Raw genomic sequence first — 102,367 nt, forward strand, 5'->3', positions numbered from 1 at the left:
CGATTACAAAAATAAGACCAACCGTTAGTAAAATTTGTGCTGTCTCATTTCCGTGGATTCGTGAGATTAACAAACGTTCAATAATTAATCCTAGGACCATAACGATAACCGTGGCTAATATTAATGCCACCCAGAAATTGAACCCTTTATGAACAAATGCGTAGGCTATATAAGAGCCCAACAAGTAAAACGAACCGTGAGCCAAATTGATCACTCTCATCAGTCCAAACACGATTGATAATCCACTTGCCATTAAGAACAATAGCATACCATACGTCAATCCTGACAAAGTGTTAATGATAAAGAAGTCCATTTCTCTTCCTCCCCATCGGCTTTTAAATGGAACTAGCCGAGCATCAATATTCTGTAATCGTATTCATCTGTTAATACTCTTTGTAACCGGTAGCCTCTTTTGGCATTTGTACTTTTTCATATGTTTTTATCAGTTCAAATAAGATGGCATCATTTTCTTTCTTACCTTCAACGATATACATGTTTTGAATCGGATTATTTGTAACAGGATCAATTTCAATCGGACCACGAGGGCTATCAATTGAAATCCCTTCCTCTAGTGCTTTTACAATTTGATCGGCTTCCGTACTATCTGCCTTTTTGATTGCTTCTACAATCAACTGTGCAGAATCATAGCCGTTCACTGCGTAATTATCCGGTTCTTTCCCATACTTTTCCTTGAACTTTTTAACGAATTCATTGTTCACGTTATTATCCAATTCAGGGAAATAGTTTGTAACCATTTGTCCACCTACTACAGCATCTGCTACAGCTTTAATTGTAGATGGTGCATTCAACATAGCTGAGCTTTCTAGAAGCTGGTACTTATCTCTCAAACCAAACTCTTTGTATTGCTGGACGAACCTTGGTCCATCAGCCCCCGGAATAAACATAAAAACCGAATCTGGTTTTATTTCATTTATTTGCGTCAAATAAGAAGAAAAATCGCTTGTCCCAACTGGTGCCCAAATTATTTTCTCGATATTGCCTCCATTTTCTTCGAAGTTCGCGATGAAATCCGTCGCAATTTCGTGGCCCGCTACATAATCGGATGCAACAACGACTGCTGATTTACCGACTTCTTCAGCGGCAAATTTTCCCGCAGTGGCTGCATATTGCCAAGCTGAAAAACTTGTTCTCCATACATAGTCACTTCTGTTGTCCCATGACAATGTGTTGCCAGTACCGACTACATTAATCATTGGAACTCTTTTTTCTGCATCTACTTTATCCCTTAACGCTGCCGCAATACTCCCGATGGTTCCACCACCGATCATGTCCACATTCTGCTTTAATGTTAGTTGCTCATACTTCCTTAAAGCCGCTTGGGGATCTCCTCCATCGTCTTCGAAAATTAGCTGGACTTTTCTTCCGGCAATTTCATCATTTTCTTCAAAGTAAAGTTCAAGCCCTTCTTTAATACCTTCTCCCATGAACGCAAAATTGCCAGTTAAAGAAAGAATAAAACCTACTTTCACATCGTCTTTATCGGAGCCGTTTCCAGCTCCTCCCGCGCTTCCTTCACTGCATGCAATTAAAAAAATACTAATCATAGATACGATTCCAATCAAAAATATGTTTTTCTTATTCATCTACTAAAATCCCCCTTTTGCGAAAATCAATCTCTCTACATTCACCGTTAAATTTTCTCGATTCTTATCTCCTTACACTAAAACATTCAAATAACTAAAACTCACACTTTGTTTTTAATTTGTTTTTTAATGTCAGAGAAAAATTTCCCTGCCATATATTTAGCAATACCACTGAGCACACGGCTTCCTACACCGGCAATTAAACCGCCTACTTCCGCATCGCATTGCCATTTTAAAACGACGCCACCGGAAGATGAATCTTCAATTTTACAATCCATTTTAGCTTTCACATGACCTGGCCCGCCGCTTCCTTCGGCTTCTAAAGTATAATGAACGGGTTCTTGCACGTTATTGATGACGATATGTCCTGTATATTTTCCTTTAACAGCTGCCACACCAAGATTCATGACTACTTCATATTCATCCGCGCCTAGCAAATTCAGTTCCTCACAACCCGGGATGACATTTTTCAAAATTTCAGGATCATGAAGTATCTCCCATAACTCCTGTTTTGACAAATCGAATTTTGCTTCTCCTGCTATTTGCATTTGTAATCTCCTCCTAATTTTTCTTAAACTTTGCTTTGTAGTTCAAACATTAGGTCGCAAATTGTAATCGCTTTCACCGAAAACCAAAATAAATGAATAAACGATTAGCCTAAATCTTGAATCAACTTATAATGTTTTATATACAAAACATCTTTTCCTAACCTTTAATAAATTGTATATTATTCCGAATATATTATCAACTAGATTTTTTTTTTGAGTCAACTATTTTTGTCACTCTAGTAAATCTATAGACCTTGCCATTTGTGCTATACTGTAGTCAAACATGCTCTTTGAAATCCGAAGATACGAGGTTGTGACAGGAAGAATGCTCTGTCACGTAAAATCTTCAAGCCACCAAAGAAATAGCCATCTACCTAAAAAAATTGAGATAGACAGCTATTTGTCATGCGTAACGAATAGGTGCGCTTATTTTTAAATTTGGGTTTACTCTGTTTATGTTTCCAAACGTTACCCGCCAATATAACTCATTCCGATTTTTTTCCGGTTCTTTGCTGTCTGTTCCATCCGTTCATCGGAATAACGATCACTTCTCCGCTCCCATACACCCCGAATCGCATTCGATAATGCCTCATCCGTTACGCCGCTTCTTATAAGCGACCGCAAATCGAACCCTTCTGAAGCAAACAAGCAAGTGAAGAACTTGCCATCCGACGATAACCGGGCACGTGTGCAAGAAGAGCAGAATGATTCTGAGACAGATGTGATAAACCCAACTTCGGCTCCGTTATCCGTATAGCGGTAACGCTTTGCCACTTCTCCGAAATAATGCGGTTCAGACGGTTCCATTTCATAAACATCTTTCAACATGCCATAAATCTCTTTTTTTGTGACAACTTTTTCAAAACTCCAGCCATTATCATTACCAACGTCCATGAATTCGATAAAGCGAAGCGTGATCCCTCTTTCTTTGAAATAAGCAGCCATCGGCAAGATTTCACTCTCATTGACACCTTTTTGGACGACCATATTGACTTTGATTTCAAAACCGACGCTTTGCGCATAATCAATATTTGAAAGAATCAAATCAGGCTTCGTCTCCCTACCATTCAGCTCACCAAAGATTTTAGGATCAAGTGCATCCAAACTCATATTCAGCCTCCGTAACCCCGCATCGTAAAGTGGTTTGGCATACTTGCCCAGCAGAACGCCATTTGTCGTCAATCCGATATCTTCAATGCCTTCGATTATCATAAGCTTCGCAACCAACTCCGGAAGGTCTCTTCTCATAAGTGGTTCTCCGCCAGTGAGACGCAGCTTTTTCACTCCGAGCTTTGCAAACAACTTTGCAAAACGCTCTATCTCTTCAAATGAAAGAAGTCCTTCCCTCGGCAAAAAAACATAATCATCCCCAAAAATCTCCTTTGGCATACAGTACGAGCATCTGAAATTGCATTTATCCGTTACCGATATTCGAAGATCCCGAATCGGCCGGTTGATTTGATCTTTGGGCGCACTCAAGTTTGTCCTCTCCCTTCCAAGTCCATTGGCGTATTAATCCACCTTGACATCCCTCCCGCAAGAATAATCCCCACTGTTTTCATCCACCACTCACTGGAGGGATGAATGCACAAACATCACTAGACTGGATGACGTCATCCTTTAACGCATATTCTTCATTGACAGCGACATGAATCGCATCTTTTCCGAAACCCGGATATGTATTTTCCGCCCAATCCAGCAATTGTTGGACGGTCATCGAATCTTGCTCAATTGTTTCTTCAGACTTTCCCGTCAACTCGTTGCAGATTGGTTTAAATAAAGTTTGTCTTGAATATCGATTTTCCATAGACCGTGCCCTCCTTTACTTTATTTCATTAGGGCTTACGTCTAAAAATGAGACGACAGTTCCCATTGATGAACTATCGTCCCTATAAAAACTATTCAAATAAGCCCGCTGAAGTACTATTCACTGTCCAGATGGTTGATTAATCGCAAGTAGTCAGAAGGTGTGTCTACGTCAGGAATTGGTTCTTTATTCATTTCAGCGTAATAAACTGATTGTCTAAACTGAGCAATGACCGATTTTCCACCTTCATCCCCGCTTATATTCAATAGATGAGGAAACATTTCCTTTTTGAACAAGACCGGATGCCCTTTACACCCTTGATAGGTTGCTTGGACAATCGAATAACTCGGCTGGCATAAGTGGGCCTCGACAACTGTATTGATTTCCCTTACGGACATGAGCGGTTGGTCGCTTAATAAGAAGACGACCGACTTCGCTTTGTCATACACTGCCTGTAAGCCCGCCTTGAGGGATGAAGACATCCCTTCAAATGCACGGTCATTGAGAACCACTTGATCTACCCCTTCTGCGTTTGCTTCCATAACTATATTCTTCGTCAACGGGTTCACCACGACAATTAAACCATCTATCCGAGACTTCAATGCTTGGCCAATTGTCCGTCTCAACAATGATTCCCCTTGAAAAGGAAGTAACATTTTAGGTTTCCCCATTCTTGTAGAAAATCCAGCTGCTAAGATGATAGCCCATACGCCATTGTTCACCATTAGATTAGAAGCCCTTTCTTTTCACACGAATTGAACTTCCCTTCAAGGGTCGTCAGCTTGCTTCCGGTTCCGCCCCGGTAGACGGAAATCACTTCAGAAATGATGCTAAGGGCTATCTCCTCGGGTGTTTCCGATCCAATGTCCAATCCAATCGGACTATGGATTTTATGACTGTTTGAATGACTCTCCAAATGTAAATCTTTCGCTAACTCATCCGTCCTTCTTCTCGGCCCTAAAAGCCCGATATATGCCGCTTCGGAATTTATAACTTCTTTTAAAACGATTTGATCTTGCAAAAAGTGATGCGACATAATGACGACATACGTATTGCTATCCAACTCAAAGTTAGGAACGCTTCCTGGGGGATAGCAAATTACGGCATCCGCCTCAGGGAAATTTCCACTGTTTGCAAAAGCCGGCCGATGATCCAACACTGTCACATACCATTTCATCTTTTTCGCCAATTGCACTAAGGGAACGGCATCCGATCCCCCTCCGAATATCGCCAGAGTAGGTGCAGGATCAATAACATCATAAAATAATCGGAAAGTTCCTTTGTCTGCAGTTTGGACGACTGAAGCGGCAACGGAACCTTCGTTTTCCAAGTAGTCATGCATTATTTCTTTGAATGGAACCAAATCAAAATCCAACGCTTGTGGATTTATCAACCACTTTCTGCCGATATAATGATTATCCTCCGCGTCTGTAACGGTTATGCTATGCAAAATTTCCGACTTTCCTCTTTCAAACCATTTCTGAATCTGTTCTGCTTGCACGGCATCCTTTTCGGGCCTAAACGGTTCTAAAAACACATCCATTTTCCCATTGCATCCTACGCCAAGTCCCCAGATCAAATCGCCTTCGTCCTGAAAGTCATAATGAACAATTTTTGGTTTCCCTCTGTCTATTACTTCATCGGCGATTATATGCAAATCACCTTCTACACAACCGCCACTTACAATTCCAGTCAACTTTCCATCTGCCGCGATAAAGCATTTGGTGCCCGTTTTTTGATAAGTGGACCCTTCGGTAGAAATGATTGTGCCAAGCACACCATCTAATCCTAGCTTTTTGCAACGCATTATTTCCTCATAAATTTCTTGCATATCATTCACCCCGAAAACCGCATTTGAAAACTGTTTGCCTAAGCTAGGCCATTTCACACTCTCTCCGCTTCCTTGATTAATTCCCGGAGGTACCCTGGACTGACCGGCACTTTGGTGATTTCAATAGAAAGTGGTGTCAGTGCATCGACAACTGCATTTGCAATAGCTGCAGGCGGAGAAATGGCGCCACCTTCTCCAACACCTTTTATGCCCATCGGATTTCTTGTTGACGGATATTCTTGGTGCACCATCTTTACCGTCGGAATTTCCATGGACGTAGGGATTAAATAATCCATATAACTACCAGTCAATACTTGGCCGTTTTTATCATGGACAATTTCTTCATATAAAGCTGAGCCGATTCCTTGTGCAATCCCCCCTTGGACCTGTCCTTCAACAATCATTGGATTAATGACCGTACCACAATCATGGACAATACTATAATCTTGGATTTTCACAAATCCGGTTTCTTTATCCACTTCTACTTGAGCTACATGGATTGAAGAAGCAAAGGTAACGGTCGGAGGCACAAAATAATGAAGCACTTGCAATCCTGCTTCCATGCCTTCAGGCAATTTCGAACTTTTGCTTGGTCTTGCAGCATTAGCTATGTCAACAAACGTCAATTTTTTTTCGGGATTATCGTGCGCATAGATGCTCCCATTTTCAATAAGCAGCGTTTCAACTTCTTTACTCAACATTATGCCCGCGATTTCAAGTACTTTCTTTCGCAATTTTTGCGAAGCAGCATGAATTGCGGAACCCGCATTGACAGCACTTCTACTTGCGTATGTTCCTGCGCCTAATGGTAAAACGCCAGTGTCCCCAACGATCACTGTCACTTGGTCTAACGTTATGCCAAGATCGTCTGCACAAATTTGTGAGAATACGGTCTCGTGCCCTTGTCCTTGGGGAGAAGAACCCAAATGTGCTGTCACATGTCCTGTAAGGTCAATTTTAACGAGCGCGCTCTCAAACGGTCCGGATCCCGTTCCTTCAATGAATGAAGAAATGCCGATCCCAACATATTTACCCATTTCCTTTAGTTCCTGTTGTTTCTTTCGGAATCCTTCGTAGTTTGCGGCTTCCAATACTTTGTCCAATGCATCCGGGTAGTTACCGCTATCATAGATTAGCTGGGCACCGTCTTTCACTAAGATGCCTTGATCATACGGCATTTCCTCCGCTTGGATCATATTTTTTTTCATAACGTCCACTGGATCCATCGCTAAATTTCGCGCGATCATATCGATAACCCGGTCCATGACAAACGTGGCTTCCGGTCGTCCGGCGCCGCGGAACGGGACATTAGGTGTTTTATTCGTCAGGATGACACGGCACTTGGATTGATAACTCGGAATTTTGTACATACCCCGCAAATGATAAGCTGTATTATAGGCACATGTAAGCGCAAAATAGTTCACAGCGCCGCTATCCACTATAAAATCATCTTTTATACCGGTAATTGTCCCATCCTTTTTATAAGAGACTTCGACGTCATGAGTTTGATCCCGTGATTGCCGAGCAGCCGTTAAATGTTCGAGGCGGTCTTCAATCCATCTTATCGGTCGTCCAAGCATTCTGGACAAGTAAGGAACTAGTACTTCTTCGGGATGGACGCCGCCTTTCGGACCGAATCCACCGCCGACTTCGGGCGCCGTCACATGGATGCTCTCCTCTGGTATTTCCAGAAGGGAAGCAATAGTGGATCGGACTTCATAAGGCAGTTGTGTGGAAGACCATACTCGGAATTTTTCCGTAATTGCATCGTAATTAGCTAGCACACCCCTCGTTTCCATTGGACTAGAGGATAGACGTGGCGTTCTTAACCTTTTCTTTAAGACATAATCCGCTTCTTCAATTGCTCTGTCCACATCGCCTACTTGGACAAGGAAGTGGGATTGGATATTACTTTCCATATGCTCCTGTATAATCGGAGCATTTTCCTTAGCCGCTTCAAATGGATCGACCAGTGCTTCTAGTGGTTCGTATTCGACTTTTAGTAAAGCTAAGGCGTCTTCTGCAATATATCGATTCTTTGCTACGACGACTACAACCGGTTGTCCAGCATACGTCACTTTTCCCTTCGCAAGAACATCTTCAAAATTGTAATTGATGACAGGATCAATTTCTTCGATTAAGTTGGGGGGAAGTATGCAATGGGAGTCAAATTGTTTGATCGGTTTAATTTTCCCTTCAATATCATTGCTCGTGATAACCGCATAGACGCCCTCCAAAGATTTTGCGGCGTCTACCTCTATGCCTTTTATGCGGGCATGACCGTAAGTGCTTCTTAAAAATGCAGCTTCCAGCATATTTTCCATACGTAAATCTGCAACGTATTTGCCTGCACCTGTTAGTAGTCGAGTATCTTCTTTCCGCTTCACACTTTGTCCTACAAACTTTGACATTACATTCATCCTCCCTTAACTTATTTGAACCGTTTCTTTCTGTTTGTGATCGGATTGACATATCGGCTCCTTCAATGATTTGGAAGTGCGTTGGATTTGTACAGCTTGTTGGACTGCTTTCACGATGTTTGCATAGCCTGTACATCTACACAAATTGCCTGAAACGGCTTCACGAATTTCTTCCTCTGTCGGATCTTCATTTTCTTTTAGAAAAGGAGTTAAGGTCATTAAAAAACCAGGTGTGCAAAAACCGCACTGCAATCCGTGGCAGTCTTTAAAGGATTGCTGAAGCGTGTTCAGCGTACCATTGTCGTTTTGGAGTGATTCGACCGTTTCGATTTCGCATCCATCCGCTTGAACCGCGAGCATCAAACAAGCCCGTACAGATTCTCCATTCAACAGGATTGTGCAAGCACCACATACGCCATGTTCACAGCCGACATTCGTGCCTGTCAGTTTTAACTCATCACGGATAAAATCAGTTAACAACATACGTGACGCTACTTCTTTTTGGACTTTTACACTATTTATCGTCAAAGCAATCGTTCTTTTACTCATGCTGTCCATCTCCTTTCATCACACGGGCAACTGCTGTTTTCAATGCTCTTTGAACGAGAACACCTACAAGTTCCCGGCGGTACTCGTCTGTTCCATGCAAGTCTGATTCCGGATCTACATTGTCTTCTGTCATTTCCCTAACTTCCGCAAGCAATTCATCCGTCAGTTTTTTACCGATGATGTGTTCCTCCACTTCCTCAAGGACAGTCGGAGTCGGATTCACACCGCCAACTGCTATTTGTGCTTTCGTAACCGTTCCAGTTTCATCCGTTTCAAGAACGACCGCGGCTTCCGCAAGCGCAAAATCTCCGTGTGTCCTTGCGACTTCAACAAAGGAGGAAGCACTCTCTTTACTCATAATCGGAAATCTGATTTCTTTTATCATTTGATCGGGTTGCAAAGAGGTTAGCATATACGTCAAGAAAAATTCCTCAGGACTTAAAACCTCTTCACCTTCCATACTAGCAACAACAATTTCACCGCGGAGTGCAGCTAAGACACATGGCAATTCTGCTGAGGGATCGCCGTGGGCAATACTACCACCTACTGTCCCTCTGTTCCGGATTTGTGTCGTTCCAACCCATCGAATTGCTTCCTCCAATAACGGGCATAATTCTTTCACGAGTGGTGACGATTCTATATCCTTATGCCTTACCAGTGCACCGATGGCAAGATGGTCTCCCTCTTCACGAATATAGTTCAACTCTTCCACTTTGCCTATGTCGATAAGATATTCCGGCGTTGAAAGCCTCATATTCAGTACTGGTATTAAACTTTGCCCGCCCGACAATACTTTTGCATCATCACCATAATCCGACAACAATCGCAACGCTTCTTCGACACTTTCAGGCCGAAGATAATTAAAAACAGCTGGTTTCATATGACGACCTCCTCAATTTTTAAATGTATGCCTACAAACTGTCATTACAAGTACAGGTAATGGTAAAATACCCCTTTTTAAAAAGTGCTTCCAGGCATACCCCTCACACCAAGTCCTCCATCACTCTCAATGACAGTTCCTGTGATCGCCTTAGCGTTATCAGATGCTAACAGGACATAAGCGCCGTTATGATCACTTGCTTCCTGAGCAATTTGCAGCGGATTTCTACTTGCAATGCTTTTCTTCCTCGTTTCCGGGTCAATCTTTTTCACGGTATCTTGCAAACATGGGATTGCAGTGATTTCCGTAACCGTTCCACCAGGTGACACACCATTTACTCTAATGTCAGGAGCCAACTCATAGGCCAACTCTCGGATAAGTCCTACAATCGCATGCTTACTTGCCGTGTAAATAGGACCTCCGCCATTCGGATAAAACCCGGAATTGGAAACAGTGAAAATGATATTCCCTCTCGTCTTCTTCAGCTCTTCAGCAGCAGCTTTTGCCGCTAATAAGCCCCCTTTTACATTGATATCGAAAATGGTTGAAAACGCTTCGTCCAGTTGCTCTTCAGGCAGTCGCTCCAATGTGACAAAGCCATCGAAGACGCCTGCATTAGAAACCAATATATCCAGTTTTCCAAACTGTTCCACTGTTTTTTGGACAGCTTCTTGATGGCTTGAATATTTTGTTACGTCGCCTTTCACTGTTAAAACATTGTCTTTAAATTCTTCTCCTAACGCATTCAGCTTCTCTTCTGATCTTCCCAAAATACAAACTTTTGCGCCTTGATGTATAAATTCCCTGGCGACTGCCTCTCCAATGCCATTTGTTCCACCTGTCACAATTGCTACTTTTCCATCCAATAATTTCGTCACTTTTACACTTCCCTACTATTAAATTAATCTTTCTTGGAACAACTGTAGCTACCCTATTTTTAACGGGTAGCTACATAGTTGAATGTCTAATCAATTACGCCTCGGCGTAATTGCGTCCGGATTTTGAATTGTGCTTGCACAATTGACTCCTTTCAAAATCCGTGACATCCGCCGGAGGCTTAACTTGATTCAGTCGGGTTTTGGACTCTCTTTGATTGAAATGCTTTCTGATATTCACCCCACCACTTATAGAAGTGGTGGACTCTGCTGAATCAAGTTAAACAAAAATCGCCAAGTTTCTCGTACCTAAAGAGGTCTGGTCTGCTAAGAACCAACGTGACACTAGCTTCCATTCACCGTTATCTTTACGCAGCACATCTTTACGCTCTCCTGAGATTAAATCAGCAGTCGTATCTGTACTTCTACTTCTATACAACAGCAAATTACTATGAACTGTCACTTCATTTTCTGACACTTCCTTGATCTTCACATTTGAAACATTTCTTCTTGTACGTGACGGTGGCAATTCAGCCCACGCCATATCCGTTTTCAAACGATCGATTCGAAGTTTCAAAGTTGTCGAATCATCATCGAATAGCAAAGTAGCTTCTGAGTAATCAGGTTTTGACTCTTCCATTTGGTTAATTCTTAAAGGCATTATATACTTGATTTCTTCATCTAGCAGTCCATACCAATCATCAAAATTCAAATCATCCAAAAGCTCTGCTTCTTTATAAAGCCATTGCTCAATTTCATATTGTAGAATAATATTCTCGTGCATCCCATTCACCTCTTATTCAGCTGTTATTTGGTCAAGCCAGTTTCTGAAAAATGCTCTTGAGTTCGCTTCATTAAATTTGTCTTTATAGACAATACCAGGTCCAACGAAGTCTTCTACTGGCTTTTGTTGCATTCCCATCGTATAGTTGTAGACAATGTTTTCTTGTAAATGATATGGATTTTTACTATTCTGCGTGATATCTGTAAAATTTTCTGTATCGTCTTGCTCGAAAATTCCGGAAGCTCCAAATGTTAATGTATTCGCTTGTACAGATAATTTTTTCCATTCTTCTGGCGCGTCTTTTTCAACAAGCACCCAAGAAGAAATCTCCATGGAGTCTGGACCTGTCGGCTTCCAAATACGAAGAGATGTGTGGGAGACTTGTTGCCCTTTCAAATCCATCGAAGAGATGAGAATCATAATGTTCGGTGATACACAAACGATCATATTCTTCATATTCTCCAAAATATCGTATTGGTCATCACTGAGCCGTTCTTTATATTCGTCAATCAAGTTTTCCGGGAAAGCGAAACCACCAGGGTTAGGCATACCTAAGTTCAGTCCGTGGCCATTCCCTGTATAAATTTGGTAACCGTATTTCGAATAATCCCCAGTTGGCACAAGGCCTAATTTTGCAATTGACCCATGAGACACCAATGTATGGTAAGAGTCTGAAATTGTATTATCTGATCCCAGTTTCCAAGTTCCATCTACATTCCATTTTTGCGGAAGACCTACAACTTCCATTTCCGTACGGTTAAATGCCAAGTCGAGATACCATTTAATATCTCCCAAAAATTCATTAAGGGAAACAGCATCATCATCAAGCGTTGCAAAAATTAAGTCTGCATAGACCTCATGACGGATTTCTTTCAATCCCATTTTACTTTTATCCATAGTATCACCGTAAACGACTTTCTCAAACGGAATCCCGACCAAATCACCAGTATTTCTAAAGTTGAATCCATGGTATGGGCATGTAAAGTTTTTTTGATTTCCATTATCCATCCGGCAAAGTTTCATGCCGCGGTGTGTACAAACATTTAGCAACACATGAATTTCACCATCTGCACCATGTGTGACGATGACGCTTTGTCCTCCCATTTCCCGTGTCACAAAATCTCCTTTGTTCGGGATTTCCGACTTATGAGCGACAAATAGCCAGTCTTTTAAGAAAATTTTCTCCATTTCAAGCTCGTAAACTTTGGGATGGGAGAAAATATAAGATGGAATCAGTCCTTCTTCTGGCTTGACGGTGTCCTTCAAGTACTGGATCAATTCGCTTCTTGTCATTTCTTCCAATCTCGGAACTTGTTTAGTGCTTGTAATAGTCATGTAAACGACCTCCTTATTGTTATAAGCCAATCTTTATATTAGATTGTAACTTTTTCAATGTGCCTAGCACACTCAAAGCGGCTAACATACTCGTGTTAGGGTTCGTATGCATCGGTTCGTTTTCGATTTGAAACGTCATAGAACCAAAAGTGCCTTCCGCTTGAATTTGATGATGATTTTTTGTAACCGTCGAATCAGCAATAATTTCAACTTTTGTATTTTCCACCCCGATTCCAGCAAGTGATAATACAATGGATACGTTAATATTTTTAGGGAATTTTTCAATCGCTTCCGCAGCAGAACCTTGGAAAATCACTTTTTCTCCTTCGATGTCCTCTCCAAATGAATGCGCCGGCTTCCTCGTTGTTAATGAAACCCTTTTCAATTCTCCTAATCCATTTGCATTTTGGATTGCGTCTATTCCTCCAATTGCACCGGATGGTAAATAAATTGAATGATTGTGTTTTTTCCCCACGAGTCTTACTTGTTCTAAAAATGCCTCATCAGCTAGTGCTCCGATACTAATGATGATCACTTCTTTTTTCTCGAGCACCTTTGGAACAAGCTGATGAGTCGTTGCTACATTGGCAGCTTCCACTACGATATCTATACCGGAGTCGAGGAATTGGTCGATATCATCGAATAACTGAATACCGTAATCAGCAGCAAGCTGCTCATATTTTTTAAAATTACGGACAAATAAGCTTTTCACTTGCAATCCGTCCAGCTGTTTTTGTTGCGTTTCTTTCATGATGAATGTCGCAATGGAACCTGCTCCGATAATTCCTATATTCATTCAGACCACTCCTTAATCAGCGAATCCATATGAATCAGTGAAATGTTCAAAGCCGCCAAATTCTGTCACGCTTGATAGACCACTTTCTTTAATTCCTGGAAAATCGAGACGTAAATCTTTGAAAATCGTATGATTGTTAAAGAATATGGCGCCAGCTTCGATACGATCAGCCAACCGTTTTGCTGCTTCGATGTCAGTCGTCCAAATGGATGCCCGCAATCCGTATTCTGAATCATTCGCATAATCGATCACTTGCTCTACATCTTTGAACGGCATTACCGGAATGACAGGACCGAATTGCTCCGTTCTCATGATTTCGCTTTCCTGATTCACATTTGTAATGATGGCTGGAAGCATGAAATATCCGTCATCCCACGTAGCCTCGTTCAGTTTTCTACCAAAGTAATGCACTTTGGCACCTTCTTTTTCCGCGCGGTCAATCAAATCTCTCACAAAACGGAATTGTGATTCATTGTTCAATGGGCCCATTTTGACATCTGGCTGGATCCCGTTTCCGACAATTGTTTTGTTGAATTCTTCGCTTAGCTTATCCAATAACTCTTCGTATCTTGATTCGTGGACATAAATACGTTTAATGGCAGAACATACTTGCCCAGCACCTTTCAAAACTCCATTTCTTAACTTGAGGATTGTTTCCTTGTTTAAATCAGCATCGGCCAATATAATAGCAGGGTCATTACCACCCAGTTCCATATTTAATTTTTTCAAAGTGGACGAAGACTTTTCCATCAATACTTTCCCTGTACTTGTGCCACCTACAAACGCAATTGTCCGGACCCGTTCATCCTTCGCAATTCGATCGCCGATCAGACCGCCCGAACCTGTCACGACGTTCAAAACCCCTGGTGGTAGACAATCAGCCAGCTCTTTCATGAAGACCATAATCGTCAATGGACAATCTGTCGCAGGTTTGAAAACGACTGTGTTTCCTGTCAAAATAGCCGGTATGACCCGCTTGAACGTTAAGATCATCGGAGAATTCCATGGTGTAATAATTGCCGTCACGCCTCTCGGACGTCTCCGTACTTCGACCTGTTGGGCTGGCCCCGACAAATCTTTTGGCTCATACCAATTTTTCAGGTTTTCTGGCATTTCTTTTAAAATCTGAACACATCTTTGAATATCTAACTTACCTTCTAGCAAAGTTTTCCCATTTTCTCTGACAAATAATGTCGTGTACTCATTGACGCGGTCTTTCACACGCTCCCACACTTGGTGAACACGCTCAATCCGTTCATCCAATGCTGTTTGCGACCATGTTGGATATGCATCTGCCGCTACCGTAATCGCCCGGTCTACATCCTCTTCGGATGCCATTCCGATAAAACCGACGACTTCACTTGTGACGGCGGGATTGATGACGTCTTTGTGCTTTTCTAACGTTAACCATTCACCGTTCACTAATATCTTTCCTGAAATTTGCAAAGTTGCTTCCGTTTTATAGACCAAATTGTCTCCCTCATTTCCATTGAACGATCTTATTTTATTTTCTTCGGTTGAAATGATGAAGCGACACCCGGGGGCCCTCCGAATGGTTTAGCCATCGGTCCTACCGCTTCCATATCGACGACAATCAAAGTCATCTTATCTGACTCTGTCGCCTTCTCCAACGCTTGGTCAAATGCATCAGCAGAACCCACCCTCGTTGACTCTATTCCCATCGAATGTGCGAGCTGTACAAAATCCGGACTGACCAAATCGACAGCGACTTGTCGGCCATACGCCGCATCTTGAATATTTCGAAGTACACCGTAACCGCTATCATCAAACACTAGGATGATCATCGGAAGGTTCTCTTGGACTGCTGTCGCAAGTTCACCAATATTGACCATGAAGCCGCCATCCCCTGCTAATACGACAACCCGTTTATCAGGATTCGCTTTTTGAGCACCGATCCCTGTCGGTAAAGCTTGCCCAATTCCGCCGCCTGAAGCATGAATTGAATGGCGTGGTTTATAAATCTCGAACAGTCGGCTTCCCCAAACGTTCGCTGGAATGGTGACGTCTCTGACAAAAATCGTTTTTTCATCTAATCTGTTTCTCATACTGTCCAAAATATTTTCATAAGGGCCTAATGTTTCGCGAAGCTTGGCTCTGAGCGTTTCACGCAATTGCTGGACTTCTTCACTATATTCACCGCCCGGCTTCGTGTAACCGCTCGCTTCCAGTTGAGTGACAAGGCTTTCTACGACCGTTTTGATATCTCCGACCACCCCATACTTCGCCTCATAATTTCGACTGACTGCCAAATAATCGGCATCGATTGTAATATGGTTTTCCGGTACTTCAACTGACCAGCCAGAAGTTTCATTACTTCGGAAACGTACCCCAATGCTAATAAGTAAATCAGCATTTGCCAAAAATTGTTTTGTTTCCGGAGAAGCACCAAAATGTCCAATACATTGCGGATGATCTTCCGGAATGATCCCTTTAGCCGATTGGCTCGTAATGACAGGCGCGTCCGTCATTTCAGCCAACTGTCTGATTTGTTCGGAAGCACCTGACAAAATTGCTCCGTTTCCGACCCATAATACTGGCCGCTTCGCTTCTTTCATCGTCTGCACAACGGCTTCAGGTACAATGAATTCTTCTTGTGTAGAAGAACTAGATGCCAATTCATCGTAAATCGGAGTATCTGGAATAATGGCTGATTGATAATCGATTGGAATTTCAACACTTATTGGACCTGATGGTGTTTGGAATGCTTCCTTGATCGCTTTACGGATAAATCCAGTTGCCTGCTCGGGAACCTTTAATTGATAAGCCTTTTTACAAGCTCCCTCCATCATTTGAAGCTGATTTTTGCACTCGTGGATATATCCTCTGCCTGTCCCTATTTGTTCAGAAGATACTTCACCGGTTATATGTAATAGTGGGACGCCAGCACTCCATGCTTCCACCAAAGAACCTGCCGCATTTCCCGCACCTGTTCCTGTACTCGTAATCGCCACGCCCAGCTTTCCAGTCGACCTTGCGTGCCCGTCAGCCATGTTCACTGCCCCGCTCTCTCCACGTGCACAAACCAAGTCGATACTGCCTTCACGTAAGATCGCATCGTAAATCGGCATGTTGTGAATACTCACAATACCGTAAGCGGTTTCAACCCCCTCATTGACTAATTCCTTTACGATTGCATCCGCTACCGTAAATTGCTTTTGTGTACTTTCCACCCCAAGTCCCCCTTGTCCTATAAAACTTTACTTAATCCACCCGATACTTCTATATTTGCGCCTGTGACATAGCTGGCACGTTCCGAAGCTAAAAATAAAATGACGTTGCCAACTTCTTCAGGTAAGCCGACCCGAGCCAGTGGGATTTTTCTGTTTTCCGCCAACTCTTTATAATACACTTCTGGATCTAAATCAGGTGCTCGTTCCAATCTTCTCCGTTCCCATTGGTCCGTTTTGATCAACCCAAGGCTAATTGTATTGATGAGTATATTATCTTTCGCCAATTCGTGCGATAAGCTTTTCGTCAAATTCAGCAATCCTGCTCTCGTTGCGGCAGTTGCGACCATATGTGGTTCCGGCTCTTTGGAAAGTGTCGCATTCATATTGATAATTCGGCCTTTTCCTTGCGCTTTCATGAACGGGACAACTGCTTGGACCGCGTAAATGACTGCAAAATATTTCAGATTAATTTGTTCTTGCCATTGCTCATCGGTAATGTCGAAGAAGTGAGACATAATACTTCGTCCTGCATTATTGACTAGCACATCAATTCTATCGAAATATTCACCTGTCGCATTGATGAATGCTTCTACGTCTTTACGCTTGGAAACATCGCATGTCATGCCGAATAAATGATCTCTGTTCGAATCATCCGTCAATTTTTCGATCGCTTTGTCTAAACGATCTTGGCTCCGTCCGCAAATGGCAACTTTCGCTCCTTCTTCCAACAGCATCCTTGTTGTTTCAAAACCGATACCTGCAGTGCCGCCCATGACGACAACAACTTTGTCTTTTAAATTTAAATCCATCTTACTTAGCCCCCCCCCTTTTTCCATCACTTCGCATTCATTAAAGCCCAACCGGGATCCGGCTCTCCTGCCATCTTCGCCCTAGTCTCCGGTGTAGGGGGTCCTGCAATTCCCCATCTATCCGATAAATGTGGTACACGCTTCCAAACTTGCGCGCGCCATGTCTTTTTATCTTCGATCACATCTACATAGCATGTGTACTCCATAACAAACCCGCCTGGATCTTGGAAATAACAGAAGATGTTATTGCCTGGTCCGTGTCTTCCCGGTCCCCAAATCTCTTTGTATCCTTTTTTTCTGACGTTACCGATGCCGCGCATCACCTCATCCACACCTTCCACTTCATAGGCGATATGATTGACCGATGCATGGTCCGCTCGATTAAACGAAATTTCATGATGATTTTTATCGCACCGCAGGAACACCATCTGATCCTCGCTCCAATCCGAAACCATAAAGCCGAGCACTTCAGTGAAGAAATCTGTTGATCGCTGGATATCAGTTGTATTCAAGACAATATGGTTCAAGTAAAGCGGGTTTGAATCGACTTTTCTTTGCCACGGTTCTGTGTGAATGTCTACCCATGTAGAAAGCTCAAAGCAGCGATTTTCATAGTCTACGAAACGAAGGCCATATCCGCCGCCCACTTCATCCAGATAGCCCGGCTGTTGGATGATCTCCACTCCTTTCTCTTCCAAATAGATTGCTGCTTTGTCTACCGCTATTTTGTCCACCATACCAAATGCAATATGATGAAGCCCTCTTTTCTCACCTCGTTGCAAATGAAGAATATGATGTTCTGGACTTGAACCGCGGAAATAGACATGATTGTCATCTTGTGAGACAACATCCAATCCCCATACATCCCTGTAAAATTCAATTTGTTCTTCCAAGTTAGGTGTAATTAAACCTATGTGACGTAAATGTGTTATTTCAAGCATTGAGTTTCCCACCTTTCAAATTTTTCTCCCTAGTGAGCTTTTACAACACAGCATTGTTTTATATAAAAAACATTGTTTCTATTACTAATATTCACATTATCTTACTCTTACATCTTTGTCAACTAAATTTTCAGATTTATCAACAATTAATTCATCCGCAACAATTAGGCACAAATATAATTCACGCAAGGGCGCAAATCATTTCTGTGCCTATAAGCTAGAATTCATCGAATCTTTCTGGAATACATATTAAGTAGTCAATACCACAAATGAGGATATTTCTTCAGCTATTTGACAGACAGCAGGGATAATCTTTTCTTTCATCAGCTCTTCATCTGCCAAATGCTGTGATGTGGCTATGTTTATAGCGGCAATTACCTTATTGCCTTTCCCGAAGACTGGGCAAGCGACAGACCAAACCCCTGTTTCAAACTCACCTTTATGGAAGACATATCCTTGCTCTCTAATGGATTGTAACTCATCCCTCAAGCTTTGGATTTCGACTTTCGGTGCATCTGGCATCTGCAATGCTCCAAGTTCCGCCAGCAACTCTTCTTTTTCCTCTCCAGGTAAATGTGCCAATAGACACTTCCCCATCGCCGTAGCATGGACAGGCAGATGCGATCCGACGTTAATTGTAATCGTAGCGACACTTCTTGCGGGATACCTGGCGATATACACAATTTCGTTCCCGTCCAACATCCCCATATGTGAGGACATTCCCGTTTCGTCTCTTAACTTCTCCAAATAAGGCGCTGCCAGTTCAGGTAGTTGGAGGCTGTTTAAATAAGTAAAGCCTAGTTCAAGCACTTTCGGTCTAAGTCCATAGCGCTTCGTATGACTATCTTGATAAATATAGCCGCACTCTTCCAATGTATATAAAATGCGATAAGGCGTTGTTCGGCTGACACCTAAATTACTCGCAATTTCTGCTAAGGAAAAAGTTTGATTTTCTACACTGAACATCTTTAAAACTTCCAGTCCACGTATGATGGAATTTGAAAGATATTTTTCATTATCACTTTTTTTCTTTTCGACTTTCTTTTCTGTGGTCGCCATTATTTATTCCTCCTCTCTTAAAAAATCGAGTACATATCTATTGAATACTTCCGGTTTTTCCAAGTAACTGAGATGGCCTGCATCCGCTATTGTCTTTAAACGCCCGTCTTTCAGCCTTTCAACGATAATTTCCGACTCGCTAACAGGCGTTACTTGGTCCTCTTCTCCACAAATGACAAGTGTAGGAACCGTAACTTTAGGATACTCATCCATTTGATTCAAATGATATAAACTATTGGCAACGGATTTATAACCCGCAGGTCTGACTTCAGCCATAATATTTTGCGCATATTCCAAAATTGCAGGTTCAACATTTGCAGCGAGCAGCGCCGGCGTTCTTTCTCTTGCCAATTCTTTCGGTGAAGAATTTTCCACAAGATCATGCCTGGCTTTTCTTTTCTTTGCATTTTCTTCTTCATCGAGCGCCGCCGCTCCCCGGGTCGGTGCAGCGATCATCAATTTGGTAACCATTTCAGGAAATCTTATCGCAAAATCGATCGCAATCGCCGACCCCATCGAATGCCCTAACAAATAGACTTCCTTGAATTGAAGTCCATCCAGAAACCTCTTTAAATGATCCGCAAACTGGGAAAAATGTTGTAATTCTGGAACAGGGTCTGAACTTCGACCGTAACCGGGGGCATCCCAAGCAATTACCGTATAATCTTTCTTCAGCTCTTCCAACTGGCGGATCCATGACTTCGAGTTATTTCCCAAGCCATGCAATAAGACAAGCGGAGGACCGCTTCCTTCAATAAGGTAATGAATAGACAGATCTTCCAATTCCACTTTCGACATAAAACCCCTCCTCAAGCATTTTTATCGTTTTTCTATGTTTTAGCAATAAAACAAAGTTCCCGATATTTATATCGATTGTACGTACTTACTCTTCGTAAAGTCAAGCGACTTCCAAATGACATGTCTGACTATTCCCAACACGCATTCACTTCAAATTACATTCCAAGACAATAAAAAAAGGAAATAAGAAGTGATCTCTTATTCCCCCCTGTCTATAATTGAAATAAAGAATCCACATTGTCTTTATACTGTTTCAGCTACGCGTATAAACGGTTCATCTGCGACTTGTATCGAGTCTGTTGGACATCCTTCATAAGCATCCAAAAGGTCATCTACTAAATCTTCTTCTATTGGAGTAACGCCTTTATTATCGTCGAGAATACTATAAGATAGGCCATCATCATTATAATCAAATATATCGGGGGCAGAAGCTCCACACGCACTGCAAGCGATACAAGTCTCTTGGTCTACTAATGTATACTTCTTCATATTGGTAATCCCCTTTTCATGTTGATATTCTCAATTGATTTAACTAGATGAACTCTTTTACAAATTCCTGGAAAAGTTCGGATTGTAACTCGGGCTTCATATGGGCCAAGGGCTGCTCTGCATACCCTTTCACTAATTCCTGGTAAGAAGGTCTCTCTTCTTGATAGACAATTCCGGTTACGAGGCTATCATGCTTCATTAAAGTATTCATTGCCAATTCGCGGTTTGAAGAATCGTACCCTTCAATATCATTTAACTTGGTCAAATTCTCTTTGAACCAATCATACGTGTTTACTTTATTGTAAGTAACACATGGACTATAGACGTTAATGATTGAAAAACCTTTATGTTGTATCCCCGCTTCTACAGTCGCGGTCAATTCTTTAATATCCGCTGAAAAACATTGTGCCACGAAGCTAGCTCCACTCGTAATCGCCATCTCCATTGGAGATAATGCTTTTTCAATAGATCCTTCGGGTGTTGACGATGTGATAAATCCATCCTCTGAACGAGGTGATGTCTGACCTTTTGTCAATCCATAAATTTGATTATCCATTACGATATAAGTAATATCCATATTACGTCTCATTGCATGAATCGTATGTCCAATCCCAATTGCAAAACCATCACCATCTCCTCCTGCTGCAACGACAGTCAGATCACGGTTCCCCATCTTTACTCCTTGAGCAATCGGAAGTGCCCTTCCATGGATTCCATGTAGACCGTATGATCTAATATATCCTGAAATACGACCTGAACAGCCAATTCCAGAGATAACCGCCAGATTTTCTGGAGAAAGATTTAGATTAGCTGCAGCACGCTGGATCGCTGCTTGTACAGAGAAATCTCCACAGCCTGGACACCAGTTTGGCTTCACACTATTTCTAAAATCTTTAACTGTTGATGTAGACATGTTCTAACAACTCCTTGCTCTCGTCGTAAATATGGTGTGGCTGGAATGGATCACCATCATATTTCAGCATGCTTTGAATTTTATCTACATGACCAACATTCATTTTTATAATATTGGCAAGTTGCCCCGTTGCATTGCTTTCTACAACTAATACATGATCTGCCCCCTCTATATAGGGTTTGATAGCTGACGTCGGGAATGGGTGAATGAGACGAACTTGCAAGTGATTTACATTCAATCCTTCTTCTCTCAGACGAAGGACAGCTTCTTCAATCGCACCACGGGTTGCATTAAATCCTATTAATAAAAGATCGGTTTTTGTTATAGGAATATCCACTGTAATCGGATTTGGAAAACGTTCTGCCAAGTTGGATAATTTACGCATTCTTTTATCCATTTGCTGTTTACGATTCAATGCAGTTTCATTTGGTCTACCGGTTTCATCGTGCTCGACCCCTGTTACATGATGAATACCACCTTTCACCCCTGGAATCACACGTGGAGAGACACCATCTTCCGTTACTTCATAACGTTTAAAATAATCCTTCTCTTCCGTTTGTTCAATGTCATTCGTAATTAACTTTCCTCTTCGAATTTGTACTTTATCATAATCAAAAGGCTCTACAGTTTGCTTTGCTAACGAAAGCTGCAAATCGGATAATAAAATAACAGGGCACTGATATTCTTCGGCAATATTAAATGCTTCAATCGTATCGTAAAAAGCTTCTTCAACCGTGCTTGGCGCAATGACAACCTTCGGGATCTCTCCGTGGTTTCCATAAATCATCGCCATTAAATCTGATTGTTCTTGCTTTGTCGGTAATCCAGTAGATGGGCCACCCCGCTGTGTATCAACAACAACAAGAGGTGTTTCCGTCATGCCGGAAAGGCCAATCGCTTCCATCATTAATGATAACCCAGGACCAGATGAAGCAGTGAAAGAACGAGCCCCCGCATAGTTAGAACCAATTGCCATCGTCACAGCAGCAATTTCATCTTCTGTTTGAATGACTGTCCCACCGACTCCCGGTAGCTTTTTAATTAAATACTCCATAATATCAGATGCAGGCGTAATTGGGTAAGCAGGCATAAAGCGGACTCCTGCTGTCAATGCACCAAGCGCAATAGCATCATTCCCGATCATAAACATATGCTTTTGGTTATTTTCTACTTTTTCAAGAAATAAAGAGGTTGCTCTATCTCCAATGCTATTTTGCGTATACACATAACCCGCTTGGATAGCCTCCATATTTTTCTGAACCATATCTCCACCTTTTCTTCCAAATATCTCTTGGATGACAACAGAGAAATCCTCAACATCTAAATTCATAACAGCACAAGTAGCACCAATCGCTACCATATTTTTCATCAAAGAAGTACCTAATTCGAAAGCGATTTCAGTAAATGGAACAGAATAAAGTTCAGCCTTTGAGTCTTCCGGCTTCACTGGTTTAAATTTTGTATCAGCAATGATCACGCCATCTTCATGTAATTCGTGATAGTTTAGATCAATCGTCTCCTGATCAAATGCAAGGAGTATATCTAAATCATCTGCTACTGTTTGGACTTTTTCAGTACAGACGCGAATTTTATTATTCGTATGACCGCCTTTAATTCTAGATGAAAAGTGGCGATATCCATATAAATAGTAACCTAGTCGGTTCAGTGTTTTAGAGAAAATCTCCCCCGTACTTTCTATCCCTTCTCCTTGCTGTCCTCCTACTTTCCACGATAGATCTTTTTTCATGAAATCTGCCCCCTATTAGCACGGTATTGTTAAAATCATTTAAGTTAACATACAACCGCTGATTTATGTCAATCACCTAAATTAATTCAACTTATATATATCGCAAATCCTTATGCAAAGATTGCCGTACTATGTTTCGGTTGTAGTTTCACTTTCGGGTCAATATACTGTTTTGCATTACTTACTGCGACCGGTGCCTCTCCGAAACCAGTAGCGATCAGTTTCACTTTCCCTTCATACGTGGCAATGTCCCCAACAGCATAAATGCCAGGAATATTCGTTTCCATTTTTTTGTTAACGACTATAGAGTTTTTCTCGATTTCCAAACCCCAATCTTTAATTGGACCAAGCGCGGAAACGAATCCATAATTAACGATAAAGTCATCAACATTGATTACTTCACGATTTTCAGTTTTAGACTCTTCAATGACGATTTGTTTGATACCGCTTTCATCCCCGATCAGTTCAGAAGGCTCATAAGGGGTTTTAATCACCACACTGGATCTTTTCAGATTTTGCACGCTATGTTCGTGGGCACGGAATTTATCGCGTCGATGGATGATGGAAACTCTTTTCGCAATCGGTTCGAGCATCAATGCCCAGTCGACCGCTGAGTCTCCCCCGCCACATACCGCCACTTCTTTATCCGTAAACCTATTCAAGTTGTCAATGAAATAATGCAGGTTTTTCCCTTCGAATTGCTCCGCGCCTTCAATCCCCAACCGTCGAGGTTCAAATGCCCCGTTCCCTGCCGTAATAATGATCGTTCTTGAAAAATGAATTCCTCGATTCGTTTGAAGTTTTAAAAAACCATTTTCTTGCTTTTCCACTGTTTGTACAGCTTGCTCCAAACAGATTGTCGTCGGAAACATATTCACTTGTACTTTTAAATTCTCGATCAATTCTTGTGCACGGACTTTCGGTAATCCAGCAATATCATAAATATACTTTTCCGGATAAAGTGCAGACAACTGGCCACCTAACTGAGGTAAGCTTTCTATAATCTTCACACTGGCTTCCCGCATCCCTCCATAGAATGCAGTAAATAATCCAGCAGGACCTCCTCCAATTATTGTAATGTCGTATACTTTCTCATCTATATTCATTTTGAATCCCTCACTTTTCTCCGGTTCATGCCGATGGACCTTTACCGTTGAGCAAAATATAAAACTATGTAATCAATTACGCTGAAACGTAATTGCATCTACTAGATGTGGCTGGCACAAGTCAATCCACGAAGCGATTGCTTTGTCGCTACAGCTTGGAATGACTTGTGACCCGAACATCTGGATTCTGGTGACCCACTTCACCGAATAATTAAACCGCTTTCATTTTGTCACCTCTAAAGGTGACAGTCTTCTACAGACAACGCTTTTCTTTCGATACAAAAAGATTCGCTGAATGAAGATTAGTTGACCCATCGATAAATTAGCGGTCTGCCTGTGCTACAATCGCTTCTCTTTCTTTTGCACGCTCAATGCGGATGTTTTCAAGTTCGCTGCCTTCTGGATATGTCGGTAGTTGTGGCTTTGCCGCACCAAGCATAACAAGCATCATTGCATCTTCATTTCCATCGTTCCGGATTCCACGCTGTATGCCCGGCGGTACGCTGACACAGTCGCGCTTATTCATTTTGATCTCATACTCTTTTCCTTCATGCTCTAAAAGTACTGTCATTTCACCTTCCAAAATGAAGAACACTTCTTCCACGTCTGAGTGTAAGTGCAACGGACCAATTGAACCTGCTGGTAAAACCATCGTACTTAATGTGAAGTTGTTTGCTTCAATTACATTTGAATCTTTGTTTGCTGTCGCACCGCGTCCAATATAGCGCATTTGTGCACGGCGATATCTCGGATCTACTTCTTCTTGGAACTTTAAAACGTTCCAATCCAGCTTTCTATCTCCCAATCTCGCAATATACTTCTTTTCAAAATCCTCTACTGTTGTGAACTCCATGTGTTCTTCCTCCCTATTTTTAGACTTCTTAACGAAGAAGCCTATGTTTTATATAGAAAACAATGTTTCTATTTGTTTATATCATACTTCTAAACAAATACATTGTCAACACAAGGTTTAAAATTTTCTAATAAATAATCCGCTGTTTGACGAAAAGCTATGAAAAAATCAGCAGTGTCAAGGTGCAGGTACACCCAGATAGACATAAATCGAGCAGGTGGGGTGCTATATCCGACCTCTCACACCACTGTACGAACCATTCGGTATACGACGTTCAATTAAGATAGATGACGTAAATTTTTGTCACGTAATTGCAGATTTTTAACTCCAGTAGGAGTTTCCTAGGCCTACGAGTAATATTAGGATTTTGGAAATACTCCAGTATCCCCTACGCGAATTTTCACACCTTGGCTTCTTGGTTTCTTGGTTGCTTCCAATCCTTTCATATATACATCTTCCTAATCCAATTTTCTGAAGATGCTTGGTGTATCTGCTAATGTGGAGTAGCCACACCTTCCCATCAGATACTGATTGAGTTTCTTGATTCGATAGAGCATCGTAAAGGCTTTTCCTTGAAGTAATCTATCGGATTTTATTCATCATCCGTTTCACGCATTTTTAGCGATGCTGGGCACACAAAAAGATGGAGATGTCTGATATTTCCTCAAAGTAAAAGAGGTGGAGAAAATAATTTTCTCCACCTCTTTTGTATCTTTTTGTCTTTGTTCTAAAAATTAGCTGGCGTATGCCTGTTAATTTCAGGAGATTGTGCAACACCACAATTCCGAATTCAATGTGGACCTTTTCCAAGACTTCTAGTAGAAATCTGCGGAACGAACGATTTCCCTTGATGTGACCGAACTCACATTACTCCTCAATTTTACGTCGAGCGTTGATAGCTGCTTTCCTCTTACATTCAAGGGATGTTTTAGTTTTGGCTTTTGCTTGCATTTCTTCACATATCGGATTCCAATAAACCTGCCGATTGCCTATGGCTCGAGCGATTTCATATTTATTTTGAAGGGTTTCCTGAATCTTTTTCTTCGATTTCCCTTAGATACGAAAGGTTGGTTTTTTCCACACAAAAGAATATTTTTAGGCACGGGACTCGATTTTTGTTTCGCTCAAGAAGTAATTTTTCATTGTGATATGTTGTCATCAATTAGTTTCAGAATCATCGTTTCAAATAATTCGTCCATCATTGCTGGCAAGTTTTCTCGGATCAATTTCTCGATTCCGCGACACGCGTATTCTTTCTGTGAGTATGCGTAAAGGCTGACTTTTAACATCATCTTTTGATGACAGGAACTACGCCACCACCTGAATAATGAGCAAAAAGCTGCTCATTAGGAATTGCTTCTAGCATTTCATCTACTACGCGCAAAATGATGTTTCGGGATTAGAGCCTGTATGTCAAAGATGGCAAAACTTTGAAGGTTATTGTAGGGTTTAAACGGGGGTGACAGTTGTCACTTAGATATGTTTAATTTATTTTCCTCTAATGCGAATGGAAGCTGTGTGTTATAATCATGAGTGGTAATCTTTAGATTTCACATAAAAAATCGTCCTTTCTATAATGGTTGCCTGGTCACTTCCATTTTACTAAAATGGACGATTTTTTGGATATTGACTTTCTGTTTTTGAAGAGAATATTAGTTGCTTAAAATGAAAGTTAGCGACTCCTGCGGGGATAGCGCGAATGGATAGCCCCCTTTAGCAATTTCGTTCCTTACCGCAAAAACTATCTATATTCCAACTTTAATTAACGTTCTTCATCAAAATGGAAATTGGGATGATAAGGAATAGAAGGAATTTCAAGACCAATTCCTGTGATTTTTGTTCTGCTGCAACTTCAATATGTACCATCATTTCATCATCTTACTATTTGAATTAAAATTGATTGTTGGTGCAATTCTTTATACTTTAGGAATTCTAATCTCTGATTTCCGCAAACAGTTCTCCGGCATTTCGGACATCCACATTCCCACCACTTACTATGAAACCAATACGTTTACCTTCCACTGAGAAATCACGATGAAACAAAGGAGTTAGACTGACTGCTCCCGCTAATTCGACGACTATTTTCAGACGGCTCCAGAGATAGTGCATCGTCGTTATCACACCTTCGTCCCTGACAGTGATCATATCGTCGACAAGTTCTCTGAGAATAGGGAAATTAAGATTCCCTAATGACGTACCTCGTAGCCCATCGACAATCGTCTGCGGATTGTCTATACGGTGGAGTTCACCGGTATTGAATGAACGTACTGCATAATCGACCAATTCAGGCTGCACGCCAATAACCTGACACTGAGGAAGCAAATGTTTACTACTAATAGCACTGCCGCTGAGCATTCCGCCCCCACTGCATGGAACCAAAAGATAGTCCAGTTCTCCGACCTCCTCAATTAATTCCTTGGCAGCCGTTCCCTGTCCGGCTATTACTTCCTCATTATCAAATAGCGGGATAAAGATATAACCGTTTTTATCGATCAGCTGTTGGGTCACATCCTCTCGCCTCTCCTTTGCCCGGTCGTAGTAGACAATATCGGCACCATAGGACTTGGCGGCAGCAATTTTCACTGGTGCCGTATCCGAAGGGACGACGACTGTTGTATGTACTTTCAACAAATTACCTGTCAGAGCGACAGCCTGGGCATGATTACCTGAAGAGTAAGTAATGATCCCTTTCCCGCGAACATCCTGTGGCAGAGAACTGACAGCATTATAGGCACCACAAAATTTGAACGCTCCGATGCGCTGTAAATTCTCACATTTTAAGAAAATCGTGTTTCCAGTCTGCTTATCAAGCAATTGTGAAGTCATTACCGGGGTTTTATGGGCCACACCTTCTAGACGTTTAGCTGCTTCCAATACCTTTTCAAACATTGACGAATCCCCTATTTGTTTTTGTGCTATTAAGATAATAACATTATTAATAGATCCCAGCTATTAAGATTCTTATTTAAGTTCATAAGGCATAAACAAATAAGGCTAATCTAAAGGTCACTAAATGCGGCCCACATAACGAAACATATATTAATGATTACCCATATTAATACTAATAAATTTTAATTCCGTCATGTCTTCAATAGCATATTTAACACCTTCTTTACCTATTCCTCTGAACTTAACTCTTCCATAAGGAATGTGATCGTAGCGTAGCTAGGAAACCTTATTAATCCACACTTCAACTGTTTCTGGTGCAATCTTCCATCAGTAAAGCCCAATAGATATCGATTTTGTAATCATTGGACCAGTATCCGTTGGCGGTTTAAGCGGATCACCTACATTTAGTTTCTTCGCTTCCACAACCAGTCTTTAAACAAGTAATGGATATATATTTTTTGGTGCGTAGATTCTTTGGACAGAAACACAAGCCTGCCTTGCAAAGGTAAAACCACCTTGAATAAAAGATGAGACACAAGCATCTAAATTTGCATCATTAAAATTGAGAATTGGAGCGTTAAATCCTAACCCTAACGTTACTTTTTTAGTCCCAGCCATTTCTTTGATCTTCTATCCAATGGAATTACTACCCTTAAAGGTCACTTTTTCACTCTAGGTTCAATTATTAAAGTTTCCCCTACTTCCACATCCATACCCATTACAATATTTAATGCACCTTTAGGAAGACTGGCTGCGGACAATATAAGACAAACTAATAGAACTTAATGTTGACATTTTTTTATTATTAGTTATACTTCGAATTGTTAGACCAAATAATTTAATGAGATTGAACTAGAGGTGTCCGGTTAGTCTGGGCTGAGAGGGAAAAAACGTTTAAGTTTTCCTAACTCTTTGGACCTGATCTGGCTCATACCAGCGTGGGGAAGTTTCTAAATTCTACTGATGACATGCATTCAATATGTATGTTTCATTTAGAGAGACTAGGTCCGTATTTACTTGGATCTAGTCTTTTTTGTGAATAAATCGTGTGTCATTATTCATGTTCTATGAATGAGGAACGACTTCCTTTGGACTGAGTTATGGTCTACCAAGAAACTAAAAAAAGAGGAGACGATTGACTTGATGGACAAAGAAATAGGGACTATGCCAATTCACATTTATGAAAGTTTTCCAGCGAGCAAGAAAGTGTACATTCAAGGTAGCAGGCCGGACATCCTTGTACCTGTAAGAGAAATTCAACTATCACCGACGATAACGGATAGAGGCGAAAGTGAGAATGAACCACTCCAAGTCTATGATACAAGTGGTAAATATACGGATGACAAATATAAAGTGGATATTCGCAAAGGACTCCCTACAATAAAGAAAAACTGGATCTTAGAACGCGAGGATGTAGAGGAATATGAAGGAAGAGAATTAAAGCCGGAAGATAACGGTTATAAAACGAATAACGAAAAAGAAAACAATAACTTTCAATTACCGAAAAGAAAACCACTACGTGCGAAAGAAGGTAAAAATGTAACACAGATGCACTATGCGAGAAAAGGAATCGTTACTCCTGAAATGGAGTTTATCGCAATACGTGAAGGCATGGATGCAGATTTTGTCCGTGATGAAGTCGCGCATGGAAGAGCCATTATCCCATCAAATATTAACCATCCAGAAACGGAGCCGATGATTATCGGTAGGAATTTTCATGTAAAAATAAATGCTAATATCGGAAATTCTGTGGTCACATCCTCCATTGAGAACGAAGTAGAGAAAATGACATGGGCAACTCGCTGGGGTTCAGATACAATTATGGATTTATCGACAGGTAAGGATATCCACACAACACGTGAATGGATTATCCGTAATTCTCCGGTTCCAGTCGGAACGGTCCCGCTCTATCAGGCACTTGAAAAAGTAGATGGAAAAGTGGAAGATCTTTCTTGGGAAGTTTACCGTGATACATTGATTGAGCAAGCAGAACAAGGTGTTGACTATTTTACTCTTCACGCAGGGGTATTGTTGCGTTATATCCCAATGACCGTGAAGCGTGTCACTGGGATTGTTTCAAGAGGCGGTTCAATAATGGCACAATGGTGCCTGATTCATCATAAAGAAAGCTTCTTGTATACTCATTTTGAAGAAATTTGCGAAATTATGAAGCAATATGATGTGTCATTTTCTTTGGGGGATGGTTTACGACCAGGTTCGATTGCCGATGCCAATGATGAAGCCCAGTTTGCAGAACTGGATACGCTTGGAGAATTAACGAAAATTGCATGGAAGCATGATATTCAAGTAATGATTGAAGGTCCCGGTCACGTACCAATGGACTTGATTAAAGAAAACGTTGATAAACAGATGGAAGTCTGTCAAGAAGCACCCTTTTATACATTGGGACCATTAACGACTGATATCGCACCGGGATATGATCATATTACATCCGCAATCGGGGCAGCAATGATTGGCTGGTTTGGTACGGCAATGCTTTGTTATGTAACACCGAAAGAGCATCTTGGTTTACCAAACAAAAATGATGTCCGAGAAGGTGTTATAGCCTATAAAATTGCAGCACACGCGGCTGATCTTGCGAAAGGCCATCCAAATGCTCAAAAAAGAGATGATGCACTTTCAAAAGCACGATTCGAATTCCGTTGGATAGACCAATTCAATTTAGGACTTGATCCAGAGCGTGCACTGGAATACCACGATGAAACATTACCAGCTGAAGGAGCAAAAGTTTCCCACTTTTGTTCGATGTGTGGCCCGAAATTTTGCAGTATGCGAATATCACATGATATACGGAAATATGCAGATCAAAATCAGATAGAAGAAAAACTTACAATCGAAAAAGGCTTGGACGATAAAGCAAAGGAATTTCAAAAGGTTGGCGGTACTCTATACATTTGAGACCACTTTGGAGGGGGGAGTGACGATGAAAGAGACGGATCTACTTTTGAATAAAATTGAACAATGCAAGCATCAACTCAAAATACTGGAAACAGCACTGAAAGAACTCCAAGAAAATTGTTCACATGATTATTATATAGTAGAGATTACACATCGAATATGTTGTAAGTGCAATTATGTGGATAGTTTATATTATTAACTCAACTTTCGCACCTGAATAAAGTATTTCAATGCAAGTGATTCTAAGGCGCTCTTAACGTTCTTTATCGTCCTTGACAAAGACCGGATGTGGTCGGAATGGTAAAACCGACGAAACAGCGCTATAAAACAACATCGATATTGACGGAGTCTATAAATTATTTATAAGATCCCCCTACGTTATGATACTAGCCATAAACAAAAAAGCTAACATCCAAACGCAACCAGAAAGACCTTATCTCCGATGACCTTAATCGTGAAGATGAAATAGAGACATTGATACCAAAATCACTTTATTCATTGGCACAAAGGAGTACAGAATATGAAAGTAGTTGCACCTAAAAGTTTTACGTATAGCGGAGGTAACAAGGCGGTTCTTTTACTGCATGACTTTACTGGCAATGCGGAAGGTTTCGATGAAATTGCGGTTGCGGGCGTTTCGTTAGGTGGATTACTCGCCTTAAAAGTAGGATCAGACTACCCGTAAAGGGTATTGTTTCGATGTCTGCCCCCGTTCAAACGAAAACGGAAGAAGAGCTTTATCTACGCGTACAAAATTACGCAAAGGGCTATAAAAATTTGAGGGCAAGAACGACGAACAAATTCAAGTCGAAATGACAGAATTTGAACAGCTACCTATGCCCTCTTTAACGGATCTTCAACAAACCATTGAAGAAACGGGTGGCAAACTTAATCGAATCACCTCCCCTCTTTTGATTTTACAAGGTTATTTAGATGATGCGCTTTATAAAGAAAGCGCGCAAATTATTTACAATCATGTGAAAACAGAAGATAAACAATTAAAGTGGTATGAACAATCGGGACATATCATTACGTTGGATAAAGAACGGGAAACCGTCTATGAAGATGTCTATACGTTCTTGGATTCTTTAGATTGGTGACACTTTTCTAATTAGATGATTTCTTAATTGATAGAGGCTGTTTAGAAACTCATTGAAAACTGACTTTCTGGAACAGCCTCTTCTTTATTTTTTACCGGAAACTAACTTCCTCATTTTTGAAAACATACATCCTTCACATAAACTAAAACTGCTTTTGTACATACGGAATGATCCGACAGACAAAAGCAGTCACTTTCAAATTATTGTTGTTGTTGTTCCCGTTTTCGCAATTCAACACGAATGGTTTTTCCAGAAGCTGTTTTAGGTAGCTCCTCTATAAACTCAATTTTTCTAGGGTATTTATAAGGAGCAGTTAATTTTTTCACATGTTCCTGTAAATCACGAATAAGCCCTTCCTCATTTTTCCTTTTGGGTTCACGAAGAACAACAAATGCTTTTACAACATTTCCTCGTACTACATCCGGGCTTGCGACAACCGCACATTCGCGGACAGCAGGGTGTTTCGTCAATGCATCCTCTACTTCGAATGGACCGATTGTGTAGCCTGAACTAATGATAATATCATCGCTACGTCCTTCAAACCAAAAATAACCGTCTTCATCCATTTTTGCCCTGTCGCCTGTCACATAATAATCACCACGGAACTGCGTTTGTGTCCGTTCCGGATCTTTTAAATACGCTTTAAACAATGCTGGTGTCGAAACATGTACCGCAATATCACCGACTTCCCCTGATTGGACCGGATTCCCTTCTTCGTCGATAATTTCAACTTTGTTACCAGGTGTCGGTTTCCCCATAGATCCTGGACGAGCTTCTATACCTAATAGCGACCCGACCAGCAATGTATTTTCCGTCTGTCCGTACCCATCCCTAACGTTCAGTGAAAATGTTTTATCGAAAATAGCAATCACTTCTTTGTTGAGGGGTTCACCAGCCGAAACGGCACTTCGAATGGAGGAAATATCGTAATCCTGTAAATTATCGGCTTTCGCTATGAATCGGTATTCCGTCGGCGTACAGCAAATTACATTCACACTATAGGCATTGATAAGCTCCAAATACGTATTTACATCGAATTTCCCATCATATACTATTCCAGTTGCTCCGCTGCCCAGCACGGAAAGAAATGGGGTCCAAATCCATTTTTGCCAACCAGGAGCAGCTGTTGCCCAAACAATGTCATCTTCTTCAATACCGAGCCAAGCACCCGCTGTTCGTAGATGTGCGTAGCCCCATCCATGCGTATGGACAACACCTTTAGGCTTTCCCGTCGTTCCTGAAGTGTATGACAAAAATGCCGTGTCTTCACGATTCGTGGCAGGCGTTTTAAAGTCGGATGACGCCGTTTTCAAAAGTTCCGTCAACGAAAGCTGTTCCTTTTTGGCGCAACCTACAACGAAAAGCTGGACATCCTTCATATTCTTCACTTCACTGAACTGGTCTGTAAACGCTTCAAATGCTACAATCGCTTTTGCTTCGCTATGCGCCAATCGGTATTCAATATCGGATGCTCTCAACATTTCTGAACTTGGAATGACGACAAGCCCCGCTTTCAGCGCTCCAATATAGGTCACATATGCCTCAATCATTCGTGGCATCATGACAAGAAGAACATCACCTTTCCGAAGACCATTTTCTGTAAAAACATTGGCTGCCCGATTGGACGCTTCCATTAATTCATCGTAGCTAATTTCTTTCTTTTCGCCTGCTTTATTGATATAGATTAGGGCTTTCTTTCCCGTACCATTCGTATACTTTTCAAATTCACTAGCCAAATTATATTGTTCCGGTGCGATAAGTTCTTCTCTATTCATCCCAATATCCCCTCACTTCATAACCATTTTCTTATTATTAAAGCGAAACTAAGTAGTTACGATTGAAGTAAGAAACTGCCTCTAGAACGTGTTTCCCTTCCTGTTGTTCATACCATCGTGCGAGCCATGAGGTGAAGTGGGCAGCTGCGAAGCTATGCCCGTGGATATTATAGACTTGTGTGTCTTCCGGCAATTCCCGCGGGTATCCGCATGCCGAGAAGTCATAAGGGGCGTTCAACTGCCATTCTGGACGTGGCACTTCTCCTGCTCGTACACCAAAGACGCCGGGATACTTCGCCGGCCACACCAAACCAGACTGCTCATTATATGAAGCAACGATCGCTACACCTTTTTCAATGGCGGACGCACATGCCTCATCGATCACCCGATGGCTGCGATTTACGCCCAGGCTCAGGTTGATAATCTGGACTTGCTTCTCCACTGCCCAGTCAATCGCTTCTGCTAAGACAGTTGGATAACACGCCAACTTTTCATCAAAAATCTTTCCAACCAGAATCTCAGCATCTGGAGCCATGTAGCGTATGACCGCCGTAATCGCAGTGCCATGTCCGAGGTAATCCCGAATATCTTCATGGAGTTCAATCCAACCATCTCGATTTACCCGGAATGCAAGCCCGTCCAGCTCTTGATTGATATGTGAATGATAGATGTTGGCGCCGCTATCAAGAACGGCGACTTTGATCCCTTTTCCTGTAAATTCCATCAGCGGATCAACTCGTTTTGCTTGTTTCACAATACCCATAACGATTCGCCTCCCCTCCTTCATTCCATTGATTCGCCTCGGTCCTCATTTGGACATACGTATCCACTTCCGAAATCGTTCCTTGTTGCACCAGCAACCAACGATCCACCCAATCAATCGAATCCAACCGGTGAGAAATTACGAGCAGCATGCGCCCCTCCTCTGTTCGTTGCCACGTATGCAGCCGCTTGAACAGCTCGCGCTCCAGTTCATAATCCAGTCCGCTCGTCGCTTCATCCAGTATGAGAACTTCGGGTTTCCTGAGTAGCCCGCGGGCAATGGATAACCGTTGTTTTTGGCCGCCTGACAACATTTTCCCTCGTTCGCCGATCACCGTATCATATTGGTCCGACAGCTGCTGAATTTCAGAATGAAGGCCGATCTGCTGGCATACTAGGACAATCTCTTCTTTCGTAATCTGCCTTCGTTCCTCCTGTGAAATGCCGAGCAATAAGTTTTCCATGACTGTATCATGGAGAATCTCTACCTCCTGCGCGACAATGAAAACCTGTTTGCGGAGTTCATCGACAGATATGTCCTCAATCGGTCTTCTCCTAAACAGTAACTCTCCTTCAGACGACCGTTTCAAGCGGACAAGCAGATCAATGAATGTGCTTTTGCCCGATCCACTCGGTCCGACCAGCGCATACGAGTGGCTTCCTTTCAGCGTCAAATCTACATCCTTGAATAAGCGACTATTTTCCCCATATCGCTTCCCGACCGCCCGACATTGGAACAGAGGACCTCCGTCTATTTTTGTCGGAAAGGTCGCATGCGCTTCGTCATCTTCCAGGGGTAGTTGCAAATATTCCATTAATCGATGGAGCGAAACAAACATGTTCTGGAAACGGATATACAGTCCCGCCAATGTTTGCACCGGAGAGAAGAAGCGGCTTAAATACGCCGTGAACGCAAGCAGGCTTCCGAGCGTCATCCTTCCATCAATAACCATCATTCCACCGAGGAATAAGATGATCGATGACATCCCTGTAGTGATAATTCGCGGAATTCCGCCCGCCATGCTCTCTATGATGGCGTATTGCAAGGAATTTTGGTTCAACTGATCGATCTTGACGCCAAGCTTGTTCTTCCGATCTTCCTCCGCCCGAAGTAATTTTATGAGGCGAATCTGGCCAAACGTTTCAATCATATGCCCTTGAATATCACTTTGATTTTCACGGATGTGTTTTGTCTTCTTCGTGATTTTTGGTCGGAAATACAAAAGTGAAACGATGAGCAACGGGAAGATGAACAGCGTTAATAAAAATAACTTCCAATCTAGGTAGATCAGGACGCCGGTGATGAACATCAACGTCAGAACGGACATGCAAAATTGGAGCAGCCCATCAGTCAATGTCCCTTGGACGATATTGATGTCCCCATTTAGCCGTGTCGTAATATCCCCTACCCTCGTTCGAACGAAAAACGAATAGCGGAGCCGTTCAAGATGGAGAAACAGATGAAGCCGAAGCTTTTTAATAATTGTCAATGTCGTTCGCAAATAAATATAACTATTAACAAGCTGTAAAATGGTGCCGAAAACGGTAAGACCAACTGTCAGCAGCAGTATGGATTTTAGTGAGTACTTCGGCTGGATTAGCACGTCATCGATGAACACCTTCGACAAATAGGGATACGATAATTCCAGTGCCGTGCCTATAATGGCAAAGATGAATACGAGAACTAGCACGAAACGATGTGGCGAAAAGAAGGGCCAGAGCCACCGGAGCATATGCCGTTTTCGGTTCATCGGTAATAGCACATATACTTCGATTCACAAAACTCGGGTGTTTTGCGGATGGCGATGGCCCTTTCCTGCACTTTTTTCTTCTCCATCCCTTGGCGCACGGATTTCACAACTTCCGAGACGAGCTGCACACTGGCCAATTTCCGAATGGAATTCGCTTCACGTCCGACGATTTTCAACGAATCGATTCCGAGTGCAGCGATTTCCGGCAATGCGCATAATCCGCATGGACCAAGTGGAATGCCGTGATCTGAAACGGAGGATCCGCAACTATGGGTGAACCAAACAAAATCCTGGTAATCTTTCAAATGGGAGGCCAGTTTTTCCTGCTCTCGCAACGATAACTCACGATTTTCCGCCGATTCGAATTGGAAATCCCAGTTTTGCGTCGCACAGAAAGCTCCGACCTGATTATGTGTAGTAAAACAAAAGCTTTCTTCATACACACAGCCATCATTTAAAATGAACAACTCATATTCAAGATCCCGTCCGCCCACGTCCATGATCTCCGCCATCTCTTCCAGTGATAAGCTGCGCGGAAAAACAATGCGCTCCGCACCAAGCTCACGGTATAAATTGACGCTTTCACTATTCAACGGAGCAGCCAAACTGCTCACATGGATGCCGGCATCTGGGTAATGCGCTTTGATGGCCATCATCAAACCGATATCACTGACAATGAAAGCGTCCGTGCCACACTTATATGCCTCGCCGATAATATCAAGCAGTAATGGGATCTGTTCCTGCGTATAATACGGTGCATTCAAAGTCATGAACACTGGAATATTAAAGGAATGCGACCTTTCGATTAATTTAGCAAATTCTTCTACAGCTGGGATACTGGCCTGTGTCGCACGTCGGTTCATCCAGACACCGCTCGTAAACGAACGGATCCAGTCGGTCGGGATGAATCCAGCATAAAATTCTTCTGCGCCATTATGGACGAGCATCTCCACTTCTTCGATCTGGCTGATCGGTGCTAATACTTTCAATTGGTTCCCCTCCTTTTACACCGGTATTTTGGGACTGACGATCAAACGGTCCACCTGCATGTCATCCGCCCAATCGAGGACATTCCCAACAAGTTCTTCGGTTTGCTGATAAAAGGCCGAATTCCCTTTCTGCATCGTCCTCACTGGTAATTGACCGAGCTGCTGCCTTGTATTTTCCATTTGGGCAATGTAGTGGCAGCATTGCTGCTTGCACTGGATATCGCCTTGAAACTTTTCCTCCCGCGGCTTGTGCAATGTACCGACAAGACAAGAGCGTCCCGTCGCGATAACGCCGTATCCTAAGTAAAGCGATGTCGCCAACCCTTCCCGATCCACCGACTTTTCGATTGGCTGGATGAACGAATCATATTCGATTCGTTTGACTTGCAAACGTTCCAAGAACTGCCTGAAATACGGCGTCTCAAACGAAGAATTCATAAAAACAGATTTCGCCCGTTCAGGTGCGTTCTTTTGATTGTATAAATGGGCGACGCGCGGGTCGCGGATCATTTTATTCAAAAGGCGCCCGATGACGATTTGGAGATTCGGGTATTTCGTGGCGACTGTATAGGACATGCCCCAATCGTTGACGACTACTTCCACCGCGTCCTCTCGTGAATCAAGCCATTCAAAGATGGGAATAAGCAATTTCATACCATTTTCCGGTACATACGGGGTAACAAATGTGAAAGCGTAACCTCGTTCTCTCGTATACTCATATGCTTTCTGGACATCTGTCAGCTCTGCAATTCGATACTGACAAAATTCTGATCCAAAATATAAACGATCCGGTTCTGTCAGCTGAAATTTCCGTTTGATGTTCTCTTCCAAGATTGCTATTGTTTCTTGCTCCATAGGGGAAAGTCTCTCTCTGTTTTCCAACAGAGAAAGTTGCTTTGCATCCTGGACAGCGAGCGCCAACTCCATATCGCTTCACTTCCCATTCATTGTTTTATTTGTACAACACGGACATCCATCGCATCTGTTTTCAGATCGACTGTTCCTCTATACTCCAATGTTTCTGCATCATAGAAATTGACATCAGGACCTCCTCCTCCTGCATAAATCGTTTTTCCATCACCACTTATGTTGAAGCCATAAGACGTGCCTAACTTTGTTTTAATGACTTTATCATGTTTCAATGTCGAGAGATTGGTCTTGGCAAGCATGTTCATGCCTCCATATGCCGTTTTCCGATCTCTTGAAATGATCCCTGAGAAAAAGCCGATCGGTTCTTCCTTATACTCGATTCTTTCCACATCGCCCGTTTTCAGATCCCATGTAACAAAGCCTTCCGTCGTCTCGCCTGTTTCTGGATAGTACACATAGTTGACTGTAGCTGCTAGATTATCAGTCTCTTGATCACGCGGCCACAGTAAGAGGTAGTTGCTGCGGCCGGCACTCTTATCATCAGGATCAAACAACTCGTAATGCAGTGTCAACGTATCTTGCTCAATGTCATATTCATATAGATCCCTGCCCCAAACAGCGATTTTGCTGCCGTCTTCATAAAATTGCAGCACGTGGACACCGTATGGAACTTCAATCTCCTTGACAATTTCTTTCTTTTCTATATCCATGACGAGGATGGCAGGAGGCAATGTTTTCAATTCTGTTCCTTCAACTATTGAGCGCATCGTCATAGCATAAAGCAGCTTGCCTTCCGGATCCACAGTCATTCCATAGATGCGGGAACGATAGTTATCTTTTGTAAAATCTAACTCATCAATGACAATATTTTTCACCGTGTCAATGATAGCAACTTTTTGCCTGATGTCCGTATTAACGAATAATCTATGCCCATCTTTCGTAAACACAATATCCCTCGTCATACCGGTTACCGGAATTTCCGTTACTTCCTCCGTTTCCGGATCCACAGCAAAGACATATTCATAACCAGTGAGATAAAGCATTTCTTTCGTTTTCCCAGTTTCTTTGGCAGCCAATACTGAACTATTCAAACTAAATACTAGGAAAACGGCGAGTATAGAAAAAAGCCATGTTCTCTTCACTATGCAGCCTCCCTTCTAATTAGCATGGCAATCGTCAAGCGGCAGTCCAGCGATCCGATCAAGGAACGTCGGATTGTCTTCCATGACTTGTACATACGCCTTTAGCGCAATGGTGTACCAGCGATACATCCAGTTGCAATAATGAAGATTCGGTGCCGTAATTTCCCCTTGTCGCTCCTTTGCTTCGTAATAGCAGCCACCCGAGCAAGTATGCTTTAGCGGACAGCGGGAGCATGTCGTCTTGTTGTCTACATGCAGCGATTCGAGCAACGTCTTCTGGAATCTCCGGTCCACCCCTTCATAGATATCTCCCATTTTGTACTCATCCTGTTCATTAAAACGATGACACAGAAACAGGTCCCCCGAAGGACTGACTGCATAAAACCCGATCCCAGCACCACATCCATAGCCTTTATTGACACCGGTGTGCAATTCCACGAGAACATTCACCAAGTTGGAAAAACCAAAATAACGATCCATCTTTGCTTCTTGGACAAAAATCTCTGTAAGTTCTTCAAATTCATCCAACAGGCGAGAAAGCTCCGGCTTATTCAAAATAAAGGCCTCGTCCGTTTCGGAAACCGGTGCGAACCCAACTTCATGAAATCCCATTTTTTGAAGATGCGTGAACGTCTCTTTCACGTGAGGGAAATCTTTTGTCAATGTAACCCGAGCAGCGACCGGTTTCGTATGGTGCTTTTCAATCAGCTTGCGGGCATTTTTATTGACCATTTCATAAGATCCGTGGCCAGATTTGAACGGTCGCCATTTGTCCTGAGTATTTTCATCTCCATCCATGCTAACCGACACGCCGATATTATGCTCGACGAGGAAATTGATGCGTCTCTCGTTCAATAGCGTTCCGTTAGTCGTCATGGAAAAATCAATTTGTTTTCCCGCCTGCTTTGCCGCTTTCTTCCCATATTCAACAACATGGGTCAACAGTCTCCAATTGAGCGTCGGTTCTCCCCCGAACAATATGACAGAAACGTTTGGCGCGCCTTTGGATTCTTTGATAAGGAAATCGATCGCTTTTTCCGCGGTCGGCTCATTCATCGTTTTCATCGGAGCCCCATATTCACCACCGCCGGCATAACAGTACGTACAGCCAAGATTGCATTCGTTCACCAGATGAAAAACAAGTGTCTGGATCGGTAATTCACCTTGCGGAACTCCAGGTGTCCGGCTATTCTTCCCTATACCGTCATTTAACCGGATGACTTCTTGCTGTAATAACTCCTCAATTGCCGACTGGACTTCCTCCTTCCCATATTGTCCGCCCAGTTGCTTCTCGACTTCGCATAACGATCTGGAGCCGCTTTTCAATAATTCCAAGATTGATTTGCCCAGGGGTGAAATTTCACTAATAAAGCCGCTGAGTCCCTGAAACACATATGATTTGCCTTTGACTTCGAAAATGAGCTGATTTGTCACGGATAATTGATCTGCCGTTTGTATAATAGGAATCACCGCTTTCTATTTGATATAGACATAGTCCGGTAGTGTAATAAAGAGTGTCCCCTCTCCAGTCATTTTTTCTTTGGTGGTCGGATCCTGGTAGCTTGCTTGAACAGTAACGTATCCCGTATTATTGGACGACCAAGTCCGTTCGGGATTCGGACCGCCTTGTCCCGGAGTGAAAAGCCCGGAGTCAGCATCGATCTGGCCAACGTATTTCAGATCATCGTTTTTCTCGTTCTGCTCCTGAAGCTCCCATTTGACGAACAGTGGACCGATCTCTTTATGATCCGTAGTGTAGCCAATCGCTTCAAACTGAACGCTCTGCTGATAACCGGTATAATTCAATCGTGCCAATCCTCTTTCCGGCAATACTTTAATGGAATCTACTTTGTCGAATGCTATGATTTTCACGGGTTGTCCGCCGTCTTTTAAATCTAGCATCATTTCGCCTGTTTCTTTCGCCGTGACCGTAACCCAGACATCGTCGCCATCCTGCTTTTCGACTTTATCGACAACTAGGCCATCAGATGCAACAAAACTATCAGTCGTCAGCTGGTCAGGCAATTTTGCGCCAATAACATGGATTGTTTCTGTTGTGCCTGTTTTAATGGAACTTGGCCATGAAGCCAAAAGTGCTGTTTTATCCGCTTTATAGTACGTTTCGTCTGCAAATTTCCCCTTATCGTTTACTTCGTTCCACCGACCCTCAATTTTCTCGCCGTCCTCTTTTACATTAAAGACACCCCGGATTTTCACATCCCCGTCACTCAAACTACTGCGCAATGAATAGCCTGCATATTTCCGAACGTTTCCTTCAGAGGTCTTCTCTTGTTCATCAGGCATGAATAATGTTCGTTTCTCATAATACATATCTTCCTTTTTTGAAATTTCCGAGTGCCCGCTATATAGTCCGCTTCCCGGCTGACGGCCGACAATCCTCCATGTGCCAGCGATCTCATGATCAGTCTTTTCGTCTTTCCATTGCTCCCATTCATCCGTACCATACGGATGGATACTTGCCATATAGGCGAGGATTTGATCTGCCTCTTCTTCCCATTTCACCGTCCGCATTTGGTAAATCATGGCTGGGCTCATCCCGATGTGGAAGTCTTTTAATTTCATCCACTCGTCTTCGGTACGGTACTGTGCAAGAGACCTTCCTCCGGCATGGCATGCGATACAGGAACTTTCAATCTTGTTGTACTCTTCCGTAACCGGTTCGATTGTTGAGCCACTTTCTGTTAGCCAGTACAGTACTTTTTCTGTTTCTCCCGGCGCTAATCCGTTCTTATCGCTCAGCTCCTGAACAATAGCCGCTTTTTCTTCATCCGTTATCTGAACTCCCCACATCGTCTGCATGCGAGTAATTGTGTCCTGCCATCCTTCCGGCGTTTTGCGGATATCACTAATCCGTTCCACTTTTCCGTTTTCACCAACGGCATGGCATGTTAGACACGAATTCTGGAATGTCTCGCTCCATTCTTCATTTGCTAAGCTAAGCCCCGGTGCCCGCGCTTCCTCTTTTGATTCGTCCTTACTTTTCTGCGAGTCATCTTTCGTGCAAGCGGTAACAATTACGAGTACAGTAAGCAATAGCAAAATAACACCAAACATTGTTCTTTTATTTCGAAACACTCGGATCCCCCCTACCCATCGATAAACTTTAATTTTTGCCAATCCCGCACGGCTGCTGGACAATCCTGATGCCATTCCGGATATTTCGACAAGCCGTCCGGTACTTGCGCTGCCCACCAGCAATCTCCGTAACAGCCATAGAGATCGCGCTCCATCGGCTGGCAAAGGCCGAATACGGAAACCTCTGAACTATCCGCCTCCCATCCCGGGTCAAAAACTGTTGTACAACCAATTGGTAATTGAAGACCTTCCACGTCCATTTTTTCTCCTTCATTAATTCGCTTCATAGCCATTTTCCCTTTGCGGTTCAATGGTTTACTATGCTTCATAGGCCACCCTTCCTTTCTTAATGAAAGCCTTAATAAGTCTGAGAATATCAAGATAGAGTAAAATGAAAGCAAATTCAAAGTAAAAATAAAGTAAAAATAAACTCTTTTCAGAATTAAATAACATTGTTATACTACGAGATAAAGCCCTATAAATATTAATTTTTATTAAAAACGTATCGCCATACCTAACAGGATTATTCTGCTGCTGATTTCAGCACGCATCTGTTGACTAATGAAATAGAAAAATTAAGGTGAGATCCAAATAAAGGGGTCGAAATGATGAATAAATCTACCATTCTGCATGTGGATGACGAACCAGAAATTCGTGAACTGATTGGTCTTTATTTAAAAAAAGAAGGGTATAACTTCGAAGAGGCGAGCAATGCACAGGAGGCGTTGGAAAAGGTGAGGTCAATCAATCCGCAATTAATCTTGCTGGATGTGCAGCTCCCTGATCTGGATGGCATCGAAATTTGCCGAAGGATTCGTCAAGAGACGAACGTGCCTGTACTTTTTCTGAGTTGCAAAGACTCGGAAATTGATAAAGTCATCGGATTGAGTGTCGGTGGGGATGATTATATCGGCAAGCCTTTTGGGATGAATGAATTAATCGCACGGGTGAAAGCCCATTTGCGCCGTTGTTATGAATCACAATTGCTCGAGATTCAAGACATTGACGCAGTAGAAACAAATGTTTTCAGATCAGCTTCCATCCTTTTGGACAGCAGCCGGCACGATTGCTATATTCATAACAAAAAAGTCCATCTTTCCTCCAAAGAATTTGAGCTTTTGCAATTTTTCATGCTTCATCCTTTTCAAGTGTTGAGTGCAGAACATTTGCTAGAGCGCGTCTGGGGATACGAGTCGAATATCGATACGAAAACAGTGACGGTCCATATCGGGAATTTACGGAAAAAACTTGGGGAAAACCCGAAAAAACCAAGTGTCATTCTAACTCTTCGAGGGGCAGGGTATAAATTCAATGAGTCTGTTCAAAAAAGCTAAATCGCTATTTTATAATTTTTTTTTACATTCAGAGGGAGAATGCTATGGACTTTACTTCTCCTTTCGCTTATTCCGCTCGTTATCATTACCTACTTCATCATTCAAAGTACAAAAAACTCCATCACGATAACGGGAGAGAATATTGAAAAAGATGTCATCGAGCACGTCCTTTATTTATATAAAGAAAATATTAACAAGCAAGCAAATGCGACGAGCATTCAGTTGGAAGGATATAAAAAACAAATGCTGCAATTGCGTGCGACTTTAGAGGAAGCATTTGAATCTTCCATTGTGCCGCCCGGCTATTCCCTCCACTTACAACAAGATGTTGGCGGTATTTATTGGGAGTCAGTTAAAGGGGATTCCTCCAATTCAGGAACGACTGCCTCCTATCCCTTAACGGCGGAAACAGTGGAGCGCCTCAAACAGACAAAAAGCATTGAAGGGGCGATGAAACAAATCGTCAAAAGCAATCAAGCCATTGCCGCAGTTTATTATATTTCCCCAACCTCGGCGTGGCGTATTTACCCGGCAATGGATGCGCCAAAGGAAATTATGGATGGCTTTTTAATGGCGGAGGTCGATTTTACGAAAGAGGCTTTTTATACTGCTGCTGTGAATGATTCCGCAAATAGCAACACGGTCGGTTGGACGGATCCGTATATTGACCTGACTCACCGGCATGAAATGTTCTCCATTGCAGTTCCTATTTTGGGTCGCAACGGGGACCAACTCGGCATTTTGGGCGCGGACATAACGACACATCGCGCCTTAGACCATTTACTCAATATGAAATTCAAAGAAGAATCCGCCTACGCCATATTACTGAACCAAAATAACGAATTTATCGCCTTTCAGGACAAAGCGGAGACCGATCTAACTTCCTTGACGAAAGAGGTCCGACAAAAAATCTCAGAGGACGAACAGCCCATTCTCCTATCCATCAACGGAGTGAATAAGATCTTCCTGTCCTCGACAATCGATCATACCGGTTGGAAATTGATTTTCGCTATCCCTGAAGGAGGGATTGTAGATCATATTAAAAACCTGACCGACCGGCAATTAACAGCCCATAAGCAATCGATTTTCAACCATATGCGCAACATGATGATGTTCACATTGCTATTCACCCTTTTGTGTTCAATTGCCATTTGGAGGAATTTCACGAAGCCGGTCCGAGAAATCCTAGGCGGAATCCGTTCCTTTCAAAATGAAAATTTCAAAACGGAGATTCCTCAACAATCGCTCCATGAGTTCAACTTGGTCAGCCAATCCTTCAATTCGATGAGTCAGCAGATCAATAAGTTGATCGGCAATTATCAGACATTGAACAGTCAATTGGAGGAAAAAGTGAAGGAGCGCACCCAGCAGTTGGTTCGGCTAAACATCTCACTCATTGAAACAAATAAAAAACTGCAAGAGACAGAGCAGCAGCGAAAACTACTTTTCGCCAATATTGCGCATGACTTAAAAACACCGATTACGCTCATTCATGGTTATATAGAAGCGATTCAAGATGGGGTGATCAGCGAGGATGATTTTGATCTGTATTTCAACCGTATTCAGAACCATTTGGCCTCCATCAACAACTTAGTCATCAATGCTTCCGAACTGAACCGAATAGATTTGAAAGAGCAGCCTTTTCATTTTCAACGAGTAGATACTACGGCGTTTCTCCAAGAGATTGAATCTAATTTTATCAACTATGATACGATTGAATTTGATATTGAACCGGACTTGCCTCATATTGACATTGATGTGCATTATATTGAAAGGGCTCTAATGAATCTGATTAAAAATGCACTCAAATATTCAGACCCGGGCGCGCGGATCGTCATTAAGGTGAGGCAACGAGATAGCCATGCGGTCATTACCGTTCAAGATGAGGGTTGGGGAATATCAGAAAATGATTTGCCTTATATTTTCGACCGTTTTTTTCGGGTAAGCAAAGTCAGGAATTCCAACAAGCCTGGAACAGGGCTCGGCCTTTCCATCGTTCAAGAGGTCGTTAACGCACATGGCGGCACCATTGTGGCACATAGTAAATTAGGTATCGGGACGGAATTCACACTCACTTTACCCTTCCCATTGAAATAAAGAGCGACAGCCGGCGAACAAGTTTTTAACATGCTGAGAGCTCGATTGGCCTCCTATAATTAAAAGAGCCATCATAGAAAATCACAGCCCCTAGTAGTATCGTTTTCAACCATTTGATACCATTATTTCAACCGGGTAATACTATCCAAAAAGTATTACCCGTATTCGTCGTGTCAACACCAATTTCCCCTTGATGTCGTTCGATAATTTCCTTTGAAATGGCAAGCCCCAATCCAGAACCGCCGGTCATACGGCTTCGTGAAGCGTCAAGTCGGTAAAACCGGCTAAATACGTTTTCTCTTTCCATTTCTGGTATTGGTTTGCTAGGACCTGTAACCGAAATATGGTAATCCTTCCCTCGCTTTTCTCCTGCTACTAGAATGGTGCCATCTCCCTCATAATAGCGGATAGCATTTTCCAACAAATTGCTAATGACCTGTTGGATTCCGACGACATGGATATCTACCTTACACGGTTCAATCTCAAGGCGAATCGGAATATTCCTTTGTTCCAATGTCCTTTCAAACATCGCGACGCATTGATGGAGGATAGTTTTGATTTCATGGGTTTCCTTTTCAACAATCGATTGGACGGATATGTAATCCCATTCTTTCAATTGTTCCAGTTGCTCAAGCATTTGGGACAATCGGTTCGATTCCTGATACAGGGAGACAAATAGTGCTTGATCTCCTCTTATATCTCCATCTTTCAATGCTTGCAGATACCCATTCAAATTCGATAAGGGCGTTCTGATTTCATGCGATACGTCAGTAACGAGCCTGTTCCTCTGCTGTTCATTCATCTCTAACTGTGCAATAAGCTCATTATATTGGAGAGCCAATTGACCAATTTCATCATTTTTATAAACGTTCACTGGATCAGGATAATGACCCTGTTTCAACTCTTTCGTAGCTTGGATCAAACTTCGGATTGGTTTGATAAAGCGTTTGATTAGATAAAAATGAAGGACACTTCCCGTAAAGATTGCTATGATGATCAAGATCCATAAGTAGTTAAAAAGCGTACGATTGAATCGTTGCTGCCGAAGCGTATCCAAGCCTCCCACTTCTGCCGCTAGAAAGCAGGCGGTATGATAAATCGCCCAACCACTTAGGGCAGTTATCGCTACGACAACTATCACGTTCAAAAATGTTAAGCGCCATAGAAACCCCGCTGGTATGAGTCGGGCTAAGCGCTTATTTATTCGAGACAAACTTATACCCCATTCCCCGAACCGTTTGGACGCGCTTCGGTTTCGATGGATAATCCTCTATTTTTTCACGAAGTTTTTTTATATGTGCGTCAATGGTACGATCCATTACACTACTTTCCATGTTCGGGTGAATTTGCTCCATAAGCTGTTCACGTGATAGTACTATATCCGGATTTTGCATGAAATAATACAATAAATTAAACTCATATTTTGTTAGTTTCACATCTTCACCGTAAAGTACAACTTTCCTTTTTCTTGGCATGATACATAATCCTTTATAGACAATTTTTTGACAGAACTGTCCCGTACGCCGAAGAACCGCCTCAACTTGCGCAATCAGTTCATTGGGGTCAAATGGCTTTGTCATATAAGCATCTGCCCCTAATTTTAAGCCTGTAATCCGATCATCAATTCGCACTTTCGCTGAAAGCATAATGACCGAAACCTCATTATGCACTTGCTCACGAATCCAGTTACAGAATTCTTCACCACTTACCTTGGGAAGCATGAGGTCCAATACGATTAAACAAGGCCGATGTGCTAGAAAAACTGTCTTCGCCTCTTCCCCATCACTTGCTTCCACCACTTCATAGCTGTTTTTCTTTAAATAGATACCGATCAGATTTCGAATCATTTGATCATCTTCAACAACCATAATCGTTTGTTTCATCACGAATCACCTCTATTCCTAGTTTACTCCACAGAAACAGCCTATTGCATCATTTCAAACTGCTGTACCATGAAATCATAATTCATTGCACCTAACGTGACAAATTGAATGCGCCCATCCGAGTCAATCATATAAGTAGTTGGATAAGCCATCACCTGATATTCGTTTGAGACGGCGGATTCGTCATCCAAAGGAATTGTCAATGTCAGGTTCAACTCGTCTATAAACTTCTGAACATTCCCGGGATCTGATTCTGTTTCAGATAAATTCACAGCCAATATTTGTACATCCTTTTTTTCCTGAAACTTTTGCATATCAGGCATTTCGGCGCGGCATGGCGGACACCATGTTGCCCAGAAGTTCAGCATGACGCGTTGTCCTTTATAATCCGACAACCTTACTGTCTCGCCATCTAATGTCTTCAGTTCAAAATCCGGTGCTAATTGACCTTTACGAATTCCAACTTCATTGGATTCAATCGCTTTTTCTCCGATATTCGCATTTTCATATTCGGAGGTATTTAGAGCTTCGCCTTTATCAGATGAATTGACAAACTCAAACACAGCCCAACCAAGCATTACCCCTACAATCAACAAAAGTATTGCCTTTTTCATTGACCATTCCTCCCGTTCTCATCCTAATTTTTCAAACCACGTATCTTGCACTAACTTTAGTAGAAACTCGGTGATGCGTGGCATTTGACCAGTAAATAAGATCAAACCCATCAGAATCATGATAATGGCACCCGTTTTCATGATCACTTGACTATGACGAACAATCCATTTGGTCGATCCGAGGAAAAACGTTAAAATAAGAAATGGCAATGAAAAGCCAATCACATACATCACCGTATACAAGATTCCTTGGCCTGGATCACTTGCAGCCAAAAATAAGATGGAACCGAATATCGGACCGATGCAAGGCGTCCATCCAGCAGCAAACCCCATTCCGACAAAAAAAGTGCCTAAATAGCCAACAGGCCTTTTAGTGGATTGGAAACGCTTTTCTTTCATGAGCAATGAAATATTGATCCAACCACCAACAAAAAGGCCCATGAAGATAATGAAGACGCCGGCTAAACGGTGGATCAGCAGTCCTGAATCACCGATTAATAACGTTTGAATCCATTGACCCAAAAACGAAGCACCGACACCTAAACCAATAAAAACAAGTGAAATACCTAACAAAAAGAATACAGAATGGCTCAATAATTTACTGCGTATTTTAACGCTTTGATTTCCCTGCAGTTCTTTTACACTGATGCCTGTGATATACGATAAATACGCAGGAAAAATCGGCAACACACAAGGGGATAGAAAAGATAAAGCACCCGCCCCTATCGCCAAAAACATTCCCACGACTAATATCGTATCCGTCTCAATTCCTCCCATTCATTACACCTTCCTCCATTTTTTTTAACGTAAGTATTGTTAAACAAGCGATTAAAATGAAACCCAAAAACCATGGGGATATTGTATAGCCGAAGACCATCGTAAATGGCATACTTAAAGCCACTCCTAATGCACCTAGTGTCCAACCGACTAACAGGATGAGATTGAATCGATCAATTGCTATCCGATCACGGATCACGATGACCACAATAATAAGAACAGCAAGTAATCCCATATATCTGATTGAATATGTATTGTCATTCCATACGATTTGAATGAATTCATAAACAAACGACGCGATTAAAAAGACATAGAGAAAAGCATTTAAAAATGGAGGGATTTTAATTTTTTGCCGTTTGGATTTGATTGTGATTGTAAGCACGCTTGCAAAAAACGCTAAGTAAAATGCAGTTGAATTACTTGGGTAGGCTAATATTGACAAGGGATCCTTGATAAAGACAGAAAAGTTTAAAAGAATTTTCCCAACCCATATATAAATAACAAAATTCATCAGTTGCTCCAAAAGTTCTCCCACATAAGTTTTCTTTTTATCCTTTGCTAAATCACTTACGAAGTAATAAGTGAAAAAACCCACAGCCAAACTTAAAATGATCATACCGACGGACAATTGTGTACTTGACATAGCCAATGTGAACCCCCTAGACAAAAATTGCTCACTGTCAACAATACTAAAGGTTTATGAAAGTTTGATGAAAATGGACAATCATTCAATTTAATTAGCTGCATCAAAAAAACGACTCAAATGCATCGTTTAGAGTCGTTTTTGATTTGCTGTATGAAATTTTCCGGTCAAATAGTTTCACTTCAACCCTGTTCCTTCTCAGGTTTTTGACCGACAAACTGAATCACATGTGACAGTCCATTATGAAGTTCACCTTCATGGCGGGTAACCTCTCCCATGAAAAAATGAACGATGCGCCAATCAGCAAAGACTTTCAAAAACTCTTCCGGCTTGTATAGAAAATCCAGATCTTGTGGTCCGCCGCTTTTATAAGGGATCTGGTAATGTGAATAGACCTCTGTCAATTGACCACTCCCACAGCTAAAGCAATGGGATTCTTTTTCGCAAACATTTCACTTGCTCTTCTCCATCTGAGAAGGCAGAGGCGAAACTTGGGCGAACAACATTCGAAAGAACTCCTCTCTCGAAAGGGCAAGGTCTGTGCCAACTACGCCGTCCGTTCGGCGATACGTTTCACTTGTTTCGGCAGATCGTTGGGATGCTTTATTTTTTGTCTGTCTTCGAACGATAGATGCCTTTTTAACCAAACCGGTTGCTTATAGACAACCGAGAGGATGGTTTTGGCAGCCATCGGATACTTTTTACGTGCGATGTTTTGCGCACCGTTGATATCGCGATGGATTTCTGTTTTGTGAACAGAACAGCTGAAGTTTCTTCCGGTTGCTTGATGGCGTCCATGACAAAACGGGCAGTCTTGCGAAGTATAGCTTTCTTCCGTTTCTTTCACTTGTATACCTTTTAATTGTGCTTTATAGGTCAGCTTTTGTTTTATTTTTCCTTGATTCCACAAGGAGAGTTGTTGACGCCGCGTTCGTCCTTTTTTTCGAGGACCTTTTTTCTTGGTATTTTTTTCAATACCCGAAACGTCGCCAATGACTAGATGGGTCACTTGTTCTGCTTCTAAAAAAGCAACGATTTCTTTCGTTGTTTGATGTTCTAACACTACCAATTGATTGGCGGTTTTTTGCCGGATTCGTGCTCTGGCTCGCTGGTATTTTTTCCATTGACGGGATCCTTTTTTACAGCGAGACATTAATTTACTCAATTCTGCTAACGTTTTTGCACGAAATTGCGAGATGCTACGCATTGCTCGTCCCGATACTAATAACGCTTTCTCTTCCGTTGCGACCGTCACTGCGTGAATTTCGCCTAAATCTGCTCCGGCGGCTTTAAAAGGATACGTTGAAATGTCCTTTTTAGGCACCGCAATGGCATAACAGAACCAATACGCCCCATTTCGCCAAACAACTTCAGCATAATTGCAGTTTGCCAAGTTTTCTTTAGAAAGATTCGGGAACTTGACGGAGTGATTTTTCTTCGGAAATTTTTGATGCCAATCTTTCTTTTTATTTTTCGTTAGCAAAGCTGGAAGGTCCAGTTCGTATGTGACTTTTTTAATGGCGATCGTTTCAGCCGAAATATCCATAGAGGCTTTTTTCAATGGAATGCAATAATACCGTTTTTTTCGCCATGGGTATTTGGCTTTCTTGTCTGTCTTTCGCAGTTGACGGATCGTTTCCCGATTCGCGACATACTTATCCGCGATCGCTTGAACCGTTTGGGAATGAAGCTGATATGTTTGTTTACGAATGGATTGAATGTCGGTTTTACTTAACCATTTACGAAATGAGAAATAATAGGAAGTAGCTTCTCTCACAATATCATTCCAAACAGCAGCCGCTTCTCGCTGCATATCTCTTAACTCTGCATATAGTTGTTCATCATAAGGAATTTTAAAAGAATGAGTGACAAACAAAGATTTCCCTCCTTCCTATTTGTTTGAATAGTTCAATTATAGCGAACATACGTTTTTTCAGCAACTATTATGTGGTACAAAGAACGAAAAAGTCGAAACATTGACCTATCTAAAGATAGACCCGTTTCGACCTCACTTTCATCTCACCTCTAAAGAACTGGTCTTTCTTGTTCGGAAAATCGGTAATAACCACCTGGCTTTACAGCTTCCTTTACACCTTCAAGGGTTTTCTGCCGAAGTTCTGATGGGAAGTGACCAAAGATGCATACAATAGCGTCCCAATCCTCTTCACTCCATTGCGCTTCATTTAAATCAACAAGTTTTGTCGAAGCAACTACCTCTCATTCATCCGCGAGCTTATTTGTTTTGGCTAGCCCCGATTCCGCATAATCCCACGTCGTGACGTTCAACCCCTGCTCTGCCAAACAAACCGCATTCCGACCTTCCCCTTCGGCTATGGCTAAGACATCCCCGGAAATCTTGATTTTCTCTTGAAATTCCGATAAAAAAGCATTTGGTTCCTTTCCATAAACATAATTCGTTGTAATAAAACGTGTATTCCAATGGTTCATCTTTTCATCATCCTTTCTATAGAGTTTTTGTATTTGCCATTAGACACGGTACTCATCTGATTTCCATTGCTAAATTTCTTTTATTTATAAAGCACTATATACCCCATTTGGTATATAGTGCTTCTTTCTAGTTATTAAATGGTGTTTTCTATTCGTCTCTTCTATCTCAAAGAAACTTTCCCTTGCACTTCAATGACCACACCAGCTTTTTTCAACAAATTCCCGACTTCACAACCTTTATCTGCTCCTTCTATCGCTCTTTCTGCAGATTGTACGTGATTTTCTGTTGCATCCGCAGCTAAAACGATTTGTGGAGCATGCGCTATGTTAAACCCTTTATCGGATATAGAAGCCTCCGTATTTATTGTAAGTTCTACTACAGGTAGTTTTCTAGTTTCGAGCATATAAGTAAGCGTTGCGATATAACAAGTTGTTGCTGAAGAAACGAGTAACTCTTTTGGATCTGTCCCTTCCCCACCGCCTCCCAAAGCTGTCGGAATAGCAACGTCCGTTTCTAGATAATCCGCTGTAAGTGTACCTTTTCCAGTTTTTCCACCATTCCAAACAATATTCAAGTTTGTTTTTAATTCAGCCATCGTTAACAGTCCCCCAATAAAATTAATATTCTACAATCTACGAAGTTCTCCTATACCTATTAGGGTATAAAGGTTTTCAAAAAACTCACCTTACTACCCTCGCCAAGTAAGCATGCCGCCTTTTACATTTGTCACTTTTGCAAATCCTAATTTCTTCAATATCTTACTCGCATTTTTGCTTCTCATCCCACTTTGACAAATGACAATCACTTCTTTATCCTTTGAAAGCTCCTGACCCGCTTTTTGAGAAAGTTGGTTGAGAGGGATATTTTTAAAGCCTTTAATATGATTCCCTTTAAATTCACCCGGTGTTCGGACATCGACAAATTGCTTTTCCTTATTACGTAATTCCTCTTTTAAATCAGTTGTTGAGATATGTCGCACACCTTTTGTAGGTAAAACACGCTGTAGGATGAAAAACAGGAAAAGTGCAATAATGACGTAATTGAAAAATTCCAAATCCAACACCACCTCTCTATACCCATATAGGTATTTATTTAATTAAAAAAATTAACCTTTTTATTCAGAACTTCTTTTACCCTTACCCCTACAGGTATATTAATTGCTGAAAAGAAGGCTGTCAACCATTAGATCTTTATCTGCTTTTTACAAGCAAGTTGACAGCTTCCTTAATGAGTTCGTCCGTTTTTACCCCATTTTGTTCAGCCTCTTGAACACATTCAACTAAGTTGGAACTGACAATCACCCCTATTGTTCGATCTACTGCGGAGCGAACAGCGGATAACTGCGTAATGACCTCTTTACAATCTTTGCCTTCTTCCATCATCTTCAAGATTCCACGAAGTTGCCCTTCCATGCGCTTGACTCTATTTTTCATTTGATCATTGTATTCCATGAGTATTCACCTCCACTATGCTGTTATTCTTGATGAGATTTACAATCAGTTCATAAAAAATGACATTTTATACTTTGTGCATCAAAAAAGCCTAACACCATTTTATACCCTTGCAGGTATATTGTCAACATCGGACACTGAAGCTGCTCACAATGGTTGATGTGTATGAAGTCGAAATCCCCCATTCTTATCAAAATGCATTATTTATTAATGACAATCGACAACTTATAGTTCACGTGCTTATTTAAATTTTCTAGGAATTGATCCAGTTCTGCATTGGATGGAAATTTGCATTCGAGAAGATAACAACCATCCCCACTGATTTTATAGTTGTGAATTACATAGGGTTCTTGTGTTTTTAAGAATGACAGGTACGGTTGATGGTAAATGCCTTCTGTCATGATCGTGATAAAAGCATGAGTAACATACCCTAACTTGTCTTGATTAACTTGGATGGTATACCCCTCAATCACTCCGTTATCCTCTAGTTTTGCAACCCTCGCTGAAGTGGCTTGTCCGGTCAAATGGACTTTCTCACCTAATTCTTTCATTGTAATACGGCTGTTTTTAGATAGTTCATCTAAGATAAGCAGATCCGTGTCATCCAACATTTTTTCAAATCCTTTCAATAATCAAGTCAAACTGTAAAAAGACTTGATTTTTCCTCTGTATCACCTAATTGCCCATAGTATAAACTATACCTGAACCAAAGGAAAGAGGAGATGTTATTATGGATATTCAACTTATTCGAAATGCTACACTCGTAGTACAATATGCTGGGAAAAAGTTTTTAATTGATCCTATGTTAGCAGAGAAAGGAGCTTATCCACCTTTCGGACCTCAAGCAGGATTTCCCCCTGCACCAAGACAAGATCAAAACAATCCTTTAGTTGGCCTACCAACGTCTATTGATAATATCGTGTCCAATCTTGACGCTGTCATTGTCACTCATCTCCATTTAGACCACTGGGATGATGCGGCTATAGAAGCATTGCCAAAAGATATTCAATTGTTTGTACAAAATGATGAGGATGCATCAGTCATTCGAAACGCCGGCTTCACTAATATTGAGATTTTACAAGAGAATACAGTGTTTAAAGGCATCCAATTCATTAAAACAAAAGGTGAGCATGGGAGAGGCCCACTAGTAGAACTTGCCGGACAAGTATGTGGGGTCGTCTTCAAACACCCTGATGAAAAAACGTTATATCTAGCTGGGGATACGGTTTGGTATGCTGCTGTTCAACAAGTGATTGAAACGCATAAACCAGAAGTCATTGTGGTAAATGGCGGAGACAATCAATTTCTGGAAGGCGGTTCACTCGTCATGGGAAAAGAGGATATCTATGAAGTGTATAAAGCTGCCCCAAATGCAAAAGTTATTTCAACCCATATGGAAGCGGTCAATCACTGGACATTATCAAGAGAAGAATTAAGAAACTTTACGAATGAAAAAGGGATTTCTTCTAATGTATTAGTGCCAGATGACGGCGAATCTTACACATTTTAAGCATGAAACAGACAGAAAAAATAACATTTCTGTCTGTCTTTTATTTTGATTCTGTCATGGGCTTCATTCAATTACACCAAAATATCAAACCAAATCTTCACTGCCGTACCTGCAATCAGAAATGCTAAAATAACTTGTAAAACTTTTGTATCCATGTTCTTACCAGCTTTCGCTCCAAGTGGCGCTGCTAGCAGGCTTGCCGCAATCATAATAATGGCTGGCCAATAAGCCACTTGACCGGTAACGAGTTTACCTACACTCCCTCCGATCGAAGAAATAAACGTAACGGCTAGACTTGTTGCAATCGTCATTCGTGTTGGTATATGCAGGACAGTCAACATGATCGGTACGAGTAGGAATCCGCCTGCGGCACCGACTATACCGGATGCGATTCCTACTATTAAAGCTAAGATGGCTGCGATTGGCTTATTAAATGTCACTTCATTTAGCGGGATATCATCTACTGGCTTTTTCGGTACATACATCATCACTGCAGCAATGACGGCAAGAATACCATAGACGACATTCACTGCTTGTTCTGATAAGTAGCTAGATCCATAACTACCAAGTAAACTCCCAAGTAAGATGGCTCCTCCCATATAAATGATGAGTTGCTTGTTTAGATAGCCACCTTTTCGATATGCCCAGACTCCTGCAAGGGAAGCAAACAGTACCTGTACAGCACTGATACCTGATACCTCATGCGCTGTAAAGGCTACAAGACCAAATAAAGGTGGAATATACAATAACATTGGATATTTAATAATCGAACCACCGACACCTAACATACCGGAGAGAAAAGATCCGATAAATCCAATTGCAAATACGACGATGATAAATGTTAAATCCATGGATCACCCTCCTTTCTAACTTAGATGAGCGAGTAGTGATGGCTACTCGCTATTTGGTTTTCGTTATGCTTTTTGAATATAGAAGTATAAAACATCTTTTTCTGTTTTTCGCTCCAATAAAGTGTGACCACCGGATTTTGCCCATGCTGGGATATCGCTTAGTGCACCTTTATCCGTTGCCAGCACTTCAAGTACTTCACCGGAGTTCAGCGTATCCATCGCTTTTTTTGTACTAACGACCGGCATTGGACAAGCAAGTCCTTTTGCATCTAATGTTTTTGTAATGTTCATGTGAATGACTCCTTTACTCTTTTTTATCGAACCGCACAGCGATTCGGTCCAATTTCCATTTCCGTTTGTTCATCATTGTCAGGATCGATTTTACCCATGTTGACTTGACGAATTTGTTCGTACGCATTTGGTTGTGGTGGTAAGTTATCTGTCACCGTACGACGGAATTCTTCTTCGTCATCGATGTTCAAACCATGATTTTCTTTAAATAGATCACCAAGTCGTCTTGCCACTGTTCCATTTTCATTCAATTCCTCAATGATCATGAAATGTGCAGGTAATACGACCAGGTCTTCAGCAAGTTCACGGTAACGGGAATACAATGTTTCACGTAAATCCCCTACCCAATCTTCTGCGAGTCCTGCTAAGTCCGGACGACCGATGGAGTCGATAAATAAAATATCTCCCGTCAATAGGAACCGATCATCAATGATAAATGATGTAGAACCAATCGTATGACCAGGTGAATACAGTGCATTTACATCAATTTGAGATGCACCGATTTTCACGTTTAGGCCATCCGTGAGTGGTGTGTAATCAAACACCACTTCTGTCGCGTCTTTTGGTGGTAAATAGTAAGTTGCGCCTGTTTCATTTGCGATGTGACGTCCACCGGAAATATGGTCCGCGTGTAAGTGTGTGTCAAACACTTGCTTGATTTCTACACCTTTTTCCTTTGCAAAGTTTGTAAACACATCTGTAAAACGTACTGTGTCAATAATGGCTGCTTCTCCTTCGGAAATTACCATATAGGATAGGCATCCTTTGCCTAGACGAACAAATTGGTATAATTCCCCGCCATTTCTTAAGTCAGCCACCTTTATCGGTTCCAGGTAGCTGCTCCAAGATTTCATCCCTCCCTCAAGGTAAGCTACTTCTCGACCAGCTTCTGCTAGCATTTCCGCCACCATGACCGAAGACCCTTCTTTCGCACAGACGACTAGGACATCTTTATCCGACGGAAGTTTCGGTAGAATTTCCTCCACACCATCCAATAATTCAAAGTAAGGAATATTTAAATACTCAAATTTATGTCCTTCAATTTTCCAATCTTCAAATGCATCTGCATTACGTACGTCCAAGATAAAAAGTTCTTCATTATCAATTACTTTTCGAGCAACTTGTGCTGCTGTCCATTTGTTTACAGTCATCTCTTAATTACCCCCATAGGTATATTAGTGTCGATTTTTTTGCAGTGGGGGAAGTTCCCCCACTGCATGAAGTTTTTTCTGATTAGAATGTTAATGTTGGCGCTGCATCTTTAGCGAACTCTAGGAATGTTACAGCTCCACCCACTTCGATTCCATCCACGAAATCTTCTTTTGTCAGACCCATTACATCCATTGTCATTTGGCAAGCAATAAATTTCACACCAAGATCTTGCGCAATTTCTACGAGTTGTGGAATGCTGGGAACATTCGCTTTTTCAAAGCCTTCGGCGAAATGTTCTTTTCCTGCTGGCATTTCTAATGCATGCATGGCTTGCTTGTGAATTAAGTTCAACCCTTCAAACGTGAAGAAGATTTGTACCTCTTTTTCTGAAGCTGCTGCTGCCGTTGCGATATTGAATACTTTGTAAGCATCAAACATTCCACCGTTTGCTGCAATAATAGCGATTTTTTCTGACATAATAAATTCCCCCTATATCTCTTTTGTTAAGTTACCGTTCCACTCATTCATGCCGGGTAGAACGTTATAAACTTTTGTAAAGCCGTTATTTGCCAAAAGCTGTGCTGCCAAATCTGAGCGATTGCCTGTACGGCAAATCACATAAATTTCTTGTTCTTTATTCAATTCCGCAAGGCGGGATTCTAATTCTCCCATTGGAATGGATTTGGCACCTTCAATATGTCCAAAAGCATATTCAGCTGCTTCACGTACGTCTAAAATTAAACCGTTTCGTGATTCCAATTCTTCAAGTGAAATCGTATGTTCATAGGCCTTTTCCACTTCCGGCTCATTAGAACCTTTGCGGATGTAATGATAAAGAACATCGCCCTCTTCCACTGTACCTAAATATTGATGCCCTACAGTACTTGCCCAGGCAGTTAAATCGGCCGTTGAGCCTTTGTCAGTTGCTTGAATTTGCAATACTTGACCTTCTTCAAGATCGTTGATTGTTTTTTTGGTTTTTACAACCGGCATTGGACATGCTAAACCTTTTGCATCTAGCTGCATATTTGCTCGAATCATTTCTTTACCTCCCTTAGATGATTGATTATCATGACGACACTTTTACCTATACCTGCATGGGTATAATATATTGCAATAAAATAGTCGTTTCCGGATAACGACTGTTTGCTTGATGCCGTATAGGATTCTCATTACTTGCGTTCATGAGAACTGATTACATGACTTATAATATACCCCACAGGGTAAAATGTCAACATATTAATTTCATTAATTATTACACTTCAGTAGTTTAGGGGTAAAAAGAAGAATCCATTTTGAATAAGCTTGATCAAAATGGATTCTAAAAAAAACTAAAAACCTTGGAAATCTCCGAAGATCGGTTGGAGTAATGAATTGATAAGTGTAAGTCTATCAAATAACAAGATCATTCCCATAGCGATCATAATTCCTCCCCCGACTTTCATTACGGAGTAACTGTATTTTTTTACCCAAGCGAATTTAGTAATGAAAAATGCCATGAATAGAAAAGGAATACTAAAACCTAAAACATAAGCTGCCATATACCAAAGACCTTGTGATGGATTTGCACCTACAAGTGTTAATGTAGTCGCTAAAATCGGGCCCATACAAGGGTGTCCAGCCTAATGCAAAAGCTAGTCCAATAAGTACTGAACCTAAATAGCCGGCGGGTTTATTTTTAATCTGCAGTTAATGCTCCTTCATCAAAAATCCCTCCCCTTATGGAATTGGAGGACTTCTGCAGAATCAAGTTAAACTAAAAGGCATTTGGGAATGAGCTGATTCTCAAATGCCTTTTACTTATTTCGTTATCCAGATACAATCATCGGATAGTAGCTGGATAACGCTAATTTCTTTTAAGTGTGGTTTATACAGGTACATCATCCTTTACTACCACATCTAATTTACCTGTTTCCGGGTCAATCACTAGGCCATGGACAGGTGTACCAATTGGGAGAAGGGGATGTTTCTTAATCATATTCACGCTATTACGAACGCTATCTTCTACATTTTCAAAACCTGCTAGCCATTTCTCGATATCAATGCCGGCAAACTCCAATGTGTCAAATGTTTGTTTAGAAACTCCGCCTTCTTGCATTTTCTTTATCGTTTCAACTGAATTTATATTGTTCATGCCACACCCATGATGCATGATTACACAAACTTCGCTTGCTTTTAGTTCATATAATGCCACCAGAATACTTCTCATGGCACTGCCAAATGGATGGGAAATAACACCGCCTGCATTTTTGATGATTTTAGCATCTCCATTACGCAAATTCATAGACTGGGGTAAAAGTTCAATTAATCTTGTATCCATACAAGTGACAATCACCATTTTTTTGTTCGGGAATTTTGTTGTACGAAACTCCTCATATTTTCGGTCTTTAACGAATTGCTCATTGTATTCCAAAACAGTATCAATCATCATATAAAACCTCTCCTCACTTCGTATGTAGCTGTTTTTAGCATATTTCAATTTTAACTGATTCGTTTTTCAAATTCTTTTATGACGACTTCTAAATAAGAATAACCTCGAAACGAACGAATTGTCAAACAATTTTAGTTAGATATCATTTTCCACACTCATTGCATTCAGTATACGGATTGGGTCAAAACCGGATATCCATTCTCCGTTTATATTTGTTTGTGGTACTGTGAGTTTCTTTGTTTTCCCGATAAGTTTTATCATGGCAATTGGCCGGATATCCACATTGACCTCTTTAAAGGGTATCTCAGAATCATTTAGAAAGTCTTTCACCATTCGGCATACAGGACATAGTGTAGTTGTATAAACCGTTATGTTATGTTTCATTTCATAGCCTCTTTTCCAATTTCCCTTCCTCTAATGATTGATTATACATACCCCGTGCCGTTTATTGTAGTTATATACACAAGGCACGAATGCCCTTCGCATAAATAAGCCCCAGCACTAAAAAACTGGGACTTTCTAATGTGAAATCCGAAAGTATTGTGTTAGTTATTTACCTTTCTAATTTAACTCTTTGTAAACGTAATGCGTTTAGGACAACTGATACGGAACTGAATGCCATCGCCGCACCTGCCACCCAAGGAGCGAGTAAACCGAGCGCTGCGATTGGAATCCCGAGCGTATTGTAGCCAAATGCCCAGAATAAGTTTTGTTTAATGTTGCGCATTGTTTTACGACTCATAATGATCGCATCGGCAATACTGTTTAAATCCCCACGAATAAGTGTCACATCGGCGGCTTCCATCGCTACATCTGTTCCTGTACCTATGGCCATTCCAATATCAGCTGTGGCGAGTGCAGGTGCATCATTAATACCGTCACCGACCATCGCAACTTTTTTACCTTGTTGCTGGATCTTTTTCACTTCTTCCGCTTTCCCTTCAGGAAGAACTTCCGCAATGACAGCGTCAATGCCTACCTCTTTCCCGATCGCTTGCGCTGTTCGCTCATTATCACCTGTCATCATAATGACTTTGATGCCCATTTCTTGTAAGCGGCGTACAGCTTCCCGAGATGTATCTTTTATCGTATCTGCTACGGCAACTAGCCCCGCGTATTGTCCATTAATGGCAGTTAACATTGCCGTTTTTCCATCACTCTCTAATTTTTCCATCGTTGGAAGAACCGATTGGATGTCGATGCCATATTGCTGCATCAATTTACGTGTACCTATGACAACAGCTTGACCCGAAACGGTTGCCTGCACACCATAACCCGGGATTGCTTCGAAAAATTGGACGTTACCAAGTTCGATGCCTTTCTCTTGAATACCTTGCACGATTGCTTCCGCTAATGGGTGTTCCGATTGTTTCTCCGCCGCACCGATTAAGGATAGGAATTTCCCTTCTTCTTGATCAGATGCTAGCACAACATCTGTTAATACAGGTTTACCGTGTGTGACAGTACCTGTTTTATCAACGACAACTGTGTCAATACTTTGGGTCTGCTCCAAGTGCTCGCCACCTTTGAACAAAATGCCGTACTCAGCTGAACGACCAGATCCTGCCATAATAGACGTCGGCGTTGCAAGACCGAGCGCACATGGACATGCAATGACCAGTATCGTAATAAAAACTTCCAATGCGGGTGTTACTTCGCCAGGTTGAACCATTAAAATCCACACGAGGAATGAGCTGATCGCAATCCCTACAACGATTGGCACGAAAACACCTGAAATTTTGTCCGCTAGTCGCTGGATTTCCGCTTTGGAACCTTGCGCATCTTCAACAACTTTAATAATTTGCGCTAGTGCTGTATCGCGTCCAACTTTCGTCGCTTTCATTTGAATAAAACCATTTTTATTGATCGTTGAACCGAATAAAATGTCACCCTGCTTTTTATCGATTGGAAGACTTTCCCCTGTTAACATCGATTCATCAACCGCGGTATAACCTACCAGGACTTCCCCATCAACCGGTATCTTTTCGCCCGGCTTCACTATAATGGTGTCCCCGATCATGACTTCTTCCAATGGAATTTCTTTTTCTACACCATCACGCACAACAGTCGCGGTTTTCGCTTGTAAGCCCATTAATTTTTTAATCGCTTCTGATGAACGTCCTTTAGCTTTTGCTTCAAAATACTTCCCTAACACAATGAGTGTAATGAGTACCGCACTCGTTTCAAAATAAAGATGCGGCGCATGTTCGGTACCAGCCGTGACAATCGCTTGATACACACTATAGAAGTAAGCTGCGGAAGTACCCATGGCAACAAGTACGTCCATATTGGCACTGCCATTCCGTAACGATTTATAAGCTCCGACGTAAAACTGTTTTCCAATGATAAATTGCACGGGTGCCGCAAGTGCCATTTGTATCCACGGATTCATTAAAATAGCCGGCAGGTACAGGAAAGATGTAAATGAAAAATGCCCTACCATCGTCCATAATAAAGGCAACGATAAAATGACTGAAATAATGAATTTACGTTTCTGGTCTTGAATGGCTTTTTCACGATGATCTACCTGCACTTTATTATCTTGCTTTTGGTGTGCATGGTAACCAAGCTTCTCCACTTTCGCAATAATATCTGCAATCGTCACTTCTGACGGATTAAATTCGATGGTCGCTTTTTCAAGCGCCAAATTGACGTTCGCGGAAGCAATACCTTCCATTTTGTTTAATCCTTTTTCAATACGTGTCGCACACGCCGCACATGTCATTCCGGTAATATCAAATGCCGCTTTTTGTTTCACAACACCATAGCCGAGTGCTTCGATTTTCTTTTCAAAATCTGCTTCACTCAGTTTTGACGGATCATACTTGATCGATGACTTTTCGAGCGCTAAGTTGACGTTTGCTTGCTCGACACCTTCCATTTTGTTCAACCCTTTTTCGATACGTGTCGCACACGCCGCACAAGTCATCCCTGTAATTTGGATACTCGCTTCTTTCACTTCTGTACTCATGATGCTTTCCACCTCTTCCATACCTACATAAGGTATATTGAATTGAAAATTAGAGAGTGCTCTTGAAAGCACTCTTATCTTATTTCATATCCTTGGTCTTCAATCGTTTCTTTAATCGTATCAAGCAATACTTGCGATTCATTGAATGACACTTCCACTTGGGCATCGTCTATTTTCACCTTTACTTGGCTAACACCTGCTAATTTACCAACGCTCGTCTCGATTGCGCTCACACAATGCCCACATGACATACCTTGTACATTTAAAGTTAAATTTTCCATGTTTCCTTCTCCTTTAATTGTGTTATTTCATCCCCTATATACACTATGGGGGTATATTAAAATCAAAAAAATATTTTAATATAATCCAAATCGATTTCGTATTCACAAAAGCTGAACAACTGATACCCGTAATTTGTAATGGCTCTTCTGTTGTTGCCATTTGTCTCTCCATACGCATTGGGGGTATATAACTTTGAAAAAGAAAGATTATACCTATAGGTACAATCACATTTACATTTTTATCCCCCACGCGTTAGGAGCGGAAGTTCCTGTTTACATTTCAGACAAGATCATAGCCTTGATCTTCGATTGTTTCTTTGATTTTGGCTAGTGTCGTTGCATTGTCGAATTCCACTGCAACTTCATTATTGTTTAGGTCTACTTTAACTGCAGAAACACCTGCAAGTTCCCCGACATTTGTTTCGATTGCATTCACACAGTGATTACATGACATACCTTCTACTTTTAAGATTTCTTTCATATAAAACGCCTCCTGTTCTGTTGTTAGTGTCAATTTACCATACCCCGTAATAGTATGTCAAATTGAAAGTGTTGCTATTTTTATTTTGTCATTGTTTTCATGACATCCATCAACTCTTTGATTGCCGCCTCACCATCTTGCCCTTTAATCGCGTTCACTACACAATGATGTGTATGATCTTCTAGCAATGCTAAAGAAACTTTGTTCATCGCGGATTGGATTGCGCTAATTTGATGTAAAATATCTACACAATAACGGTCATTTTCAACCATTTGATGAACTCCTCTCACTTGGCCTTCAACGCGTTTTAATCGATTAAGAAGCTGTTGCTTGTTAGGCTGGACAGTTGTTTTTGTTGTTTCTGACATATCTTTCACCTCTCAAAGTTCTAGATACCCCGTACCCCTATATTAACAATTTCTTCTCAACAGGTCAATAATTATGGCGCCTAAGTAAATGAACATCGAGGCGGAAAGATACCCCTACTCTTATTCAAACGGGTTGTCTGTAAGTTGACTTTTCAAATTTTCTACACCATAGCGGTTCACGAATTTAAAGAAATTCTCTCTTTTTTTCCCGTGTTCAGCATAAGTGGCAATGATTTTATCAACAGCTTCATACAGCTGCACAGGCTGTACCTGCTCCATGACGATTGTACCTGCTTGTGCGTCCAATCCTTTTGCCTTGCCCCCCACATACAAGTTATACCCATTTTTCATTTTCATGACACCGATATCATTGACGAGTGGTTCGCCGCATCCAATCGGGCACCCTGTATAAGCGGGTCGAAGTGTTACCGGAACCGCTTTTCCAGCGATTCGATGATTAAGCTCGATCGCAACGGGCATTCCCTCTTGCTCTGCACCTTTACAAAAGTTGCAGGTCCTTAAGCTCTTCACAAAGTTTCCTACTGGATAGCATGATAAACCGACCGCTTCGAATTTTTTTTGAACGAACTCAAGATCAGACTCAAGCACCTCGAAATAAAGTTGTTGAAAAGTTGTTAACTCGAGTTCATCCTCTTCTAACATATATTCTGCAATGACAACAAGCTGTTTGGCATTCAATTTTGAGCCGAATGATATGCCGCCATTCACAGCTAATTTGACCATTTTTTCTTGTTGCTCCATGGTAAGTACACAACCTTTCTATTTATACAATTTGCGACGTTATTCCGTCGACATCCTTCTATTACCTTATACACGTACAGGGTATATAGAATTCCAAAATAATAACCATCCCTAAAGGAATGATTATATTTCCCCTCACATGATGGTCGTAAGACAGGTTTACTTTCCTTTTATCTACTTAAAATGATTTTACCATACCCTTCTATGGTATTCAAAAAGTTTTCATTTATTTCCTATTTTTTCTTAAGACTAATGCCCCATACCTCGAACTTTGTTTTAATGATGATGGTGGCCATGGTGGCCGGATGATTCAGCTTTCACTTTACATAAAATCGAATTGTCATGCTTATGTGCAGATGATTCTAATTGGATCGTCACATGATGAATACCCTTATGGCCAAGATCATGTTCGATTTTATGGAGCAATTTTTGGCTTTCCGCAATTGAAATTTCATCATCTACTACAGCATGGCAAGAGAGCGCATTTAAACCACTCGTAATCGACCAAACATGTAAATCATGAACGCTTTGAATCCCTTTTGTTTTTTCAATCGTTTGAATCACATCGTTCAAATCTACATTTTGCGGTGTACCTTCCATCAGTACATGTAGGGCTGATTTCGACACATAATAGCCACTCCGTAAAACGAGCACAGCTACGAGAACACTTGCCAATGGATCAGCCCAGCCCCAACCAAAGAACATGATCAGCAGTGCAGCGACAATGGCACCGACAGAACCAAGCATATCGCTGATTACATGTAGGTATGCCCCTCGCATATTCAAGTTCTCTTCTACATCCCCACCACGCATCATTATCCACGCAACAAGAATATTAACTGCCAAGCCAATGCCACTGACAATCAACATTCCTGTTGTTGCCACTTCGGGTGGATTTGCAAAGCGTTCGATTGCTTCATAAAAAATGAATAACGCAATGATGATTAATGTTACCCCATTTAGGACAGCAGCCAAAATTTCAAATCGTTTGTAGCCAAATGTCTTACTTTCACTCGCTACCTTTTCCCCTAATTTAAACGCGATCAACGCAATCGCTAATGAAAGCGCGTCACTTAGCATATGGCCGGCATCTGCTAAAAGAGCTAGGCTATTTGTTAAGTAGCCCCCTATCACTTCTATAATCATGTAAGTTGCAATGATGAAAAAAGATATGAGTAACACTTTTTTATTTGCGCCATGTGTATGGTCGTGTTCATGCCCCATTTAAGTTCCTCCTCAATTGTCAGTACTTGTAAAAAGAAAATTTCCTAATTATGTGTTGCGTGCTCAATTGCCTGCTTTAATAAATTCATAATGTGATGATCATCTTCTGAATAATAGATCGTTGTCCCTTCCCTTCTAAATTTAACTAATCGTAAATTTTTCAAGAAACGCAACTGATGGGATACAGTCGATTGGCTCAATCCTAAAGTATTTGCAATATCATTCACGGAATGTTCCTGCTTGCATAATAGGTTTAAAATACGGATTCTTGTTGGATCGCCAAGTGCTTTAAAGGTTTGGGATACAACAAATAACGTTTCTTCATCTAAATCTTGCGTGTTTCCAACAGACGTCTCTTCATTTTGACTGCCTTCATTCATTTACTTTTCCACCTCCATTTATCTATTATATATGCTTATATGATTATATATTCACATTTAATGTATTACCTGATTTGGTGAATGTCAAACCGAATGCCTTTGCCAATTAGTTTTTTTGATGCAAAAATAAGCGAGCTATCCGATGAATAGCCGCTTTCATTGTCTACCTCAATCATCAGTAGAATCTTCCTTATTTTTCTGTTGCCTCTATTATTTTTGGATTCTCCACTTTTGCTCTTCGGACAAAATGTTCTTTTTCCACCACAAAAGAAACGAATAAGCTTCCAACAATCGCCCATAAAGGTGCATTGATATTGAAGAAAGTCACACCTGACATCCCAATAATTAAAGCAAAAAAAGCGCCCATTTGAAATTGGTTGTCCGAAAAAGCCGTTTTGAGGGAATTTATAAGAACACCAAGCATGGCAAGTCCAGCAATGACACTCACAATTACACCAGGCATGGCAATGACAAGCGGAACGACGATTGCCGCAAGCAAGCCAAAAGACGAAAATAATCCTCCGCTTACAACTGCAGCAGCATACCGACTTTCTTTTTTCCCTACCTCTTCCGCGGAACAGATTGCCGTCATCGGTCCAGCAATATTAATGGCATGTGCACCGAAAAACGAAGCGATCAGGCCAACAATGGAACCGTACATCGCCATCGCATTATTTGGCGGCTTGTACCCTTGAGCCATTAACACACCGGATGCTTGGGCATTTTCGGTGCAGATGATCAATAACGCAAGCGGAATTCCAATCGATACAATGGCATCAAAACTAAATGTCGGTACAATCAGTTGAGGAAGGATCCATGCATGCTGCGTGTCTTGAATTTGAAATTCATTCATCAAGATGGCCAACAAAACCGCGATGAGCAAAGCGGATAAAACAGGTGGTACTTTTTTCAAAAAACGTGTAGAAAATAGAAAAGCGAGGATTGCAGAACCTGCCAGCACTGGTGAAATAGTAATGGATGTAATCATTTCCGTCGAAAAACGAATCATCACACCAACAATCATACCCATGACAATCGGAACCGGGATCCATTGCATTACTTTGTCAATTAAGCCGGACGCACCAAGCAAAATGACAAGTAGATGGGCAACTAAATAAGCCCCGATTGCTTCTTGTAACGAAAAATGCGTCAAAGCACCAGCCACTAAAACCGCTCCTGCAATAGAATGTGCACCTGCGATCGGCTGACGATACTTGACTGATAAAAATAGGCCAAGTAATCCACTAAAAAAATAAACAGCAAATATCCAGCTAATCGTCTCCACATACGTCAATCCGCCACTTGTCGCGCCCCCAATGATGATCAAAGCAGGACCTGTACACCCAAAGATTGCCGCAACTAAGCCCGCACTGACCGTATGTATATCGAGATGCTGACGTAAAGCTTTAACGCCTGTCAGTCTCGTATTTTCTTTCATTCCAACAATCCCCCTTATTCAATGACCCCTTCTCCTAGTACTATACAACAATATTCCCAATATTGCGCATACAACATCTGGGACTGTTTTCAAAATTGAGTCGGAGCGATGTGCAAAGTTGGGACTGCTCCTTAAAAAGCCCCTTCCCAATTTATCTTGGGAAGGGGCTGTATAGGTCGATAGAATATTGATAAGTACATTTTGAGAACTATAGTGAGCGCCTAAAATTATTAATGTCTTTTATTTTAGGTCTAACTATAGTGAACAGAGAAACCATCGAAAAGAACGATAATCATAGCAAATTCTTTCCTCTATATTGAAATGAATTATATCTTATGGTAAATTTATATGGATAGACATTTTTATCTCTTTTCATATATTTACCCTTATTTTAAGTATAACGCACAAACTATTCGTTAGTCAACCCTTTTCATCATTTTTTTAAGGAGTGTTTGCTATGGAATCAAAATTTCAACAAGAGCAAGAGCGAGTAAACGATGTAATGGAGATTATCCAAGAACAAATTAGCAAGTTGGAAACAGATACTACCCGGCAGCGCAATGAAGTAGTTCAAATTCGCAAACATTTCTGGGATGAGGTTAAGGTGAATGTGGAAACATTTGACGATTATCTTGAAACCATCATTGGATTAAGACAAGAGGCGCAGGCACTCTCTGTAAGCCAAAGTACACATCGGCATGCATCCAAACGATTGTCCACGCTACGCCGTATGAAAGAGTCCCCTTACTTCGGTCGGATCGATTTTATCGAAGATGGTACTTCCACTGAAGAAACCATTTATATTGGCATCGCTACACTGACAAATGACAGTGGAGAAGATTTCCTGATCTATGATTGGCGAGCACCGATTTCGACGGTCTACTATGATTACCAACCCGGTTTTGCTCAATATGCCACGCCTGGCGGTGTCATCCAAGGCAGATTGGAGAAAAAATGGCAGTACCTCATCCGCAACGGCGTTCTGCAATCGATGTTCGATACGAGTCTCACAATTGGAGATGAGATTTTACAGCAAGTATTGGGTAAAGGCACCGACAAACATATGCATAATATCGTAGCCACCATTCAACAAGATCAAAACCGGATCATCCGCCACGAACAAGGCAGACTTCTAATTGTTCATGGTGCGGCGGGCAGTGGGAAAACATCAGCCGCTCTCCAGCGGATTGCTTATTTGCTATACAAACATCGGGACAATATAAATGCGGATCAAATTATTTTATTTTCGCCAAATACGCTGTTTAACAGCTACGTATCCAATGTGTTGCCTGAACTCGGTGAAGAAAATATGCAACAAGTCACTTTCCAGGAGTATATAAATCATCGACTTGGTCATGCGTTTCAAGTTGAAAATCCTTACGATCAATTGGAGTACGTTTTAACGGCTAGTCAATCCCCTTCTTACAGTTCAAGACTGGCAAGCATTCGCTTCAAAGCATCGCCACTCTTTTTCGAAGCGATGGAAGCCTATCGTAAATCATTAGAGGTATCCGGAATGCTATTTAGCGATGTGATTTTCAGAGGAAAATCGATTGTCACTGCCGCACAAATAGCCGAAAAGTTTTACAGTTACGCCCCTTCCCTCCGCTTTCATAATCGACTTGAAAAGATAAAAGAATGGCTGTTGGAGAAATTAAAGGAAATCCAAAAGATCGAACGGGCGAAACCGTGGGTACAGGAAAGAATTGAATTACTAAGCAAGGAGGAATACGATCAAGCGCATGCCTATTTAGCCAAAAAACGAGGGTTTAAAAGAGATGCGATTGCCGATTACGAGATGGAGCCTGCAGCCCTGGCCCAATTGATTGTTCTACAGAAATTGAAGCCTTTACGACAATGGATCCGAGCATTTGATTTTATTGACATCAAAGGGATCTATAAGCAACTTATTACTGACCCACTGTATATTCAACAATGGATTGATGGCGAGATACCAAAGGAATGGCCCATCATCTGTGAAACAACGTTGAAAACGGTGGACGAAGGCAAATTATTTTACGAAGACGCTACCCCATTTTTACTGTTGAACGAACTCATTCAAGGCTTTCAGACGAATCGTTCAATTAAACATATCGTTGTTGATGAAGCGCAAGACTATTCATCTTTTCAATTCGAGTTTTTGAAACGATTGTTCCCGGCAGCCAAGATGACAGTGCTGGGCGATTTCAATCAAGCAATCTTCGCTCATGCAAGTGAAATGATTGATTTTCGCACACTCACCAATCTATACGGGCCTGCTGAGACTGAAGTGATCAATCTGGCTCGAAGCTACCGCTCCACTAAACCGATCATCGAATTTACACGAAGTCTCATTCCAAATGGAAAAGAGATTATCCCCTTCAATCGCGACGGCGAACGGCCTGAACTAAAGAAATTGGGCAATCATGCAGAACTCAATCGTTCCATTATTGCTAAAGTCGCACAGTTGCGAGCTCGTAGTTATAATAGCATTGCGATCATCTGTAAATCCGCCGAGGAAAGTAGCAGTGCTTATGATGCCCTTTCCGAAATCGCTGATATCAAACTATTGAAAAGCAATTCATTGGAGTACGAGCAAGGAGTGGTCGTCGTACCATCCTATTTATCTAAAGGCATTGAATTTGATGCGGTCATCATTTATGATGCTTCGGAGCATGTATACCGGGATGAAAGCCTACGCAGAGTTTTCTACACCGCTTGTACGAGAGCGATGCATGAATTGCACCTGTACAGTGTCGGTGAACCGACCCCATTATTGAGAAACATTCCGCACGAACTTTTCATTCAAGCTTGATTGATTGAACCTGTACGATAAACGATATCAGCCGGCATTTTGTAAGTCGTGAATCAACACTTACAGAAAGCCGGCTTTTCGATTCTTTTACTTGTATCTACAAGATTTTCACGGCATTAAAACACAGGTGGTGTAACTGAAAATAATACAACTGCCTGCTGTGTAAAATTGTTTTCCCATTTATGTTTCAAATTTGCTGGTATTTTCACGCTATCGCCTGCTTCCAATAGATATTCTTCTTCGTCCAAATAGACTTTAATTTTCCCCTCTACAATGAAAGCGACTTCTTCTCCTTTATGTTCTAGTAGCTTTTCTGATGAAGAAGTATTCGGAGGGACATTCATAATCGCTGTGGCCAGATTCCCCGTAAAATCAGGTGACAGTAACTCATAAGATAGATTATCAATGATCATTTTCTTACGTTCTCCCGACCTTACGATTAAATCACCCGTATTGACTTCTTCTAGAAAAAAACTGAATGTTGGAACGTCAAGCGTTTTGGCTAAAATCTTTAAGGTTTGGATGGAGGGATTCGCCAAACCTCGTTCAATTTGACTTAACATTGAAGGTGTAATGTCGGCTTGCTTTGCTAATTCCCTACTACTCCACCCTTTAGCTTCTCTATACTTTTTAACTTTATTACCAATATCTATGTTTTCCATAATCATGACTCCTCCTCAAATAGTTAAGTAAAATTTAATAAATTAAATTTAAATTAACAAGAAAGAGCTTGTGTGTTAAAATAAATTTAATATTGTTAAATTATATTTTAACATGTCACTTATTACAAAGAAATTAGGAGGATCAGACAGATGAAGGTAATCGAAGGCAAAGATATACAAGCATGGAAAGATCAACACCCACTTCTAAACGAGCTTATTTCGCTGAAGGAAGTGTTTTGGACCAATCCCCATATTGAAAAATTCCAAAGAGGAATGGACAAATCCCCTCTTACTCAAGAAGATGTAAGGGATGCGGAGGAAAGGTTGAAGCGTTTTGCTCCTTATATCGCCAAGGTCTTCCCTGAAACAAAAGAAATGAACGGTCTTATCGAATCTCCTATGGTGAGAATCCCTTCCATGAAGCAATTCTTAGAACAACTTTATCAACAACCTCTAGTAGGCGAACTATTGCTAAAGTGCGATAGTCACCTTCCTATATCGGGATCCATTAAAGCGAGAGGTGGCATTTATGAAATCCTCAAACATGCTGAAACACTCGCTTTTCAACATCAGTTGTTAACGATTCAGGATGATTATTCAATTTTAGATAGTGACAAGTTTCGTACTTTCTTCTCACAATATTCCATCGCGGTAGGCTCAACCGGAAATTTAGGGCTGAGTATAGGCATCATGAGTGCCAAGCTCGGTTTTAATGTAACCGTTCATATGTCAGCTGATGCAAAACAATGGAAAAAAGATTTGCTCCGAAGCAAAAATGTTAAAGTCGTTGAATATGAAGCGGATTATAGTAAAGCGGTAGAGGAAGGTCGGATGCAAGCGGAAAAAGATCCTACATGCTATTTTGTGGATGATGAAAATTCCCATGATTTATTTTTAGGTTACGCAGTAGCAGCATCCCGCTTGAAAAAACAATTAGAAGAATTAGAGATCACAATCGATAAGGATCACCCTTTATTTATTTACCTTCCATGCGGGGTAGGCGGTGGTCCTGGCGGTGTCGCTTTTGGCTTAAAGTTATTATTCCAGGACAATGTGCATTGTTTCTTTGCGGAGCCTACTCACTCTCCATGTATGTTGCTCGGCTTGATGACGGGTCTTCATGATAAAGTTGCTGTACAAGATTTCGGTATTGATAATGTGACAGACGCAGATGGGTTGGCTGTGGGAAGACCATCTGGATTTGTAGGCAAAACAATGGAACCATTTTTAAGTGGTAATTACACGGTTAGTGATGAACAGTTGTATAAGCTGCTGAAGGAATTAGTCGATACAGAGGGCATCCGTTTAGAACCTTCCGCACTGGCGGGCATGATTGGACCAAGTAAATTATGTAAAGAAGGAACCGATTATTTGCTGAAGCATCATTTAACAGAAAAAATGAATAAGGGTACACATATTGTTTGGGGTACTGGCGGAAGCATGGTTCCAGAAGAGATGATGAACGAATATTATCAAAAGGGAATGAAATTAGCGTTAGAGAAATAGAAGTAATGGCACACGGGGTGAATGGAACCCCGTGTTTTTTATAAGTAACGGACTGTGGACACTTTGATTTTATAAATCCAGAAAATCCCTTCTCCTATATTCCAATAAAACCCATATTTTTCAATATTGAATTAATGGTAGCGCTAACATCTATCATTACTATATAATATAAGATGATAGGTGGTTAGAAAATTCAGTTATTTACTGACTATAGAAGCAAGGAGTGATGAAGTTGCGCAGCTTTGAGCATATTGCCCAATCAGTTGTTGAACAATTCTCTTCGATTTTGGACATCCCAATCAGTATAACGGATGATACTGGACTTATTATCGGCTGTACAGATAGCCATCGCCTCGGTACACACCATGTGGCAACAGCGGAGGTTACAAAATCAGGGAAAGTAATGTTTTTTTCAAAAGAACAATCCGCTACCTTGAACAATGTCTTACCCGGAGTCGCGACGCCATTACAATTCCAACAACAAACAATTGGCGTACTCGGACTTATAGGAGAACCTAAAGACGTTGAACGTTACGTATCATTTGTACAAGCCCATATCGAGATGCTGCTGATGGAAAGATTCCGTTCCAAAACAGTCGGATTACAAATGGATACACTAAAGGACTTTTCGCATCATCTCCTTACTTCTAAAACAGGAAGGGATGTAGAAAAGCTTTACAGTTATGCTGATATGCTTGGAATTTCGCTTTCTTTGCCTAGACGGTGTATTTTATTAGAAATTCCACTAGCATCTAATCACCCCCCCTTTCCTTCTTTCCAAAATACATTTAACAAAATTCAACAGGATCTATTTTTATTTATCAGGAGTCTTTTGATGGACAATGAAAATGATATTGTCGCGCCATTAAATGCGCAGCAATGGATTATCCTCAAACATGTCCAGACCGAGGATACAGGTGGTTTGATGAAAAAACTAGACTATGCCTTCCATTCTTTAAAACGTTTTGTAGAGTCGAGAGATTTGGAGAGCTCCATTACAATCTCCTTCGGAAATTGCTATTCGACAATTGAAGGGGTGATCCATTCCTATGAACAATCCCGTAAAGCGTTAGCAATCGCGAAACGGCATCACTTTACAGAATCGATCATTTCCATTGAGGACTGGAAACTATTATCCTTGGCTTTAATCGAAGAAACAGAACTTCCAGCAAGACAAACACTCGATCAATATGTCGAGAAATTAGATAAACATCCTAACGGTGCAGCGCTGATCAGCAGCTTCATCGTTTATTGTGAGGAACAATTGAACACGAGCCAGGCAGCGAAGAAATTATTCATTCATCGCAATACGCTTATCTATAGGCTCCAGCAACTGCAAGAATTATTATCGATTGATTTCCAATCGTTCCACCAATGCGTGCTCCTCTACTTAGCTTTGAAACAACATGAAAACGCGAAACTTGCACTTCCGTATACGATGGAACAACCGTAAAACAGGAAAGCCGCCCTCCTCAATATCTCAGGAGAGCGGCTCAGGTAGATAAGTCGTTTTTCGACTTATCTACCTCTTTTTTTGTGGCATACGCTGTAAATTAGGAAATCTTTCAGCCTGATTGAAAACGCTTGTCAGCCTAGGCGCGAAGTCGAGCGAAGACGCGAATCGAACTAAAGTTCATGAGCGAACAAGCGATTAATGAAGGCATCCTATGGCGCCGCATCCTAAAAGAAGGGGCCTTAATTTCTGCAAAGAACGCAAAAATATGGCAAATTGAACCCTCCGCTGTTCGATTGGAAACGGATGCATGACCTACTTCCTATAGGCCTCAACAACGGATGCGAGCGTTTGGCAACAGGCTGAAATTAGTAGTTATCAATTTGTGCTCGTTGCAGTTTTCCACTGTAATCGACATAGACGGATCTCCACTCTGTATATACATCCAGCGCAGCTTCTCCGGAGTCCCGATGTCCATTCCCTGTTCCTTTCGTCCCTCCAAAAGGCAGATGGATTTCAGCCCCCGTCGTTCCGGCATTGATGTAGACGATACCTGTATCCAAATCACGCATCGCTTGAAATGCACGATTGACATCCGCTGTAAAAATAGCACTGGACAACCCGAATTCTACGTTGTTATTCACTTCGATGGCTTCTTCCAAACTATTGACAGAAATGATGGATAACACCGGCCCAAATATTTCTTCCATTGCAATCCGCATCTCCGACGTTACATTTGTAAAGATCGTAGGCGCATAGAAGTTTCCGCTTGCTAGCCCATTTTCAGTGACAATATGACCACCTGCAAGAAGTGTTGCCCCTTCTTCCTGTCCGATTTTCACATACTCATCAATTCTCTCAAGGGACGAACGATTGATGACGGGACCGACTTTTACCGATTCATCCAATCCGTTTCCAAGTTTCAATTCTCCAATTCGGTCTACTAGTTTTTGCTCAAGTTCGGCTTTCACCGCCTGATGAACGATAATGCGGCTCGTCGCGGTACATCTTTGCCCGCTTGTTCCAAAGGCACCCCATAAAATAGCATCAACAGCAAGATTCAAATCCGCATCTTCCAAAACAGTGACAGCGTTCTTACCACCCATTTCAAGCGATGTCCGTTTCAACAGTTCTCCCGCACGGCCATTGATCGCTTTCCCTACCTCATTGGAACCCGTAAAGGAAATTAAATCGATATCAGGATGTTCAACCATTGCATTTCCGACTACACTTCCTGATCCATTTACAAGGTTCAGCAATCCTTGCGGTAGTCCCGATTCTTCATAGATTTTAGCAAACTCATTCGCAATGATCGGCGTTTCCGTCGCCGGTTTCCAGACAACTGCATTCCCTGACACGAGTGCTGGTAGTGACTTCCAAGACGCAATGGCAATTGGAAAATTCCAAGGTGTAATAAGTCCCGCAACACCGACCGGAACACGGACGCTCATAGCAAATTTATTGCGCAGTTCAGACGGAATCGTATCTCCGTAAAGCCGGCGCCCTTCCCCGGCCATATAAAATGCCATATCAATGGCTTCTTGTACTTCTCCTCTTGCTTCGTCAATCACTTTGCCCATTTCACTTGTCAATAATTGAGCCAACTGCTCTTTTCGCTCTTTCAATAGAAAAGCAACTTTATATAAATACTCCGCACGTTCAGGAGCTGGCACTAACCGCCAAGATTTTTGAGCTTCTTTCGCTGCGCGGACTGCACGATCCACATCCTCCTTTGTAGATTGTGTCACTTCTCCAATGACTTCGCCGTTTGCAGGATTTAAAATCGATACAAACTTGCCTGAAGATGATTGGCTCCACTCACCATTAATATAGTTAAGATATTGTTGCATCTCATTTCCACCATTTTTTACTGTATTCATTTCGGATAATTTTTGCATGTCAATTCCTCCAATTTTAATTAGTTTGGTTTATTTCTCTGCCTACTGGTTTACTACTTGTAAATTTTGTTTAATCCTTTTGATCGCTTCAAATAATCGATCAGAAGGAACAGATAAAGACATCCGGAAATACCCTTCCCCCGAAGGTCCAAAGGCATTGCCCGATGAAAGGATCACACCTGCCTTCTCCAATACTTTCGTTACAAATTCAGTAGAAGTATAATTTTCCGGAACCGGCGCCCAAATAAAGAAACTCCCTTTTGGCGGATCGACATTTATACCAATGGACGCTAGCCCTTCCAATGCCACAGCCATCCGTTCCGCATAGACTTGGTTATACTTTGTGATACAGCTTTGATCACTGTTCAGCGCAAAGGCGGCAGCCTTTTGAATCGGCGTGAATTGTCCGGTATCCGTATTGCCTTTCAAATCGGCAAGCGCTTTGATGATGGCTTTGTTCCCAACGACATAGCCGATCCGAAATCCGGTCATACTATACGTCTTTGACAATGAACCGAATTCGACCACACTATCTTTTGCTCCATCCACTTGAAGGATACTAGGTGCTTTATAGTCCCCGAACGTCACCATATGATAAGCGGAATCATGAGCAATCGGAATTTGATGTTCTTTCGAAAATGCAACTGCCTGTTCAAAAAATTCAAGTTCCACCGTCGCTGCAGTAGGGTTGCCCGGATAATTTAAAAACATCAGTTTCGAATGTTCGATAATGTCAGCAGGTATTTGGCTAAAGTCCGGTTCAAAATTATTTTCTTTGAGTAATGGCATTTCATAATAACGTCCATTTGCCAGCAAAGTAGCCATTCGATAGACAGGATAACTCGGATCCGGGATTAACACATAATCGCCGGGATCGATGAGTGTAGGGACAATATGAGCAATCCCTTCTTTCGACCCGATCAATGCCAATACTTCCGTTTCGGGGTCAAGCTCTACATCGTAATGACGTTTATAGAAATCCGCAACAGCTTGTCTGAACTCCGCACAACCTATAAAACTGGGATACTTCAAATTTTTTGGATCCTGCAACTCTTCTGCTAGTTTCTCAACAATATGCGAAGGCGGCGGCAGATCCGGATCGCCAATCCCCAAATCAATGACGTCGATGCCTGATTGAATCATCGCGGCTTTTTTCTTATTGATATCTGCAAATAAATAAGGAGGAACTTGCCCCATCCTTTTCGATTGAAACACCATCATTACCCCCTTTCTATAATGGAGCGACCCCTTCTTTTGCCGCTTGTATACAAAGTATTTCGACAATACGATCGCCAAGTTCTTGCGTTGTAGCAGTACCACCTAAATCTGGCGTAAGACTTTCTTTCTCTTTCAGGATTTCTTTTATCGTCGCTAAGATCGTCGCTCCCCATTGTTCTTTACCAAAGAAATCCATCATCTGGCTGACCGACCAAATGGCTGCAATCGGATTGGCAATCCCTTTTCCTGAAATATCCGGAGCGGATCCATGAACCGGTTCAAACATGGAAGGGAAGTTGCGCTCCGGATTAATGTTGGCGCCCGTTGCAAGACCCATTCCTCCTGTAATTGCTGCTCCAATATCTGTTAAAATGTCGCCGAATAGATTGGAAGTGACGACCACTTCAAAACGTTCAGGCTCCGTGACAAAATAAAGGCTGGCTGCATCTACAAGATACGAGTATGTTTGGACATCCGGATATTCTTTCCCCACTTCTTCAAAGACTTCATCCCAGAAAACCATGGAATAATTCAATGCGTTTCCTTTACTAATGCTTGTCAACGTGCGCTTCGATTTCCTTGCTTCTTCGTAGGCGTAACGGATAATCCGTTCCGTCCCTTTACGTGAGAACACACCGGTTTGTAGCACAACCTCTTCGGGTTTCCCTTTAAATAACCAGTCACCTGCACCCGCATATTCACCTTCACTATTTTCACGAATAACAAGGAAGTCGATCTCTTTCTCCGTTTTATCTTTCAATGGCGTCAAGGATGGATTCAAGAGCGTAATCGGCCGGATGTTGACATACTGATCAAATTCTTTGCGGATTCTGAGTAACAGATCCCATAGCGAAATATGATCAGGTACGCCTGGATAACCGACGGCTCCTAGATAGATGGCATCGAATGCCCGAAGCCGTTCGATCCCGTCTTCGGCCATCATCCTGCCATTTTCCAAATAATATTCACATCCCCAAGAGAACTCTGTGAAAGTGAATGAGATTTCCGAGTCTAATGACTCAATTGCCTTTAGTATTTTTACACCTTCCGCAACGACTTCAGGACCGATGCCATCGCCCGGTATTAGCGCAATGTTAAATGTCTTCATCAACTACCACTCCTATGCTTTTTGCAGTCCGTGCCCCATGCTGTTTCTAGCTTTTCACTGATTTTCGAAACGCGCTTAAATTCGCAATGACGTCCAACTCTTCCCCTTCGATCGCTTTTATTAAATTTTCGGCGATTGTGACGGATGACTTTTTGGCTGCTTCTACACTGATACCACCGATATGCGGTGTGATTGTGATTTCATCCACTTCGTAAAACGGATGGTTATCAGCAGGAGGTTCAACCGCAAAGACGTCTACGCCCGCACGCGAAAACGATTTGTTTTTCAAGGCTGAAACTAAATCCGCTTCATTGATAATGCCACCGCGTGCAGTGTTGATCAGCACAGCGGACGGTTTCATAATGGCAAACAATTTTTGGTCGATGGATTCTCTCGTTTGCTCCGTTAGTGGTATATGAAGACTGATGGCGTCACTTTGTCTGAAGACTTCTTCAATGGAGGTTGTGACGGTCACACCTAGCGAATCGGCTAGCTGCTGCCTTTCAGGTGAAATCGTACGGACGTAAGCCAAGACGTTCATCTCGAAACCATTTTTCAAAATGGTCGCCACTTTTTGGGCAATCGATCCGAAGCCTACAAGTCCCAATGTTTTTCCGCGTAATTCAGTCGTATATCTCCCATCCCTGAAGGAAAAGTTTCCTTTTTGCATTTCAATATGGAAGAGGGAAATATCTTTCATGACCGCTAACAGTAGAGCAACAGCATGTTCGGCAGTCGCATGACTATTCAGCTTCGGAGCATGTAAAACTTTTATGCCCTTACTTGTTGCATATTCGACATCAATATTATCCAGGCCGATACCGGCTCCTGAAATGGCTTTTACATGCTGGCAGTTGTCCAATATTTCCGCAGTGATTTTCGCTGGTGCTCTGAGAACGATGCCGTCGACAACGTTTTCTTTCAGATAGGTGATAATTGCCTGCTCTTCGTACTCCTTGAATACTTTTACATTCGCAAGTTGCTGTAACCTTCTATCGCCATCGGGATGATACATTGGCAATATTTGTACAATATGAAGCGGCAACAAGGACACCCCTTTTCAATTCAATTTTCGGCGTAATAACATTTGATGCATCAAGTTAAAGTATCAAATCGCCAATTCCAAAATTTCTGCGATGTCCATCGTTTTAATATCGTCTTCCACTTCCATCGCTTTCGTTCCGTCCCCGAGCATCGTTAAACAATAAGGGCATCCACTGGAGATGGTTGAACTTTTTGTCGCGATTGCCTGTTCGGCACGCGCAACATTGATGCGGCTGCCTGTATGTTCTTCCATCCACATGAGACCACCACCAGCACCGCAACACATCGCATTTTCCCGACTTCGCTCCATTTCGATCAGTTTGACACCAGGAATGGATTTTAAGATTTCCCTTGGTGGGTCATACACTTCGTTGTAGCGGCCTAAATAACAGGAATCATGGAAAGTGATTGTTTCATGCACTTCGTTTTTCGGCTCGAGTTTGCCACTTTTGACGAGTTCCGCAAGCAGCTCCGTATGATGGTATATTTCCGCTTCCAAACCGAAGTCCGGATACTCATTTTTGAAGATGTTGTATGCATGCGGGTCGATCGTCACGATTTTCTTCACACCGTTTTTCTCGAACTCTTCAATGTTTTGCGTCGCCAGCTCTTGAAAAAGAAACTCATTTCCTAGGCGTCTAGGTGTATCTCCCGAATTCTTTTCTTTATTGCCTAAAATCGCAAAACTTACGCCAGCTTCATTGAGCAGTTTCGCAAAAGATAAAGCGATTTTTTGGCTCCGATTATCAAAAGAGCCCATTGAACCGACCCAGAATAGATAGTCAAATTCCTCCCCTTGTTTCTTCAACTCTTTGACAGTCGGAATATGGACATCATCCCGTAGCTCGCGCCAACTCTCCCGCTCTTTCCGGTTTAGTCCCCATGGATTTCCTTGTCGCTCGATATTTTGGATCGCGCGCTGTGCATCAGCGTCCATTTTTCCTTCCGTTAAGACCAGGTAACGGCGAAGGTCGATGATTTTATCGACATGTTCGTTAGCTACCGGACACTGATCTTCACAATTTCGGCAAGTGGTACAAGCCCAAATTTCCTCTTCCGTAATGACATCGCCGTTCAAATCCGGCAGTTCAATCGTTGCGGCTGTTTCCTGTGCTGCTAATCCAGCTGTTGCTAGCGAAAGTGCAGGGGAACCGAAAATGGAACGGGGCAGCCACGGACTGCGTGATGTGACAACAGCTCCTTTTTCTGTTAAATGATCCCTCATTTTGACGATTAAGTTCATCGGGGATAAAGTTTTTCCGGTTGCGGATGCAGGGCACATATTCGTACACCGTCCGCATTCCGCGCATGCATACAGATCGATCAATTGCGACTGTGTGAAATCCTCGATTTTTCCGACGCCGAACACTTCCGCTTCTTCATCTTCAAAATCGATTTTCTGCAGTTTTCCGGGAGCTCCCGTTTTCTTGAAAAATAGATTGACCAAAGCGAACAACTCATGTGCTTGCTTCGATTGTGGTACAAATACCATGAACGAAAAGACGGATACCATATGTACCCACCAAAAAACATAGAACAAAACGGCGCCCGCTGTCGTACCAATTCCGGAAAATGCCGCCGTAATCATGCTCGAAAATGGCGCATACACGAAATCAGGCGCTTGCCCAAACATCACTCTCTCAAAACCTAGCGATAACAGGATCGATAGCGTCAATGTGAACAGGGCAATGATGACAAACGCTGCCTTGCGATCCCGTTTCCATTGCAGTCTTTTCAGCTTTTCAATATAGCGACGGTAAAAAGCATAGATCACCGCACACATCATCAAAAAAGTAGTCCACTCCTGTAAGAGGCTGAAGTATTTATGTGCAGTACCGAAAGGAAATGCATACCCGCTAATGAATCCCTTTATAATCAATTCGACTAGTCCGATTTGGATGATAAAGAATCCATAAAACAAGACCAAATGCATCCATCCACTTTTCTTGTCTTTAAATAATTTCCGTTGGCCAAACCCATTGACGAGCACAGTATTGATCCGCTCTTTCAGATTGGGTTCAAACGTCGCTTTTTTGCCAAGCTTTACAAATAAATAACGGGTGTAGACAAGATAGACGAACAAATACATTGCATAGCCTGTCATGGCAAGGAAAGCGAGTAAATTCAAAAATGCTAACATGCTATTTCTCCTCCGCCATCCATTCTTACGTTTCGATTAAACCGAAACGAGGGCTTTTTTAAATTCTTCCGTCAATAGAGGAACGACTTCAAATAAGTCTCCTACAATGCCGTAATCCGCGATTGGGAAAATGTTCGCTTCAGGGTCTTTGTTAATCGCAACAATGACCTTGGAATTGGACATACCCGCCAAATGTTGAATGGCTCCTGAAACTCCACAAGCGATATATAAATCAGGTGTCACGACTTTTCCGGTTTGCCCGATTTGCAGGGAATAATCGCAGTATTCGGCATCACATGCGCCACGGGAAGCACCGACTGCACCGCCAAGCACTTTCGCCAGTTCTTTCAATGGTTCAAAACCGTCTGCACTTTTCACCCCTCGACCACCGGCAACAATCACCTTCGCTTCAGATAAATCGACACCTTCTGAAGTTTTCCGTACGATCTCTTTAATGATTGTACGAAGATCTTTAATTTCAACATTGAACAAGCTCACTTCGCCAGTGCGTGTCCCGTCCTTTACAAGTGCAGGTATATTGTTGGGACGAATGGTTGCAAACACAATGCCATCTGAAATACTATTCTTTTCAAATGCTTTCCCAGAGTAAATGGGACGGGTAAATATGACTTGTTCGTCTACCACTTCAACAGCAGTGGCATCTGAAATTAAGCCCAATTCCATTTTCGCAGCTATTTTGGGCGCAAGATCTTTTCCAAGGGCTGTATGTCCCATGATGATCCCTTCTGGTTTTTCAGCTTCGAGTACTTGAAGGAATGCCTGTCCGAAGCCGTCCGCTGTATAGTGACACAATTGATCATGCTCGACAGTCACGACTCGATCTGCACCGTATGCGATCAATTCCGATGCTAAGTTGGAAGCTCGATCACTTAACAACATACCGACGACTTCACCACCTTCAGCAACTGTTTTTGCGGCTGCGATCGCTTCGAATGTAACATTGCGAAGAGCATTGTCACGGATTTCCGCTAACACTAACACTTTTCTAGCCATTCGTACTCCTCCCCCTTATATGACTTTCGCTTCTGTACGAAGTAACGTAAATAGTTCTTTCACTTGCGTTTTAAGCTCACCTTCCAAGATTTTGCCCGCTTCCTTTTTAGGTGGAAGATACACTTCAATGATCTTGGATTTCGGAGCGACATCTTCTTCCTCAAGATCCAAATCATCCAATTCCAATTCTTCTAGCGGCTTTTTCTTAGCCTTCATAATCCCAGGTAATGACGGATAACGCGGCTCGTTTAATCCTTGTTGTGCCGTAACAAGTAATGGGAGCGAAGTTTGAACGATTTCGCTATCCCCTTCCACATCACGCTCAATAACAGCCGTTTTACCATCGACCGTTATTTTCGTAATCGTGGTTACGTAAGGAATATCCAATAGTTCAGCCAGACGCGGGCCGATTTGCCCTGAGCTTTTATCGATCGATACATTTCCTCCTAAAATGATGTCAAACGCTTTTCCTTTGAAATAGTGTGCTAGAATTTTAGATGTTGTAAACGGATCACTTTCTTCAATGTCATCTTCCGTATTGATCAAAACAGCTTGGTCACATCCCATCGCAAGAGCAAGTCGCAGTTCTTTCACTGACTCTTCATTGCCGATTGATAGTACGGTAACAGTTCCTCCATGTTGATCTTTTAAAAGAATCGCTTCTTCAATTGCGTATTCATCATAGGGATTGATGATGAATTCTGCCTCACTTTCGTCAATGATGCCATTCGTTAAAGTTATATTCTCTTCTGTGTCAAATGTTCTTTTTAAAAGGACATAGATATTCATAAGTCCGCCCTCCTTATTTTTGATAGGATTTCAAGAAATATTATAATTGTAAGTTCTCAACGATAGTCGTAATACCTTGCCCACCGCCGATACACAGTGTCACAAGGCCATATTTCGAGCCTCTACGTGGCATTTCATGCAACAACTTTGTCATTAATACGGCTCCTGTAGCCCCGATCGGATGGCCTAGTGCAATTGCCCCTCCATTAACATTCACTTTATCGATGTCCATTTCGGCACCTTTGATCACAGCTAATGCTTGAGCCGCAAACGCTTCGTTCAATTCAATCAAATCGATGTCATCGATTGTCAGGCCGCATTGTGCCAAAGCCTTTTGCGTGGAAGTGACTGGACCGATCCCCATGATTTCAGGCGACACGCCACTGACGGCTTGTGCGATGATTTTTGCTTTCGGCTTCAATCCGTATTCTTTTACTTTATCTTCGGACATCATTAGGACAACCGACGCTCCGTCATTTCTTCCACTTGCATTTCCTGCAGTGACGGTCCCACCTTCTTTATATACCGGCCGAAGTTTTTGCATCTGTTCTTTTGTGGATTTTCGCGGATGTTCATCCACTTCGAATAAAATGCTGCCCTTCCTCTCTTTCACTTCGTATGGGACGATCTCTTCTTTAAAACGCCCTTCGACTATGGCATTTTCTGCAAGTTGCTGGCTTCGCATCGCGAATTCATCTTGCTCTTCCCGAGAAATCTGGTATTCGACAGCCAAGTTTTCAGCAGTATAACCCATCGTCAAGTTTCCGTATTTTTCCGCCGGCTGCGAGCACGGCTGGCTTTCCGTGTTTGGATCCAAGAGCAATCCGTTTCCAGCACCAAAACCATAACGTGCATTCCGGATATAATAAGGTGCCGTACTCATACTTTCTGCCCCACCCGCAATGACGACATCCGATAAGCCGAGTCTGATTTGCTGGTCCGCGTTATTGATTGCCTGCAGACCCGATCCGCATTGGCGATGGACCGTATAACCGGTAACTGTAATCGGCAATTCCGCCCTTAGCGCTGCCAAACGCGCCAAGTTGGACGTATCCGCACTTTGTTTCGCCTGTCCTAAAATGACTTCATCCACTTCAATATTCTTGTTCGTTCTTGCCATCAGCTCTCGAATCACTTTTTCCGCCAAATGATCGACCGTGACGTCTTTCAACGTACCACCCATCCGCCCGATTGCCGTCCTGACCGATTCAACAATATAGGTATGACGCATTTTTTTACAGCCCCTTCTGTGCATAATCACGTTTCAGTTCACCTGCGATGATGTTTCTTTGAATCTCAGAAGTACCTTCATAGATTTTGGTAATCCGTGCATCCCGGTAATATCTTTCAATCGGGTAATCTTTCATATAGCCGATCCCACCATGAATTTGCAACGCAAGATCCGCCACTTTGTTATAGACTTCAGACCCGAAAAGTTTGGCGATAGCCGCTTCTTTGACGACTCGCATATTCTGATCTGTCATCCACGCAACGCGATATGTCATCGAGCGCAATGCTTCGATTTGCATACTGATTTCAGCCAGCATATGTTGAACGGCCTGAATATCAATAATGCGTTGACCAAATTGCTCCCGTTCGTGGGCATAATCCAAAGCATGTTCTAACAATCTTTCGCATGAGCCTAGGTTTCTTGCTGCTAATCCTGCACGGCCGTTCGCCAGTATTTTCAATGCATTAATATAGCCTTTTCCTTCTTCCCCTAACACATTTTCAGCCGGGACTACCATATTGTCGAAAAACAATTCAGCAGAGTGAGAGCCTCTCAATCCCATTTTCTTTTCCACAGCCCCGAGGATAAACCCAGGCGTATCTTTTTCAACAATAAAAGAAGTGATTCCCTTCGCACCTTTTGTCAGATCCGTTACCGCCATGACCGTGAAGACATGGCCATCCACCGCATTGGTGATATAATGCTTGGATCCATTGATGACATAATGATCGCCTTTTTTAACAGCCGTCGTTTTTAAATTCGCTGCATTCGAACCTGCACTCGATTCCGTCAAGGCAAAAGCGCCAATCCATTCCCCGGAAGCCATTTTCGGTAAGTATTTCTGCTTTTGTTCTTCTGTCCCGAGCTCGACAATACCGACCGTTCCAATACCGGTATGTGCACCAATTAGCGTTGTAAAGCCGTTATGCGTTTTGCCAAGCTCCTCATAGATTGCACATTTACCTACCATATCCAGCCCAAGTCCGCCATACTCTTCAGGTATCCCGAGGCTGAAGAGCCCGATTTCTTTGGACATCTCTACAATTTTTTTCGGGATCGCATCGGTTTCCTCGATTTCCATGGCAACGGGTTCCACTTCTTCCCGTACGAATTTTCTGACATTCCTTCTTAGAAAATCAATATCCTCTGTAAACTCAAAATTCATAGTGACCTCTCCTTATCGCTTCATAAAAACTGCTTCTCTTTTTTCTAAAAATGCTAATGTGCCTTCATTTTTATCTTCTGTACTGAATGCTACCGCTTGAGATAATTTCTCGATCCACATGGCAGTACTGGAATCGACGTCATAGCCTTTATGAACCGCCAATTTAGCGAGTTGAACTGCGACGGGACCTTTTTTCAATATATCGGATGCCACTTTTTCTACTTTTTCAATCAGGCTTGCTTCTTCCGTAAAATAAGTGACTAGACCGATGCGCTCCGCTTCTTCCCCGTCGATGATTTTTCCGGTTAACACCATATCGAGCGCTCGGCCTTTTCCGACGATTCTTGAAAGCCGTTGCGTACCACCTGCCCCTGGAATAATCCCTAAATTCAACTCTGGCAAGCCAAATTTTGCATTTTTTGTCGCTACACGAATATCACAAGCTAATGCAAGCTCACAGCCCCCGCCCAAGGCATAGCCATTTACTGCCGCAATGGTCACTTTCGAACAATTTTCAATTTGCGTATATAACCCTTGCATCCCTGGAATAAGGGCCCCCAACGCATTCCGTTCATGAAGTTGTTGAATGTCCGCTCCAGCTGCAAATGATTTGCCGCCAGCTCCTTGAATCACAACAGCTCGTACATCGTTATCCGATTCAGCATCCAAGAATACTTGATTGATTTCGGTTAATGTTTGGGCATCCAATGCATTTCTAGCTTCCGGTCGGTTGATCGTCAGCCACATGACGCCTGCTGTTTTTTCTACTGTAAGATTCATGTAATCCACCATCTCCATTTCCCTCCTAGGTATAGTCGTAAAAACCTTTGCGGCTCTTCTTCCCTAATCGCCCCGCTTTTACGTACTTGACGAGTATGGGACAAGGTCGGTATTTTTCACCAAGCGTGGCATATAAGTACTCCATATTACGCAATCTCGTATCCAGTCCGACTAAATCGGCCAGTTCCAATGGTCCCATCGGATGATTCAGACCCAATTTCATCGCCTTATCGATGTCTTCAGCAGAAGCGACCCCTTCCATGAACATGTTCATCGCTTCGTTGCCGATCAAACAGTTCATTCTCGATGTGACAAATCCAGGAAATTCTTTCACTTCAACGGCTTCTTTTCGCATGGACTGCGCAATATCTTTAACAAATGCCACAGTTTCATCAGATGTTTCCAGACCTCTGATCACTTCCACCAACTTCATCTTATGAACAGGATTGAAGAAATGCATGGCGACGACTTGATCCGGACGGCTTGTTTGTGCACCGATTTCAGTCGGGCTCATTGTCGAAGTGTTTGTCGCAAGAATCGCTTCCCGCTTACAAATGTGATCAAGCTTCTGAAACACCTCAATTTTCAAATCCATTTTTTCCAAGACCGCTTCTATCACCAAATCGGCATCCCTCACAGCGGTTTCTAGATTCGCTTCATATAATAGATTCCTTTTCGCCGCTTCATAGTGCTCTTCTTTCAAAAAACCACCGCGAAAGCTTGTATCCAATAAGTCATCAATCTCCTGCTTCGCTTTTGCCAGAATAGCGGCATTCAAGTCGTTCAAATAGACCTTGTACCCCGATATCGCGCTCGTATAAGCGATTCCTTTACCCATCACACCCGAACCAACAACTGTAATTTGCTTCATATGATGCTCCTCCGTATGTGCCCTCTATTTTTTGACTAATAAGCGATCGTAGGTGAACGCTGCTTCTGTCATTTCTTGCAATTCTTCAATAGAAATGTCCGATAGGATCTCAACTAGCTTCATGCGACCTTCCTCGAACTTGAACACCGCATGTTCCGATACCGCAAGATCCGCTTTAGTGATCCCACTCGTCGGAAAAGAAAGTTCTTTCACAAACTTGGCTTCACCATTTTTGGAAGTATGAGATGTTGCGATAATGATCTTTTTGGCACCTACCACGAGATCCATAGCACCTCCTACACCTAAAATGGTTTCACCAGGTACTGCCCAATTGGCAATTTCCCCTGTCTGATCCACTTGTAGCACTCCTAACACAGCTACATCGATATGCCCGCCTCTGATCATCGCGAACGAACTGGAGCTATCGAATAAGGAAGCGCCTATTTCCATTGTGATCGGGGCTTTACTTGCGCTGATCAGATCCATATTCACTTCGTCCGCAGGCGGAGTCGGCCCCATCCCGAGCAATCCGTTTTCCGATTGCAAGATCAGATGTTTGTCCCCCAAATAGTCCGGGATGAGTGTAGGAATCCCGACGCCCAAATTGACTGTTTGTCCTTCCTCTAACTCTTGGACAATACGCTTCGCAATTTTGATACGGTCAGCTTGACGCAACGTAAACACCGCCTTTTTTCGCATAGTTACTCTGCACAATATAGTCTACATACACATGGGGCGTTACAATTTCGGATGGTGACAATGTACCGATTTCTACGATTTCATCGACTTCAGCAATGACGATTTTCCCTGCAGTCGCCATAACAGGATTAAAGTTCCTTCCTGTATGGTCATACACTAAATTGCCCAGACGATCCGCTTTTTGAGCCTTAATCAAGGACACATCCCCTTTTATGGCTTTTTCAAAAATATAGCGTTCACCGTCGATTATCTTTTCTTCTTTTCCTTCAGCCAATTGAGTGCCGACAGCTGTTTTTGTATAAAATCCACCTATCCCCGCGCCTCCACACCTGACCGCCTCCGCCAAGGTGCCTTGTGGAATAAGCTGGATTTCCAAATTTCCATCAGCCCATGCTTGTACAGCATCCCGATTGGTTGTAAAATAGGAACCTATTGCCTTCTTCAATAGATTTCCTGTGAGCAATTTCCCTAGACCTTTACCAGGTTCCCCTAAATTATTGCTGACGACAGTCAAGTTTTTTAGAGACGAGGCTGCCAATCGATCAATGAGTGTAAGAGGTGTGCCAGATAATCCAAACCCTCCGACCAATAATTGATCTCCGTCCTTTATAAACTTTAAAATCTCTGTTTCTTCCAATCGTTTTTTCAACTTCATCCCCCCTAGAAGTCAAGTGAATATCTTTGCATTTCAATTTGTTTGCTCGGTAATAACAGGTTGCTTTTCACGAGCCTTTTCTTTAAATCTAAAGTAACTAATAATGATTCCTCCAATTAACGGGAATCCGATATAGCCCATAGCCGGTAAAATAAACCCGATCAATTTTGTGAATCCGACAAAGCTTAATAAAAATGCGATTCCCCCAATGTATACATTGCGCAGTTTAAATTTCGGATGATCAGGTCTCGTCAATCTAACGGAAAATGAATAAAGCATACCAACTGCTGTGTTAAAGATCATCCCAAAAATCAGAATTGCCATAGCAAAGCCTAACCATGGGGAAAGTTCTGCAAATAAAAGCAATGTTGGCATTTCGACATATTGTATTTGATCAAACTTACTCATCAAGGCTATGTGGAATAATACGATGAAAACGCCAAATCCAACTCCGCCTAAAACCCCACCATGATTTACTATTTTTTGTTTTTCAGTACTCCCTCCAATGACAGTGAGCATCGCAAACCCAGTGGCTGTTATCATTGATATGTAGAGTAGCGTGCCAAGTAACCAATGGGGAGCCGCTGATTGCGAAGGATCTACCATACTTTCAATTTCAACTAGTGTTAAATTCGTTGTTAAGATTGAATAGATTCCTAATCCTATAATCGCAATGAGTAAAATAGGCGTAAATGCCGCCAAAATCGTTAAGATATTTTTCATATTCAAATTAACAGAAAGGATTGTCAGGATCACCATAAGCAAACTTCCTACAATTTTCGGGAGTCCAAACTGTTGATCAAACAACGTCCCACTACCCGCAACCATGAGAACCAATATCCCGAATAAGTAAACCGTCATAACAATATCAAGGACATTTCCCAAATACCGACCACATATTTTATTAATCACTTTTTCATGTGATGTCGTTTGCATAATATTCCCTAACTTTCCAACCTGCATAAAGATTAATCCGAAAGCGATTCCAGAAATGACTGCACCTACAAGGCCAACCCACCCATAGGAGGTGAAAAACAAAAATACTTCTTGACCCGAGGCAAAACCTGCACCAATCATCACCCCTATAATTGCAGCGCCAATTTTCAAACTATCTTTCAAATGAAATCCCCCGTTTCAGTAACGTCTCCATTTTTCTAAAGGAATGAACGAACCCCCACTTTTCAGATGAAGCCGTCATAAGGTTTTTGACTGGTTGAATGATGAATCCAATTGATCAATGTAATAAAATCGTATACCGGCAAACCAATTTCACTTTGAATCGTAGCTGCATAAGGCGGGAGATCGCTACACTCCAACAAAATGGCAGCTATGTCACCATCCTGATTCACCAACTCTTTCGCTGCATGGACAGCTTCATAACGGACTCCCTCATGATCAAAGGTCCCTCGATCTTGAATAATTGCCAAGAACTCCTGATATTCACTTAAGTCTTTGATGACAACAGCATTCAAATCTTGTATGCCGCAATTCTTTAAGAAGTCAGGCGTGATCCCTTTCGCATAAGCAGTCAAAATACCTATTTTTTGATTCGGTTTTAAGCCGGTTGCAATCCATGGGACTTGTACAACACTGGATAGGTAGACGGGTATATCAACAGCAGCCGCGACTTCTTTTTGAAAGTTTCCAAAGAATCCACAAGCCGCGGAGATAGCCCTTGCTCCTTCCGCCTCGAGCTCTTTTGCAGCCTGGATAATACTGTCCTTTAATGTCGGATCGCCATTTAGAATTCTGGAAGTCGTGCAATTTGGAACTTTTTTTAGCCTTACCGGAAATGCATAAGTGCTTAAATTTGCAACATTACCTGGTAAAACTGGATACCAACAATCCTCCAGGTAAAGTATGCCAACCGAATAGCCAGAAACGTATTGCCCTTTTTTCTGTGTAATCGTTGTTTTCCGAGATGCGCCTTGCAAATAACCATATTCTCTTTTCATGCCCTCTTTTTGTATGCTCATTTGATAACTCCCTTCAGGACAACGATTTTGGAATGCTTAATCTAATGTAGAAACCGATTGAATGCGCTTTCTTTTCAGACGATGGCATCTTCTAAAACGAGGTCATTTTCCGCAAATCGTTCAACTCGTAACGGTGTCAGATCAATCGTTTCATACTTGCCTTTGCAAATCAGTTCGGCCAATCCGAGACCTACCCCTGGTGCTTGCTGCATCCCATGCCCACTGAATCCTTGCGCAACATAATACCCTTTCATTTGTGGGTGCTCCCCGATAATTGCATTTTGATCGAGTGTATTGTGATCATATAAGCCGGCCCAGCCCGTTTCCAATTTAAGAGTTTCAAAATTTGAGACACGATGCGCCAATACTGGCCACAACTCATCAAATCCGGAACGTTGCCATTTGAAATCGATGCCCGGTTTGACATTTTCTGAGAAGCCGGCTACAACTTTATCTCCCTCATGTCGGAAATATACGCCAGTCGGATCAATTGTAAGCGGCAACATTTTTTCCAATGGCTTCGCTACATCGAGTACGTACATTTGGCGTTTCAAAGGAACGACCGGTAATGGCAAGCCGAGTCTCTCACTTAACGCAGGCCCCCAAGCGCCCGCACAGTTAATCACAATTGGGGCAGAATAGGTTGTGCCATCAGCGAGTTGCACACCTGTCATCTGACCTTTTTCCGCCAATAATGCAGCAATCTCCGCAGAAATATATTCCACGCCTAAAACTTGTGCATTTTTCCGGTACGCTTGCATCACAGAATATGGATCCAGATAACCATCCTCCTTGCAAAACAAACCGCCAGCAAGGTCCCCCGTCTCTAATTCAGGAATGATGTCAAGCAATTCATGGGCCTTGAGTATTTCAGAAGGCACACCTTGTGCATGTTGCAGGACCATTTGCTTTTCTAAAGCAGGTAGCATGTGGTCTTTTGCTAAAAATAAATAGCCGCGTTGTTTAAAATCGATTTCAGCCTGCTCTCCATCAACCTCCATCTCTTCAGCAAATTTTTTATAGACTTGCAAACTAAAACGGCTTAATTGAATATTGATCGATGTCGAATACAACTGACGAAATCCACCGGCACTTCGCGCTGTAGATGAGTATTGATAAGACGGATCCTTCTCAAAAACTAAAATCCTCCCTTCGAACTCGTTTTTCCGCAAAGCGTAGGCCGTGCTCGATCCCATCACTCCACCACCAACGATGATGATATCTGCTTTTTTCATAACTATTCTCTCCCTTCATACTCAAAATGAATTGCCTTCCCTGCTACTTTGTTAGTGAAATCAGCTAATGTGTATGTAGTATACTTTCGATTTTTAAAGAAGAGTATGTTTAATATGCATAAGATTCAGAAATAAATAGTTTCAAATAGACGAGTTATCTGAATGTATCATGCAATAAACGCATGATTTGATTGCAACTGTAACATTGTACATACTGCCTAAATGGCGATTTCACTTTGAATTTCTCTTTTTCTATGATGGCAATGGATATCCGAATATTCTAACCATCGTTTTTTACAACGGTGATAACTTACTAGCTATCGTTTTTTTCAAGATAGAGAGTGTTACAATAGTTGAAATAACTGTTAATGAAGGTGGTGTGCTGGGATGTTTAAATTTGTCATGCCTGAAGTGATTTTTGGAAGTGGTTCTATCCATCAGGTCGGTGAAAGCTGTGCTCGTCTCGGTGCTCGAAATGTGTTGATTGTGACGGACAAAGGAGTGACCGATGCGGGTTGGGCTGCGTATGCCGAAAAAAGCTGCCGAGAAGCAGGACTTTCATCAATTCTTTATGCCAATGTCAGCATTAATCCAACAGCATCGGAAGCAGAGGAATGTGCGCAGCGCTATCTCGACCATGAATGTGATGCGCTAATCGGAATCGGTGGCGGCAGTGCCATTGATACGGCTAAAGCCGCGGCCATTCTTGCAACGAATGGAGGCCATCTCCGTAATTACGAAGGCGTAGATCGGATTTCAAAACCGCTTCCCCCACTTGTCATGGTGTCTACAACAGCTGGTTCAGGTTCAGAGGTTTCACAATTTTCCATTATCGTTGATACAGAACGGCAAATAAAGATGACAATTGTTTCAAAGTCTCTCGTACCCGATATCGCGATTATCGATCCCGACGTACTTGCGACGAAGAGTGCCCGACTCACGGCTTCCACAGGGCTCGATGTGTTAACACATGCAATTGAATCATTTGTTAGCGTAGCTGCAACCCCGCTAACAGATGTGCATGCCAAAAATGCATTAAAACTGTCCACTCAATTTTTACGTCCATCTGTTGCTTCCCGATACAATAAAGAAGCAAAAGAAATGATGGCAATGGCGAGCCTTCATGCCGGACTTGCCTTTTCCAATGCCATCCTCGGTGCCGTGCACGCGATGGCCCATTCGATTGGTGGTCGCTATCCATTTTTACATGGGGATATCAACGCTGTCCTCCTTCCACATGTCATGGAGTTCAATGCATTGGCGGTACCTGTAAAGTTTAAAGAAATGGCTGAATTGATGGGGGAAGATGTTCGAACGCTCTGTACAGCAGCTGCTAGCGAAAAGGCTATTCGCCATGTCCGCAAACTTGCGGTTGATATCGGTGCGCCCCTTACACTCTCGGAAATGGGTTTTGAGGAATCGGCTATTCCTGCGATTAGTGAAATAGCCTTACTAGACGCCTGCATGATTACAAATCCACGAGATATTTCCGCGGAAGAAGTCACCCTTCTTCTCCAGCGGGCTTTGTAGGTGATATTTTGGAAAGACATCAAATGATCGATTTATTGACAGGCGTCCAATCATCCAAGCGAAATTATTATTCAGAACTAAAAACAACAGTCGATGAATTGAAAAAGAAAAATAGTCAGCTTGAAATTATCAATGAAGTAATGAGTAGTTTTACGTCAAATTTTTCGGTATCAGATATGTTGCAAAACATGCTTATAAAATTAAAAAATGTGTATCCGATTGACCGTGTAAGCACAGCGCTTGGGAATGATCACGAACTTGTCCTAAGCTATGTGTACCCGGAGAGCGACATGTATCTTGCAAAAGGCACCCGTTTTCCTAAAAACAACTCCCTTTATCATGACGTTTTAACACTCGGCCACAATACGGTTTACCACGATGACAACAGTAATTCATTTTTTGAAAAAGAAGGTTTTCAGCGTCTAGGGCTAGCCTCTGTCCATCTGTTTCCCTTGAAGTGTAACGGAAAAACGATTGGCGTGTTGTCACTTGGCAGTCGTTCCCATTTTCAGTGCACTGAAGAAGACCTAGCTTTCTTCTTCAATCTAGCCGATCAGGTTGCCGTTTGTGTGGAAAATGCGCGACTCTTTAGTGAGGTACTGGCCGGAAAACAACGTTGGGAGGAAACATTCCGAGCAGTCTCGGATGCCATTTTGATCATTGCGCCCGATGGCACGGTTGTATCAAGAAACGACGCCGCTCAGTTGGACTGGCCGCTTGATATCGGTCAGAACATACGAACAGCTATCGCAAAAGCTACCCGTTCCGTAGAAGATCCATTTCAGAAAACGATTGAAACGAAAAGGCCCTACTCTGCTGAGCTCCATCATGAAAACAAAATTTATGACTGTTCTTGGTACCCGCTTTTGGGAATGGATGCATCCATTGACGCTGTTATCTTATACCGTAAAAACGTAACCGAAAAACGTCAAATGGAAGTGCAACTGATGCATTCTGGACAACTTGCCGCTATCGGGGAAATGGCGGCTGGTGTGGCACATGAACTAAACAACCCACTAACAGCAATCATCGGCAATTCTCAGTTATTGCTTAGAACCCAGTCAAATAACGTAGAAATGGAGCCATTACTCGAAGATATCGATCGCTGCGGTAAACGTTGCCGGACGATTATCCGCAGTCTGTTAGCCTTTTCCCGCCAAGATGATTTTTCATTTAAACCTTGTTCTTTGAATGAAGCCGTCAGCGAGGCACTTCATTTAACACGTCAGCAAATTGAAAAACAGCAGATTTCAGTCGACATTGCTCTTGATCCCAGCCTCCCAACTTTGAGCGGCAATTTGCAACAGTTAAGTCAAGTGGCTGTCAACCTATTGATGAACGCGAAAGATGCACTTGAAGAACAACAAGTAGGTCCCAAAAAAATTCGGATCCAAACAAAAACAACAGATAGTTCAGCCCTTTTATGTGTAACAGATAACGGTTCGGGCATCGCACAGGACATACTGGACGATATCTTCCATCCCTTTTTCACAACAAAGGATGCCGATCGTGGCACCGGCCTTGGTTTATCCGTCAGCTTCGGGATTGCGAAAGCGCATGGGGGCACACTGTCCGTTGAAACGAATCAGTGCGATAAAACGACATTTACCCTGGCGATTCCACTATCTCGTGAAAGGTTGTAAAGCAATGACACATATTTTGATCGTCGAAGACGAAATGGAAATCGGTCGATTTTTATCACGGTTGCTTCAACTGAAAGGCTTCAAAACAACACAAGTAACGACTGGACATGATTTTGATCAGCTCGTTCACTTATCTTCCTTCAAACTTGCATTTATCGATGTGCGCCTGCCGGACAGAAACGGAATTGATATTTTAAAAGCGCTGAAAGCAAAAGTGCCGGCCTGCCCGTGTGTCATCATGACCGGCTACAGTACAGTGAAAATAGCAGTAGATGCCATGAAATATGGCGCTGCTGATTTTATCGAAAAGCCGTTTGAAGACATTGACGTTATTGACCAATTGGTTGATCGTTTACTAGGTGAACTAAAAAGCGGAACGATTGAAGAAGCCGATTATGAACGAATTGCACGTGACGTCGGTTGCTTTCTCGGCACAAGCCCCTCTATGCACCAGTTGTTCGAACTTGCCTTTAAAATTGCACCGAAACCAATTACTGTACTCATTCAAGGCGAAACAGGAACCGGCAAGGAAGTGCTAGCAAAGTTTCTTCACGCCGCGAGTAACCGATCAGGTTCCTGTGTTGCCCTTAACTGCGGAGCGCTGCCCGAATCACTCCTTGAAAGTGAACTTTTCGGCCATGTGAAAGGGGCTTTCACTGGCGCTTCAGCGGAGAGAGTCGGTTATTTTGAAGCCGCCTCTTCAGGCACCCTTTTCTTGGACGAAATCGCTGAGGCTTCCCTTTCTACCCAAGTAAAACTGTTACGGATACTCGAAACAGGGGAATTCAGAAAAATAGGCGGGACAACTTCCCAACGCACATCTGCCCGTATTGTCGCCGCTTCCCATGTCAATATTGAAGAAGCCGTCCAACGTGGAGAATTCCGGGAAGATTTATACTACCGGCTAGATGTCGTAAAGCTCGTCATTCCCCCATTGCGAGAACGTCTAGCGGACATTCCACTATTCGTCGACTCATTTTTGAAACAATCCGGAGAGAACATTACATTCTCTGCGGATTCAATCGAGCTGATGAAGCAATATAATTGGCCTGGAAATATGCGTGAATTAGCAAACATGGTCCGCCAAATTGCTGTCCTTTCAACCGAGGGAGCGGTCATCACGCCAAACCAATTGCCCGCGAAAATAACAGGGGTTCAAAACCAATCCTTATCAGAAGCACCTTCAATAGAAGCCGTTCACTTTCCCGATGAATGGAAGCGATTTTCCGAAAAAGTCCTAGATGTTTATCACGGACAAGAGGACCATCATCTTGATGAACTCATTGATACCATGAAAAAGATGGAAAAGCGTACCGCCACTGCAGTAATTCAAAAAACGCTTAAAGAAACGGCTGGTAACCGCAAAAAGGCTGCTGCAAAACTGGGCATCTCAACGCGGAAAATCCGCTACTATTTAAATGAAACATAAGAAAAGCACAGGGCTACCGCTTAGACAATGAAAAAAGACCGGAAAGCTACCATCGGCTTCCCGGTCGTTATATAAAAATAGAGCACTTACATCCTATCTGCCATTTATCGAGCGATCTATCAAAACTCCAAGACAATTCGTCCGTTAATCTTTCCTTGCTCCATTTTGCCGAAAATATTGTTAATCTCGGAAAGTGGCGCCGTTTCAATCTGTGCTTTTACTTTGCCGCGTGCTGCAAAATCAAGTGCTTCTTTCATATCGATCCGCGTGCCTACAATGGATCCTTTTACTGTGACACCGTTCAATACAGTATTGAAAATCGGAATCGGCAGCTCATCGTTTGGCAATCCGACAACGACAAGTGTACCACCCCGCTTAACCGATTGATAAGCTTGTTCAAATGCTTTCTTGGTGACTGCAACACTAATCGACGCCTGCACGCCACCGAGACGTGATTGAATTGCTTCAACTGGATCTTCTTTTAACCCATTCACCGTTTCATCAGCTCCCAATTCTTTTGCAAGCGTGAGCTTTTCATCGGCAATATCGACAGCAACAACATTGAAGCCCATCGCTTTTGCATACTGCAGCGCAACATGCCCCAATCCGCCGATTCCGTAAATCGCTACCCAGTCACCTGGTTTTGCCCCGGACACTTTAAGTGCTTTATACGTCGTGACTCCCGCACATAAAATCGGAGCCGCATCAACTGAAGTTAAACTATCCGGGATTTTCGCCACATAATCCGCGGCTGCCAGGCAATACTCCGCATATGCCCCGTCAACGGAATACCCCCCATTCTCTTGATTGAGACAAAGTGTTTCTTTCCCACTCAAACAATAATCACATTCTCCGCACGCCGAGTAGAGCCATGGAATTCCGACACGATCCCCCACTTCCACTGCGGTAACCCCTTCGCCAATCTCTTCCACAACCCCGACACCTTCATGCCCCGGGATAAGCGGTAACTTAGGTTTTACCGGCCAATCGCCATGTGCCGCATGCAAATCTGTATGACAAACACCGCATGCTTCAATTTTAACAAGTGCCTGACCTGGACCTGGTTTCGGTTTCGGCACATCTTGCACATCCAGCCCTTTTTTGAATTCACTAACTACGGCTGCTTTCATGAAAAGTCCCTCTTCTTCTTTGACCTTGCCTTCAATTGCCGACTTCATAAAACATTCCTCCCTTTGGTTTATGTCATTCGCATTTATATTTTGCAAGAAGCATGCCAAATTGGGATTCATGCTATCGTCGTCTGTTTTTCTAAAAACAGACCGAAAAAGCGGCAGAATCAGCCGAATTCTCGGCTGATTCTGCCTCCAAAATGGCTCCGTGATAGCGCTAACGGAGAGAAGCCAAAGTTTGGTTATGTATCTTTGACTTAATAATTTCCTAAAAGACAAGCAATACCAACAATAACAGATGAAGTTTCTCTTTCGATTTACGGAGTCGCATAGGTTAAAGACAACATTAAATAGACTCTTTCGTCAGAACAATTTCTATAAGTGTGGAGTTCCTCACCTTTAAATCTTAAAACATCCCACTTGTTTAATTGATGGTTTTTGCCCCCTACTTCCATTTCTAACTGACCATTTAAGACAAGTACAATTTCTTCAGAGCCCGCTAAATGATATTCACTGTACTCACTATTTGGTTCGATACACGCCCGATGCCATTCAACACTTCCAAACGCTTTACATACTGGCGTGATAAACCAATCATTATGTTGCCCTGCAAAATAATGATTGGTTTCAAATCGGTATATTTCACTCTCTTCTTGGAAATCTACTAACGAGGCGAGGGGTATATTTAATCCTCTGGCTACTTTCCAAAGAATATTAAGTGTCGGGTTTGCCTCCCCTCTTTCAATTTTTCCTAATGTTAGTTTACTAATGTCGCTTACACTCGCCAATTCTTCAATGCTAATCCTTTTGCTTTTTCTAATTTCTCTTAAGTTCTTCCCTACTTGACTTGATAAGTCAATGTTTTCCTCACTCATATTTCCACACCTTTCTATTGACCACACCAATAAAGTATATTATAGTAAATTAAAAAGTTAACCATAGTTTATTATTAGTTAAAAAAGTTAACTATATTATACCAAATAATCTTCATGTTATACCAAAAGGAGTGTTTGCAATAATGAAAAAACCAAAAAATCTATATCTGATTTGGAGTATCTTTGCTTTATTTATTATATCCATGAATTTGCGGGCATCTATTACGTCAATTTCACCCGTTTTAAAAAATATTCAAGCGGATTTGCATATGTCCAGCATCTCGATTAGTTTACTTACTGCCCTTCCTGTTTTTTGTATGGGCATTTTTGCCCCTATTGCTGGAACGCTGAGTAAACGATGGGGACTTGAGATGACGATTGCAATATCGGTTTTAGTCATTGGGGTATCCACAGCTTTGCGCCTCGTTGCAACCTTTCCACTGTTGCTATTACTGACTGCTGTATTTGCTGGAATTGGAATCGCCATTACTGGACCACTAATCTCGGGTTATATTAAAAAACATTTTCCTAAAGCGACATCTTCTATGATTGGGGTTTATTCAGCCGGTATGGGGATTGGGGCGTCTTTAAGTGCTGGATTGGTCGTTCCAGTCATGCATACATTCCATCATTCATGGAACGTTGCTTTAGCAATATGGGCGTTATTGGCAGTCATCGGGATCATCGTATGGCTCCCAATCCTTAAACGATCTACTCAAACGAAAAGCGAAGCAACGGAATCTGTCAATCCAAAAACGCATTTGCCTTGGAAAAATCGATATGCTTGGCTGCTGATGATCATTTTCGGCCTTCAATCCGGCGTATACTATTCTCTTGCAACATGGTTAGCTCCCAAAGTACAAGAAATTGGTTTTAGTGCCGGTTATGCGGCAACCGTCGTCACTATTTTTTCCATCATGCAAATGATTTGTAGTTTAATCATCCCGATTTTAATCAATAAAAGCGTGAATCGAAAGCCTTGGCTTATTCTCTCCGCTTCTTGTTCTGCCATAGGGATTATTTTATTACTTACTGGAGGCCTTTCACCGATGATTGGGGCTGTTTTAATGGGAATCGGCGCTGGAGGATTATTTCCATTAGCCATGATTCTCCCTTTAGACGTAACCGCTACCGCAATAGATGCCAGCCAATGGACTGCGATGGTTCAATTTGGTGGTTACCTTATTAGTGGTGTGATTCCCATGCTTGTGGGCATTGTAAAAGATGTTACAAACACCTACAACTACGCATTTATGGCCTTACTATTTATTTTATTGCTCCTCCTATTCTTGTCGTTAAAAGTTAGGAAAAAGCGGGAGTTCAATCTCCCTACCAATGAGCTAGATACCTCTACTGCATCCGTCAAATAGAAACCATTATTTGTATCTTGCTCAATTTTTCTAAAGACTCTATCACTACTTTCTTGAAGCATTTTATTCTAAAGCATGCTCTTAAGCGTTTATCGTTTATTCACGTTCAAGTTTGGGCATATTTTAAAGGATAGCTGAGTATCATGCGAGGAGGAATGCTGCCTTGAAAAAGTTATTGAAAATATCGTCTACATGGATGCCTATTTGGATCATTGCCATCCTTATGCTATGCATGATCAGCATTTATCTACCTGTTTTTGGCGGTACAAGCCCCCGCTTGACCGATTTCCCTCTCATTATTGTAGATGAAGATGAAGGCATTTCTTCTTTCATTACAGGTAAAGAAATTGCTGATCATCTGATTAAAAAACAAGATGGACATACATTTAGCTGGAAAGTGGCAGCGAATAAGGAAGCGGCGATACAAGAATTGAAAAATAATCAAGCATACGGTGCCTTGGTTATCCCAACAGATTATTCCAAAGAAATCATTGAACTTCGCGATGCTCTGATGACCGGAAAAACGGAAGTGAAGCCTGCTCATTTAGAATTACTCATTAATGAAGGTGGAGGCCGTACAACAACAACGATTGCGACAAGTGCACTAGAAACACTCGTGACGACCGCCTCTACCACCATTAGTAGCCATCTAAAAGAAGAATTGATCCAAAACAATAGCCAACTGTCCCCTAAAAACGCAATCTTGTTAGCCAATCCGTTACAATATACGCTGACAAATGCATTAGGGCTTCCAGAACGTACAAATAATGGGATGACCCCTTTTATGATTGTTCTCATCACGTCCATTTCAGGCATAATGGGCGTAAATATGATCAATGGTTATCTAAAAACTAGTAGCGCGAGTGTTAAAAGTGAAGGCTATTCTTTAAGTAAAACGGAAGTCATGAATGCTAGTATGTTATTAGGGGTTATTTTATCTGCGCTTGTGGCTGCAGTGTTACAAATCGCTGTATTTGGTGTTTTCGGAAGTTCACATTCGACGAGCATCTGGCTTATTTTCTTATTTACATTTTTGTGCTGTCTAACGATGCACTTCCAGTTTAAAATGATTTCACTATTTTTAGGAAAATGGGGAATGTTGGTCATGTTCCCTATTAATATTATGGGCATCTTCTCTAGTGGAGGAGCCGTTCCAATTGCAACATTGCCATTCATCCATCACTTTTTCAGCAATATCTTACCCGCACGCTATATGGTCGACGGCTTGAGAGTGATGCTTTATTATAATGGCAGAATACAAGCTGGCCTTGGGGTTGCTTTATTCGTCATTCTTATTTACTTTGTTCTTTTCTTAGGCATCTGCCTAGCTGTCGCATACCGGGTTCATCGTCAAGAACTCGTTAAAAGGTGAAGAGATATATTATAGCATCAAAAAACCGATTTCCTTGTTGGAATCGGCTTTTTCGATTTCTGCAAACAAATTACTTTTCAACAAAGCTCTGTCAGCATACTTTCAGTGTGACAAATATGGTATCCTCTTATAGATTTTCCGAACGAGAAAGCCCACTTCTTTAGAGGTGGGATGAAAGTGAGGTCGAAACAGGTCTATCTTTAGATAGGTCAATGTTTCGACTTTTTCGTGCTTTAGGCGCTCATAATAGTTGCTAATAAAACGTATGTTCCGTATAATTGAACTATTCAAACAAGTGAAGAGGAGGGGAAGTTCTTGTTTGTCACTCATTCTTTTAAAATTCCTTATGATGAAAAACTCTATGCAGAGTTAAGGGATATGCAACGAGAAGCGGCTTCTGTTTGGAATGATATTGTGAGAGAAGCGACTTCCTATTATTTCTCGTTTCGTAAATGGTTAAGTAAAACCGACATTCAATCCATTCGAAAACAAACCTATCACCTTCATTCCCAAACAGTTCAAGCGATTGCGGACAAATATGTCGCGAATCGGGAAACGATCCGTCAACTACGAAAGACAGACAAGAAAGCCAAATATCCATGGCGAAAAAAACGGTATTATTGCATACCATTGAAAAAAGCCTCCATGGATATTTCGGCTGATACAATAACCGTTAAAAAAGTCACATACGAACTTAATATGTACCCTGTAGAGTAGACACTTAAAAAAAAGACTACTCTACAGGGTCTTTTTTTGTACAATTA

At 42.0% G+C, this 102,367-nt stretch carries 94 protein-coding genes, 3 pseudogenes and 1 riboswitch (1 of these 98 running past the window's edge); of the genes and pseudogenes, 14 read left to right on the plus strand and 83 right to left on the minus strand.

Going from position 1 to position 102,367, the window contains the following annotated elements; translation table 11 throughout:
* The 27 genes from ACFPRA_RS02545 to ACFPRA_RS02675 form a co-directional block, all read right to left on the minus strand.
* A protein-coding gene (locus ACFPRA_RS02545; protein WP_381430260.1) for a branched-chain amino acid ABC transporter permease crosses the window boundary here: on the minus strand, positions 1 to 313 show its beginning. It extends 548 nt beyond the left edge of the window; only the first 313 of its 861 coding nucleotides appear in the window; its start codon is at positions 311 to 313; the stop codon falls past the left edge of the window.
* A 70-nt stretch (positions 314 to 383) separates the two neighbouring features.
* The gene (locus ACFPRA_RS02550) at positions 384 to 1,604 is read right to left on the minus strand and encodes an ABC transporter substrate-binding protein (protein ID WP_381430263.1); all 1,221 of its coding nucleotides are present in this window, start codon (positions 1,602 to 1,604) and stop codon (positions 384 to 386) included.
* 101 nt (positions 1,605 to 1,705) lie between these two features.
* A complete protein-coding gene (locus ACFPRA_RS02555; RefSeq protein ID WP_381430265.1) occupies positions 1,706 to 2,152 on the minus strand; it encodes an SRPBCC family protein in 447 nt (148 codons plus the stop codon).
* Positions 2,153 to 2,620: 468 nt separating this feature from the next.
* Complete coding sequence (moaA, locus tag ACFPRA_RS02560; protein WP_381430268.1) at positions 2,621 to 3,631, minus strand: GTP 3',8-cyclase MoaA; 1,011 nt, start codon at positions 3,629 to 3,631, stop codon at positions 2,621 to 2,623.
* Positions 3,632 to 3,710: 79 nt separating this feature from the next.
* Positions 3,711 to 3,959, minus strand: a complete 249-nt coding sequence (locus tag ACFPRA_RS02565) for a MoaD/ThiS family protein (protein ID WP_381430271.1) — start codon at positions 3,957 to 3,959, stop codon at positions 3,711 to 3,713.
* Positions 3,960 to 4,075: 116 nt separating this feature from the next.
* Positions 4,076 to 4,684, minus strand: coding sequence for a nucleotidyltransferase family protein (locus tag ACFPRA_RS02570; protein ID WP_381430274.1), 609 nt, complete (start codon positions 4,682 to 4,684; stop codon positions 4,076 to 4,078).
* Positions 4,684 to 5,847, minus strand: a complete 1,164-nt coding sequence (locus tag ACFPRA_RS02575; protein ID WP_381430276.1) for an XdhC family protein — start codon at positions 5,845 to 5,847, stop codon at positions 4,684 to 4,686. Before ACFPRA_RS02575 ends, ACFPRA_RS02570 begins: the two co-directional genes overlap by 1 nt.
* Positions 5,844 to 8,201, minus strand: a complete 2,358-nt coding sequence (locus tag ACFPRA_RS02580) for a xanthine dehydrogenase family protein molybdopterin-binding subunit (protein WP_381430279.1) — start codon at positions 8,199 to 8,201, stop codon at positions 5,844 to 5,846. Before ACFPRA_RS02580 ends, ACFPRA_RS02575 begins: the two co-directional genes overlap by 4 nt.
* 15 nt (positions 8,202 to 8,216) lie before the next feature.
* A complete protein-coding gene (locus tag ACFPRA_RS02585) occupies positions 8,217 to 8,759 on the minus strand; it encodes a (2Fe-2S)-binding protein (protein WP_381430282.1) in 543 nt (180 codons plus the stop codon).
* A complete protein-coding gene (locus ACFPRA_RS02590) occupies positions 8,752 to 9,639 on the minus strand; it encodes an FAD binding domain-containing protein (protein ID WP_381430285.1) in 888 nt (295 codons plus the stop codon). Before ACFPRA_RS02590 ends, ACFPRA_RS02585 begins: the two co-directional genes overlap by 8 nt.
* A 77-nt stretch (positions 9,640 to 9,716) precedes the next feature.
* Complete coding sequence (hcaB, locus tag ACFPRA_RS02595) at positions 9,717 to 10,517, minus strand: 3-(cis-5,6-dihydroxycyclohexa-1,3-dien-1-yl)propanoate dehydrogenase (RefSeq protein WP_381430287.1); 801 nt, start codon at positions 10,515 to 10,517, stop codon at positions 9,717 to 9,719.
* Between the two features lie 277 nt (positions 10,518 to 10,794).
* On the minus strand, positions 10,795 to 11,298 hold the full coding sequence (locus ACFPRA_RS02600) for an aromatic-ring-hydroxylating dioxygenase subunit beta (RefSeq protein ID WP_381430290.1): 504 nt from the start codon (positions 11,296 to 11,298) through the stop codon (positions 10,795 to 10,797).
* A 12-nt stretch (positions 11,299 to 11,310) separates the two neighbouring features.
* A complete protein-coding gene (locus ACFPRA_RS02605) occupies positions 11,311 to 12,633 on the minus strand; it encodes an aromatic ring-hydroxylating oxygenase subunit alpha (protein WP_381430292.1) in 1,323 nt (440 codons plus the stop codon).
* A gap of 19 nt (positions 12,634 to 12,652) precedes the next feature.
* The gene (gene nadX, locus ACFPRA_RS02610; protein WP_381430294.1) at positions 12,653 to 13,429 is read right to left on the minus strand and encodes an aspartate dehydrogenase; all 777 of its coding nucleotides are present in this window, start codon (positions 13,427 to 13,429) and stop codon (positions 12,653 to 12,655) included.
* 12 nt (positions 13,430 to 13,441) lie between these two features.
* On the minus strand, positions 13,442 to 14,899 hold the full coding sequence (locus ACFPRA_RS02615) for an aldehyde dehydrogenase family protein (protein ID WP_381430297.1): 1,458 nt from the start codon (positions 14,897 to 14,899) through the stop codon (positions 13,442 to 13,444).
* 29 nt (positions 14,900 to 14,928) lie between these two features.
* Positions 14,929 to 16,620 (minus strand): thiamine pyrophosphate-binding protein, encoded by a 1,692-nt coding sequence (locus ACFPRA_RS02620; protein WP_381430298.1) that lies wholly within the window; start codon positions 16,618 to 16,620, stop codon positions 14,929 to 14,931.
* A gap of 17 nt (positions 16,621 to 16,637) precedes the next feature.
* Complete coding sequence (locus ACFPRA_RS02625) at positions 16,638 to 17,429, minus strand: SDR family oxidoreductase (protein ID WP_381430301.1); 792 nt, start codon at positions 17,427 to 17,429, stop codon at positions 16,638 to 16,640.
* Between the two features lie 26 nt (positions 17,430 to 17,455).
* Positions 17,456 to 18,370, minus strand: coding sequence for a VOC family protein (locus ACFPRA_RS02630; protein WP_381430304.1), 915 nt, complete (start codon positions 18,368 to 18,370; stop codon positions 17,456 to 17,458).
* 249 nt (positions 18,371 to 18,619) lie between these two features.
* A complete protein-coding gene (locus tag ACFPRA_RS02635) occupies positions 18,620 to 19,429 on the minus strand; it encodes an IclR family transcriptional regulator (protein ID WP_381430306.1) in 810 nt (269 codons plus the stop codon).
* A gap of 3 nt (positions 19,430 to 19,432) precedes the next feature.
* Positions 19,433 to 20,227 carry an alpha/beta fold hydrolase gene (locus tag ACFPRA_RS02640; protein ID WP_381430309.1) on the minus strand — a complete coding sequence of 265 codons (795 nt, stop codon included), beginning with the start codon at positions 20,225 to 20,227 and terminating at the stop codon, positions 19,433 to 19,435.
* A gap of 243 nt (positions 20,228 to 20,470) precedes the next feature.
* Positions 20,471 to 20,716: a ferredoxin gene (locus tag ACFPRA_RS02645; RefSeq protein WP_381430312.1), complete on the minus strand. Its 246-nt coding sequence runs from the start codon at positions 20,714 to 20,716 to the stop codon at positions 20,471 to 20,473.
* Between the two features lie 43 nt (positions 20,717 to 20,759).
* Positions 20,760 to 21,629, minus strand: a complete 870-nt coding sequence (locus ACFPRA_RS02650) for a 2-oxoacid:ferredoxin oxidoreductase subunit beta (protein WP_381430315.1) — start codon at positions 21,627 to 21,629, stop codon at positions 20,760 to 20,762.
* Positions 21,610 to 23,376 (minus strand): 2-oxoacid:acceptor oxidoreductase subunit alpha, encoded by a 1,767-nt coding sequence (locus ACFPRA_RS02655; RefSeq protein WP_381430318.1) that lies wholly within the window; start codon positions 23,374 to 23,376, stop codon positions 21,610 to 21,612. The genes ACFPRA_RS02650 and ACFPRA_RS02655 overlap by 20 nt, the downstream gene beginning before the upstream one ends.
* 110 nt (positions 23,377 to 23,486) lie before the next feature.
* Entirely contained in the window at positions 23,487 to 24,482 is a 996-nt protein-coding gene (locus ACFPRA_RS02660; protein ID WP_381430321.1) for an NAD(P)/FAD-dependent oxidoreductase, read from the minus strand.
* A 322-nt stretch (positions 24,483 to 24,804) separates the two neighbouring features.
* Positions 24,805 to 25,335: a cupin domain-containing protein gene (locus ACFPRA_RS02665; protein WP_381430324.1), complete on the minus strand. Its 531-nt coding sequence runs from the start codon at positions 25,333 to 25,335 to the stop codon at positions 24,805 to 24,807.
* Positions 25,336 to 27,267: 1,932 nt separating this feature from the next.
* The gene (locus ACFPRA_RS02670) at positions 27,268 to 28,182 is read right to left on the minus strand and encodes a pyridoxal-phosphate dependent enzyme (protein ID WP_381430327.1); all 915 of its coding nucleotides are present in this window, start codon (positions 28,180 to 28,182) and stop codon (positions 27,268 to 27,270) included.
* A 474-nt stretch (positions 28,183 to 28,656) separates the two neighbouring features.
* The gene (locus ACFPRA_RS02675) at positions 28,657 to 28,842 is read right to left on the minus strand and encodes an aldehyde dehydrogenase family protein (RefSeq protein WP_381430330.1); all 186 of its coding nucleotides are present in this window, start codon (positions 28,840 to 28,842) and stop codon (positions 28,657 to 28,659) included.
* Between the two features lie 226 nt (positions 28,843 to 29,068).
* Positions 29,069 to 29,186: riboswitch (TPP riboswitch) on the plus strand.
* A gap of 181 nt (positions 29,187 to 29,367) precedes the next feature.
* On the opposite strand from ACFPRA_RS02675, the gene thiC reads away from it, so the two are divergent.
* Positions 29,368 to 31,143, plus strand: coding sequence for a phosphomethylpyrimidine synthase ThiC (gene thiC / locus ACFPRA_RS02680; protein WP_381430332.1), 1,776 nt, complete (start codon positions 29,368 to 29,370; stop codon positions 31,141 to 31,143).
* A gap of 520 nt (positions 31,144 to 31,663) precedes the next feature.
* Positions 31,664 to 32,243: pseudogene (locus ACFPRA_RS02685) on the plus strand (alpha/beta hydrolase).
* 200 nt (positions 32,244 to 32,443) lie between these two features.
* On the opposite strand, the gene mbcS reads toward ACFPRA_RS02685, so the two are convergent.
* The 9 genes from mbcS to qhpC form a co-directional block, all read right to left on the minus strand.
* Positions 32,444 to 34,018 (minus strand): acyl-CoA synthetase MbcS, encoded by a 1,575-nt coding sequence (gene mbcS / locus ACFPRA_RS02690; protein ID WP_381430335.1) that lies wholly within the window; start codon positions 34,016 to 34,018, stop codon positions 32,444 to 32,446.
* Positions 34,019 to 34,055: 37 nt separating this feature from the next.
* The gene (locus ACFPRA_RS02695; RefSeq protein WP_381430337.1) at positions 34,056 to 34,781 is read right to left on the minus strand and encodes a S8 family peptidase; all 726 of its coding nucleotides are present in this window, start codon (positions 34,779 to 34,781) and stop codon (positions 34,056 to 34,058) included.
* Positions 34,750 to 36,531 carry an ABC transporter ATP-binding protein gene (locus tag ACFPRA_RS02700; protein ID WP_381430339.1) on the minus strand — a complete coding sequence of 594 codons (1,782 nt, stop codon included), beginning with the start codon at positions 36,529 to 36,531 and terminating at the stop codon, positions 34,750 to 34,752. Before ACFPRA_RS02700 ends, ACFPRA_RS02695 begins: the two co-directional genes overlap by 32 nt.
* The gene (locus ACFPRA_RS02705) at positions 36,528 to 37,520 is read right to left on the minus strand and encodes a peptidase U32 family protein (protein ID WP_381430342.1); all 993 of its coding nucleotides are present in this window, start codon (positions 37,518 to 37,520) and stop codon (positions 36,528 to 36,530) included. Before ACFPRA_RS02705 ends, ACFPRA_RS02700 begins: the two co-directional genes overlap by 4 nt.
* Before the next feature lie 15 nt (positions 37,521 to 37,535).
* Positions 37,536 to 38,447: a hypothetical protein gene (locus tag ACFPRA_RS02710; protein ID WP_381430345.1), complete on the minus strand. Its 912-nt coding sequence runs from the start codon at positions 38,445 to 38,447 to the stop codon at positions 37,536 to 37,538.
* A 17-nt stretch (positions 38,448 to 38,464) separates the two neighbouring features.
* Positions 38,465 to 39,532 (minus strand): quinohemoprotein amine dehydrogenase, encoded by a 1,068-nt coding sequence (locus ACFPRA_RS02715; protein WP_381430348.1) that lies wholly within the window; start codon positions 39,530 to 39,532, stop codon positions 38,465 to 38,467.
* Between the two features lie 15 nt (positions 39,533 to 39,547).
* The gene (locus tag ACFPRA_RS02720) at positions 39,548 to 40,867 is read right to left on the minus strand and encodes an SPASM domain-containing protein (protein WP_381430351.1); all 1,320 of its coding nucleotides are present in this window, start codon (positions 40,865 to 40,867) and stop codon (positions 39,548 to 39,550) included.
* A 141-nt stretch (positions 40,868 to 41,008) separates the two neighbouring features.
* Complete coding sequence (peaA, locus tag ACFPRA_RS02725; RefSeq protein WP_381430354.1) at positions 41,009 to 42,628, minus strand: quinohemoprotein amine dehydrogenase subunit alpha; 1,620 nt, start codon at positions 42,626 to 42,628, stop codon at positions 41,009 to 41,011.
* 11 nt (positions 42,629 to 42,639) lie between these two features.
* Positions 42,640 to 42,957: a quinohemoprotein amine dehydrogenase subunit gamma gene (gene qhpC / locus ACFPRA_RS02730; RefSeq protein ID WP_381430357.1), complete on the minus strand. Its 318-nt coding sequence runs from the start codon at positions 42,955 to 42,957 to the stop codon at positions 42,640 to 42,642.
* Positions 42,958 to 43,236: 279 nt separating this feature from the next.
* On the opposite strand from qhpC, the gene ACFPRA_RS02735 reads away from it, so the two are divergent.
* Positions 43,237 to 43,962: a response regulator transcription factor gene (locus ACFPRA_RS02735; protein ID WP_381430360.1), complete on the plus strand. Its 726-nt coding sequence runs from the start codon at positions 43,237 to 43,239 to the stop codon at positions 43,960 to 43,962.
* 39 nt (positions 43,963 to 44,001) lie between these two features.
* Positions 44,002 to 46,059, plus strand: a complete 2,058-nt coding sequence (locus tag ACFPRA_RS02740) for a sensor histidine kinase (RefSeq protein WP_381430363.1) — start codon at positions 44,002 to 44,004, stop codon at positions 46,057 to 46,059.
* A gap of 127 nt (positions 46,060 to 46,186) precedes the next feature.
* Here the strand turns inward: ACFPRA_RS02740 and ACFPRA_RS02745 are convergent, their stop codons facing one another.
* From ACFPRA_RS02745 to ACFPRA_RS02800, 12 genes and pseudogenes are all read right to left on the minus strand, one after another.
* Positions 46,187 to 47,272 carry a sensor histidine kinase gene (locus tag ACFPRA_RS02745; protein WP_381430366.1) on the minus strand — a complete coding sequence of 362 codons (1,086 nt, stop codon included), beginning with the start codon at positions 47,270 to 47,272 and terminating at the stop codon, positions 46,187 to 46,189.
* A complete protein-coding gene (locus ACFPRA_RS02750; RefSeq protein ID WP_381430369.1) occupies positions 47,256 to 47,942 on the minus strand; it encodes a response regulator transcription factor in 687 nt (228 codons plus the stop codon). Before ACFPRA_RS02750 ends, ACFPRA_RS02745 begins: the two co-directional genes overlap by 17 nt.
* Positions 47,943 to 47,983: 41 nt before the next feature.
* Positions 47,984 to 48,556, minus strand: coding sequence for a TlpA disulfide reductase family protein (locus ACFPRA_RS02755; RefSeq protein ID WP_381430371.1), 573 nt, complete (start codon positions 48,554 to 48,556; stop codon positions 47,984 to 47,986).
* An 18-nt stretch (positions 48,557 to 48,574) separates the two neighbouring features.
* Positions 48,575 to 49,333, minus strand: a complete 759-nt coding sequence (locus ACFPRA_RS02760; RefSeq protein WP_381430374.1) for a cytochrome c biogenesis CcdA family protein — start codon at positions 49,331 to 49,333, stop codon at positions 48,575 to 48,577.
* Positions 49,320 to 49,976 (minus strand): hypothetical protein, encoded by a 657-nt coding sequence (locus ACFPRA_RS02765; RefSeq protein ID WP_381430377.1) that lies wholly within the window; start codon positions 49,974 to 49,976, stop codon positions 49,320 to 49,322. The genes ACFPRA_RS02760 and ACFPRA_RS02765 overlap by 14 nt, the downstream gene beginning before the upstream one ends.
* Before the next feature lie 182 nt (positions 49,977 to 50,158).
* A pseudogene (locus tag ACFPRA_RS02770) lies at positions 50,159 to 50,380 on the minus strand (SAM-dependent methyltransferase); the annotation flags it as partial.
* Between the two features lie 143 nt (positions 50,381 to 50,523).
* The gene (locus ACFPRA_RS02775; RefSeq protein ID WP_381430380.1) at positions 50,524 to 51,852 is read right to left on the minus strand and encodes an RNA-guided endonuclease InsQ/TnpB family protein; all 1,329 of its coding nucleotides are present in this window, start codon (positions 51,850 to 51,852) and stop codon (positions 50,524 to 50,526) included.
* A gap of 182 nt (positions 51,853 to 52,034) precedes the next feature.
* Positions 52,035 to 52,424 (minus strand): annotated as a pseudogene (locus ACFPRA_RS02780) (SAM-dependent methyltransferase); the annotation flags it as partial.
* A gap of 161 nt (positions 52,425 to 52,585) precedes the next feature.
* On the minus strand, positions 52,586 to 53,020 hold the full coding sequence (locus ACFPRA_RS02785) for an OsmC family protein (protein ID WP_381430383.1): 435 nt from the start codon (positions 53,018 to 53,020) through the stop codon (positions 52,586 to 52,588).
* 93 nt (positions 53,021 to 53,113) lie between these two features.
* A complete protein-coding gene (locus ACFPRA_RS02790; RefSeq protein ID WP_381430386.1) occupies positions 53,114 to 53,479 on the minus strand; it encodes a rhodanese-like domain-containing protein in 366 nt (121 codons plus the stop codon).
* A 136-nt stretch (positions 53,480 to 53,615) separates the two neighbouring features.
* Positions 53,616 to 53,876, minus strand: coding sequence for a metal-sensitive transcriptional regulator (locus ACFPRA_RS02795; RefSeq protein ID WP_381430389.1), 261 nt, complete (start codon positions 53,874 to 53,876; stop codon positions 53,616 to 53,618).
* 200 nt (positions 53,877 to 54,076) lie between these two features.
* Positions 54,077 to 54,487 carry an Lrp/AsnC family transcriptional regulator gene (locus ACFPRA_RS02800; protein WP_381430392.1) on the minus strand — a complete coding sequence of 137 codons (411 nt, stop codon included), beginning with the start codon at positions 54,485 to 54,487 and terminating at the stop codon, positions 54,077 to 54,079.
* A gap of 119 nt (positions 54,488 to 54,606) precedes the next feature.
* Here ACFPRA_RS02800 and ACFPRA_RS02805 point away from each other — a divergent pair, with 119 nt between their 5' ends.
* On the plus strand, positions 54,607 to 55,386 hold the full coding sequence (locus ACFPRA_RS02805) for an MBL fold metallo-hydrolase (protein WP_381430395.1): 780 nt from the start codon (positions 54,607 to 54,609) through the stop codon (positions 55,384 to 55,386).
* Positions 55,387 to 55,457: 71 nt separating this feature from the next.
* On the opposite strand, the gene ACFPRA_RS02810 is transcribed toward ACFPRA_RS02805, so the two are convergent.
* From ACFPRA_RS02810 to ACFPRA_RS02885, 16 genes are all read right to left on the minus strand, one after another.
* Positions 55,458 to 56,237: a sulfite exporter TauE/SafE family protein gene (locus ACFPRA_RS02810; RefSeq protein WP_381430398.1), complete on the minus strand. Its 780-nt coding sequence runs from the start codon at positions 56,235 to 56,237 to the stop codon at positions 55,458 to 55,460.
* A 63-nt stretch (positions 56,238 to 56,300) separates the two neighbouring features.
* A complete protein-coding gene (locus tag ACFPRA_RS02815) occupies positions 56,301 to 56,528 on the minus strand; it encodes a sulfurtransferase TusA family protein (protein ID WP_381430401.1) in 228 nt (75 codons plus the stop codon).
* Positions 56,529 to 56,551: 23 nt separating this feature from the next.
* Positions 56,552 to 57,679, minus strand: coding sequence for an MBL fold metallo-hydrolase (locus tag ACFPRA_RS02820; protein WP_381430403.1), 1,128 nt, complete (start codon positions 57,677 to 57,679; stop codon positions 56,552 to 56,554).
* Positions 57,680 to 57,761: 82 nt separating this feature from the next.
* On the minus strand, positions 57,762 to 58,157 hold the full coding sequence (locus tag ACFPRA_RS02825) for a DsrE/DsrF/DrsH-like family protein (RefSeq protein WP_381430406.1): 396 nt from the start codon (positions 58,155 to 58,157) through the stop codon (positions 57,762 to 57,764).
* Between the two features lie 12 nt (positions 58,158 to 58,169).
* Positions 58,170 to 58,721 carry a sulfurtransferase TusA family protein gene (locus tag ACFPRA_RS02830; protein WP_381430409.1) on the minus strand — a complete coding sequence of 184 codons (552 nt, stop codon included), beginning with the start codon at positions 58,719 to 58,721 and terminating at the stop codon, positions 58,170 to 58,172.
* Positions 58,722 to 59,011: 290 nt separating this feature from the next.
* Positions 59,012 to 59,287, minus strand: coding sequence for a sulfite exporter TauE/SafE family protein (locus tag ACFPRA_RS02835; protein ID WP_381430412.1), 276 nt, complete (start codon positions 59,285 to 59,287; stop codon positions 59,012 to 59,014).
* Between the two features lie 260 nt (positions 59,288 to 59,547).
* Positions 59,548 to 60,111, minus strand: a complete 564-nt coding sequence (locus tag ACFPRA_RS02840) for a beta-class carbonic anhydrase (protein WP_381430415.1) — start codon at positions 60,109 to 60,111, stop codon at positions 59,548 to 59,550.
* 135 nt (positions 60,112 to 60,246) lie between these two features.
* Positions 60,247 to 60,495: a glutaredoxin family protein gene (locus ACFPRA_RS02845; protein WP_381430418.1), complete on the minus strand. Its 249-nt coding sequence runs from the start codon at positions 60,493 to 60,495 to the stop codon at positions 60,247 to 60,249.
* Between the two features lie 169 nt (positions 60,496 to 60,664).
* The gene (locus ACFPRA_RS02850) at positions 60,665 to 63,082 is read right to left on the minus strand and encodes a heavy metal translocating P-type ATPase (protein WP_381430421.1); all 2,418 of its coding nucleotides are present in this window, start codon (positions 63,080 to 63,082) and stop codon (positions 60,665 to 60,667) included.
* Between the two features lie 74 nt (positions 63,083 to 63,156).
* Positions 63,157 to 63,363: a copper chaperone CopZ gene (copZ, locus tag ACFPRA_RS02855; protein ID WP_381430423.1), complete on the minus strand. Its 207-nt coding sequence runs from the start codon at positions 63,361 to 63,363 to the stop codon at positions 63,157 to 63,159.
* A gap of 280 nt (positions 63,364 to 63,643) precedes the next feature.
* The gene (gene copZ, locus ACFPRA_RS02860) at positions 63,644 to 63,844 is read right to left on the minus strand and encodes a copper chaperone CopZ (protein WP_381430426.1); all 201 of its coding nucleotides are present in this window, start codon (positions 63,842 to 63,844) and stop codon (positions 63,644 to 63,646) included.
* A gap of 80 nt (positions 63,845 to 63,924) precedes the next feature.
* Complete coding sequence (locus ACFPRA_RS02865) at positions 63,925 to 64,212, minus strand: metal-sensitive transcriptional regulator (protein ID WP_381430428.1); 288 nt, start codon at positions 64,210 to 64,212, stop codon at positions 63,925 to 63,927.
* Positions 64,213 to 64,332: 120 nt separating this feature from the next.
* On the minus strand, positions 64,333 to 64,974 hold the full coding sequence (locus ACFPRA_RS02870) for a nitrite reductase (RefSeq protein WP_381430431.1): 642 nt from the start codon (positions 64,972 to 64,974) through the stop codon (positions 64,333 to 64,335).
* A gap of 276 nt (positions 64,975 to 65,250) precedes the next feature.
* Positions 65,251 to 66,198 carry a cation diffusion facilitator family transporter gene (locus tag ACFPRA_RS02875; RefSeq protein ID WP_381430434.1) on the minus strand — a complete coding sequence of 316 codons (948 nt, stop codon included), beginning with the start codon at positions 66,196 to 66,198 and terminating at the stop codon, positions 65,251 to 65,253.
* A 44-nt stretch (positions 66,199 to 66,242) separates the two neighbouring features.
* The gene (locus ACFPRA_RS02880) at positions 66,243 to 66,578 is read right to left on the minus strand and encodes an ArsR/SmtB family transcription factor (protein ID WP_239389426.1); all 336 of its coding nucleotides are present in this window, start codon (positions 66,576 to 66,578) and stop codon (positions 66,243 to 66,245) included.
* 190 nt (positions 66,579 to 66,768) lie between these two features.
* A complete protein-coding gene (locus tag ACFPRA_RS02885) occupies positions 66,769 to 68,016 on the minus strand; it encodes a benzoate/H(+) symporter BenE family transporter (protein WP_381430438.1) in 1,248 nt (415 codons plus the stop codon).
* A gap of 457 nt (positions 68,017 to 68,473) precedes the next feature.
* On the opposite strand from ACFPRA_RS02885, the gene helD reads away from it, so the two are divergent.
* Positions 68,474 to 70,810, plus strand: a complete 2,337-nt coding sequence (gene helD / locus ACFPRA_RS02890) for an RNA polymerase recycling motor HelD (RefSeq protein WP_381430441.1) — start codon at positions 68,474 to 68,476, stop codon at positions 70,808 to 70,810.
* 116 nt (positions 70,811 to 70,926) lie between these two features.
* On the opposite strand, the gene ACFPRA_RS02895 is transcribed toward helD, so the two are convergent.
* Positions 70,927 to 71,472 (minus strand): helix-turn-helix domain-containing protein, encoded by a 546-nt coding sequence (locus ACFPRA_RS02895; protein WP_381430444.1) that lies wholly within the window; start codon positions 71,470 to 71,472, stop codon positions 70,927 to 70,929.
* 150 nt (positions 71,473 to 71,622) lie between these two features.
* Here ACFPRA_RS02895 and ACFPRA_RS02900 point away from each other — a divergent pair, with 150 nt between their 5' ends.
* Both ACFPRA_RS02900 and ACFPRA_RS02905 read left to right on the plus strand, forming a co-directional pair.
* On the plus strand, positions 71,623 to 72,978 hold the full coding sequence (locus ACFPRA_RS02900) for a D-serine ammonia-lyase (protein ID WP_381430448.1): 1,356 nt from the start codon (positions 71,623 to 71,625) through the stop codon (positions 72,976 to 72,978).
* A 232-nt stretch (positions 72,979 to 73,210) separates the two neighbouring features.
* Entirely contained in the window at positions 73,211 to 74,431 is a 1,221-nt protein-coding gene (locus ACFPRA_RS02905; RefSeq protein WP_381430451.1) for a sugar diacid recognition domain-containing protein, read from the plus strand.
* Between the two features lie 368 nt (positions 74,432 to 74,799).
* Here ACFPRA_RS02905 and ACFPRA_RS02910 read toward each other — a convergent pair whose 3' ends face one another.
* From ACFPRA_RS02910 to ACFPRA_RS02985, 16 genes are all read right to left on the minus strand, one after another.
* Entirely contained in the window at positions 74,800 to 76,281 is a 1,482-nt protein-coding gene (locus ACFPRA_RS02910) for an aldehyde dehydrogenase family protein (RefSeq protein WP_381430571.1), read from the minus strand.
* Positions 76,282 to 76,371: 90 nt separating this feature from the next.
* A complete protein-coding gene (locus ACFPRA_RS02915) occupies positions 76,372 to 77,547 on the minus strand; it encodes an LL-diaminopimelate aminotransferase (protein ID WP_381430454.1) in 1,176 nt (391 codons plus the stop codon).
* A gap of 13 nt (positions 77,548 to 77,560) precedes the next feature.
* Positions 77,561 to 78,655, minus strand: a complete 1,095-nt coding sequence (locus tag ACFPRA_RS02920; RefSeq protein WP_381430457.1) for a tartrate dehydrogenase — start codon at positions 78,653 to 78,655, stop codon at positions 77,561 to 77,563.
* Between the two features lie 46 nt (positions 78,656 to 78,701).
* The gene (locus ACFPRA_RS02925) at positions 78,702 to 79,700 is read right to left on the minus strand and encodes a hydroxyacid dehydrogenase (RefSeq protein ID WP_381430460.1); all 999 of its coding nucleotides are present in this window, start codon (positions 79,698 to 79,700) and stop codon (positions 78,702 to 78,704) included.
* A gap of 63 nt (positions 79,701 to 79,763) precedes the next feature.
* Positions 79,764 to 81,839 (minus strand): (Fe-S)-binding protein, encoded by a 2,076-nt coding sequence (locus tag ACFPRA_RS02930; protein WP_381430463.1) that lies wholly within the window; start codon positions 81,837 to 81,839, stop codon positions 79,764 to 79,766.
* A 36-nt stretch (positions 81,840 to 81,875) separates the two neighbouring features.
* Entirely contained in the window at positions 81,876 to 82,853 is a 978-nt protein-coding gene (locus ACFPRA_RS02935; protein ID WP_381430466.1) for an electron transfer flavoprotein subunit alpha/FixB family protein, read from the minus strand.
* A 15-nt stretch (positions 82,854 to 82,868) separates the two neighbouring features.
* The gene (locus tag ACFPRA_RS02940) at positions 82,869 to 83,642 is read right to left on the minus strand and encodes an electron transfer flavoprotein subunit beta/FixA family protein (protein ID WP_381430469.1); all 774 of its coding nucleotides are present in this window, start codon (positions 83,640 to 83,642) and stop codon (positions 82,869 to 82,871) included.
* A 40-nt stretch (positions 83,643 to 83,682) separates the two neighbouring features.
* The gene (locus ACFPRA_RS02945) at positions 83,683 to 84,873 is read right to left on the minus strand and encodes a thiolase family protein (protein ID WP_381430472.1); all 1,191 of its coding nucleotides are present in this window, start codon (positions 84,871 to 84,873) and stop codon (positions 83,683 to 83,685) included.
* Positions 84,874 to 84,877: 4 nt separating this feature from the next.
* Entirely contained in the window at positions 84,878 to 86,038 is a 1,161-nt protein-coding gene (locus tag ACFPRA_RS02950; protein ID WP_381430475.1) for an acyl-CoA dehydrogenase family protein, read from the minus strand.
* A gap of 12 nt (positions 86,039 to 86,050) precedes the next feature.
* Positions 86,051 to 86,830: an enoyl-CoA hydratase/isomerase family protein gene (locus tag ACFPRA_RS02955; RefSeq protein WP_381430477.1), complete on the minus strand. Its 780-nt coding sequence runs from the start codon at positions 86,828 to 86,830 to the stop codon at positions 86,051 to 86,053.
* 13 nt (positions 86,831 to 86,843) lie between these two features.
* Positions 86,844 to 87,689 carry a 3-hydroxyacyl-CoA dehydrogenase gene (locus tag ACFPRA_RS02960; RefSeq protein ID WP_381430480.1) on the minus strand — a complete coding sequence of 282 codons (846 nt, stop codon included), beginning with the start codon at positions 87,687 to 87,689 and terminating at the stop codon, positions 86,844 to 86,846.
* Between the two features lie 24 nt (positions 87,690 to 87,713).
* Positions 87,714 to 88,364 (minus strand): 3-oxoacid CoA-transferase subunit B, encoded by a 651-nt coding sequence (locus ACFPRA_RS02965; protein WP_381430484.1) that lies wholly within the window; start codon positions 88,362 to 88,364, stop codon positions 87,714 to 87,716.
* Positions 88,351 to 89,043 (minus strand): CoA transferase subunit A, encoded by a 693-nt coding sequence (locus ACFPRA_RS02970; RefSeq protein ID WP_381430487.1) that lies wholly within the window; start codon positions 89,041 to 89,043, stop codon positions 88,351 to 88,353. The genes ACFPRA_RS02965 and ACFPRA_RS02970 overlap by 14 nt, the downstream gene beginning before the upstream one ends.
* 33 nt (positions 89,044 to 89,076) lie before the next feature.
* Positions 89,077 to 90,162, minus strand: a complete 1,086-nt coding sequence (locus tag ACFPRA_RS02975; RefSeq protein ID WP_381430490.1) for a YkvI family membrane protein — start codon at positions 90,160 to 90,162, stop codon at positions 89,077 to 89,079.
* A 62-nt stretch (positions 90,163 to 90,224) separates the two neighbouring features.
* Positions 90,225 to 91,019: an aspartate/glutamate racemase family protein gene (locus ACFPRA_RS02980; RefSeq protein ID WP_381430493.1), complete on the minus strand. Its 795-nt coding sequence runs from the start codon at positions 91,017 to 91,019 to the stop codon at positions 90,225 to 90,227.
* A 74-nt stretch (positions 91,020 to 91,093) separates the two neighbouring features.
* Positions 91,094 to 92,254, minus strand: coding sequence for an NAD(P)/FAD-dependent oxidoreductase (locus tag ACFPRA_RS02985; protein WP_381430496.1), 1,161 nt, complete (start codon positions 92,252 to 92,254; stop codon positions 91,094 to 91,096).
* A 387-nt stretch (positions 92,255 to 92,641) separates the two neighbouring features.
* Between ACFPRA_RS02985 and ACFPRA_RS02990 the strand changes: the two genes are divergently transcribed.
* From ACFPRA_RS02990 to ACFPRA_RS03000, 3 genes are read left to right on the plus strand one after another with little or no spacing between them, the layout of a single operon-like run.
* Positions 92,642 to 93,784: an iron-containing alcohol dehydrogenase gene (locus ACFPRA_RS02990; RefSeq protein ID WP_381430498.1), complete on the plus strand. Its 1,143-nt coding sequence runs from the start codon at positions 92,642 to 92,644 to the stop codon at positions 93,782 to 93,784.
* 8 nt (positions 93,785 to 93,792) lie between these two features.
* Entirely contained in the window at positions 93,793 to 95,427 is a 1,635-nt protein-coding gene (locus ACFPRA_RS02995; RefSeq protein ID WP_381430500.1) for a GAF domain-containing sensor histidine kinase, read from the plus strand.
* A gap of 4 nt (positions 95,428 to 95,431) precedes the next feature.
* Complete coding sequence (locus ACFPRA_RS03000) at positions 95,432 to 96,856, plus strand: sigma-54-dependent transcriptional regulator (RefSeq protein ID WP_381430503.1); 1,425 nt, start codon at positions 95,432 to 95,434, stop codon at positions 96,854 to 96,856.
* Positions 96,857 to 96,975: 119 nt separating this feature from the next.
* Here the strand turns inward: ACFPRA_RS03000 and adhP are convergent, their stop codons facing one another.
* Both adhP and ACFPRA_RS03010 read right to left on the minus strand, forming a co-directional pair.
* Entirely contained in the window at positions 96,976 to 97,986 is a 1,011-nt protein-coding gene (gene adhP, locus ACFPRA_RS03005) for an alcohol dehydrogenase AdhP (RefSeq protein ID WP_381430574.1), read from the minus strand.
* Between the two features lie 317 nt (positions 97,987 to 98,303).
* Complete coding sequence (locus ACFPRA_RS03010; protein ID WP_381430506.1) at positions 98,304 to 98,861, minus strand: helix-turn-helix domain-containing protein; 558 nt, start codon at positions 98,859 to 98,861, stop codon at positions 98,304 to 98,306.
* A gap of 143 nt (positions 98,862 to 99,004) precedes the next feature.
* Between ACFPRA_RS03010 and ACFPRA_RS03015 the strand changes: the two genes are divergently transcribed.
* From ACFPRA_RS03015 to ACFPRA_RS03025, 3 genes are all read left to right on the plus strand, one after another.
* Positions 99,005 to 100,231 carry an MFS transporter gene (locus ACFPRA_RS03015; protein WP_381430508.1) on the plus strand — a complete coding sequence of 409 codons (1,227 nt, stop codon included), beginning with the start codon at positions 99,005 to 99,007 and terminating at the stop codon, positions 100,229 to 100,231.
* Between the two features lie 163 nt (positions 100,232 to 100,394).
* Positions 100,395 to 101,603, plus strand: coding sequence for a YhgE/Pip domain-containing protein (locus ACFPRA_RS03020; RefSeq protein WP_381430511.1), 1,209 nt, complete (start codon positions 100,395 to 100,397; stop codon positions 101,601 to 101,603).
* Positions 101,604 to 101,918: 315 nt separating this feature from the next.
* On the plus strand, positions 101,919 to 102,320 hold the full coding sequence (locus ACFPRA_RS03025; RefSeq protein WP_381430513.1) for a hypothetical protein: 402 nt from the start codon (positions 101,919 to 101,921) through the stop codon (positions 102,318 to 102,320).
* Positions 102,321 to 102,367 lie beyond the last annotated feature (47 nt).

Source organism: Sporosarcina soli (genome assembly GCF_042655805.1).
Taxonomy (GTDB): domain Bacteria; phylum Bacillota; class Bacilli; order Bacillales_A; family Planococcaceae; genus Sporosarcina; species Sporosarcina soli.

Bases quoted from the DNA above. Each gene is read 5' to 3' on its own strand.
- ACFPRA_RS02605 (WP_381430292.1), bottom strand. From the start codon at position 12,633: ATGACTATTACAAGCACTAAACAAGTTCCGAGATTGGAAGAAATGACA.
- ACFPRA_RS02550 (WP_381430263.1), bottom strand. From the start codon at position 1,604: ATGAATAAGAAAAACATATTTTTGATTGGAATCGTATCTATGATTAGT.
- ACFPRA_RS02935 (WP_381430466.1), bottom strand. From the start codon at position 82,853: ATGGCTAGAAAAGTGTTAGTGTTAGCGGAAATCCGTGACAATGCTCTT.
- ACFPRA_RS02985 (WP_381430496.1), bottom strand. From the start codon at position 92,254: ATGAAAAAAGCAGATATCATCATCGTTGGTGGTGGAGTGATGGGATCG.
- ACFPRA_RS02625 (WP_381430301.1), bottom strand. From the start codon at position 17,429: ATGGATTTAAATTTAAAAGACAAAGTTGTTGTCGTCATGGGCGGCACT.
- ACFPRA_RS02870 (WP_381430431.1), bottom strand. From the start codon at position 64,974: ATGGAGCAACAAGAAAAAATGGTCAAATTAGCTGTGAATGGCGGCATA.
- ACFPRA_RS02565 (WP_381430271.1), bottom strand. From the start codon at position 3,959: ATGGAAAATCGATATTCAAGACAAACTTTATTTAAACCAATCTGCAAC.
- ACFPRA_RS02930 (WP_381430463.1), bottom strand. From the start codon at position 81,839: ATGTTAGCATTTTTGAATTTACTCGCTTTCCTTGCCATGACAGGCTAT.
- ACFPRA_RS02785 (WP_381430383.1), bottom strand. From the start codon at position 53,020: ATGGCTGAATTAAAAACAAACTTGAATATTGTTTGGAATGGTGGAAAA.
- ACFPRA_RS02825 (WP_381430406.1), bottom strand. From the start codon at position 58,157: ATGTCAGAAAAAATCGCTATTATTGCAGCAAACGGTGGAATGTTTGAT.
- ACFPRA_RS02885 (WP_381430438.1), bottom strand. From the start codon at position 68,016: ATGAAAGAAAATACGAGACTGACAGGCGTTAAAGCTTTACGTCAGCAT.
- ACFPRA_RS02810 (WP_381430398.1), bottom strand. From the start codon at position 56,237: ATGGATTTAACATTTATCATCGTCGTATTTGCAATTGGATTTATCGGA.
- ACFPRA_RS02640 (WP_381430309.1), bottom strand. From the start codon at position 20,227: ATGTCGAAAGTGGAATTGGAAGATCTGTCTATTCATTACCTTATTGAA.
- ACFPRA_RS02840 (WP_381430415.1), bottom strand. From the start codon at position 60,111: ATGATGATTGATACTGTTTTGGAATACAATGAGCAATTCGTTAAAGAC.
- qhpC (WP_381430357.1), bottom strand. From the start codon at position 42,957: ATGAAGCATAGTAAACCATTGAACCGCAAAGGGAAAATGGCTATGAAG.
- nadX (WP_381430294.1), bottom strand. From the start codon at position 13,429: ATGAATATAGGAATTATCGGAGCAGGTTCCATTGCGACATTCATCATG.
- ACFPRA_RS02580 (WP_381430279.1), bottom strand. From the start codon at position 8,201: ATGTCAAAGTTTGTAGGACAAAGTGTGAAGCGGAAAGAAGATACTCGA.
- ACFPRA_RS02635 (WP_381430306.1), bottom strand. From the start codon at position 19,429: ATGGCGACCACAGAAAAGAAAGTCGAAAAGAAAAAAAGTGATAATGAA.
- copZ (WP_381430426.1), bottom strand. From the start codon at position 63,844: ATGAAAGAAATCTTAAAAGTAGAAGGTATGTCATGTAATCACTGTGTG.
- ACFPRA_RS02915 (WP_381430454.1), bottom strand. From the start codon at position 77,547: ATGGTGTTTCAATCGAAAAGGATGGGGCAAGTTCCTCCTTATTTATTT.
- ACFPRA_RS02645 (WP_381430312.1), bottom strand. From the start codon at position 20,716: ATGAAGAAGTATACATTAGTAGACCAAGAGACTTGTATCGCTTGCAGT.
- ACFPRA_RS02920 (WP_381430457.1), bottom strand. From the start codon at position 78,655: ATGAAGACATTTAACATTGCGCTAATACCGGGCGATGGCATCGGTCCT.
- ACFPRA_RS02555 (WP_381430265.1), bottom strand. From the start codon at position 2,152: ATGCAAATAGCAGGAGAAGCAAAATTCGATTTGTCAAAACAGGAGTTA.
- ACFPRA_RS02735 (WP_381430360.1), top strand. From the start codon at position 43,237: ATGAATAAATCTACCATTCTGCATGTGGATGACGAACCAGAAATTCGT.
- ACFPRA_RS02880 (WP_239389426.1), bottom strand. From the start codon at position 66,578: ATGAATGAAGGCAGTCAAAATGAAGAGACGTCTGTTGGAAACACGCAA.
- thiC (WP_381430332.1), top strand. From the start codon at position 29,368: ATGGACAAAGAAATAGGGACTATGCCAATTCACATTTATGAAAGTTTT.
- ACFPRA_RS02800 (WP_381430392.1), bottom strand. From the start codon at position 54,487: ATGTTGGATGACACGGATCTGCTTATCTTAGATGAACTATCTAAAAAC.
- ACFPRA_RS02820 (WP_381430403.1), bottom strand. From the start codon at position 57,679: ATGACTGTAAACAAATGGACAGCAGCACAAGTTGCTCGAAAAGTAATT.
- ACFPRA_RS03015 (WP_381430508.1), top strand. From the start codon at position 99,005: ATGAAAAAACCAAAAAATCTATATCTGATTTGGAGTATCTTTGCTTTA.
- ACFPRA_RS02570 (WP_381430274.1), bottom strand. From the start codon at position 4,684: ATGGTGAACAATGGCGTATGGGCTATCATCTTAGCAGCTGGATTTTCT.
- mbcS (WP_381430335.1), bottom strand. From the start codon at position 34,018: ATGAATAGAGAAGAACTTATCGCACCGGAACAATATAATTTGGCTAGT.
- ACFPRA_RS02900 (WP_381430448.1), top strand. From the start codon at position 71,623: ATGAAGGTAATCGAAGGCAAAGATATACAAGCATGGAAAGATCAACAC.
- ACFPRA_RS02740 (WP_381430363.1), top strand. From the start codon at position 44,002: ATGCTATGGACTTTACTTCTCCTTTCGCTTATTCCGCTCGTTATCATT.
- ACFPRA_RS02945 (WP_381430472.1), bottom strand. From the start codon at position 84,873: ATGCGTCATACCTATATTGTTGAATCGGTCAGGACGGCAATCGGGCGG.
- ACFPRA_RS02830 (WP_381430409.1), bottom strand. From the start codon at position 58,721: ATGATTCGAGCAAATATGCAGCTAGATGCAAAAGGTTTAGCATGTCCA.
- adhP (WP_381430574.1), bottom strand. From the start codon at position 97,986: ATGAAAGCAGCCGTAGTTAGTGAATTCAAAAAAGGGCTGGATGTGCAA.
- ACFPRA_RS02710 (WP_381430345.1), bottom strand. From the start codon at position 38,447: ATGGAGTTGGCGCTCGCTGTCCAGGATGCAAAGCAACTTTCTCTGTTG.
- ACFPRA_RS02585 (WP_381430282.1), bottom strand. From the start codon at position 8,759: ATGAGTAAAAGAACGATTGCTTTGACGATAAATAGTGTAAAAGTCCAA.
- ACFPRA_RS02970 (WP_381430487.1), bottom strand. From the start codon at position 89,043: ATGAAGTTGAAAAAACGATTGGAAGAAACAGAGATTTTAAAGTTTATA.
- ACFPRA_RS02655 (WP_381430318.1), bottom strand. From the start codon at position 23,376: ATGAAAAAAGATCTATCGTGGAAAGTAGGAGGACAGCAAGGAGAAGGG.
- ACFPRA_RS02910 (WP_381430571.1), bottom strand. From the start codon at position 76,281: ATGCAACAATATCTTAACTATATTAATGGTGAGTGGAGCCAATCATCT.
- ACFPRA_RS02760 (WP_381430374.1), bottom strand. From the start codon at position 49,333: ATGGGAGGAATTGAGACGGATACGATATTAGTCGTGGGAATGTTTTTG.
- ACFPRA_RS02875 (WP_381430434.1), bottom strand. From the start codon at position 66,198: ATGGGGCATGAACACGACCATACACATGGCGCAAATAAAAAAGTGTTA.
- ACFPRA_RS03000 (WP_381430503.1), top strand. From the start codon at position 95,432: ATGACACATATTTTGATCGTCGAAGACGAAATGGAAATCGGTCGATTT.
- ACFPRA_RS02955 (WP_381430477.1), bottom strand. From the start codon at position 86,830: ATGGTGGATTACATGAATCTTACAGTAGAAAAAACAGCAGGCGTCATG.
- ACFPRA_RS02895 (WP_381430444.1), bottom strand. From the start codon at position 71,472: ATGGAAAACATAGATATTGGTAATAAAGTTAAAAAGTATAGAGAAGCT.
- ACFPRA_RS02990 (WP_381430498.1), top strand. From the start codon at position 92,642: ATGTTTAAATTTGTCATGCCTGAAGTGATTTTTGGAAGTGGTTCTATC.
- ACFPRA_RS02980 (WP_381430493.1), bottom strand. From the start codon at position 91,019: ATGAGCATACAAAAAGAGGGCATGAAAAGAGAATATGGTTATTTGCAA.
- ACFPRA_RS02750 (WP_381430369.1), bottom strand. From the start codon at position 47,942: ATGAAACAAACGATTATGGTTGTTGAAGATGATCAAATGATTCGAAAT.
- ACFPRA_RS02650 (WP_381430315.1), bottom strand. From the start codon at position 21,629: ATGTCTACATCAACAGTTAAAGATTTTAGAAATAGTGTGAAGCCAAAC.
- ACFPRA_RS02660 (WP_381430321.1), bottom strand. From the start codon at position 24,482: ATGAATATAGATGAGAAAGTATACGACATTACAATAATTGGAGGAGGT.
- ACFPRA_RS03010 (WP_381430506.1), bottom strand. From the start codon at position 98,861: ATGAGTGAGGAAAACATTGACTTATCAAGTCAAGTAGGGAAGAACTTA.
- ACFPRA_RS02665 (WP_381430324.1), bottom strand. From the start codon at position 25,335: ATGGAGTTCACAACAGTAGAGGATTTTGAAAAGAAGTATATTGCGAGA.
- ACFPRA_RS02940 (WP_381430469.1), bottom strand. From the start codon at position 83,642: ATGAATATCTATGTCCTTTTAAAAAGAACATTTGACACAGAAGAGAAT.
- ACFPRA_RS02865 (WP_381430428.1), bottom strand. From the start codon at position 64,212: ATGTCAGAAACAACAAAAACAACTGTCCAGCCTAACAAGCAACAGCTT.
- ACFPRA_RS02960 (WP_381430480.1), bottom strand. From the start codon at position 87,689: ATGAAGCAAATTACAGTTGTTGGTTCGGGTGTGATGGGTAAAGGAATC.
- ACFPRA_RS02795 (WP_381430389.1), bottom strand. From the start codon at position 53,876: ATGGAATACAATGATCAAATGAAAAATAGAGTCAAGCGCATGGAAGGG.
- ACFPRA_RS02600 (WP_381430290.1), bottom strand. From the start codon at position 11,298: ATGCACGAGAATATTATTCTACAATATGAAATTGAGCAATGGCTTTAT.
- copZ (WP_381430423.1), bottom strand. From the start codon at position 63,363: ATGGAAAATTTAACTTTAAATGTACAAGGTATGTCATGTGGGCATTGT.
- ACFPRA_RS02950 (WP_381430475.1), bottom strand. From the start codon at position 86,038: ATGAATTTTGAGTTTACAGAGGATATTGATTTTCTAAGAAGGAATGTC.
- ACFPRA_RS02695 (WP_381430337.1), bottom strand. From the start codon at position 34,781: ATGGGTATTGTGAAACAAGCAAAACGAGTTGATCCGCTGATGGAATTT.
- ACFPRA_RS02850 (WP_381430421.1), bottom strand. From the start codon at position 63,082: ATGAGTACAGAAGTGAAAGAAGCGAGTATCCAAATTACAGGGATGACT.
- ACFPRA_RS02755 (WP_381430371.1), bottom strand. From the start codon at position 48,556: ATGAAAAAGGCAATACTTTTGTTGATTGTAGGGGTAATGCTTGGTTGG.
- ACFPRA_RS02765 (WP_381430377.1), bottom strand. From the start codon at position 49,976: ATGTCAAGTACACAATTGTCCGTCGGTATGATCATTTTAAGTTTGGCT.
- ACFPRA_RS02700 (WP_381430339.1), bottom strand. From the start codon at position 36,531: ATGAACCGAAAACGGCATATGCTCCGGTGGCTCTGGCCCTTCTTTTCG.
- ACFPRA_RS02805 (WP_381430395.1), top strand. From the start codon at position 54,607: ATGGATATTCAACTTATTCGAAATGCTACACTCGTAGTACAATATGCT.
- ACFPRA_RS02630 (WP_381430304.1), bottom strand. From the start codon at position 18,370: ATGCTTGAAATAACACATTTACGTCACATAGGTTTAATTACACCTAAC.
- ACFPRA_RS02815 (WP_381430401.1), bottom strand. From the start codon at position 56,528: ATGAACATTACAAAAACATTAGATGCAAAAGGACTTGCTTGTCCAATG.
- ACFPRA_RS02845 (WP_381430418.1), bottom strand. From the start codon at position 60,495: ATGAAACATAACATAACGGTTTATACAACTACACTATGTCCTGTATGC.
- ACFPRA_RS02835 (WP_381430412.1), bottom strand. From the start codon at position 59,287: ATGGGCCCGATTTTAGCGACTACATTAACACTTGTAGGTGCAAATCCA.
- ACFPRA_RS02675 (WP_381430330.1), bottom strand. From the start codon at position 28,842: ATGGCTGGGACTAAAAAAGTAACGTTAGGGTTAGGATTTAACGCTCCA.
- helD (WP_381430441.1), top strand. From the start codon at position 68,474: ATGGAATCAAAATTTCAACAAGAGCAAGAGCGAGTAAACGATGTAATG.
- ACFPRA_RS02590 (WP_381430285.1), bottom strand. From the start codon at position 9,639: ATGAAACCAGCTGTTTTTAATTATCTTCGGCCTGAAAGTGTCGAAGAA.